Source organism: Collinsella bouchesdurhonensis (genome assembly GCF_900155365.1).
Lineage (GTDB): Bacteria > Actinomycetota > Coriobacteriia > Coriobacteriales > Coriobacteriaceae > Collinsella > Collinsella bouchesdurhonensis.
The window spans coordinates 1-115,343 of the sequence record NZ_LT699737.1 but is presented as its reverse complement, the minus strand read 5'-3'; the positions used below and the strand labels follow the sequence as shown (position 1 = coordinate 115,343).

The following is a 115,343-nucleotide window of genomic DNA, read 5'->3' as shown; positions in this document are numbered from 1 at the left end:
CAAGATTGATTACCGGGTGATACATGTGCGGCTCCTCTGCGAGATGATGGGTCCGTGCCCGTTAATTACGAGCTGCCTGTGGCCAGCTTGAAATCGCTCGGAAAGTTGTGGCAGCCCATGGGGTTCCGTCTACATCCTGTTGCGAATCTTCTTCACGTTTCGATTCATGAGATGCCTGCCAAGATATCGGTAGGCGAACGCCTTTATTGCAGGCATGGCTTGGCCATGCTCTTGTAGCAGGTCGTCAGGGCAGTCGTAGATTCCAAGGTCACGGGTGATGCCTTCGCTTTGGATATAGGTGTCGTTACAGTCGAAGTCAATCGGCGGGTGCTTGAAGTCCTTGACGGCGACGCCGTAGCCGCAAAACGCGCCAGAACATTCCGCGTGGGCTGCTTGTAGGCTTCCCAGATAGCTCTTATCGAGGATAAAGCCCTCCAGCTCGTACCAACGTCCGTCGAGAAAGACTTCGACCCAGCTGTGAAGGATTTCTTGCGGCGCGTTGCGATAGACGATGCCGGTCATGGCGCCCTTTTGCAGCTTTTTGTCGATCATAAAGCCGTGGACTCGGCAGGGGATGCCGCAGGGACGCAGCAGTGCCATGAAAAGCGTCCCCTTGGTATTGCATTGGCCAAAGCCGTCAGCGAGGACACGTGATGCGGGGATGCTGTCGTCGATGTTGTAGCCAAACAGTATCTCGTTGCGTACGTAGTTGTAGATAGCCTGTACCCGCTCTGTTTCGGGAAGTTCGTTCCAACCGTGTTTGTGAATCAGCGCCTGAATGGAGGCGCTGCCGTAATCGAGCATCGGTGTTTCCCGCAGGTATCGATCCATGGTGCGCCCTTCTTCTCCTGGCTTTTGCTCATTGTACGGGAAGGACGGCCTGGGTCTATCGTGGGCGGGCGTCGGTTTGGATGCAGGCGACGAGTGGCGGTAAATCACTCGTTTTGAAATGAATGGCGGAGAAACGTGCATTATCTAGTCGATTTCGCCTCAGGGGCGTTTCAAAAACCGCCACTCGCCGAGGAATGCACGAAAAACCGCCACTCATTCGGCGCCATTCAGGGCGAACGCGTCGGTTTCTCCCGGGCACACTGCGGCTCCTCCCGGACGAGCCGTAGCTTTTCCCGGGCGCGCTGCAACTTGTGCTTGTATTCCATCTCGCTCGCATTTCTCTTTTTTGGGTAGAACAAACAAGCCCATGTGCCGTACGCCTACGGCGCTCAGAGAGGAGAAAACAGAATGAATATCGTCGTTTTAAGCGGCAGCCCGCGTAAGGGAGCCAATACCGACATCATGGTCGAGGCGTTTGCCCAGGCCGCGCGCGAGCAGGGTCACGCTGTCGAGGTCGTTCCCGTGGCGCGTAAGAGAATCGCCGGTTGCCTGGGCTGCAAGTACTGCTTTAGCCACGAGGGGGTTTGCACGCAGAAGGACGAAATGGGCGATGTGATCGAGACCCTCAAGAGCGCTGACATGGTGGTCTTTGCTTCGCCCATCTATTGGTTCGATATCACTGCGCAGGAGAAGGCTGCCATCGATCGCTTGTATGCCTTTGGCGGAATCGGCTTTCCCTTCCGTAAGGTGGCGCTTTTGCTCGATAGCCACAGCGATGGCGTCTACGATGCGGCAATCGCGCAGTACAAGGCTACGTGCGCGTATTGCGAGTGGGAAGACCAGGGCATCGTTACCATCAGCGGCATGACCGAGCGCGACAGCATGGCAACCTCGCCCAAGCTCGACGAGGTTCGCGCCCTTGCCCGCAAGCTTGCCTAGCGATGCATGTGAATGGGGCGTGCGAGTGGGGTCGAGTCTCCTTCGTGCGCCCTTTGTTTAAGAAAGACGAGACGCTAGAGTCGTTACGTCGATTCGTGTCCAAACGAGTGGCGGAAAATCACTCATGCATGAATGAGTGGCGGATAAACATACATCATTCGATTGATTCTGCTTTCTAAAAGATTCAAAAACCGCCACTCGTTAGAAAATGCTCGAAAGACCGCCACTCATTTCGAGGCTGCGTGTGGGGCCGTGCCCGGTCCGTCGCTTGAGGGACGATGGCCGGGACTTGTTGTCCGGCGCTGCCACTTGATTCCACCGCACAAGGCCACTGCTCAAGCGCATCACCGCCCACGTCACCGCCGGGGTCTCCGGCATCTGCCGCGTGTGTTACGACCTCACGCCCAAGCCCGTCGGCACGGTCGAGTGGGAGTAAGCTTCTACTCTTTTGGGTGAATTGCATTGGCAAAGGGCCCCACGTAATGTTGTGCGGGACCCCTTGGGCAGTCGAATCACGTGGTGGCCCCCTTTGAGAGAGTTACGAGCATGGTGGTCCCGTTCTCGGAACTTGCTTCGACCTCTACAGCGCCACCGTGAAGCGCTGCAATCTCCCAGACAAGTGCTAGCCCGAGTCCTGCGCCGCCGTATGCTCTGCTGCGGGATTTGTCGAGACGAAAAAACGGCTGGAAGATGCTCTCTCGATACTTCTTGGGTATACCAGGGCCCTGGTCCTTGACCCGCAGGAACACGTGGCTATCGGTATCGCAGATAGAGACGTTGACAGTCGAGCCGGGGCGACTATAACGGATGGCGTTTTCGACCAGATTAAACACCAGCCGATAGAGGAGCGTATCACTTCCGATTGCCAAAGCGTCTCCGGCGCAATCGAGGGCTACGTCCTTATTCTCGGCAAGTGGCGCAAGGTCGGTGAGGACCTCTTCGGACAAGGGGCCGAGTTCAACATCGTCCTCGCAGGGAACGCTGCGGAGCTCACTCATCTCGAGCAATACCTTGGTCATTCGAGACATGCGCTCAGTTTGTTCTTGTAGCAGGCCGAGCAGCTCGGCTGTTTTGGGTCGCAAATTGGAGTGCTCGGAGACGAATAGTTCAATTTGCGCTTGCATAAGGGCGAGTGGGGTTCGTAGTTCGTGTGCGGCGTTGCCGGTAAACTGACGCTGTGCAGAGAACCCTTCGCCAAGACGGGCGATCATGTCGTTGAAAGAGGCGCTGCATCGTTGTAGTTCGGTGGGCACATCTTCGCTGAGTCTGATTTCGCTTAGGTTGTCAGGCTGCACACGCTCAACCTGGGCCGCAAAAGCCCGTAGCGGTTTGAGTGCACCGCCGCTCACAAAGTATGCCAGCACGCCGCCAAGGAGTGTGACTCCAGCCGTGATGCACCAGGCTGTCGTGCCAAAAGACTCTTGCGCGTCGCTTACGACGATCGTGACCTCGTCATCGAGGGTCGCTTTCGTTGGGTCGAACGCCTGGGGCGAATCTTCGCCGGTTGCGTTAAGGGCCGAGATGTCACTGCCGATGGCATCCATGTAGTGCATGCCCGTATAGCCGACCAGGCAGTTCGTTAGCACGCACGCTACACACGTGAGCAGTGCCGCCATAATCGTTATGCGCCATTGCAGCGAAAGCCTTTTCATTCGCTATCCTCCATAACGTAGCCCTCTCCAATCCGATTGCGAATCGGATCGTATCCCAAAGCGCTGCGTAGCTTTTTGCGGAGTGACGAGATATGAACGCGGGTTGCGTTGCTAAAGCTGTTGACGCTACTGTCCCATACATGCTCGATAAGCTCTTCCTGGCTCACTGGGCGTCCCTGGTTGAGCATCAGGTATTCCAGGATTCCCGTTTCCTTGCGCGTGAGCGACAGAGTCTCACTGCCGGTGGAGGCGACGCGCGCCTTGGTGTCAAAGCGGAGCTTTCCACAGGTGAGCATCACATCGCTTTGCGTAAAGCGCCTGAGCGTGAGGCTGCGGATGCGTGCTGCCAGCTCGTCCAGATGAAACGGCTTGGTGAGGTAATCGTTGGCGCCGGCATCGAGTCCCGCCACCTTGTCGGCGACCTCGCCGCGTGCCGAGAGCACGAGTACCTTGGTCTCGCAGTCGGTTTTCCTAAGTTCCCTGAGTATGGTCATGCCGTCGATGCGGGGGAGATTGAGGTCGAGTACCACGAGGTCAAAGACTTCGACGCCCAGCAGGTCGAGCGCCTCCTGTCCATCGTGGCAGCAGTCGACGCTGTATGCCAGGTTTCGTAAGCTGCGTGCGATTGCGTCGCACAGCGCCCACTCGTCCTCGACGATCAAAATACGCATAACAGTCTCCTTGCACATTCCAAATCGCGCTTAACACGGATTTTATGGTCGATATGGTCCAATGGTCGCGTAACGAAAGGAGTGGTCAGGTTGTTCAAAGCGGTAAAACCCGTGGTACAGGTCGCTTTGTTGATCGTCGGAATTGCCATGGTGTGCTTTGGCGTTATGCGTGGCGAGGCGGATGCCGTGCTGGCCAAAGCGATTAGGCTGTGCTTGGAGTGTATCGGAATTGGATAAAAGAGAAAACACTGCGTCGCATGTTTTGGCCCGATTTCGCGGATTCATTCAGGTGGCGGCGACGCTCATCACCAACATTCACCTGCCAAACTTTGCCAAAGGCGGCATCTATCAGGGCGCGGGAAAAACAGTCTGCGTACCCGGACTTAATTGCTATTCGTGCCCCGCGGCATCGGGTGCGTGCCCCATCGGGTCGTTCCAGTCGGTAGTAGGTTCATCCAAGTTCAACTTTTCTTACTACGTCACCGGTACGCTCATTTTGCTCGGCGTGCTGCTGGGTCGCTTTGTATGCGGGTTTTTGTGCCCGTTTGGCTGGCTGCAGGAGCTGCTTCACAAGATTCCCGGCAAAAAGTTCTCTACGAAAAAGCTCAAGCCGCTCACGTACATCAAGTACGTCGTGCTGCTGTTTGCTGTGGTGCTGCTGCCCGTCTTGGTGATTAACGACGTGGGCATGGGCGACCCGTTCTTTTGTAAGTACATCTGTCCGCAGGGCGTGCTCGAGGGCGCCATTCCGCTGGCGGCTGCCAATGCTGGAATTCGATCTGCGCTGGGGCAGCTCTTCACCTGGAAGCTTTTCGTCCTCATTGCCGTGGTGGTGCTGAGCGTTTTATTCTATCGCCCCTTCTGCAAATGGATTTGCCCGCTCGGCGCATTCTACGCGCTCATGAATAAGGTGTCCTTACTGGGAATCCGGGTCGATGCATGCAAATGTGTCTCGTGCGGCAAGTGCTCAAAGGTTTGTCAGATGGACGTCGATGTGGTCCGCGCGCCCAATCATGCCGAATGCATCCGGTGCGGAAAGTGCATTGGGTCCTGTCCCGTCGATGCCATCAGCTATCGCTATGGCCTGGATGTGCCGGCAGAAAAGCTCCCTCTGACCGCTGATGAAAAGTAAAACAAGCTTCGACGAAAACGGAGGAATGACCATGAAGCTTTCTAAGATTGCAGCCCTGTTTATGGTGCCGGTATTGGCCTTGTGTCTTGTGGCATGTTCGGCGCCCGGTGGCAATGCGAGCGAATCTGCGAGCTCCAATCCTAAGATCGCAGAACTCACTGCGCAGAAGCCGACCAATGCCGACGAGGCCGCCGAGTTGTATGCGAAACTCATGAAAAAGGAGAACGATATCCTTTCGAGCGATAACGCGCTGTGGGAAAAGGTATTCAATGCGGCAAATAAAGACTCGGCAATGATTGAGGACGGCAGCAATTACGGCGATTTCCTGCTCAAGACCATCGACGGCGCCAAGGACGAGTTTACGGCGGATGAGCTTAAGACGCTCAAGGCCGGCGCGCAGCAAATCAAAGAGATTGAGGACAAGCTCGAGAGCTTGGAGAAGGAGTTCCCCGGCTGTGGAAGCACGCCGAGCGCAGGCGAGTGCGTCGACGCTTCGGCCGCGGGTATGACGACTGATGCTAATGCTTCGACTAAGGCGACGAAGTTCCCCAGCTTTACGGGCAAGGACCTGGATGGCAACGACGTGAGCAGCGATGAGCTGTTCTCTAAGAACAAGGTCACCGTCATGAACTTCTGGTTCACCACTTGCAAGCCGTGCGTGGGCGAGCTGGGCGATCTTGAAAATTTGAATAAGGAGCTCGCCGAGAAGGGCGGCCAGGTCGTGAGCGTCAATTCCTTTACGCTCGATGGCAACAAGGATGAGATTGCGGATGCCAAGGACGTGCTGAAGAAGAAGGGCGTGACGTATAAGAACGTCTGGTTCAAGTCGGACAGCGAGGCTGGCAAGTTTACGTCAAATCTGTTCTCGTTCCCGACAACCTACGTTATCGACCAGAACGGCAACATCGTAGGGGATCCAATCGTGGGAGCCATCAGCTCCGCCGAGCAGCGCGCGGCACTCGACAAGCTTATTGACCAGGCGATTGCGAATAGCGAGCAGTAAAAAACGCGTAAAGCATGGCGAGGATCGTGCGCCGCTGTGCGAAGTAGTCCCTACCTTTCAAGATAAGCTCCACCATATAGTGAACTGCCTCCCATTTCTTGGACATGAGAAATGGGAGGCAGTTCATTTCTGTCGGGTTCGTCTTTGTTTTCGAGATGGGTGCTAGGCGAGTGGGCGCGACGGACTGGCGGCTTTTCTATCGTTTCCGAACAAGTGGCGGTTCTGCATACGTTTAGGGGAGGAAAATGCCCCGAAAATGCGCGAGTTTCCGCCACTCATTGAGGGTTGTAGTGGCCGTCCAGCGGGTTGCTCGATAGCCTTGCAACCGGGGAGGAAGAGTGCCCTTTCCGTAAGACACACAAGAAGGAATCTTCTCGTTAGGGCCATTTGGCGGGGTCTTCAACGCGGGCTGAGCTTTGCCGGTCTTGGCTGCCATGCGCTTTGCGCTGGCGCCTTTTGCGCCGCGTTGCACGCTTGTGCCTGTCTAGTCGTTTCGCGTGGTAGGGCGCGCCGCATCGCTTTGTCTCTCTTTTTGTATTGCTATGGGAAGCTAGTACATTTATGTGAGCGGTGCTATGGACTGATTTGCTTTTGAGCGTCAGTAGTGTCCGGGCGTTGTGATAAAGTACAGTTCATCCCGAGGGACCAGATGTTTTCTCGGGGAGGACGCTTGTTGACGAGCGTCTCTCATTCAACAATCAAAAGAGGTATTTCGGCGGATATGGCAGCCAACCATGGTTGCTATCTATCCACTGTCGCATTGCGTCAGATGACGATGCGGCGATTTGCCGAAGGGAGCTCTACATGAGCGATACAGCCTCGATTTTCCAGTATCAACCACAGATTTTGCGCGAGACCTGCGAAGGCATTCAACGTCTTGACCTTCGCGATCAAATGCTTGCTAACCGCGAGGTCGAGCTTTGCGGTCCCGTGGATGCCGGCTCGTGTGCCGTGCTTATCCGTAGCCTTTTGCACCTGCAGCAAGAAGATGCTCAGGCCCCTATCCGGATGTTCATCAATAGCCCGGGCGGCGAGGTCCAGTCGGGCTTGGCGCTCTATGACGTCATGCAGGCTTTGAACTGCCCGGTTAATACGATTTGCTTGGGCATGGCGGCAAGCATGGCCGCCTTGATCTTTGTCTCCGGTGCTCGTCGGGAGATGCTTCCGCATAGTCGCATCATGATTCACGACCCGCTTATCGGCGGCGGCATTGGCGGAAGCGCGCTTTCCGTTAAAGCTCGTGCCGACGACCTCATGCGCATTCGCGACATCACCGGCGAGGTGCTTTCGCGTCATACCGGCATGCCGCTCGACCGCGTTTTCGAACTCACGGCGCAAGACACCTATTTCGAGGCCGAAGATGCCATCGAGGCGGGTCTTGCCGACGCCGTGATCGCTTCGTTTTAGTATCTCTTCCGCACGTTTTAACACCAAGCCACTGGAAAGGGGCATTATCATGAACAACGCAACTACCTTTACCTATGATGCTTCCGCCGCTAACCGCTCTGCGTATGCAGGTCAGCTTTTGCTTACCAAAAACCATACTGCCAGCACGGATTCGTGGGAGACCGGCCTTAACAACAATGTGCTCGTGCTTGGCTGCTCGGGCGGCGGCAAGACGAGGAGCCATCTCAAGCCCAATCTCATGCAGTGCCAAGGCTCTTATGTGGTCTTGGATACCAAGGGCTCGCTTTACTATGAGATGGGGCCCTATCTGCGCTCTCGCGGATACAAGGTCGACCTGCTCGACTTTACTCGCGATGGAGAGGGGAGTGTGGGGTATGACCCGCTTTCGTACATTCGTTGGAGCTGGGGCCATCCCTGCACGCAGGACATCATCACCGTGGCAAGCGCCATCTGTTCGACAGACGAGATGGACAGCGACCCGTTTTGGGCTCGCGCTGCCGCCAACTACCTCGCAAGCTACATCGCCTATGTCTTGGAGGCGCTACCTGAAAAAGAGCGCAACATGGCCTCAGTTGTGCGCGTTTTCGAGCAGGCGGGAAGGGGACAGGAGAGCGAGCTTTTTGAGGACCTTGAGCACGACTGTCCGGAAAGCTATGCCGTCTCCCTTTTCTATCGTGCGAAGGCGACGGCGCGTGCCGAGAAGATGCATTCCAGCATCATGGGCATCATTGCGGCAAATATCCTTCCGTTTTCCCATGAAGGTGCCATGCGGAGCTATCAGCATGCCGAGCAAGTTGATTTTCGCAGCTTTGGCCGTGAGAAGCGCGCCCTCTTTGTGAAGATGGACGACCTCGACCATAGCCTTTCGGCAATGACGAGCCTGTTTATTCAGCAGGCGTTTGCGGCACTTTGCGACATGGCCGATGAGTCTTGCGAGGGTCGTCTTTCCGTGCCCGTTCGCTTTATGTTGGATGATTTTTCCAATTTGCGCCTACCGGATTTTGATGACGTGCTTTCCGTTATCCGCAGCCGCGAAATCAGCTGCACCGTGATTTGCCAGACGGTAAGCCAGCTTGAAGCGCGTTACGGCGAGGCGGCCGCCAATTCCATCATCGGCAATTGCGACCGACAGATCGTCCTTGCGTTCCAGGACGAGCGGACGGCGCGCTATTTTTCCACGCGTGCGGGCAAGACTCCCACGACTCTGCTGGAGACTCCGCGTGGCAGCTGGTGGCTGTTTTGCCGCGGCGAGCGCGGTGCACTCGATGCCGCCTATCGACTCGAGAATCATCCATGCTATCAAGATCTTCTTGACGCTATTGCGCAAAGTGAGGCCGAGAGGATCAAGATTTCCGAGGAGGAGCTGGGCGAGTTTTTCTCCCGGGAAGACGCCATCCTTTTTGGCGATGGCGATGTGCCGGACGAGTGGGCATGGGAGTTGCCGGACGAAGGCACGCTGTGAGGCAGGCACGCCGATGTCGCTTTTGCGGCTGTCATGATGCCGTAGGCGCGAACGGGGTTTGTGGCCCTGTTTCGCGCCTACGGTTTGTGCCGGCTGAGGCTCAGGCCTACTTTTGCAACCCTCGGGCGTATTCAAGAAAGCCGCGGATGCTGTAGTGATCGGTTCCGTCGGAGGCGCGGGTGGCCTCGTTGTCCGAATCAATGGTGCCCAGATATCCCTCGGGCACCTGCTGGCCGTGTTGGTCCACGATGACGGCGTACCAGTGGCCGCCCTCGAAGGCTGGTTTGCGCAGCTGGCAGGCCAGGGTTAGCTTCGATTCTCCGGAACGGTAGAATAGCGCGCTGCTGCGGATGGCGCGAAGGCGTACGGCATCGATCCAAAAACAGATAAATGGCGATGTTTAGATTGCCGAGCATGGTCTGCTGATGGGGCCGTGCGAGCAAGACACGCTTGCTGAGCTCTCCCTTGCTACGCAAAGAAATATCAGGGCGCGCAATTCGGCAACAACGTCTTAAATGATCGGCGGCTTTTCTATCGTTCTCGAATGAGTGGCGGTTCCGCATACGTTTAGGGGGGGACGCTCCAAAAATGAGCGAGTTTCCGCCACTCATCTTGAGAAATCGACTAAGTGCGATCGACTAAGTGCGTTCCTTCCTCATATCTTGAACAAGAGGCCTGCCCTTTGGAATTGTTCCAAAGGGCAGGCCATTCTCTTGTTGGTGCCGCAGACAAAATGGGGATACCATTGAAACCGCATTGAATAAAGACAGTAGGGATGAGCCGTTGGGCTTGCCCGCGCACAGGGAGGAAAGCCCACCCATGCTGGAGCTCAAGGACATCAGCAAGAAGTATGTCACCCAGTCGTTTACGCAGGTTGCCCTGGATAGCGTGAGCTTGGCGTTTCGCGATAACGAGTTCGTGGCCATTCTGGGTCCCTCGGGTTCGGGTAAGACCACAATGCTCAACGTCGTCGGCGGCCTCGACCACTTTGACTCAGGCGATCTGCTCATCGATGGCATTTCGACCAAAGACTTCCACGATCGCGATTGGGACGCCTACCGCAACAACCGCATCGGCTTCGTCTTTCAAAGCTATAACCTCATTCCGCACCAGACCATCTTGGAAAACGTCGAGCTGGCGCTCACGCTCACGGGGGTGGGGCATGCCGAGCGCCGTCAGCGTGCGCGCGAGGCGTTGGAGAAAGTCGGCCTGGGCGAGCACGTGAACAAGCGTCCAAGCCAGCTTTCGGGCGGACAGATGCAGCGCGTGGCCATTGCCCGCGCCTTGATCAATGACCCTGAGATCGTCCTTGCTGACGAGCCGACCGGCGCCCTCGACTCTACCACATCTGTGCAGGTCATGGACCTGCTCAAAGAGGTTGCCCGCGACCGTCTGGTTATCATGGTCACGCACAACCCGGAACTTGCGTACCAATATGCCACGCGCATCGTAAATCTTGCCGACGGCAAGATCACGCACGATTCCGACCCCTTTGACGTGGCTAAGGCACAGCGTCGCGAGGCCAAACCCACGCGCAAGACGTCCATGAGCTTCCTCACGGCGCTGGGCCTTTCGGCACGTAACCTCATGACCAAAAAGGGCCGTACCGCCATGACGGCCTTTGCGGGCTCGATTGGAATCATTGGCATCGCTGCGATCTTGGCGCTCTCGAACGGCGTGAACAATTACATCAAGAAGGTCGAGGAGGATACGCTTTCGAGCTACCCGCTCACGATCTCCCGTCAGGATTACGACCTTTCCGCCATGATGGACGGCCACGGCTCCGCCGCTTCAGACGGCGCCGACGCTCAAGATACCGAGAGCACGCCCAAGAAAACCGACAAGATCCCCGTGGTCACGGCTGTTAAAGATATGTTTGCAAGCGTCAAATCCAACGACATGACGAGCCTCAAAAAATGGCTGGATGGCGGTGGCGATGGCATCGATGAGGACGTCAACGCTGTCCAGTACAACTACGGTGTGACTCCTATCGTCTACCGTGCGGGCATGGGTGACGAATCGCCCGTAAAGCTCGTGCCCAATGCCATGACTGCTGCGATGAGCGGCGGCGCCAGCTCGGCGGCTACGGCTAGCATGGGCTCTATGGGCACGGATGTCTTTAACGAGATGATCGACGACCAGCGTCTTCTCGATTCGCAATATGACGTTGTGGCGGGCCACTGGCCCACCTCGGCCAACGAGGCGGTGCTTGTACTTTCGAGCCGTGGCACCGTGGGCGACTACACGCTCTACAGCATCGGTGCCCTGGACATCGACCAGCTTAACGACCTTGTTGCGAGCGCCATGTCGGCAGACGGCGAGGTAGAGACGCCGGACACCGATGTCGATTTCACCTACGAGGACGCACTTTCCACTACGTTCAAAATCCTCTCGCCCTCCGATGTCTATCGCAAGAATGCCGAGACGGGCACCTGGACCGATATGTCTGATGACGCCAGCTTCATGGCGGGCAAGGTTGACTCTGGCATTGACCTGCGCATTGTTGGCGTGGTCAAGCCTAATGAGACGGCCAATTCCTCTGCGCTTAGCCCGGGCATCGCCTACACACACGCCTTGACGCTCCAGCTTATGGACCGTGCTGCCAATTCTCAGATTGTCCAGGAGCAACTTGCGCATCCCGATACCGATGTCTTTACCGGCAAGACCTTCGACGAGCTGCAGGGCGAGGCCAAGCAGGGTGTGGACCTGGGCAGTATGTTCTCGGTCGACGAGGCCGCGCTCAAAAGCGCATTCTCTTTCGATGCGTCCGCGCTCTCCGGTGCGGCCGCCGGCGTGGATCTTTCCACTGTTGATCTCTCTGGGCTCAACATCGACCTTTCTGGCATGGGCCAAAATATCGATTTCACCGACATCATGGCCAAGGCGCCCACGCCCGACCTCTCGGGCATCTTTGATGGCCTGGAGCTCACGCCCGAGCAAATGGAGCAGGCGGGTACTATCGCCAATCAGCTCTTTACAGGCTTTATGCAATCGGAGCAATTCCGTGCCCTCTCGCCCGACGATCTTAAAGACGCATCGAAACTCGCGGGCGCATTCACGGCTTATCTTGAGCAGGACACGACGGCACAGCAATACCTCGCTCAGCTCAAGGCGCTGGGCGGAGATGCTTTGGCCGAGCGCTTACAGCAAGCAATGACCGATTACGTGCAAAACCAGCTTGCGCCCTATTTCCAGCAAGCCATGGGGCAGATTATGCAAGAGATAAGCGACGAGATTGCGGCCACGGTTTCGTCCCAGCTCAAAGTCGGGGCTGCAGGCCTTATGGACCAGATGGCGACGCAGATGTCGTCCAACATCCCCAATCTGGCAAACGCCTTCCATGTGGATGCCGCAGCTTTTGCAAACGCCATACATTTCAATATGGATGCCGAGGACTTGAGCTCCTTGATGATGAACTACGCTAAGGCCTCGAAGCTCACCTATGACAACAATCTCACCACGTTGGGGTACGCCGACGAGGATAATCCCATCTCCATCAAGATCTTTCCGCGCGACTTTGAGGCAAAGGAGCGCGTGCTTGCGCATATCGACGATTACAACGAGCGAGCGAAGGCCGCGGGCCACGAGGACCAGGTGATTTCCTACACCGACTACATGGGCATCATCATGGGCTCGGTGACCGACATCGTGAACACCATCAGCTTGGTGCTTATCGCTTTTGTGAGCATTAGCTTGGTGGTGAGTTCCATCATGATCGGCATCATCACGTATATCAGCGTGCTCGAGCGCAAAAAGGAGATTGGCATCCTGCGCGCGATCGGCGCGTCAAAGCGCAACGTGGCCAACGTATTCAATGCCGAGACCTTTATCGAAGGTCTTATCGCTGGCGTTTTTGCCATCGCGGTGGTGGTCGTCGTGAGCTTCCCGGTTAATGCCTGGGCGCTTGCGGCCAAACAGGTGCCCAACCTTATGAGTCTGCCCGTCCAAGACGCACTCGTGCTGATTGCGATTTCGGTAGTGCTCACCGTGGTTGCCGGCCTGCTACCTGCTCGAAGCGCATCGAAAAAGGATCCGGTAGAGGCCCTGCGCTCCGAATAAGCGCGCCGGCCGCGCGGCAATGTCGCGCGGCCACCGTGCCGTTAGGCGATGCTCCAAGCAGGGTGTGCGAGCGGCAGCGCGGAGAATGGGTTGAAGAATGATTTCCTGAGCATCGGGGCCCCTTTCTTGCGTTGCCACGATTCTATGCGATGAGATATCGCCCGTTCCCCCTATATCTCCTTGCTATTTCCTTGTTTTGGCGAACACAATGAACAGTGTGCTCGCAATGAGCACGGTTGAGGCAGCAAGTCGCATTTTCGCTGAGGGACCGAGATACGCGTCTGCCGGATCGCACATCCTAAAAGGAGAGGATTGACCGACATGAACGTAGTAAAGATCGTATTCAGCCCGACAGGCGGAACTCAGAAGGTCGCCGATGCTCTTGCGGAAGAGTTGACGAAGAACGGGGGCTTAATCTCTCAGATTGATCTGTCCGACCCCGCGATGGAGAAGGCCGATCTCTGCGTTGACGCCGACGCCCTTGCCGTTATCGCCGCGCCGTGCTTTGCCGGCCGTGTGCCCGCTCTCGTCTTGGAGCGTCTTGCCAAGGTGGTTAGCAATGGCGCAAAGGCGGTCGTGACGATCGTTTACGGCAATCGCGATTTTGACGATGCTCTGCTTGAGCTCAAAGACAGCGCCGTTGTTCTTGGCTATACGGTGGTTGCCGGTGTGGCTGGTATCGCCGAGCACTCTTTGGCACATCAGTTTGCCACGGGCGAGCCTGGTCCGGATCAGATTGCGATGCTTCATTCGTTCGCACAGCAGATTCTCGAGAAGGTTCAAAACAGCGCTGCCGGCGACGTTGAGGTCCCCGGCAATAAACCTTACAAAGATCCCGGTGCTGGCAAGTTGGTTCCCCAGCCAACTCCGGCGTGCTCGGCATGCCGTGCTTGTGCTCAGGTATGTCCCGTTGGGGCAATTGGCGCATTGCCGCGCGGTATGGCAGATGAAAACCTTTGCATCGGCTGCATGCGCTGTGTCGCCATGTGCCCCAAGCATGCTCGCGTCGTGAATCAAGAGATTGCCGGCGCTATCGTCGCGAGGATTGAGAACGCGTGCTCCGTAAAGAAGGATCCTCAGCTCTTCCTCTAACGGATATGGGATTCAGCTGCTCAATTGGATATCACCTGGCAATGCCGTAAGATGATTCGGTCAAAAGAGCATCTGAATCGAGAGGGATACCGTACGTGATATTGTCGCTGGCTCCCATGGAGGGGCTTACGGGTTATGTGTTTCGTCGTGTGCATGCGGAGTGCTTCGGTGCGCTCGATCGTTACTACACGCCGTTTTTACCGCCTCCTCGTGTGGGCAAGACCTTTGGAGGAAAAGCCTTCAAGGAGCTTGATCCGGCGAACAACCAGGGGCTCACTGTTATCCCCCAGCTTATGAGCAAAAATGCCGACGAGTTTGTGGGGGCAACCCGGGTTTTGGCCGATATGGGCTACCGCGAGGTCAATCTCAACTTGGGCTGTCCCTCTGGTACAGTTGTGGGCAAAGGGAAGGGCTCCGGCTTTTTGCGCGACCTGGGCGAGCTCGAGCTCTTTTTGCAGGACATTTGCAGCAGGTCTGCTCTGGGCGTTTCGGTCAAGACGCGCGTGGGCTTTGAGAGCGATGCGGAGTACCAGGATATCTTGGACCTGTATTGCCGCTGCCCGCTGGCCGAGCTCATTGTGCACCCGCGTGTGCGTGCCGACTTTTACAAGGGTGTGCCTCGGCAGGAGCTCTATGGCAAGACGCTCGAGCGCGCGCCGTTTCCCGTGGCGTATAACGGTGACATCTTTGACGTGGACGATATGGACGCACTCGTGGCGGCCTATCCGCAGACGCGCCATGTGATGATCGGTAGAGGGCTGCTTGCGAATCCTGCGCTGGCTCGTATGGCGCAGGGAGGCCCGGCGATGACGCTCACGGAGCTCAAGCATTTTCACGATGAGCTCTACCGCGCCTATGAAGCCGAGATGGGCGGCAACGCGGTCTTTCGCATGAAGGAGTGGTGGTTCTACGCCAAGTGCGCCTTCGCAGATCCGCTGGCGGTTCACCGGCTTGTTCGCAAGGCACGTAAAGCCGCGGAGTATGAAGCGGCTGCCGAGCGGGTCTTTAACGAAGAGCCTCTTGCCAGCGTCGCTCGTTTTCGTGGATAGCAATCGCAGGCGCGTTCCTTGTATGGAGCGCGCCCGCGATGTTGTTACAGCAGGTTCTTTTGGACCCAGGTGATGATGTCGCTCGATTCGTAGAGCGGTTTGCCATCGATGAAGAGGCACGGTACCTGGCGTTTTCCGCCCACGGCAATCAGGTGCTGCTCGGCGGCGCGGTCGGTCGTGATGTTGCGCTGGGGGATAGAGATGCCGTTGCTGGCAAGGAAGTTCTTGACCTTGATGCAATAGGGGCATCCGGTCATGACGTAGAGCTCAAGCTCGTGGTTTGCTGCCATGGGACTCCAATCGGTAGTGACGTTGCTTGATGCTGATAGAGAGATACCCAAAGAAGGGCAGAACGTATCCCATACAAAAAAGCAACAGTATGCACTGCTTAGCTCAGGCCAATTTATGCCATATGTCAGAAATGGCTTGCAATCGACGAGGTTCGGCGTATGCTTATTTATGACATATGTCAGGAATGGAGAAGGCTATGGCAGGACGGCGCGAAAAAACAAGGCACGTGGGCATGCGGCCCGAATACCTAGGGTTCACTCCCGACGGGACAGCTGCCGGCGTAGACGTTGTTCTTGCCATCGACGAGTTGGAAGCGCTGCGCCTGGTTGACCTGGAGCAACTGAGCCAGGCAGAAGCCGCTGAGCGCATGGGCGTTGCGCGCACCACGATCGCCATGATTTGCAGCCGCGCTCACGCCAAGGTCGCAGACGCCCTGGTCAACGGCCGCCGCCTTGTCATCACAGGTGGAAACGTTGCGTACGACCCCGCTCCGCAACCTGACGCAAACGCTTGGTCGCACAAGAAGGAGAACAGTATGAGGATTGCGGTGACCTACGAAGACGGTAAGATTTTCCAGCACTTTGGTCGAACGGAGCAGTTCAAGGTCTACGACGTCGAAGATGGCAAGGTCGTATCCTCGCAGGTAGTAGGCTCGAATGGTGCTGGGCATGGCGCTCTTGCCGGCGTGCTTGCAGCNCGACGTCGAAGATGGCAAGGTCGTATCCTCGCAGGTAGTAGGCTCGAATGGTGCTGGGCATGGCGCTCTTGCCGGCGTGCTTGCAGCGGGCGGCGTTGACGTGCTCATCTGCGGTGGCATCGGCGGCGGGGCCGTTAACGCCCTCGCTCAGACCGGCATCGATATCTATCCCGGTGCGGCGGGCGACTGCGACGACATCGTGAACGCCTTCCTTGCGGGCGAGGTCACGCAGGCCGAGGGCGCCACGTGCGGCTGCGGTGGCCACGGCCACGAGCACGGCCACGGCCATGAGGGCTGCGGATGCGGTGGCCATGAGCATGGCGAGGGACATCACTGCTGCCACTAGTAAATGCTGGATAAACCATTGTTGGATTTATCCCATTTGCATACCCCAGTGTTTGCAACCGCGTAGATAACGCGCTAGAGTTTTCGCTTGAAAGCTAACCGAGCGGGTCAGACTCCCTGGAGGGGTTTGCCCGCTTTTGCTCTATCTGAGGGGACCTTACGTGAAGCTCGACGAGCTGGAAATCGGTAAGGACGCGATTATCGCGTCTGTGGCGTCGGACGACGTGGCACTGCATCAGCATATTCTCGACATGGGCCTAACGCCCGGTACCGAAGTGACCATGATGAAGTACGCCCCCATGGGCGACCCCATGGAGATTCGCCTGCGTGGCTATGAGCTCACGCTTCGTCGCGATACCGCGGCACGTATCGAGCTTGTAGACGTTCACGATACCGATACCGTTGCGCGCCATGCCCCGCAGACGGGCAGCGTCGCGCATCCTGCTTTGGGCGAGGGGTACCATCCGCGCCGTACAAAGAAGGCGGTGCCCGAAGGCTCACCTATCACCTTTGCCCTTGCCGGCAACCAGAACTGCGGCAAGACAACGCTGTTCAACTGCCTTACGGGCTCCAACCAGCATGTGGGCAATTTCCCAGGCGTGACGGTCGATCGTAAAGATGGCCAGATCCGCAATCACCCCGAGGCGACGGTCACCGACCTGCCCGGCATCTACTCGCTCTCTCCGTATACGGGAGAGGAGATCGTAAGCCGTCAGTTTATTCTCGATTCGCGGCCCGATGCGGTGATCGACATCATCGACGCTACCAATATCGAGCGCAACCTCTACCTCACGCTCCAGCTTATGGAGCTCGATCGACCCATGGTCATCGCTCTTAACATGATGGACGAGGTCACGGCCAATGGCGGCACCATCGACGTTAACCTGCTCGAACGCGAGCTTGGCGTGCCTGTGGTTCCCATCTCGGCGGCAAAGAACGAAGGCATCGGCGAGCTTGTGGAGCATGCCATGCACATTGCCCGCTACGGCGAGCGGCCGGGGCGCATCGACTTTTGTTCGAGCGCGGCCGACAGCCCCGATGGCGGCGCGCTCCATCGTTGCATCCACGGTATTGCAAACCTGATTGAGGACCACGCCAAGGCTGCGGCTATCCCGCTGCGCTTTGCGGCGACCAAGCTCGTCGAAGGCGACGCACTGGTTATCGAGGCCCTGAATCTCGACCAAAATGAGCTCGATGCCATCGAGCACATCATTAGCCAAATGGAGGAGGAATCAGGCAGCGATCGTCTGTGCGCTCTTGCCGATATGCGCTTTACCTTTATCGAGGATGTGTGCGCCACCTGCGTGGTCAAGCCGCATGAGAGCCGCGAGCACAAGCGCTCCGTTGCCATCGACCGTGTGCTTACGGGACGCTTCACCGCCATCCCAATGTTCATCCTCATCATGGGGCTTGTCTTTTGGCTCACCTTTGGCGTTATCGGCGCGACGCTGCAAGGCCTACTCGAGCAGTTGGTTTCGATGGTGATTGGGGCGGCCGACGCGGGCCTTACGGCGTTTGGCACCAATCCCGTGGTCCGCTCGCTTGTGGTTAACGGCGTGCTCACCGGCGTGGGCAGCGTGCTTTCGTTCCTGCCCATCATCGTCGTGCTGTTCTTGCTGCTCTCGATTCTCGAGGACTCGGGCTATATGGCACGCGTCGCGTTTGTGATGGATAAGATTTTGCGCCGCTTTGGCCTTTCGGGTCGCAGCTTTGTGCCCATGCTTGTGGGCTTTGGCTGTAGCGTGCCTGCCATCATGTCCACGCGCACCTTGCCTTCCGATCACGACCGCAAAATGACGGTCATGCTCACGCCGTTCATGAGCTGCTCGGCAAAGCTTCCCGTCTACGGCCTGCTCTGTGCGGCGTTTTTCCCGCAGGCAACCGTGCCCGCTATGGTCTCGCTCTATATTCTGGGCATCCTGGTGGGTATGATTGTCGCCACGATTCTCAACCACACAGCATTTAAGGGCGAGCCTGTGCCCTTTATCATGGAGCTTCCCAACTACCGCATGCCCAGCGCAAAGACTACGCTGTTGCTTGCATGGGACAAGGCCAAGGGTTTTATCACCAAGGCGTTTACCATCATCTTTGCGGCTTCGGTCGTGATCTGGTTCCTGCAGACGTTCGACATCCGCTTCAATATGGTGACCGATCAGTCTCAAAGTATGCTCGCGGGCCTGGGCGGGCTTATAGCGCCTGTGTTCGCGCCGCTTGGCTTTGGTGACTGGCGCACCTCGACGGCGCTTGTGTGTGGCCTTGTCGCTAAAGAGAGCGTCATCTCGACGCTTACGGTGCTGCTGGGCTCCACGTCTGTGGCGGCGCTTTCGGGCATGTTCACGGCACCCATTGCATACGTGTTCCTGGTGTTTGTCCTGCTCTATCCGCCCTGTGTGGCAGCCATTAGCACCGTGCGTTCCGAGCTGGGCGGTCGTTATGCTGCGGCGGTTTTTGCCTTACAGGTAACGGTTGCCTGGATTATCGCCTTTGTCGTACACACCGTGTTTTTACTTGCAGGGTTGCTCTAGTGCAAAAGGGGAACAAAGTCCTCGAGGGCTTTGTTCCCCTTTTTTTATTGAGTGACGTTGCCGGTTGAGGATTAGAGGGTCATCGCATGGTGGGGAAGACAAAGGTGGGCGCGGCAAGCCCCATGGGATTTATCCTGGGCTTTGGCATTGTGAGCATGCTGATGGACATTGTGTACGAGGCCGCGCTTTCGGTTCAAGGTCCGTTGCTGTATTCGGTAGGCGCTACGGCGGCGGTTGTTGGCTTGGTTTCGGGTCTGGGTGAGGCAACTTCGCTGGCGGGACGTTTGGCAAGCGGGCCGGCTGCCGATCGTTCCGGCCGCTATTGGACATTTGCTCTTTTGGGCTATGCGGCAACGGGTCTCGCTGTTCCCGCCATGGGATTTGCGGGAAGCGTGTTGGGCGTATCGTTTCTTATCGTGTTCGAGCGCTTCGGTAAGTCGCTGCGCACACCTTCGCGCGATGCCATGCTTTCGCATGCGGCCTCTCGTGTAGGCCGCGGTAAAGGATTTGCGTTTCATGAGGCACTCGACCAAGTGGGCGCCGTGGCGGGTCCGCTTATCGCAGCGGCGATTTTGCAGGCGACGCATAACGCGTACGGCCCTGCGCTCGGTGTGATGTTCATACCCGGTCTTGGTGCCATCGGGGTGCTGCTGTATCTGCGCTATCGCGTTCCGCGGCCTGAGGTGTTTGAGGAAGACGACGAGGCCGATTCGGCCGAGGACGATGCTGTGAGTGCATCGAAGGTCTCGGCAGCGGAGCCTATCAAGCTCCCTCGTCTGTTTTGGATCTACACGGGTTTTTGCGGCTTGGTCTTGGCTGGCGTGGGAACGTTTGGCGTCATGTCGTTCCACATGGTTTCTGCCCAAATCGTCTCGGCACCGACGGTTGCCGTGCTCTATGCGGTGGCTATGGGTGTTGACGGCGTGTTTGCGCTGATAACGGGCTCGATTTACGACAAGGTGGGCGTGCGCGTGCTGTTCGTTCTGCCGGTGGTGAGCGCAATCGTTCCGCTCTTTGCGTTTGGAAACAGCCTTGTCTCGGTGATTGCGGGTGTGGTTTTGTGGGGCGCGAGCCTGGGCATTCAGGAATCAACTATGCGTGCGGCGGTTGCCGATATGGTGCCGGGCTGCAAGCGCGCAACGTCGTACGGAATGCTCTCGGTTTTCATGGGCGTGGGCTCGTTTGTGGGCGCAGGCGTGACGGGTGCCTTGTATGCTCATGGTCAGGCGGCGATTGTCATGTATGCGCTGGTTCTCGAGGCGGCGGCCTGCGTGTTGCTGTTCTTGGCGCTGCGCGGTGCGAGGAAATAGGCGCGACGGAGTGCTGCTCGGCTTCGATAGACAAAGAAAACACTCCCGGTAGATGCTTCTACCGGGAGTGTTACGCGTTCGCGTTGTGGTGCGTTGGCGCGGTGTTATGCGGCCAACGACTTGCGGACCATACCCTTGGGATCTTTGAGGAGTAGGTAAAGCGCCCAGGCGATAAGGCCGGTCGTCACGATAACGAGGCCCAACAGGGCGGCATCGATCATCGCGGCGTGGTCGGCGATCTCGATAAAGGCTTCGCCCTCAAGAAGGCTGGCAATGCCGTCTACCGTCCACATAAGGCCCGCACCCCAGTACATGAGGGCAAGGACGCCGATTTTCATCTGGCTGTTGGGGCCGGCAACATACCACGCGATGGTGGCGATGGCGGCGGCAAGAAGCGTGATGATGAGCGTCATATTAGGCCTCGGTTGCAACCGCGTGTGCGGAGCGCTTGACCACGGCGTCTGCCACGACGGTGACGATGGCCCAGCATACGGTGACCATGACGCACATGCCCACGCCGACGGTTGCCATCTCGTGGAGCATGGCGGAGGTATCGGCCGCGTTGTACATGGCGGTCAGGAACGGCGGGAAGGGCACGACCTCGCCATGCCAGATATGCTCGATGCACAGCAGGATAACGCCACCCCACAGCATGTTGCACAGCCAGCCGAGCTTGCGGGTCCAGCAGATGCCGGTTTCGGCAGCGTCGGTGAGCTGATTGCCGTCCTCATCGACGATACCGCGCTCCATCTCCTTTTTCTTGACGATGGAACGAACGGCAGTAACGGCAACGGCCTCGCCGCCTCCAACAACAAAACAAGCCATAAGAAGTCTCCTTTGTCTATCGATGCGATGTCGCATCGGGCTGTTTCTATTCGAAGCAGTATAGGCGAATTGCATCATGCCGCGCGTACTGCGCAAGACGTTTTACCAAACTGTCACGCTTGGCAAAAAATCGTCAACTTCGATGGTCTTGCGTGCACGGCAGGGCGGGGCGAGCCTTTGTGTGCTCTGCGTTTTCTTGGGTGATGTGCCCACATGGAACAAGGCCGAGTGCACAGCGTGTCTGCGCTGCCTGCATAGCTGCCCTAAGGGCGCAATCCAGCGCGGCCCCAAGACCCGCGCGCATGGGCAGTATCTGCACCCATAAGGATTACTGCTAAGGCTAAGGCCGATTCGCCATATAAAACTGCGAGGTCATGTGCCTCAAAAACGCCTCAAGGAGCTCGCCTCCTGAAGGCGTTTCTTTTTTTGTGGGCTTGTTCGTGTCCGGGCCGGATGCTAGAGTGTGAAACACCCGGGGTCGAGAGACCCGCCTCCTGGTACAAAGGGCGCTTGGCGCCTTTAGGAGTTGCCGGCGGCGTTTGTGCCTGCTGCCGGATTCATTTAAGTACAACCTCATAGCGAGAGTTCTGGCGTATGCGGCTGCCGTTCTTGGCTGCTGTCTTTGCACGCCAGCTGCTGCTGCGCTTTTGGTTATTGCGTCTCACCCGGGAAGGAGCTCAATATGGGCGAGCACACCATCATCTACCAACCTCAAATCATCCGCGAGACGGCCGAAGGCCTCAATCGCCTCGACATCAGAGACGAGATGCTGAGCCGGCGCGAACTCGAACTCATGACATCCGTGGACGCGGAGTCGTGCGCTGCCGTTATACGCGGCCTGCTTTACCTGCAGCATCAGGACCCAGAAGCACCCGTGACGCTCTACATCAACAGCCCGGGCGGTGAGGTGCAAAGCGGCCTTGCGCTCTATGACGTCATGCAGGCCGTGACCTGCACCATCCGCACCGTTTGCCTGGGCATGGCGGCAAGCATGGGGGCGCTGCTGTTCATTGCAGGAGACGAGCGAGAGGTCCTGCCGCACAGTCGCGTTATGATTCACGACCCGCTTATCAGCGGCGGGGCAGGAGGCAGCGCGCTTTCCGTCAAGGCCCGCGCCGACGACCTCATGCGTATCCGCGACATCACTGCCGGCGTGATTGCACGCCATAGCGGTATGTCGCTTGAGCGTGTCTTTGAGCTTACGGCCTCCGACACCTATTTCGAGGCGAAAGAAGCCGTGGAGGCGGGCCTTGCAGACCGTATCATCACAAAGCTCTAGTGTGGGCAAAAACCCTGTATTACCTACGTCTACCAGCGCGAACACATCGCGCAGAAAGCGAGTAATCATGATCGCTAAAACCATGAATCCTCGCGCCGCCTATGCGGGCGAGCTTCTCCTCACATCCGAGCGCACCGAGAGCATGGACTCATGGGCAACCGGGCTCAACAACAACGTCCTCGTGCTGGGCTGCTCCGGCGCGGGCAAGACGCGCAACTTCCTCAAACCGAACCTGCTGCAGTGCCATGGCTCCTACGTTGTGCTCGATTCCAAAGGGCGGCTCTTCCACGAGATGACGCCGTATCTGAGCGACCACGGCTATACGGTCGACTGCCTCGACTTCACTACGATGGAAGGGACGATCGGCTACGATCCGCTGCATCATGTGCGTTGGCGGCGGGGCCGTCCGCTTGCGCAGGATATCATTGGCATTGCGACTGCGCTCTTTCCCCGCGACGAGATGGGTGACGACCCGTTTTGGGCGAGTGCGGCTGCCAATTACGTTGCAAGCTACATCGCCTACGTTTTTGAGGCACTGCCCGATCGCGAATGGAACATGGCATCGGTCGTGAGTGTTTTCGAACAGGCCTGCGAGGGCAACATCGAGCAGCTGTTTTGCGACCTTCGCCGGCAGGACCCGGAGAGCTACGCTGTCTCGCTCTTTCGCCGGGCGCGGAGTACGGCTCGGGCCGAGAAGATGCATTCGAGCATCATGGGCATTATCGCCGCGAACCTGATGCCGCTCACATTTGACGGGGCGCTCGCATCGTTTCGCAAGCCCGAGCAGATTGACTTTCGCGACCTGGGGCGCGAGCGTCGCGTGCTCTTTGTGACGATGGACGACATGGATCGCAGCCTGGCCCCGCTCACGAGTCTGTTTATACGCCAGGCGTTTTCGAGCCTGTGCGACTTCGCGGACGCCTCATGCGAGGGAGGTCGCCTTCCCGTACCCGTACGCTTCATGCTCGATGATTTTGCGAACCTGACGCTGCCCGGCTTTGACGACGTACTTTCCGTCATTCGTAGCCGCGAGATTAGCTGCACTGCCATCTGCCAGACGGTGAGCCAGCTTGAGGCCCGCTATGGCGAGGCTCAGGCAAACTCGATCATCGGTAACTGCGACCGTCACCTTGTGCTGGGATTCCAAGATGAGCGAACGGCTCGCTACTTTGCCCTGCGTGCCAATAAGACGCCCTCGACGCTGCTTGAGACTCCGTCAGGAAGATGGTGGCTGTTCGAGCGCGGCCAGCGCGGTGTGTGCGAGCCCGCTTACGAACTTGAACAGCACCCGGGCTATGCCGAGCTTGCTGGTGAGGAAGAAGCGCCTGAGTTTGTACCGGACATATGCGAGGAGGACCTTTGGTCCGGGACGCTTTTTGAAGTCGAGCCGTTTGGAGACGGTTCGGGCGTGGCTGCCTAAAGGAAGGGGAGACGATGGACAAAACGATGAACAAGATGAACGAACGCCTGAGCTTGAGCGAACGCATTGCGCGTGCCAGTGCTATCCGTGACCAAGCGGCGACGGTGCGGCCGGAGCGCGAGCTTATTGACGCCGAGCGCAGAAGCGCGTTTGGCCCCTGTTATATCTACCGTGCGCATGCCGACGAGCTCTTACAGATCGTGGGGCAGATCTCCGACGCGTTGCCGAGCCGCGCCTCCTTTTTGGCGCGCACGGACCCGACGGAGGCCGCGCGTCCCGAGAATCATTCGGTCGCTGCGTATGCCGAAGTGGAAAACCCCGCCGTCGCCTTTGTGTGGGAGCTGCGCCACAACCCCGAGGGTGCCCTTGCGACCTTGCCGGACCGCAGCTACAGCAAGGTGCTCGATGCCACGGATGTACTCAAGGAGCTGTGGGAGGATAAACCCGCAGTCAACGAGCTGGAGCTCGCGAAGGCCCTGATCACACAGATTGTGCTGCTCGACGACAACCTGTGCGAGCAGGTGCTTACCCGCGCAAACATCATGGCGAGGGAGTGCTCAACCGCCGTGGCCCCGTATCTGCGGCCTCAAAGTTGATGATTTTCCGTTGGGCTATTTGCGCGTGTCAACGCTAGAATCGAATGGATTGTTTCGAGACTAGAGGAGAATCACGTGGCCCAGGACTTTTTCGACCTGCTGTACAACGGCTATACCGGCGAGTACCAGCTTATGAGCTCGCTGTATCGCAACGGCTTGGACGCACTGCGCCCGCCTGCAGACATGGGCGTCGACGTGGTGTCGCTCAACCTTAAACAAAGGCTCGAGCAGCCCGATGCGCCCGCCGAGATGTTCTATTTCCAGGTGAAGATCGCCGTTACCAACGTGAGCGAGAATACAGATCGCCCCGGTGCGTTTGCCGTGGTGGAGTTCAAGCTCAAGGCGACCGAGGTCAATCTGCTGAGCTGCTCGGGCGACCGCGCCTTGTTCTGCTATGTGTACAACAGCGAGGCCGGTGCGCTTACAGATGCGTTTGAGACACCGTTTATCTGCTTTTGGCTCGACGGCTGCCTGCTGGCAAAGCTTGAGCGCCAGGGTGCCTTTTATTGCAAGGAGGGCGAGTCCAAGCTGACGCTGACGTGCCAGCTGCGCAAACCCGCACACGAGTTTGGCCACTGGTACGCGCTTGTAGTGGACAAGGACGGCAATAAGCTCGAGGACGGTTACCTGGGCGTTGTAGGCGGCGAGGGAAACCCGGCGAATGATGGTGCCGATCACTACAGCGTAGGCGGCTATCTAAAGTACGCGCGGCGGGACTAGGTGTTTGGTGCCGCGGACGTGATGAGCTTTATGCGCTAGCACGTGGGGTTGCATATCGTTTGTGGCAAATCTTGCAAAGTAGGATTGCAAGAAATCAAGAATCTTGCAAAGTAACTTTGCAAGATTGGGAGTGCTTTAGAGTGTTTCTCACTTTCCGGGGCGTATGCCCGTTGTTGTTTTTCGACTGTGAGACCGTCGTCACCCTGGCGATGAGCGTCGGGCTTTCCGACATTCCGGCCGTGACAGCCGCTGAGGCCGCCGAGATGCTGGGCGTGAACACCGCGCGCGTGGCGCGGCTCTGCCGCGACGGGAGCCTGAACAGCTGGAGGGTTGGCAGCGCCCGCACGGTTTCGCGCGACTCTATCGGGTGCCGCCTTATTACCAAGTCCGGGGCGGGAAGGCCGCGCAGAGCCTCCGCCGAAGCGTAAAAATGAGGCTTACGAGTCGATGCAGACCTTACGAGAAGAACGGAGTGGTATATGATAGAAATCGAAAGTACCGGGGGCACTTCTAGCGGCTACGCAAGTGGAAATCCCCCGGTCGTATCTTCTCCACGCTTCAAATCGAATAAAGAGATTCTGGCGACACTTGCGAGGGAGGGGTTTCTCGATGCAGGCGCCCCCCGAGGCTCTGTACGTACTCGATCATGTGAGCTACCAGCACCTGCTTCCATACATTAAGGCCCTCGACTCCTTGCCTTCATGGGAGCAAAAGACCATGAAGGGTCGTCCCTTCGTCTGAAACGGGACACTTATAGTTAGCTGTCGATGTCTTCCTTTGCGATGGTAGATTTCTCCGGCGCTTGGGAAATCAGTTGACGTGTTCGCGACTTAATACTGCGAGGAAAGATGCTTTTAGCTATGTTGGACGCAGCCGGCATCGGCGTCGACTCCGACAACGCAAGCATCTTCGGGATGGGACGCGGATTTCGTCTAGAGCCCCAGTTCAGCAATCAGCTTCTTCATTACGATAGCCCACTTGAGCTGCTCCGATATGAATTCCGACCAGGCGCCCTCGTTGCCCTTGATTCTGCAACCGTCCTTGTAGAAGCGAAGCCCTGATGACTTCTTGGCCTCAAAAGGCGTGGCTGCAAGGCCGAGTCGTTCTTCAAACAACTTGATGTTGTAGATAGCCTTGTGGCCGATTTCCTTGTCGTCGGGTACGTAAAACTCAATGCCAATCCGACCGTGCTGCGTATCTATAAGCAGCGCGATGTGATAGGCGGGCGTACCGCAGCGCAATGTGCTCCAATGATTCTTTGAGGGTTTCTGCGGGTTGAACATCTTCAAAAATTCGGGCGTTGCCTGGGCTATCTCGCGATACTTGGTCCAGTACGACAATTTGACGCGCTGGGTCTCGGAGAGACCCTCGCTGAGCTTGATGGCTTTCGTCCACTCGTTCGGCTGCTCGACTACGCCGAAACGCGGTGCCGGCAGGGAGTCTCCGATGGACCACAGCTCTATCTCCACTAGGAAGAACCCGAAATCGCTATCGGTGTGCTGGTTAAGCCACTCGATAGCTTGGCGGTGCTCGTCGCGGGCATGGGCCACCACCCATATGACGACCTCAGCGCCCTTGCCAGCGGCGTAAGTAATAACTTTGCCTAGGTGGTCGTGGTTGGTGTCGTCGAGCTGGTTCTCGATGATTACCTTGCGCCCAGTTCCGGCCTCCTGCGCATATATGTCAACGTTGAACGAACCTACGGACGACTCGGTCTCTATAAGCTCGAGTTCAATGCCGACTGCCGAGCTCAGTATGGCAAGGTTGGGCTCCTCGGAGAGCCATCTGGTGAAGTCAAGCGCCTCGTGCGGCCATACGTCGCGCAGATCGACTTTCTTCAGCTTATCGAGATTGTATTTCATTGCATTCCTATCAAATCATTGGCTCGCAAAGAGCCTCGTCCGCATCAATCGAAAGCTGAGCTATACGTTATGGATGAGCCAGTGCTTCCGCCAGTTCTCCATCCGCGCGCTCATCCCTGATGGATCCATTCTGCCAATCGCCTTAAGGGCATCCTGCGGCTCAACATTCCCGTTTTTGTGCTTCAAGGAGTCTTTTGCTATGTCGTAGGCAAGCTGAACTGACGTCGTCGCGGCAAAGGGTTTTCCTTTCCGCGCTAGATTGAGCGCTTCGGCGGCTCCGCTTATCGCGTTGCTGAACAACTCGATGGCGTCCATCTGCTCGGACGTGTTTTCGACCAGATAGTCAACACCGTCGCTTCCGACGCCGAACTCAACCTCTCCTTGTCTATCCTGCCTACCGAAAGGCGTTTCTTTTCCAAGGCCTAAATATGGTGTCTGGATTATGCCTTGTCGAGCAGCGCTCGTTTCGAACATGCCGTTGCAGCATCTGATAATCGCGGCGTCTCTCACCTCATCGCCGTAAAGCGGGCAAAACGCAAGCACGATCCAATCAACGTGAGCCGATGCTTTCTTGAGAAGCCCATAGGCTTCGCAGCTTATTGGAAACTGACCTGAAGATACCTTGGTCTCCTTAAAGCCATCGTTGAGGAACCATTGGCGCAAATCCGCATGGAGCTCGATCAGGAATCCAAGGCGGATATCGGCATTGGCGTCAATCTGCACTATATTCTCGCGATACGCATCGAGCTTGAACGCATGCCCGCGACCGTCTTTGCCGAACAGCCCCGCGTCGAGCGAAGCCCTGATGTCGTCAACGCAGGCGTTCGATTGCTCCCGTATCGCCCGGCTGATCAAATCGCCGAACCCTCGGTAAGCCTCTTCTGCCAGAGCGCCCCTGCGAGCTGCATCCTCGTGTTGCTTTCGAAACCGCTCCGCATCCGAAGAGAACCTCGCGGACTTAGATTCAACCTTCTTGCCCCTCCCGATATGGTGGTCAACGCGGAAGTGCTCTAAACCGACTATTCTTCTCCCGCCTTCGGCCGTGATGAGAATATCGGGCCTATCGAATGGGCGGGCGTCGCCCGACAGTCGGGCGACGTTCCTTCTCGCTTCTCCGCCTTTTGCCCTCGCGACCTTCAGCGCCTGCTGATAAATCGAAAGCTCTGCCTTTTCCTGGTTCTCCTTATGGTTCATAAGCGTGGCTTAGCTCATCCTGCCCATCACCTCGAGCAGGTCCTCGTACGTCGCCACGTTGTGGTAGCGCACGTCGCCGGTGCTCATCTCGTTGAAGAGCTTCTTGGCGCAGGCGATCTTGGCGTTCTCCACACCGGAGAGCTCCAGCGTGTCCATGGTGCCCTTTGTCTCCGCGATGAAGAACACGTGGCGCACGCTGCCCTCCTTGAAGGCGATGGCCCAGTCGGGGGCATAGTTGCCTACCGGCGTGGGAATCTGGAATGAGCGCGGTAGCTTCGCGTAGACCGCCACCTCGGCGGCGGCGTCCATGTCCTCGGCGAACCTGCGCTCGCCGTCGGAGTCGGGGAACACGAAGCGCTGGATGTTCTTCTTGGCCTCGTACGCCTTGCTCGCGTTGTCGGGCATGCGCTCGGTGAAGATGGCCTCGTCGTAGACGTCGTCGATCTCGTGGTAGCTGATGTGCTCCACCACCATCGTCGCCTTCTCCGACACGATGAGCGCCGCCGCCTTCTTGATGAACTCCTCTGGGTTCACGCGGTAGAGCCCGAACACGTTGGCGTCGATGCCGGCGAGGATCGCCGCGGCGCTCCTGCGCGTGATGGCGGCGGCCTGCGCCACCTCGCCCACGAGGTCGTAGGTCACGCCCACGGACGCAGTGCCAGCGTCGACGTCGCGGGTCTCGGTCTGCGTACGGCCGAACGACGAGCCGCCCTGCACCTCGTCGCGCGTGGCCTGCGCCTTCTGCCCGCCGACCGTCAGGGTGTACTGCAGCCTGCTCACGCGCAAATCGCCGTTGATGCGCTCTATCGACTTGCGCCTCAGCTCGTCGTCCGAGAAGCTCACCGTGTAGGCGTGCTTGCGGTTGATGCGCGCCCACAGCTCCTTGAACTCGCGCTTGGCGAAGTTGTCGGTCAGCGTGTTCTCGGTGATCTTCTCCTGGGCGCGCCCGATCATGCCGTCGAGCGCGTGCGCGTCGTAGACGCTCCTCACCAGCGCCTCGACGGCCTTTGCGTGTGCGGTGTCGGCGATGCCTTCGGGCAGCTTCGCGACGAAGTACTCCACGAAGGTGCCGCCCTCGACGGCCTTGCGGAACTCGGCGGTCGGCTTGTCGTCGTCATCGATGAGGTCGCACTTGTAAAGAGCCTTGTAAATGCGCTTCGACTCCTCCTCGGTGAAGGAGACCGTCTCGCCGTCGAGCACGACGTCGCGCCCGCTGAACAGGTTCATCTCCACCTTCCTCGGGCGCTCGCGCAGGCTCTTGCTTATGTCGGTCTGCAAATCCCTCACGAACGTCTCGTAGCTCTCCGACGCGATCACGGTGAGCAAGTTCACGCGGTGCACCTCGTCGGGTCCCAGCAGCGCTGCGTCCTGGCGGTTGCCGTCCTGGTCGACGGCCAGGCGCATGCCGCGGCCGACCTCCTGGCGCTTGCTCGTCTCGGAGCCCGATTCCTTGAGCGTGCATATCTGGAAGATGTTCGGGTTGTCCCAGCCCTCGCGCAGCGCCGAGTGGCTGAAGATGAAGCGTACGGGCTCATCGAACGAGAGCAGGCGCTCCTTATCGCGCAGGATCAGGTCGTATGCGCGCTTCGCGTCGTCGTCGTTGATGCCGATGCCGTCCTCGCGCTCCGCCTTCTTCTCGGCCTTCGACTCGACGGCGTTGCCCTTCTTGTCCACAGAGAAGTAGCCGGAGTGCACCGAGCGCGCCTCGAATCGCCCGAGGTACTGCGTGTACGAGGGGTCGAGGATGTCGTCCTGCGTGGGGTGCTTCAATCTGTCGGAGACGATGGCCTCGTACTCCTCCTCGAAGATCTTGCCGTAGCCCACTGTTTCGCCGTTGCCGGAGAGGTCGCGGTACTTCGCCACCTGGTCGATGAAGAAAAGGCTCAGGCACTTGATGCCGCGGCGGAACAGGGCCTCCTCCTTCTGGAGGTGGCTCTTAATAGTCTCGCGAATCTGAATGCGCTGGATGTCATCCGCCGCGGAGTCGCAGTAGACCTCGCCCATATAGATGCGGCCATTGTCGCCAATGGAGCTGTCCAGGAAGCGGACGTAACCGGGACGCCCATCCTGCGGTGGCACCACACCATCGTTGCCGCTTGCGATGGTATAGCCTCGATACGCCTCGAGCTTGGTGGACCCGCTTGCGTCATAGATGCTATCGCCCTCGCAAAACCGCTGGGTCTTCTTGCGGACCTTGCCGCCCGCGCCCATGTACTTGAACTCGATGACGGCCTCCGGGGCGCGGCTCTTGCTCACGATGATGTCACGCAGGTACAGGTAGCCGTCGGTACCGCGCATGTTCTTGAGCGAGAAGCCCTTGACCTCGATGCGCTTCACAAGCTTCTGGTTGTAGGCATCCAGGGCGTCCAGGGCATACACCAGGTCGTGCTTCTCCTTGTGCGTTGCCGAGTAGCTCAGAACGAACAGCGGGTTGAAGCGGGCGATGCCCTTCTGGGTCGCGCCTCCCTTCTTTCCCATCTTCTGGGGCTCATCGCAGATGACGATGGGGCGGTTCGCAGCGATGACGTCGATTGGCCTGCGGCTGCTGAACTCGTCGCGCTCGTCGAAGATGATGCGCGCCGCCTTGTTCTTGGCGCCCTCCTTCATCGACGCGTTGAACGCCTGCATGTTGATGACCATGCAGTTGACGTCGCTCGATTGGGAGTACGCATCAAGCTCGGTCAGGTTGTCCGAGTCGTATATGAAGAACCTGATCTTCTTGTGGTATTGGGAGAAGAAGTGCTCCTGGGTGTTCTCCAGGCTCTTGGCCACGCCCTCGCGGATGGCGACCGATGGCACCACCACGATGAACTTGCACCAGCCGTACAGGCGGTTGAGCTCGAGCATCGTCTTGGTGTAGACGTAGGTCTTGCCGGTGCCCGTCTCCATCTCGACGTCCAGCTGGCAAGCCCCCATGCCGCAGAAGAGCTCCTCCGACTCGGGGATCTGGTTGCGTCGCTGCACCGCTCGCACGTTTGCCAGTATGTCGGCACCTGAAAGCGCAACGGGCGCGTTGGCGTACCCCTCGGTGCTCTCGTCGCCGAAGTCGATCTCGCCCTGCGCGCGCTTGGGCTTGCGGCCCAGATCGCGCAGGTAGACGGAGGCGCCCTGGTTGGGCTGCCCCTCGAAGACCGAGGTCACCGCATCTGCGGCGTCGGTTTGGTACTGCTGTACTTTGAACTTGAACTTCATGTCGACGCCTTAAATCACTTGGGGAACGGTGCCGGGGCTGTAGGTGCGGAACAGCTCCTCGTAGTTGGCGTGCGTGGCGTCGTCGGCCATGGATGAGTCGCGGATGACGGCGTACCAGGGCTTGGCCTTCGCCATCTCCTCGATGGTGTCGGAGCCGACGTTCGCATCGAAGCAGGCCGCCAATTTGTCGCCGTCAACGAAAAAGACCTTCTTGCCGGCGAGCACGCGCTCCTCGATCTTCGCGGAGTACGGGATGCCGAGCTTGGGCAGCACCTCGAAGAGCAGATCCAATTCAGAGCGCCCCTCCTTCACGTTGTCAGCGAAGTCGAAGAGGCTCTCCTGTGAGGTCTCGCCAGGCGTGAGGTAGAAGTCCTTGAAGTTCGAGGAGTCGATGCGCAGCACGCGGAAGCCCAGGTCGGGATAAGGCTTTGGCTCGGCGCCGAGCTCGAGCTGCTTATTGGATTCATCGATTTCATTGGCGATTTTCTCGCCCGCACGGCGGATGCGCTCCTCGCCAAGATCGCAAATCGACTTGAAGCCGAATTGCCGTGCTTCCGCTCCCTCATCGAGGAGTTCCGGAATTTGCACAAGAATCCACTTGGCAGCTACTTCCTCGTTGGAATAAAAATCCAAAGCAGCATGCGCAGTGGCAGCCGATCCCGAGAAGAAGTCGAGAACAATCTCGCCTTCTTTTACTCCTCCAAGCTCCATGCAGCGCTGAATCAAGGCAGGCGGCTTGGGCGTATCGAAAACGTTTGAAATGCCGAATAGGTCTTTCATGCCTGCCTTTGTTTGCCGCATAGCTGGCAAATCGTTCCAGATCGTCATCCAAGGTTTCGTTGGGTTGTCGGCAGCATATTCACGAGTATACGGAACCCATTTGCCGTCTCTCTGCTTCCAAATCAAATCTCCGCGAGCATCGATTTCTTTGAGGCTGCTGGGCCCAGCGGCCCAGCGGCCTTCGCGCCCGTCCTCCCGAATAGGCCAAACCTCCGAGCCGTCCGGTGCCGTAAGCGCGTAATACATGGTTGGCCTGTCGGCGCGAAGGCTGTTTTTTCCGTTCTTGCGGAGAAGCCTGTCGCGCCAATATCTGCCGTTTTCGTCCGGCCCATTGTAGGCATCAACGAGCTCAGGTGCCCTACGCTGACGCAAGGTAACCGTTGCCGCATTTTTGCAATAGGCAAAAATGTATTCGTGATCAGGCGTGATAACGACGTGGTTGTCGTTGGGACTATCCACTTTTCTCCAGATAAAGCGTGTAAGAAAATTTGCACGCCCAAATACCTCGTCACAGATTTTCTCAAGGTTATTAGCTTCGTTCTCGTCAATGCTGATGAAGATGGTGCCGTCGGCAGCGAGCAGATCGCGCGCGAGCGTGAGACGCGGATAAATCATCGAGCACCAGTCCGAGTGAAACCGGCCGTTGCCCTCGGTGTTGGCGACCAGGCGGCCGCCCTCCTCGTCATAGTCGCCGCTCTCGGCGTTGTACTCGCCGCGCGTCTTGGCAAAGTCATCGTCGTAGACGAAATCATGGCCCGTGTTGTAAGGCGGGTCGATGTATATGAGCTTCACCTTGCCGGCGTAGGTCTCTTTCAGGATCTTTAACGCGTCTAGGTTGTCACCCTCGATGTAGAGGTTCTCGGTGGTGTCCCAATCCTTGGACTTGCCGGGCTCGGGAATCATCGTCTTGTAGATAGGGCGGCGCGCCTCGGCCTTGGCCTCGCGCTTGCCGGGCCAAGTGAACTGGTAACGCTCGCGCTGGCCTTCGGCCACATCACCCAAAAGATCGCGCAGCGCGTCGAAGTCAACGGCGCGTGCAAGCTCGCCGTCGGTGTTCTCTACCTCGGTCACCACCTGCGGGAACAGCTCGGCAATCTTCTCGATGTTTTCAACGGCACCGTCGGGCGTGCCTAGCTCGATCTTTTCCATCTATCTGCCTTCCTCTATGGCGGCAATCTGCCGTTTGAGTTCCTGTACCTGGTCGAATAGCGCGTTTTTTCGCGCCAGCTGCCGCTCCTTGCGACCGCGGGCTTCGGTCTTGGCAAGCTCCTCGCGAAGCGCCTTGAGCCTGGCGTCCGCCGCGAAGCGCTCGTCCACGGTAGCGGTCTCGCTGCCCGTATCGCCATACGCAACCTGCGAGGCGATCGAGTCCCAGACCCCGTCCATGCTCGTCGCTTTCAGTGTGAGGGAAGCATCATCGACGCTCTGCCATTCTCCCACAGCGATTCCCTTGAGCATCACCGCGAGGCGAACCTCGTCGTCGAAGGTGCACGCGAACAGCAACTTATGGGGGTTCGCCTGAGCCACAAGCGCCAGCACCTCTTCAGGGACGCGGCGAGCCTTAAGCGCCACTTCCACCACGAGCACCTCGTGCACGCGCTCGCCGTCGGGAATACCGGTCGTGGAGGTCTTTATCGAGTTTGCGACTGTGAAGCGCTCGACGTCGTCGATGAAGGACTGGCGCAGCGCGGCGCTCACCTTCAGGCGGCCGTAGAAGGCCTCCTTGGGTATGCGGCGGCCCACCTCGGTCGTGCTCGGAAGCCCTAGCATCTGGGCCTCACCACCAGGAAGCACACGAGCTCGAAGTCGTCGAGCCCCTCGATGTCGTTCTCCAAGAAGCCCGTCGTGCCGCCGGCGAAGAAGCTGTCGACGTCGGACTCCTCCTTGGAGTCCACGATCGACGCCACTGCGTCGCGCAAGAGCCCAGCCTCACGGCGCATGTCGCGGCCGTTCTTGGTCTCGCGGTTGTAGGCGCGGCACAGGGCCATGTCGGGCTCGGACTTGCCGCGGCACAAAAGGCGCATGTCGTCGAGCACCGCCTTGGGCTCCAGGTGCCCGCGGATCACGGACCCGTCGGACCCCATGCGAACCACGTAGAACGGGTGCAGGTGGTTCGCGCCGTCGCGGTCGATCCCGCTGTTGACGTTGCGCAGCACGAAGACGACGCCGGGCTCGTCGCCCTCCACCACGGCGTTGATGCCGCTCGGGAGCCGGTCGACGTCGGGGTTGTCGCGGTAGTAGCCAACCAGGTCCATGCGGAACTCGTTGAGGCCCAGGTCGGTGATGGACACGCCGCCCGAGACGTCCTCAAGGTCCACGACCTCGTCGCGCATCTGCTCGAGCTGCTGGCGGCGGTACTCCAGGTCCCCCGTCTCGTCGGCGTTGATGTAGTCGTCGTCGCCGGTGGACGTCATCACGGTGATGCGCATGCGCTCCTCGACGCGCGCCTTGAGCTTGATGTACTCGTCGAGCTCCACGTCGGGCCAGTAGTTCACCAGCTGGATGCGGGCGTTCTTCGAGCCGATGCGGTCCACGCGGCCGAAGCGCTGCACGATGCGCACGGGGTTCCAGTGGATGTCGTAGTTCACCAGGTAGTCGCAGTCCTGGAGGTTCTGGCCCTCCGATATGCAGTCGGTGGCGATGACGATGTCCACGTCGCAGCCGGAAAGCTGCGGCGCCACCACGTCGCGCTCCTTCGACGCGGGCGAGAAGCAGGCGAGCACCTCCTGCATATGCGGGGGCACGGCCTTTATCGTGCAGGCGCAGCCGTCACCGGTCACCTTCGCGCACTCGAGGCCGAGCTCGCGCTTCGCGAAGGCGGACACGTTCTCGTAGAGGTAGTCCGCCGTGTCGGAGAACGCGGTGAACACGAGCACCTTGCGGTTGCCCGGGTTGATGGGGCCTTGCGACTTCCCTCGGATCTGCTCGCACAGCTCGATGAGCTTGGCGTCGTGGGCGGGGTCGATGTCGCGCACCATCGAGATCAGGACCTCGATGACGGCGACGTCCGCCTCGATGTCGCGCTCCCAGCTCATCCAGTCCATGTCCTCGACGAGGATCTTCGTGGCGCCGCCCACCTCGAAGCCGCTCTCGTCGTCGGGGTCGAAGTCGAACCCGCCCGGCAGGTCGCCGTCGGCCACGCTGGCACCCGAGGCGAGGCCCCTGCGGTAGTCGTCTATGGTCTCGAGGGCGGCGTTCATGGCGGCGAGCACGCGCTCGAGCGTCAGGCGGAACGAGCACACCGAGCTCTCCAGGCGCTTGAGCAGGTTCGTCGTCATGAGTCGGCGCACGCCCGTCTCGCGCCCTCCGAGCGTGAGGTTGCCGCCGCCGCCCATCTTCGCGTACTTCTCCATCTTGCTGGGGTGCACGTACGAGCTCGGCATGTACACGGCGAGCACGAGGGAGTCAAGCTCCTCGTATATCTCGCGGTAGTTGATCGCGTTCGCCAGCGTCGAGAGCTTGGGGCGCTTCGATATCGGCGGCAGGCGCTTCGGGAAGGGCCCGATGGCGCTCATGTCGTAGTAGCGCTGGATGTGCTTGCGGCTGCGTGCCACGGTCACCTGGTCGAGCACCTCGAAGAAGTCGTAGTCGAGCATGTCGGTGAGGGTGTGGGTCGTCCGCTGCTCGGCGGGCAGCTTCGACCAGCGTGCGTAGACGGTCTGCGCGTTGCGGAAAACCGTCTCGATGTCGTTCTCCAGGCGCAGCTTCTCAGACCAGCCGGTGGGGTCGCCCCAGTACGCCAGGGCGAGCTGGTTGCGCAGGTCGCGGAAGCGGTTGTTCACGGGCGTGGCGGAGAGCATGAGCACCTTGGTCTTCACGCCCTGCTTGATGACCTTCTCCATGAGCAGCTGGTAGCGGTTCATCCTGTCTTCCGACGCCGAGTCGCCGCCGTTGCGGAAGTTGTGGCTCTCGTCGATGACGACGAGCCCGTACGCGCCCCAGTTCAGGCGGTCGAGCGGCAGGCCCGTCTCCGACGTGCCGCGCGTGCGCGAAAGGTCGGTGTGGTAGAGCACGTCGTATTGCAGGCGGTCGCCCGCGATGGGGTTGTTCACGACGTTCGAGTTGTAGGTGATCCAGTTGTCGCGCAGCTTCTTGGGGCACAGCACGAGCACGTCCTTGTTTCGGCTCTCGTAGTACTTGATCACGGCGAGCGCGGTGAACGTCTTGCCCAAGCCCACGGAATCGGCCAAGATGCAGCCGTTGTAGGTCTCGAGCTTGTTGATGATGGCGAGCGCCGCGTCCTTCTGGAAGTCGTAGAGCTTGTTCCAGATGAGGCTGTCGCGGAAGCCCAGCCCCTCGTTGGGCAGCACATCCTCGGAGACGTCGTCCAAGAACTCGCTGAATATGCGGTAGAGCGCCATGTAGTAGATGAGCTCGGGCGCGTTCTCCTGGTACATGGCCGTGATGCCGTCGATGACGGCGTCGGTGACGTCGTGGAGTTCGCCCGAGCCCCAGGCGTCGTCGAACTGCTTGAGCAGGGCGCGCGACTGGGAGGCGTCCAAGCGCATGGTCACGTCGGGGACGTCCGTGGTATTGTCGCAGCCTAGCTTGCGCGTGGTGAAGCCGTCGAAGGGCATGTAGGCCACGTTGTCGTCCGTCTTGTCGATGTCCATGAAACCGCTCATGCGCCCCTCGCCCTCGAAGGAGCGGAAGCGCGCCTTGCGGCGGATCCAGTCGGCGCACTCGGTCGCGACGGCCTTCTGCGTGAGCTCGTTGCGCAGCTTGATCTCGAAGTCGGTGCCGCAAAGGCCCTGCTCGCGGGAAAGGCGCGGGATGTAGAACTCGCGCTTCTCGCGCGCTGGGCGCTGCTTGGTGAACGTCTGCGACGTGAAGACGAAGCGCAGCTCTTCGATGCCTTCAAGCTGCTCGGCGAGTTCCTGATAGGCGTACATGGAGAACACCGACGCGGCTATCGCCACGCGATTACCGTCGGCTATGTTGGCGACAAGGTCGTCCTTGACGATGCGCGCCCTGTTGTCGAAGAAGTCGGGTTGCATGGGTTCTACGCCCCCTTCTTCGCGAGCTCTTCGATCATGCAGGTGCGCACGAAGGCGGAGAAGCTCATGCCCCGCAGGGCCGCCTCCTCCTTCGCGGCATCGCGCAAGGTGTCGGGGATGCGCAGGGTCACGGACACCTGATCGCCGTCTACCAGGAAGCTCCTGATCTCGGTCTCGTCGGGATTGCTCTTGATGAGCTCCTTATAGCTGTCAGGCATCTGCGCTCCCATCGCTCGAAATGCAATACAAATGCGTTTGCAGCATTATAGCGTGGCAGCGTGGAGTGGTGCTGTGAATACAAGGAGGGCCGACGTTGCAGCTTTATGCAGGGTGAGCAGGGAGTTAGGAACTGGGATCTGGGGTGCAAATTCTGGGAAGTTTGGATCTGAAATAACAAACGGGAGCAATTAGCCGGGGGCTATTGTTTCGTCTTGTTGCTCCGCTGTCAAGCAGGTGCGTATTGTAGAGCCGGACGCTAAGGGCAGGGTCGGGATGGAGGCCTATTTCAGCAGACTTCCTGCCCTCGCCCTACATCTCACCCTCTACAGCCTCAACAAGAAACGCGGTGGCGCCGGTTCCGCAGGGGTCATCGTAATAAGACACAAACCGCGGGTCGGGAAGGTATCCCTTAACAAGCCCCAGGTAAGCATCGTCTTCGGGCTCACTTCCCCAGTGGAGGCCCACCCAGTGGCGATGCATCCCTACCAGCTTTTCCGCCTCGGGGCCGCGTGGGTCGCCCTCTGCCATAGCAATCGAGAGCTGGCCCAGAATTGCTCGCTCAAGCTCCTTCATGTCATTCCACACTGCCGGGTCCATATCCAAGATCCGCTCGTTGGCAGCATCGATCACGTCATCCCCGTAAAGCCCGCGGGCTTCCTCGCCATAGCGCTCTTCGTTCTCGTGCACCGCGCGCCACCGCTCCAGCTGCGGCAACACCGCACCCATAAGCGACACCGCCTCGTCAAGCGTCATGCCCGTATTCTCTGCCAAGCGCGGGGCGCAATCCTCAATCATGGCCTCCATTGTGGTCTCGTACGTGTATTCTCCCTGCTCATAGCACCACTTGCAGTAATGGTCGGTCTTCTTGCCGCTTGCATCGGTGCCGCAATCGTCAGGGGTAAGGTACATACCGCAGCTCTCGCAATAATGCTCAGGCATCTCCAACAGGTGCGAGAGCGGCTCGCCGGTAACGGCAGCGATGAGCTTCATCATGTCGATTCCGGGCGTAACCTCGCCGCGCTCCCAGCGGCTTACGGCCTGGCGCGTTACAAAGAGCTTTGCCGCAAGCTGCTGCTGCGTAAGGTTATGCGCTCGACGTACGGCAATAAGGTTCTCGGCAAAGGCCATAGCGGCTCCCCTTCCAGCGAGTTTCTTGATAGTGCAAGCTTAAGCGGCGCAGGCAGCCAATCCAAGCAACCGTTTGTTGCGCGGGGTAAGTTGGCCTATAACTGGGCCAAACCTCTCGGCCCCATCGCGCCGCTTTGATACGATGGGACAAGCTCGAAAGGATCCATCATGCGCGTTATCGACCTTACCCATACCATCACCCAGGGCATGCCGGTCTATCCGGGCTCGGACACGCCTCGGCTTGCACTTGCCGGCACGTACGAGAAGGACGGCTTCAAAGAGACGCTACTGCGGATGTCCTCCCATACCGGCACGCACATGGATTCGCCCTCGCATCTGTTCCCCAACAGGACAACGCTCGACGAATTTCCCGCAAGCCAGTTTATCGGCAAAGCCCTTGTTATCGATTGCTGTGACCTGCCGGAAGGTGGCGCCATCACCATGGAGCAGCTGCGCCCTTACGGTGACAAAGTCGCCCAGGCAGACTTTCTCCTCTTTAATCTGGGCTGGGACGAATACTGGGGCACGGACGCCTACTTTGGCGACTACCCCTGCATAGACGACGAGGTGCTCGATCTGATCATCGCTGGCGGCTACAAGGGCATCGGCTTTGACGTCATCGGCTTGGATCCCATTGCCGATACGAACCTAACGCGCCACAAGAAGCTCTTCTCTTCCTGCGACATCGTGAATATCGAGAATCTCAAGAATCTGGATTGTTGCGGCGACGATCTTTTTTGGTTTAGTTGCTGCCCCCTGAGGATCGAGGACTCCGACGGCTCTCCTATCCGTGCCATCGCCTGGTTCGAGTAGGCGGCTCGTCATACATCGCAGACATTGACGCGCCACCACGGCACACGCCGTTTGTTCTACCATCTTTTATACGAACAAGCTAGAACGTGCAGCGCAACAGGGGAGACCAGATGGCTTCGAGCGTTATTTCTCGTGATGAACTCTTAGAAGAGGCATATCGCATCGCCGATGCGCAGGGCCTCTCGGCGCTTTCCATCCGCTCGCTGGCGCAGGTGTGCCATGTGAGCGTGGGCACCATCTACAACCACTTTGCCTCAAAGGACAAACTCACCACAGCAACTATCGAGCTGTTCTTCCGCCGTTTCGTCTTTGACGGCTTTTGCCGCCTCGACGTGCACAAGGGTTTTGTCGACTATTGCGAGGACCTTTACGCATCGCTCGTCATGGTGCTCGACCGCTTTAGGCGTTGCTGGCTTAAGGGCGCCGAGGTGCTTCCCGCCGCCGAGAAAAATGCCGCCCACCTGCGTGAACAGCAGATCTTGAACCATGCGTTGCGCGGTCTGGTAGAGGTTTACAAAAACGACGCCGCTATTCGCACAGACCTACCTGTGGGCTTTGACGCCAAGCGAGTATGCCGCTTTACCTTTGATAACATGCTCAACGCGCTGCATGCGGGCGAGGGCAACTGTCCTATTCTTTTCGGTCTTCTTCGAAGGACGCTCTACAACGCGTAAGACATGAACAAGGTACCTTTGATGTTCAGGTGCGGTGATTCCACAATATGATTCGCAGCTGGGGCAACAAGTGCTCCCGGCGCGATATCGACTTTGGAGGAATCACATACCTATGAATTCGTTGATTATGCCTGCGTCGACGGCGATCACGCTCGCTCTTATCTTTTATACCATTGGCGTTTTTGGCGAGCGCCGCGCCGGTACGCTTAAGAAGAGCCACCTCGCGCTGTTCTGGTTGGGCCTGATCTGCGACACAACGGGCACCACCATCATGACCACCATCGCCCGCACCTCGACTGCGGCTGTCTCCCCGCTGCATGCCATCACCGGCCTGCTGGCCATCATCTTCATGCTCTTCCATGCCCTGTGGGCAACGTTTGTCACCGTGCGCGGCAGCGAGCAGAGTCGTCGGGGCTTCCACAAGCTGAGCATCTGCGTGTGGCTTATCTGGCTTATCCCGTACTGCGCGGGCTTGTTCATCGGCATCCCCGTGTTCCATTTTGGCGACGCCGCGGTGCTGGCATTTTCCGTGTGCATTCCGGCGCTCATCGGCATCGTGCTGTTCACCCAGAAGCGCAAACACGCCTGCTGCTAATTCGATACTCCTCTTTCCATTGCGCCAAGGTCGGGACGGGTTCCTTTGGGTGCCCACCCCGACCTATTTTGTTGCGCGTGCGACCGAGAGGATGGCACCCACGGCGGCTCCGCAAAGGGCAGGGAGCAGCCAGCCAAAGCCCAGGCTCGCAAGTGGCAGGGTGTCGAAGGGCAGCCACGTACCGGCAAAGAACGCATCGCGCAGAGCCGTGGCAACGCTTGCGATCGTTGTGGCACCAATGGCCCAGGGCCAGGTGAGGGGCAGACGGTCGCAGGCGCGGTGTGCCATTCCCATGATCACGAAGACGATGGAGACGGGGTAGAGCGCGCTCAACAGCGGGACCGAGAACATCAGGATGGCGTCGAGGCCAACGTTTGAGACCACGCAGGAAAAAACGGCAAAGGCCGCCGCCCAGCCTGCATAGGGGATGCGGCCCAGCATGTGCGCCTGCGCACCGGGGGCTGCTGCGCCAAAGGTTTCGGCAAAGTAGGTGCCGCAGCAGCTAATGAGGCCAATGCAGACGTTCAGGCAGGCGAGTAAGTAGATGGCGGCGATGATTAGCGTTCCCGCAATGCCAAAGTGCAGCGTTGCCGAGGCAGTAAGCAGCGCCGCACCGTTGGTGGCGTTCGGCATGACCGAGCCAAAGCTGGCACCCACCTGCGCCAGACCGCAGTAGACAAGTGCCATAAGGATGCCAGCGACGATTCCCGCACGCGAGATCTCGCGCATGAGACCGTGCGAATCGCTCACACCGAGCCCCTTGATATTCTCGGCGATAACAAGGCCAAAGGTGAGAGAAGCGAGCAAGTCCATGGTTTGGTATCCCGTAAGGAATCCCTGGATGGGGGCGGCGCTATTGTAGGGCGCCTGGGGCGCTTGCGCCACGCCGGCGGGCGAGACGAGCGATGAGCCTACGACCATAACCAGCAAGATGATGAGCGCAGGCCCCGTGATACGTCCGAGAAGCTTGGTGAGGGCTCCGGGGTGCATGGCAAGGGCGTATGCCACGGCAAAGAACACGATGGAGAAGACCAGGCGGATGGTGCCGATGGGTGCGCCCTGCGGGAAGAGCGGGATGAGCATCTCAAAGGCGGTTGAACTGGTGCGTGGAATGGCGAGACAGGGGCCGATGGCCAGGTAGATGGCTGCGACGAAGATGCTCGAGAACAGCGGATGGACGCGGTCGGCTAGCTCGCGTGCCGTGCCTACGAGCGCTACGGCCACAATGCCGAGTACCGGCAGGCCGATGCCGGCGACAAGGAAGCCGATCATTGCCGGGACGGTGGAGGTGCCCGCCTGGAGTGCGAGCATGGGCGGCAAGATGAGGTTGCCGGCTCCAAAGAACATCGAGAACAGCGTGATGCCCACCGCAATGGACTGCCGGGGTGAAAGGGATTGACTCGTTGCCGCTTTGTTCATGCTGCGGGCCTTTCAAAAGAGTGCGTTCGTGGATTGTATTGTCTCATATACGGCGCCGCCGGGGTGAGCTGCGTGCGCAGGCGGCTTATGACATGGAGATTGCTCGCAGGAAGCTTGAGCCCGAGCTTAAGAAGATTCGCCCTTGGAGCGCGGCCGCGGCTCTGTAGCTCCCGTCCACCGCGCCGGCGCAAATAACGGGCTAGTCGCTTACAATAAAACAAAGACTGCAAGAAATATCGCCGAGAATTGAGTGCATGCGATGGCCAGCGCATTTACCAAAGATGTGATTCGCTCCGTTACCCATTCGTGGGGGCGTTTTATCGCTATCGCTATCATCGCGGCACTGGGAACAGGCTTTTTTGCCGGCTTGCGCATGACCGGCCCCGACATGCGCCTGGCGGGGGACGAGTATTACGACGGCACCTACCTTTCCGACGCCCGCGTGGTGTCGACGGTGGGCCTTGACGATAACCAGATCGACCAGATTCGTGCGGTCAAGGGCGTGGCTGCCGTTATGCCCGCCTACGAGGCCGATGCTATCTCCGACGTTGACGGCATTCAGTGCACCTTGCGCTACCACTCGCTCGATGTGGATGCAGCTCGCGCCTGCGAGTACGACGGCGTGAGCACCACGTCGAAAGATGACGACTACCTTAACCGCCCAATTCTCACAAGCGGCACCTGGCCTAAAGCTGCAGATGAGTGCCTGCTCTCGGCCGACACGGTGTGGCAAAGCGACGTGAAGATCGGTGACAAGGTGCGCGTGATCGAGGGCACACAGGACCTGGGCGATACGTTTAGCGTGCGCGAGTTTACCATCGTGGGCTTTTGCGAATCGGGCTACTACACCTGCTCAACCAGCATGGGATCAACCTCGCTGGGCAGCGGCAAGCTGACGAGCTTTGCCTATGTTCCCGACAGTGCTTTTGCAGAAGACTACCCTTACACCGAGGCGTTTATCTCTGTGGAGGGGGCGCGCGATGAGCGCTGGTCGAGTGACGCGTATCAGCAAAAGGTCGATGCGGTAACCGCTCGTATCGATGCGATTTCCAACGACATCAAAACTTCGCGTTTGGATGATTTGCGCGCGGAGGCGCAGGCCGAGCTTGACGAGAAACGCGCAGAATACGAACGCAAGAAGGCAGATGCCGAGGCTCAGCTTACCAGCGGCCAGTCGGAACTCGATAGCGCGAAAGCTCAGCTCGATAGCGCTGCGGCAGACCTGGAATCGGCGCGCGCCCGCATAGCGCAAAGCGAGGCGCAGTTGCGCGACGGTAAGGCCCGGTACGAGGCAGGAACTGCGGAGCTCGAGGCCCAAAAGCGACAGGCGTATGCGGCCCTCGCACAAGCTCAAGCCCAGATAGACAACGCGCAGGCACAGTACGATGCAGCGATGGCCTCGCGCGCGCAGCTTGCCGAGCAGCTCGATACCGCGCAGACGTCCCTCGGCCAGGTGCAGGACGGCCTTACCCAGGTTGATGACGGCATAGCGCAGGCAACGGCAGGCGTCGATACGCTGACGGCGAGCATTAATCAGCTTCAGCAGCAGATTGATGCTCTGCCCGCGGACGATCCGGCGCGCGCTACGCTCGAGCAGCAAAAGGCCAGCTGTGAACAGCAGCTCGCTCAGGCTCAAGAGGAGCTTGCGGGTCTGCAACAGCAAAAACAAACCCTCGAGGGGCAAAAGACCCAGCTTGAGGGTGCAATTTTCCAGCTCAAAGGCGGCATCGCGCAGATTGATTCCCAAACCGCCGGCGTGGCCGAAGGCCTGAACGCCGCGCGATCAGAGCTTGCGGCTCAAAAGGCAGCTGCCGAGAACGGCTTTGCCACAGCCCAGCAGAGCCTCGACGCGGCGCTGTCACAATTGCAGTCGGGCGCGGGACAACTTGAGAGCGGAAAGGCTCAGCTCGCAGAAGGTCAGGCCCAGTACGACGAGGGCTTTGCCCAGTGGCAGGCGGGCAGCTCCGAGCTTGCGCAAAAGCGTGTCGATGCCCAAAGCCAGTTTGCCGACGCCGGGGCCCAGCTCGAAGAGGCCCAGGCCAAGGTGGACGAAATCGCCACCATGGACGCCGATGTCTACACCCTCGATTTAAAGAAGAACATGGGCGTTGAGAGCTACCGCTCCGATGCTGGGCGTATCGACCAGATCGCGCAGGTCTTCCCTCTACTGTTCTTCCTGGTTGCAGCACTTGTTTCGCTCACCACCATGACGCGCATGGTGGACGAGGACCGTATGCTCATTGGTACCTATAAAGCGCTGGGCTATTCCAACGCGCGCATTACGGGCAAGTATCTGGGCTATGCGGCCATCGCGAGCGGTGTGGGCTCGATTGTGGGTATCCTGGCGCTCTCTACGTTCCTGCCGTGGTTCATCATGGAAGCCTACGCCATCATTTACGCCGTTCCCTGTAGGCCCGTGCCTATCGATATGCCCATTGCCCTGTCCTCGGCAGGCCTCGGCATTGGCATCACCGTGCTGGCCACTTGGTTTGCCGTGGCGGCCACCCTGCGCGAGAAGCCCTCGACGCTCATGCTCCCGCGTGCGCCCAAGGCGGGCAAACGCATTTTGCTGGAGCGCATTCGCCCCGTTTGGAGTCGTCTGACCTTCTCGTGGAAGGTCACCGCGCGCAACCTCTTCCGCTATAAGCGACGCTTCTGTATGGCCATTATCGGCATCGCCGGCTGCACGGCTCTGTTGCTCACGGGCCTTGGCCTGGAGAATTCCATCAACGACATCATCGACAAACAGTTTGGCGAGCTGTACCACTACAACACGATCGTGCGCATGGATGAAGACGTCACCGCGGCGCAGAAAAAGACTGCGACCGAGCGCATCGATGAGGATTCCGCCGGCTCTTCCACCTGGCTTGCGGCCGAGAACATGGTGGTGCGCCAGGCGGGCGCTCGCGACAACGATTCCGACCAGATGGTCGAGCTTGACGTGCCGCAAAAGGTCAAGTCGTATTCCGAGTTCCATACGCTGCGCGACCGCGTCTCGGGCAAGACGATGGTGCTTGACAACACGGGTGCGCTCATCAGCGAGAAGCTTGCCACCGAGCTGGGCGTGCAAGCAGGTGACTCGGTTGATATCTACGCGCAGGATGCCATTGGCAACCCCACGGGCAAGGCATATCGAGTGCGCGTGGCAGGTGTGGTTGAGAACTACGTGGCGCACTACGTGATCATGACTCCGACGCTTTATGAAAAGACGTTTGGCGAGAAGGCCTCGTTTACCACGCTGTATGCGAGTGTGAAAGAAGATGAGGCCACGCGCGACAAGGTGAGCGACGATTTGCTGGCCACCGACGGCGTGAAGACCGTGAGCTATAACGACGAGACCATCAACAGCTACCGCAGCATGCTCAAGAGCGTGGACTCGGTTGTGGTGGTGCTGGTGGTTGCTGCGGCGACCCTTGCATTCGTGGTGCTCTACAACCTTACCAACATCAACATTGCCGAGCGCGTACGCGAAATCGCGACGCTTAAGGTCTTGGGCTTTACACAGCATGAAGTCAATGCCTATATCTATCGCGAGACGTTACTGCTGGCGCTTATCGGCTCGCTTGTGGGTCTTGTGCTGGGCATCTTTATGGAGGGCTACGTGATCGTGACCGCCGAGGTGGACCAGGTGATGTTCGGTCGCGACATTCATCTTCCGAGCTTTATTGTCGCGTTTGCCCTCACCATGGTGTTCTCGGTGATCGTGACGCTGTTCATGCGTTCCAAGCTCCGCCGCATCGACATGGTAGAGAGCCTCAAGAGCGTGGAGTAGCGGCCGAAATTGGCCGATCGTATGCGATAACGGCGTGGTCCTCGTTGTCCGTGCTCTATGGCACGCGCTACAATGCTAAGGTTGCATATTCGCACGTTACGCATACCAATACCAGTTAGGACACACATGGCATCCCTGTCTGACCAGATTTCCTCGCGTCGCACGTTTGCGATCATTTCGCACCCCGACGCCGGCAAGACGACCCTTACCGAAAAACTGCTGCTCTATACCGGCAGCATCCAGACGGCGGGTTCCGTTAAGGGCAAGTCGAGCTCTAAGCATGCCGTATCCGACTGGATGGACATCGAAAAAGAGCGCGGCATCTCCGTTACCTCCTCCGTGCTGCAGTTTTCCTACAACGGTTGCTGCGTGAACATCCTTGACACCCCTGGCCACCAGGACTTCTCCGAGGATACCTACCGTACGCTCATGGCCGCCGACGCTGCCGTCATGGTGATCGACGCCGCCAAGGGTGTTGAGGCTCAGACCATCAAGCTGTTCCGCGTTTGCACCCTGCGCCATATTCCCATCTTCACCTTTGTGAACAAGCTCGACCGCGAGGCTCGCGATCCCTTTGAGCTCATGGAGGAGATCGAGAATGTCTTGGGCATCAACACGTATCCCATGAACTGGCCGATTGGCTCTGGCCGCAACTTCCGTGGCGTCTTTGATCGACAGACGCGCCACGTGATCGCCTTTGAGGGCGATGGCCACGCCAACGCCACCAAGAAGGTCGCCGAAGTTGAGGCCGAGCTGGGCGATGCCAAGCTCGATGAGCTCATTGGCGAAGAGAACCATCGCAACCTGATGGACGATATCGAGCTGCTCGACGGTGCGGGCGATGAGCTGGATCTTGACGCCGTGTCCTGCGGCAAGCTTAGCCCTGCTTTCTTTGGCTCGGCGCTCACCAACTTTGGTGTGGAGCCCTTCCTACAAGAGTTCTTGCGCCTGGCGCCCACGCCGTTGCCCTACAAGGACACCCTTACGGGCGAGCCCGTGGACCCTGCGACCAACGACTTCTCTGGCTTCGTCTTTAAGATCCAGGCCAATATGGACAAGAACCACCGCGACCGCATTGCCTTTGTGCGCATCTGCTCGGGCAAGTTCGAGCGCGGCATGGACGCCTTCCACATGCAAGGCGGGCGCAAGCTCAAACTGGCTACGGGCACCGCGATGATGGCCGACGACCGCGCGATTGTCGACGAGGCCTATGCCGGCGACATCGTGGGATTGTTCGATCCGGGCATTTTCTCCATTGGCGATACGGTGTGCGCGGGCAAGCAGCGTGTGCAGTTTCCGCAGATCCCCACGTTCGCACCGGAGCATTTTGCGCGCATCACGCAGGTCGATACGCTCAAACGCAAGCAGTTCGTCAAGGGTATGGAGGAGCTTGCCCAGGAGGGCGCCATCCAGATCTTCCGCGAGCTGGGCGCCGGTATGGAGAGCGTGATTGTGGGCGTTGTGGGCGTGCTGCAGTTCGAGGTGCTCGAGCAGCGCCTGAAGTCCGAGTACCATGTCGAGGTACGCCGTCAGCCGCTTTTCTACACCGATATCCGCTGGATTATGAACGACCCCGACACCATCGATATTCCGGCACTTTCGCTCACGCGCGACACGCTGCGTGTCGAGGACATGCGCGGCGGCAAACTGCTGTTGTTTACGAGCCCGTGGAATGTGGATTGGGCAACCGACCACAACGAGGGCCTCGAGCTCTCCGAGTTCGGCAACATCTCGTTCTAACGAGCCTTTGACGCGGGAGTTTGAGGGGACACATCGAGCATGAACATCACCGTGTATTTGGGTGCCTGCGAGGGGTGCGATCCGCAGCTTAAAGATGCCGTGCGCGAGCTGGGCACCTGGATTGGCACCTCGGGAAATTCCCTGGTGTATGGCGGGTCCAAGACGGGCCTCATGGGCGAGCTTGCCTTGGCGGCGCTTGGAGCGGGTGCCGAGGTTACGGGCGTAGAACCGCAATTCTTTGTCGATTCTGTCTTGCAGCTGGAGGGCCTCACCCGCCTGATCGTCACGCCCGATATTGCCGAGCGCAAGGCAAAGATGATCGAGCTGGGCGATGCCTTTGTGGCGTTTCCCGGCGGTACGGGCACGCTTGAGGAAATCTCTCAGATCATGGGCATGATCGGTCTGGGGCAGCTCGACGCTCCGTGCGTTTTCTACAACCTTAACGGCTATTACAACCCCATAGCAGAGCAGCTCGACCGTATGCTGGCGTGCGATTTGACCTCACCCGAGCGTCTGCGGGGCATCTCGTTTGCTCGCAATCTGGACGAGCTTGTCGCTTGCCTGCAGGCGTAACGCGCGAGCAGGGTTGACTGTTGATTTAGACGCGATGGGCACATGCCCGTCGCGTTTTTTATGCTGTGGTGTTGCGACGCGTTGGCTGGGCGCACCAATCGATGGGGGCGGCGCCGTGCTGGGCGAGCAGCTCATTGGTGCGCGAGAAGGGGCGCGAGCCCATGAAGGCGGGAAGGTCGCCCGCGGCGCGCGTGGCAGAGAGCGGCGAAGGGTGCGTAGAGGCGAGGAAGAACTTGTTTGCGGTCGCATCTGTTGCCTCGCGGGCTGCCTCAACCATATCGATGGCGTGGCGGCCCCAGGTGAGGAATACGACCGGCTGCTCAAGTTGCAGACAGAGGCGTACAATCGCGTCGGTAAGCGTTTTCCATCCCAGCTTGGCATGGGAGTTTGCCGCGTGCTCGCGCACCGTGAGCGTGGTGTTGAGCAAAAGGACGCCTTGCTGTGCCCAAGAGGTCAGGTCGCCGCTGGCGGGCGCTGTGCACCCAAGGTCCGTGGCCATCTCCTTATAGATGTTGCGCAGGCTCGGGGGCAGCTTTTGTCCTTTGGGGACCGAGAACGAGAGGCCCATGGCCTGGCCGGGCCCGTGGTAGGGGTCTTGGCCCAAAATCACAGCGCGTACATTTGCGGGCGCGGTGAGTGCAAGCGCGTTGAGGATGTTGTCCTGTGCGGGGTAGATGACCTCGGTTTGGCGCATGGCGTCGACGTGTTCCAGGAGACGTTGCGTTTGGGATACTACGTCTTTGGGCAGCTGCTCGAACCATTCGTCAATATGCGTGCGCTCGGTCATGAGGCCCCCTTAGGCAGATGGAGGGTAAAAGCTACGACGATTTTGTCCCAGTTTGGATGGCGAGGTCAAGGAGCTTGGCGGTGCAAGAGCGTGATGTGCCACAATGGGGTTCAGGTTTTGTTGACGATAGAATGGAATGAGCATGCTACGTTGCCCCGTATGCGGACAAGAGCTTCAGGCGGACAATCGCGGTGCGGCGTGTCCTTTGGGGCACCGCTTTGACCGTGCGCGCGAGGGTTACCTCAATTTATTGCGCTCCAATAAAAGCGGCGACTCCATGGGCGACCCCAAGAGTCAGGCGCATAGCAGGCGCGATTTTCTAAACCAGGATTATTATGCCCCCTTGCGCGACGCGTTGGTGGACATCGTGCGCGAGCAAGTCTCTGCCCGCTCGGGTCGGGAGCCTTTGGCGCTGCTCGATATTTGCTGCGGCGAGGGCTACTATACTTCCGCCATGGGCTCGGTCGAAGGCGTTGACGCCTACGGTTTTGATCTGGGCAAAGAGATGGTGCGTTTGGCAGCCAAGCGCGGCGGCGCCACGTATTTTGTCGCCAACATGCGTGCCATTCCTGTTGCCGATGCATCGATTGACATGGCGACGCACTTGTTTGCCCCCTTTAACGAGCATGAATTTGCACGCGTGCTCAAGCCGGGTGCCTCGCTCTACACGGTCATTCCCGGCGCTCGCCACCTGTGGGGTCTCAAAGAGGTGCTCTACGACACTCCGTATTTGAATGACGAGAAGCTGCCGCAGACAACGGAACTCGAGCTGGCCTCGACCCACAAGGTCGCGGCGCAGATCACGCTTGCCACCCCGGCCGATATTGAGGCGGTATTTCAAATGACGCCGTATTACTACCGCACCCGCCGCGAAGACCGCGAGCGCCTGGCGAACCTCGAGCAGCTCCAAACGCCCATCGAGTTCCTCATCGCCCAATACCACCGTCCCATGTGACAAAAAGTCGACTGACAAAAAGTCGACAGGTTTATTTTGTCACATTCGACCGTTGGGAGGCGTAAATGAACCGTTCACAGGAAGAAGCACGCGCGGCGGGGCTGCAGCTTGTCCAAACGCCGGAAGGCTTGGCCCTCACCGACGGGGCCATGCAGCTTATTGCCGATTTTGCGCACATGATTCCCCGTCTTAAGCAAGGGGCCTTGCAGCGTGAGCTGCTGGTCCGTGCTGCGCGTGCCCGCGGCGTGGAACATCCGGTTGCCTTTGACGCGACGGCAGGATTTGGCGAGGATTCGCTGCTCTTGGCTGCGGCGGGCTATACCGTCGAGATGTTCGAGTGCAATCCGGCTATCAGTGCGCTGCTGGCCGATGCTCTGGAGCGCGCGGCGAGCGATCTGCGTTTGAGCGAGGCAGCCGCCCGCATGCACCTTCATGTGGGGGATAGCATTGCGGGTATGGCGGAGCTTGTGGCGGCGGGCACCGTTCCGTACGCGGTCTATTTGGACCCGATGTTTCCCGGGCGCACCAAGAGCGCTTCGGTTAAGAAAAAATTCCAGTTGCTGCATCACTTGGAGCAGCCCTGTGCGGATGAGGCCGCGCTTCTTGCCGCGGCGCGAGCAACGGGCGCGCGCAAAATCGTGATCAAGCGCCCCGTAAAGGGACCGCTTCTTGCAGATGCCAAACCGAGCGCTCAGTTCAAAGGCAAGGCCGTTCGCTACGACGTCCTCGCCTTTTAGAGGCGCCGGCGCTCGGCCGTGCCCGCGTTATCGCTGCGGATGAGACGTGAGATGCCAACCTCCGCACCAGGAGCATTTGTAGCAAGTAAGGCCGCCGCGTCCATGGGCGGCGCAGGCAGCAATGGCGTCTTGGGCTTCGAGCCGGCTGCTGTAGCGCGTCTTGCGCTCGCAGGACTTGTAGCGCAGGGCTTCTTCATGCTTGGCATGCATGCGGTCGCGGCGTTTGTCCTCGGCGGCAAAGAGACTGTCGGATATGCCCATGTTCTCGTTGCCAAGGTCTGCCAAAAAGGCCATCTTTTGCTTTTCACGCGCCGAACGCTTCTTGCTGCCCATCGTAAAATCCTTGCGTTGCCGGGGTTACTTGGGGTCATTATCGCGCATCTTTGAGTACGATAGGGAGCGTTTGCAGTTGTTTGGGAGCGTGGGCGCAACGCCGCATATCCCGTGGGGCACATTGGGAGAGCTATGGAGATCCGCAAAACCACCGAGGCCGATTTGCCGCAGGTCATGGCAACGTTCGATGCCGCACGGGCCTTTATGCGCGCTCACGGCAATAAAACGCAGTGGCCAAAGGGCAACCCCTCGGAAGACAAGGTGCGCGCTGATATCGCACGCGGCAACAGCTACGTATGCGTGGAAGATAATGCCGTGGTGGGAACGTTTGCCTTTATAGCCGGACCCGATGCCACCTATGCTCATATCGAAGACGGCGCATGGAACTTCGACGCACCGTATCATGTGATCCATCGCGTGGCCTCAAACGGCAAGACGCATGGTGTTGCCAAGGCCTGCTTTGAGTTTTGCCAGCAGCACGCCGATGCCCTGCGTATCGATACGCATGAAGATAATATCCCCATGCAAAATGCGATTCGCAAGTATGGCTTTGCGAGAGCGGGGGTTATTTACGTCTCCGACGGAACGCCGCGTATCGCATTTGATTGGCAAAAAGAGCACTAAGCCGCAGCGCTACATTCCGGGGAAGTCTGTCTGGCGTAGTGCCTCATAGAGGACGATGGCAGCGGAATTGGAGAGATTGAGCGCGCTGATGCGATAGCTTGTGGGATCGATAAAATTGCCGCAGATGTCCTGCTGCAAAATCGCCTCATGATCGGGTTCGCTGTGTCCAAGCGCTTGCTCGTGTGCCTCCCAGGCTTCGGCATTGGCAAGCGACGCTTCGTCGGGGAGCATGGGGATGCGCTCGCAGCGTTCGGGCGAACAAGCCAGCAGTTCCTCGGGAATGCCGTTGCTTTCGCTACCAAATACCAAGTAATCGCCGTCGCGGTAGCTGCTTTGGGCATACGTGCGGCGCGCCTTTTTGGTCAAGAGGTGCAGGCGCTCATCATCGCGAGCGAGCTCGTTTTGACGCAAGAAGTCCTCCCAGCTCTCATAGGTGCGCACGTCGAGGTTTTCCCAATAGCCAAGGCCCGCGCGGTGCACAGTCTTATGGTCGAGCGAGAATCCTAAGGGGCCAATTAAATGGAGGCGTGCTCCGGTGACAACGCAGGTTCGTCCGATGTTGCCGGTATTCGCCGGAATTTCCGGTTGGTACAAAACCACGTTGAACATGAGTCTCCTTTGCATGCGGGCCATATGAGCGAAAACCATCATACGGCTTTGGACGCAGCTTGCAAAAGGCGCTGCGCGCAAAGGGATCATCTCCCATGCGGTATGATTCTGCAGATAACTACCGGGCGGGTGCCAATGCCGTTATCTTCAATCTCAGCGCCTCGCATAAAGTGCGGGCAGAGGATGGAGACGACGTCGATGTCCTCAAAATGGCGGGCGAGCTTGCGGTCGTCTCGCAATGGGGATACAACCGCAGCCACTTTATCGCCGATGAAGATTATTGCAATCGCCAATAGGGTTGACGGCGTGCCTTGGCAGACTGTCGTTACGGGGGAGAACCGATGAAATACACCGTTATCGCTGTAGGTAAACTTAAAGAGCGTTTTTGGAAGGATGCTTGTGCCGAGTATCTCAAGCGTTTGGGCGGCTATGCCAAGGTCGAGGTGCGCGAGGTTGCCGATATCGACCCTGCGCGTGCCGGCGGCGTCGATGCTTCGTGCAATCGCGAGGGGGTGTCGATTCTCTCTTCGATTCCCGATCGCGCGCATGTGATCCTTCTCGCCATCGAGGGTAAGGAGCGCTCGAGCGAGGAGTTCTCCCAACGCCTCGATCAGCTTGCGTTGGGCGGCAACAGCGACATCGTCTTTATCATCGGTGGCTCCGACGGTGTGTCGGATGCCGTGCGAGCCCGCGCGAACGAGACGCTCTCCTTTGGCCGCATCACCATGCCGCATAACTTGGCGCGCGTGGTGCTGCTAGAGCAAGTCTACCGCGCCATCAAGATCAGTCGTGGCGAGCCGTACCACAAGTAGCTGGGCCGCCGGGAGGCTGACTGTGTCATCGCAGCCCAGTGCGTCAACGAGCTGAGCCCCCCTCTCTCTGCGCGCCGCGCCGGTTGCGGCCAGACTTTGACCCAAGAGCCACCTTGTGCTGCGATGCCGCTACAGCTCGAGTATCTGCGCCCCAAGCGCTTGGGCGTCGTCTGCATCATGCGTGGCGAAAACGACGATACGCCCGGCACCATGCCGTTTCACAAACGCGAGCGCACAAGAATGCACCTGCGCGTCGAGTCCGGCAAACGGCTCGTCTAACAGCACGAGCTCGCCTGGGGCGGCAAAGGCGCGTGCCAGCTCAACGCGACGTCGCTGCCCGCCCGAAAGTTCGCGCACGGGGCGGGAGAGCGCATCTTTTGGCAGTAGCTCGCATGCGAGGTCGCGCGCGTCTTTGCGGGTAAAGCCCGGGCGCGCAAAGAGCAGAATATTGTCGATGGCATCAAGGTCTTCGACAAGGCGCGTATCTTGGAACATCATCGAACGTCCCTGGGCGGCGTTCTCAAGAGCACCGTCGAGCGGCTTTTGCAGGCGCGCCATAGTGCGCAAGAGGGTTGTCTTGCCTGTGCCCGAGGGGGCTTGAAGGCAAAGACGGGAAGACATGCCGAGTGCGAAGTCGAGGGGCTTGCTCAAAGGCACGTTGGCATATCCAATCAAGAGTCCTTGAGCGCGCAGGGAGGCGTCGGAGCTTCCGTGTCCACTTGCCCTAAGGTCGCGCGGAGCCCTTAGGGCAAGCTTCGCCGCACGGGGCCAAGTACCGCGAAGAAGCGCCATCGCGCCATGCTCAAATAACCAAGACAGGCAGATCACGCAAAACGTCCAGGCAAAAAGGTCGGGCGTTTCGAGCAGTAGTTTTGCCTGGTAGATTCTCTCGCCAAGGGAACCCGCGGGAACACCGATAAGCTCGGCGGCGATTCCCGCTTTCCAGCTCATGCCCAAGACGGTGCTGCTGGCAGCCTCCAGGTAGGGGAGGATTGCAGGCCATATGAGCGCGAAGAAGCGCCTTCGCCCGCGCGCGCCAAAGATTTCAAAGAGGTCGCGTTGACCTGCATCCATGTTGTCGAACCCTGCGCACAAAGCAAAGTAGATGGCGGGCACAACCAGGAGCAGCACCGTGATGACGCTGACGTTTGCCGCGCCGGTCCAGATAAGCAAGATGACGACGACGCAAGCGACCGGCGTGCTCTTGATGGCCAAAAGTGCCGGCTGCAGCAGGATGCGCACCGTACTCGTATGCCAAGATGCGGCGGCAAGGGCGCCGGCAATGATGTATCCAAGCAAAACGCCCGCCACGATGCGCAGTGTGGAAAACCAGATGCTGCTCCAAAACGTTTGCGTGCTTGACAGGCGATAAAGGGCAAACAGGGCGTCGAGCGGTCCGCAGAGCAAAATGCTGCTGCTGTCCAGCATGCTTGCCACCTGCCACACGACAAGCCAAAAGGCGACAGGCGCGCAACGGGTGAGGGCGCGCACGCTCAACGTCTTTTTATCGATCGGTGGGTTTGTATCCATGGGACAGCTCGCTGCGTCTAAGGGGGGCGGGGTGCGTCTTATGCCTGATAGTAGAAATCGTCAGCAGGAAGAGAGCCACCTACGGACGAGGCATCGGCTTGATAGAGTACCTCGAGGTAGCCGGCGAGCGCCTGCTTGAGCTTCTTGTCGGTAAGGCACACCAGGTGGCAAGCGGGAATGGCTTTCTGTGCCACTGCCTCGGACTCAAGGATGCCCTGCTCTACAACGAGTTTTGCAGCCTTCTCGGGATGCTTGTTGACGTACTCCACGCTTGCCGATTGGCCCTTGAGAAATTCCTCGACCGCACGGGGGTGCTCTTCTAGAAACTCATTGCGCACGACGGTGACGCCGGTGACCAGCTGGCTATCATCGCCGGCGGCATCGGCAGCCTCATTCCAGGCATCCGTGAGGTCGATGGGGGCGGCGAGGGCCTGATTTTTGGCGAGAGCTGCGGTGGCAAAGGGCTGCGGCAGCACGCCGATAGCCGTAGGGTCCGAGGCAAGAACGCTTACGACCTCGGCGGCCTCGCTTTTGAACTCGAGTGTGACACTGCCGGCGATGCCCGCGGCGTCAAGCAGGTAATTCATCACGTATTCCGGCGTGGTTCCCTTGCCGGTGAGGTAGACGGTCTTGCCTGCAAGGTCTTTGAGCGAGGCGATGGACGTGTCTGCCGTGACCACGCTAAGAACGCCGAGCGTATTGACGTTCAGGCAGGTGATACCGCCTTTGGTCTTGTTGTACACAACCGATGCCGCGTTTGCGGGAATGAGCGCGATGTCGGTATCGCCCTTGATAAGGGAGGGGAGCACTTCGTCTGCAGCTGTGGAGAGGGTGAACGAATAGCTGTTGGCAAGACCGCTGTCCTTGGATGCGGCCTGGTCCATAAAGTGTACGAGACCGATGGTGGTGGGACCCTTGAGCGAGGCGACGCGTACGCTGGTGGACGAGTTGCTCGCAGCCGATCCTGCTGTGGAGCCTTTGGTACCGGCGGCAGTGCCCTTGGCTCCGCAACCGGTGAGCGCGATGCTCATGATGCCGAGCCCCGCTGTGGACAAAAAGCCGCGCCTGCTAATCATCATGTTGCTGTCAAATGCGTTAGATTTCATTTCGAGCCCTTTCAAGATTTGATGCAAGGTGGGCATTTTTGCTTGCAGTGCCCCATGTTCAAGATATGACTCTACAATGATATACAATTGCTTATCGTTCAAGAGGGGGACGATTATGAGCAACACGATGCGCGGGGTATACACAGGCCTCGCAAAGATTCGCCGTACTGTTTTTTCCGAGGTCGCACGCCTGGCGTACCAGGGAGGAGCGGATGCCGAGGGCAGCGGCGAGGGCGATGCCAGCGACTACAGTTGGGTCGATGAGCTGCCGTACAAAATCATTCCGGGTGACGTGGCGGCCTACCGCGAGAGCGTCTTTTTGGAGCGCGCCGTCGTGGGCGAGCGCATCCGCTTGGCTATGGGTTTACCGCTGCAGGGTGTAGACAAGCCCGCCAAGCTCTCCGATGGCGTGGCCGAGGCGGCAAAACCAGAGACGTACTATCAGCCACCGCTCATCAACGTTATCAAGTTTGCCTGCAATGCCTGCGAGGATAACGTCTATCGCGTGATGCCGAGCGCTTGCCAGGGATGCTTAGCCCATCCGTGCCGCGAGATTTGCCCCAAGGGCGCCATTACCTTTAAGGACAAGAAAGCCTTTATCGATCACAGCAAGTGCATCAAATGCGGACGCTGTGCGCAGGTGTGCCCGTATCAGGCCATCCATCACCATGTGCGCCCTTGTGCGGAGGCTTGTGGCATGAACGCGATCGGTTCCGATGAACACGGCCGCGCCCAGATCGATTACGACAAGTGCGTGAGCTGCGGGCAGTGCCTGGTCAACTGCCCCTTTGGAGCCATTGCCGATAAGAGCCAGATTTTCCAGGTGATTCAGGCCGTACGCGCCGGCGAAGAGGTTATCGCCGAGGTCGCGCCTGCCTTTGTGGGTCAGTTTGGCGGCAAAGGCAATGTCGATAAGCTGCGAGAGGCCTTCCGCGACTTGGGATTCTCGGGTATGGAAGAGGTCGCCTTGGGTGCGGACCTGTGCGCCGTGCAGGAGGCACGTGACTTTTTGGACGAGGTTCCCGAGAAGATTCCGTTTATGGGCACGAGTTGCTGCCCCGCATGGTCGGTCATGGCAAAAAAGGAGTTCCCGGAGCACGCCGACTGCGTCTCGATGGCACTGACCCCCATGACGTTGACAGCACGTCTGATTCGCAAGCAGCATCCCAACGCCAAGATTGTATTTGTGGGGCCGTGTGCCGCCAAGAAGCTCGAGGCCATGCGCCGCAGCGTAAAGAGCGAGGTCGACTTCGTGCTCACATTCGAGGAGATGGCGGGCATGATGGATGCGAAGGGCATCGATTACACCAAGCTCGCAGGCGAGGGGTCGAGCGACTTTGACGTGGCGAGCGCCGATGGTCGCGGCTTTGCCGTCTCGGGCGGTGTGGCTACGGCGGTTGCCAACGCAATTCATCGCGTGCATCCCGACCGCGAGGTGAAGGTTGCGAATGCCGAGGGCCTTTCCGAGTGCCGCAAGATGATGAAGATGGCGGTAAAGGGCAAGTACGACGGCTATCTGCTTGAGGGTATGGCATGCCCGGGCGGATGCGTCGCAGGTGCAGGCACGCTCCAGGCCATCAACAAGACGACCGGCGCCGTGAAGATGTACGCAAAAAAGAGCCCCAATAAAAATGCTACGGATAACGAGTACATCGGCTATATTCCCGAGCTCGAGCGCCCAGGCGACGGTATTCACATCCATGCTGATGAAGCTGAGGCAATCGCCGTTCAGGAGACCTTTGAGGCGCAAAAGCCCCAGGAGTAGCGCCCTGGTGCGCGCTTCTGTGCCGCGTTTTGCCTTATAGATGATGTTGCGTCCCCGATGTCCTCGTGGTGTCGGGGACGCCTTTCTATATCTGATATCGAACCGAAAAAAGGCTCCCGCGCTTATGCACAGGAGCCTTTTGCATGAAGACGTGCTGGTATAGGCAGCGAATCTTACATGTGGTCGTGGCAGGTACGAGCGATAACGTCGAGCTGCTGCTCACGGGTAAGGTCGATGAACTTAACAGCGTAGCCGGAGACGCGGATGGTGAAGTTGGCGTACTCGGGCTTCTCGGGATGCTCCATAGCGTCCTTGAGCTTCTCGACGCCAAAGACGTTGACGTTGAGGTGGTGAGCACCGTTGGCGAAGTAACCGTCCATGACGTTCACAAGGTTGGTCACGCGCTGCTCGTCATCGTTGCCAAGAGCAGACGGGTTGATGGTCTGCGTGTTGGAGATGCCGTCCAGAGCGTACTCGTAGGGGAGCTTGGCCACGGAGTTGAGGGAGGCAAGCAGGCCGTTCTGCTCAGCACCGTAAGCGGGGTTAGCGCCCGGGGCAAACGGGGTGAATGCCTTGCGGCCGTCGGGGGTGCCACCGGTAGCCTTGCCGTACACCACGTTGGAGGTGATGGTAAGGATGGAGGTGGTGGGCTCGGAGTTGCGATAGGTGTGATGCTTGGCGATCTTCTTCATGAAGGTCTTCAGCAGCCACACGGCGATGTCGTCGGCGCGCTCGTCGTCGTTGCCGTACTTGGGGAAGTCGCCCTCGACCTCGTAGTCAACAACAATGCCCTGCTCGTCACGGACGGTCTTGACCTTGGCGTACTTGATAGCGCTGATGGAGTCGACCACGTGAGAGAAGCCGGCGATGCCAGTGGCGAAGGTACGACGCACGTTGGTGTCGATGAGAGCCATCTCGGCGGCCTCATAGTAGTACTTGTCGTGCATGTACTGGATGAGGTTCAGGATGTTGACGTACAGGTCGGCCAGCCAGTCCATCATCAGATCGAACTTGTGCATGACCTCGTCGTACTCGAGGTACTCGCTCGTGATAGGAGCGTACTCGGGGCCAACCTGCATGTGGTTGCCCTTCTTGTCCATGAACTTCTCGTCCTTACCACCGTTGATGGCGTAGTTGAGAGCCTTGGCGAGGTTGGCACGAGCGCCAAAGAACTGCATCTCCTTGCCGGTCTCGGTAGCAGACACGCAGCAGCAGATGCTGTAGTCGTCGCCCCAGACCGGACGCATGACGTCGTCGTTCTCGTACTGGATGGAAGAGGTGGTGACGGAGATCTTGGCAGCGTACTTGCGGAAGTTCTCGGGCAGACGCTTGCTGTAGAGAACCGTCAGGTTGGGCTCGGGAGCCGGACCCATGTTCTCCAGGGTGTGCAGGAAGCGGTAGTCGTTCTTGGTCACCATGTGACGACCGTCCTGGCCAAGGCCAGCGACCTCAAGCGTGGCCCAGACGGGGTCGCCGGAGAAGAGAGCCTGATAGGACGGAATACGAGCGAACTTGACAATGCGCAGCTTGAGCACCAGGTGGTCGATGAGCTCCTGAGCCTCGGCCTCGGTGATCTTACCGGCGGCAAGGTCGCGCTGGATGTAGATGTCCAGGAAGGTGGAAACGCGGCCCACGGACATGGCAGCGCCATTCTGGGTCTTGATGGCGGCCAGGTAGCCAAAGTACAACCACTGGACGGCTTCCTTGGCGTTGGTAGCCGGCTGAGAGATGTCGTAACCGTAAGCAGCGGCCATCTCCTTCATGCCCTTGAGGGCACGGATCTGCTCGGCGATCTCCTCGCGGGCACGCACGACGTCGTCGGTCATGGTGCGGCCGCCGCAGTTGAGCAGGTCCTCCTGCTTGCCGGCGATCAGGCGATCGATACCGTAGAGAGCGACACGACGGTAGTCGCCGACGATGCGGCCACGGCCATAGGTGTCAGGCAGACCGGTGATGACGTGGGAGTGACGAGCGGCGCGCATCTCGGGGGTGTACGCATCGAAGACGCCCTGGTTGTGGGTCTTGCGATACTCGTTGAAGATCTGATTGTACTTGTCGTTGACATGGAAGCCGTAGTTCTCGGCAGCCTGCTGGGCCATCTTGATGCCGCCATAGGGCATGAAGGCGCGCTTGAGCGGCTTGTCGGTCTGCAGACCCACAACCTGCTCCAGATCCTTCATCTCGGGATCGATGTAGCCAGCGCCATAGGCGGTCAGGCCAGAGACGATCTCGGTCTCACACTCGAGGACGCCGTTGTTGGCGCGCTCGGCTGCCTGAAGCTCCTGGACCTTGCCCCAGAGCTTGTCGGTCGCGTCGGTCGGACCGGCCAGGAAGGAGTCATCGCCATCATAGGCGGTGTAGTTGCGCTGGATGAAGTCGCGGACGTTGATGTCGTCCACCCAGTGACCTCCGGTAAAGCCATTCCACTCGTCGCGTAGTGCCATGTATGCCTCCTTGCATTCTCGTGCCGATCCCTGTTCGGCACGTTGATTACCTACATCTCGCCCCGTAGAATCCTTTGCGCACGCTCGGTGCGCTCGGGCGTCGGGGGGTCGACGTCACGAAGTTTGTAAGGGATGTTTAGCTCATCCCACTTGAAGATGCCCAGCGTGTGGTAGGGCAGAATCTCGACGCGTTTGACGCAATCGCCCAGCTCGGCGATAAAGTCGCGTGTGCGATACAGGTACTCGTCGACATCGGTGATGCCGGGAACGAGCACGTGGCGAATCCAGAGCGGCTGACCGATCTGGCTCAAGTAGCGCAGGCAGTCGAGGATGTTGGCGTTGTCGCGCCCGGTGAGCTTTTTGTGCTCCTCGGGGTCGATATGCTTGATGTCTGCCATCACCAGGTCGCACACGTCCATCAGCTTGGTAAACGTGCCAAAGTACGGCTCGTTGCGCGCGAATGGTGCAAGCGAGGTGTCGAGGCAGGTATTGATGCCGCGGGCTTTTGCTTTGGTGAAAAGATCGAGCACGAACTCGGTTTGAAGCAGAGCTTCGCCGCCCGAGACGGTAATGCCGCCCTCAGGACCCCAGTAGCTACGGTAGCGCTCGGCTCGATCGAGAAGCTCGTCGGCTTCGATCATCTCAGCGCCTTCTGCCGCCCAAGTGTCGGGGTTGTGGCAATAGCTGCAACGCATAGGGCAGCCCTTGAGGAAAATGATAAAGCGCACGCCGGGGCCGTCGGCCGAGCCAAATGATTCCGTGGAATGAACACGTCCCTGCATCGTCGCTCCTCTCGTCACGTCGGTGCCGCAGCGGGTTTCGTTTTTGAACCCGTGCAAAGCATGCGTCAGTACAAGTGCAATGTACTGTGTCCCGTAGGGGCGTTCCTTGATTAGAGTCAAGTAACGAGAAAAAATCAGGAAATTTTAAAGCGTTGGAAAGGCGGCGTGGAGATTCGTTAGAGAAATGACCATATGAACAATGTTCACAGGTAGATAGCGGATTTTGGCGGGTGCTTTTGGGCGACGCCACCGGGATGGTGCAGTGATGAAACGGGCGAAAGCGCGCTTCCAGATGAATACGTGGCGGGGAGGTGGCTTTCGCATTTGCCCACGGGCAGTGCGCGTCCGGGAACTCGCTAGTCCTCGTGGTGCGCGACATCTGCGAGTCCGTCGCGATCGAGCACGAGCAGCTTGCCTCGTCCCACGCGCTTGACAAGGCCTTCGCGGACAAACTGCGCCACGTGGCGCGAGACGGTCTCGGGGCGCAGGCCTACGGAGTTGGCAATATCTTCGAGGCGCATGTTGATTTCGGGGCCTACGCAGCTGTGGTCGCGCAGCAGCAGGTACTCGGCAAGACGGCGACGCGGGTTGCGGATACCCAGCATCATGGTCTTCTCTTCCGCGCGATCGAGCTCGGTGCATACCATGCGGATCAAGCCGAGTGCCACGCTGGGATGATTGGCGAGCATAGTTTCGAAGTCGGCGCGATGAATGCGGCACAGCTGCACGCGCGTGAGGCATTCAACGGAATAGTGGTAGATATGGTCTTTGAGGAACATGCCATACCAGAGAGCCTGGCCGTCATGCAGCACGTCGAGAACATATTCCTTGCCGCCGGGGGTGGTGCGGTAGGTCTTGATGCGCCCCGAGCGCACGACGATGATCGACTCGATGGGGTCGCCTTCATGCACGATGATGGACCCGCTTTCATGTGTCGAGTGGCGCGAACAGGCAAGCAGCTCGCGCTTGGCATCGGCGGGAAGGTCGGCAAACAGGCGGATGTTTTCCATGCACGATGACCCTGCGCGCGAGAAGGCGCAGTTATGGCCCGCGCCGGCGCAAACTCGCCCGGTTTGGTTCATGCTCAGCTTGTCATCCATATGCGCATCTCCGATTACGCGCAGTAATACGTTGGAGTTTATTGTCACATAAAAGGCGTGTCGGCGGTATGGTGCGCGCGGCGGGGCTGATGCACACGCGGCGGGGCTGGTGCGTGCCGCTGCGGCTCTATCGACGTTTTCACGCTGCCAAATGGAGCAAAAAATCCCATTTAGGGCGTCGATGGTACCGACTAAACGGGACTTTCTGCTTCATTTGGAAACCGCACGCTGACGATACGTTCTGCCATGCGTCAACGCCCGTGTTTACACTGCGGTGTGCGACAATGGGCGGCATGTGAAACGGCGGCGACGGCCGCGGGCGACTACCGTGGGCGATGGACGTGGCGATGGCCGCGGGCACTCGGCATCGGCCTCGACGCGCGGCCTTCGCGGCAACATGGCCGCAACGGAATCTGGATTGCGAGGGGAAATGTATGAAGCAGGCAGTTATCGGCATCTTGGCGCATGTGGATGCAGGTAAGACCACGCTTGCCGAGGCAATGCTCTTCGACGCGGGGCAAATCCGCATCCGCGGACGCGTCGATAACGGCGACTCGCACCTGGATACCGATGCAATCGAGCGCGAGCGCGGCATCACCATCTTCTCTTCGCAGGCAGTGATCGAGCGCGGGGATACGCGCTTCATGCTCGTCGACGCCCCGGGGCATGTCGATTTTTCTGCCGAGGCGGAACGAACACTCCAGGCGCTCGATTATGCGATTCTGGTCGTTGGCGCCAACGACGGTGTCCAAGGACACACCGAGACGCTGTGGCGCCTGCTCGACCGTTACAACATCCCTTCGTTCATCTTCGTCAACAAGATGGATTTGGAGAACCCCGGGCGTGAGGCGATCGCTGCCGAGCTGCAACGTCGTTTGGGTGAGGGCTGTTTGGATGCCGAGGAGCTTTTGTCCGAAGGTCCCGCGCAAGAGGACGCCGCCGCGCTTGATGAGCGGGCGCTCGAAGAATATCTGGGCGAGGGATCGCTCTCGCTGCCGACGCTTTGCCGACTGGTGCGCGGGCGCGCCTTCTTTCCGTGCTTTTACGGATCGGCCCTCAAGGACCAGGGCGTGGCCGAGCTGTTGGATGGTATGGGCAGGCTTATCGAGGAACGCGTCTGGCCTGGCGATTTTGCCGCGCGCGTGTATCGAGTGAGCCATGGCGACCATGGGGAGCGCCTTGCCTGGCTCAAGGTAACCGGCGGCGTTCTCCGTGCAAAACAGCTGGTGGAGGGGATTGCCGCGAGCGAGGCATGGCGCGACAAGATAGATCAGGTGCGCATCTACAACGGTTCGAGGTTCGAGCTTGCGCAGGAAGTTCCCGCGGGCGCCATCTGCGCCGTCACCGGTCTTTCCCATGTGCGGCCAGGCGATGCTTTGGGCGCGGAGCCTACGGGAATCTCGCCGATGATCGCGCCGGTTCTCACCTATACCGTGCTTCCCGGCGAGCAAGACGTCCATGCCGTCTATACCGCGCTTTCCGAGTTAGCGGACGAGGACCCCATGCTCGGCGTGAACTGGAATACCCATCTGGAGCAAATCCATCTGCAGCTTATGGGAGCGGTGCAGCTGGAGGTGGTCGAGCGTTTGCTTGCCGACCGCTTTGGCCTTGCGGTCAGCTTTGCACCGGGCGGCATTCTCTATAAAGAGACGATTAACCATCCGGTTGAGGGCGTGGGACACTTTGAGCCACTGCGTCATTATGCCGAGGTGCACCTGCGTCTGGAACCGTTGCCGGCAGGCTCGGGTGTGGAGTTTGGCACCGTGACTTCGACCGACGAGCTCGACCTTAACTGGCAGCGCTTGGCACTCACCAATGCCATGGAGCGCGAGCATTTGGGCGTGCTCACGGGCTCGCCCATAACCGATATGCGCATCACGCTCACGGGTGGCCGCGCGCATGCCAAGCATACCGAGGGCGGGGACTTTCGCCAGGCTACATACCGTGCCATTCGCCAGGGACTTATGGAAGCACAGACGATGGGCGCCGCCGTGCTGCTGGAGCCGTGGTATCGCTTTGAGCTCGACGTGCCAGGCGAGTGCGTGGGCCGTGCGCTTGCCGATCTTACGCGCATGGGCGCCGAATACGAACCTCCTGTGATGGCAGGGGAGCGCGCGACCCTCAGTGGGCGCGTTCCGGCGTCTGAGGTGCAGGATTACGCGCTTGACGTTGCTGCCTATACAAGCGGCCTCGGTCGCTTTTATCTGGAGCTTTCCGGCTACGCGCCATGCCATGACGCCGAGCGTGTGATTGAGCAGGCCGCCTACGAGCCTGAGGCCGACCTGCCCAACACGCCCGACTCGGTCTTTTGCTCCCATGGTGCTGGCTACACTGTCAAATGGAACGATGTTCCAGCCACGGCTCACGTGCGTATCGACCCTGGTACCTTCCGCCCCTGGCGCCCGGCAGACGCCGAGTTCTTTGGCCGCTAAAACTGGCTATGTGGAGTGGCCGGCCCGACGTTAAGCGTGTCGTGCGGGAATGATTGAGAATGAGAATGATGAGGGAGCGTCCGATGTCCGAACAACCGACTCCAGATGCAATCGAGGTGCGCGGTGCACACGTCCATAACCTGAAAGATATCGATATCGACATTCCGCTGGGCAAGCTTGTGGGCATTGCCGGTGTCTCGGGTTCGGGCAAGAGCTCGTTGGCGCTGGGCGTGCTCTATGCCGAAGGATCGCGCCGCTATCTGGAAGCGCTCAGCACCTACACACGCCGTCGCCTTACGCAGGCCGAACATGCGCAGGTGGACGAGGTGCTGCACGTGCCGGCAGCCTTGGCGCTGCACCAGCGCCCCAGCGTGCCGGGCGTGCGTTCGACCTTTGGTACCATGACCGAGCTCAACAACAGTCTGCGCCTGCTCTTTAGCCGCTGCACACATCACGTGTGTCCTCACTGTGGCACGCGTGTGGAGCCGAGCCTCAACGTGGCGGCGGGTTTACCTCTTGTCTGTCCGTCGTGCAGTTGCGAGTTCTACGCACCGGGTGCCGAGGACCTGGCGTTCAACAGCGGCGGCGCGTGCCCGACTTGTGGCGGCACCGGTATCACGCGCGAGGTGGACGAGGCGAGTTTGGTTCCCGATGAGACCAAGACCATCGATGAGGGCGCGGTGCTTCCCTGGGGCTCGCTCATGTGGGATCTCATGAAGCAGGTTGCTGGTGAGATGGGCGTGCGTACCGATGTGCCATTCAACCAGCTGACTCCTGCCGAGCGCGACATCGTCTTTCACGGGCCGGCCGAGAAGAAGCACATTCTCTACGTTCCCAAGAACGGCGAGGGTGCCACGCCGCTTGACTTCACCTATTACAACGCGGTCTATACCGTCGAAAACGCGCTCGCCAAAGTTAAGGACGACAAAGGGCTCAAGCGCGTGGCGCGTTTCCTGCGCGAGGGGCTGTGCCGTGATTGCGGCGGCACGAGGCTTTCGGCCGCGGCGCGACGTCCCCAGGTGCGGGGCATCGACCTGGCACAGGCTGCCGCCATGACGCTGGGCGAGGCAATCGAGTGGGTGCGCGGCGTGCCCGCGTCCCTGCCCGCCGAGATGCAGCCCATGGCAACGGATATCTGCGATTCGTTTTTGTCGACGGCGCGTCGCCTGGTCGATCTGGGCCTGGACTACCTCGCGCTCGACCGTGCCGGCTCCACGCTTTCCACGGGTGAGCGACAGCGCGTACAGCTTGCCCGCGTGGTGCGCAATCGCTCCACGGGTGTGCTCTATGTGCTGGACGAGCCTTCGATTGGCCTGCACCCGGCCAATGTCGACGGCCTGGTGGGCGTCATGCGCGATTTGGTTGCAGACGGCAACACGGTGGTGGTTGTCGATCACGACACGCGTGTGCTTACGCAGGCCGATTATCTCGTCGAGATGGGCCCTGCTGCTGGAGTCGCCGGTGGCAATGTGCTCGCGGCGGGCACGGTCGACGAGGTGGCCGCTTCCCCCAAGAGCCGCATCGCTCCGTTTTTGCACATGTTGCCTCGGCGTTTGCGCCCATCAATCGCCGAAGACGAGCTGTTTGACCATGGGCACATTCGCATGGCGACGGGTGCGGTCCATACGGTGAAGCCCCTGGAAGTTGATATCCCCCGCGGCCGTTTGACGGCGGTCACGGGTGTTTCTGGCTCGGGTAAGACCACACTTGTGCTCGAGACGCTCATTCCTGCCCTCAAAGCTCAAGCAGCAGGCGAGCGCATGCCGAGCCATGTACGCTGGATCGATGCCGAGGGGATTGCTCGCGCGAACCTTATCGATGCGACGCCCATTGGCGCTAACGTGCGCTCGACGGTCGCGACCTATGCCGATATCCACGACGAGCTTCGCCGTGCCTACGCGCGCACGCCCGAGGCAAAAGAAGCGGGTTACAAGGCGGGCGCCTTTAGCTACAATACCGGGTCCCTGCGTTGCCCTACGTGCGATGGCACAGGCTCGATATCGCTTGACGTGCAGTTCTTGCCCGATGTCGAGATCGTTTGTCCCGCGTGCCGCGGTTCGCGCTATGCCGAGGCGGCCTCGCATATTCATCGCGAGAGCGCAGATGGCAGCCTCCTTACGCTGCCGCAGCTCATGGACATGAGCGTGGACGAGGCGCTCGATGCGACGCTGGGTCTCAAGAAGGTTCAGGCGCGTTTGCAAACCTTGCACGACTTGGGGCTCGGGTACTTGACGCTCGGCGAGCCCACGCCGGCGCTTTCGGGAGGCGAAGCTCAGCGCCTTAAGCTTGCAAGCGAGATGGGCCGCGTGCAAGACGATGCCGTCTTTGTGTTCGACGAGCCTACGATTGGCTTGCATCCGCTTGATGTCGAGGTTCTGCTGGGCGTTTTTGACGGTCTGGTTTCCAAGGGCGCAACCGTTGTGGTGATCGAGCATGACCTCGACCTTATCCGCAATGCCGACTACGTGATCGATATGGGGCCCGGCGGCGGTGATGCCGGGGGCAGAATCGTTTGTGCGGGGACGCCCACTGCGGTTGCAGCGTTTCCCAAGAGCGTTACCGGTCGCTACCTGTAGTTCCTCCAACACATTCTTGCATGCAAAAAAGCCGCTGCGAGGGCGATTCCTCGCAGCGGCTCGCTGTGCGCAAAGGATGGGTGGTGCTTGGTCTTTTATGCGCGGTGCCAATCGGTCAGGCAGGCATCGAGGCCGGCGATGACGGCATCTTTATCCATATGGCGGCCGATGATGCACAGGCGCGTCTCGCGGTCGCCCACCTCGTCGTCCCAATAGTCACGAAGCTCGGGATTGTCGGCAATGATCTGCTGCTTTTCGTCCTCGGGCGCGGAATCCACAAACAGGCCGTTCTCCATCAGGCGCATCTGGTGGCCTGCCTGCTCAAAGATGTAGCACATGTCGGGATTGGCGTTTTGCCACAGCGGACCCTTGGCGCGAATGACTTCGTCGGGCCAGTCCTGCTCCACAAAGTCGGTGAATTTCTCCAGGTCAAAGGGCTTACGACGAGCGTAGACAAAGGTCTCGATGTCGTATTCCAAAACCTCGGGGTCGTCGTGCTCCTCGGGATGCTCCATGGCCTCGACCCAAGCGGCGGACTTATAAGCGCGGCTAAAGTCAAAGCGGTCGGTATCCAGCAGCTCGTCCATGGGGACATTGCCCTGCTCAGCCTCGACGATCACGGCGTCCTTTTGCAGGCCACGCACGATGGCCTTGAGCTCGGCGATTTGCTCGGGCGTCACGGTGTCGGTCTTGTTGAGCACGAGCGTGGTGCAAAACTCGATCTGCTGGATCAGCAGGCTCTCGATGTCGTCCTCGTCGATATTCTCGGCCAGCAGGTCGCGGCCGCCGTTGAACTCGTCGTACATGCGCGCGCAGTCCACCACGGCAACGATGTTGTCGAGCGCGAGCAGGGGCTCGCCGTCCGTCTTGGCGTCGTCGCAGAAGGAAGAGATGGTGTAGGCGATGGGGATGGGCTCGCAGATGCCGGAGGCCTCGATGATGATGTAGTCGAAGTCGCCGGATTCGGCGATGCCCTGCAGCTGGTTGGCGAGGTCTTCGGACAGCGTGCAGCAGATGCAGCCGTTGGTGAGGGGGATGAGGTCGTCTGCCTCGGAAAGGCCGCCGTCGGCGATAAGATCGGCATCGACGTTGATCTCGCCGATGTCGTTGACGATCACGGCGGCACGGATACCGCCATCGTTTTCGAGGATATGGTTGAGTAAGGTGGTCTTGCCGGCACCGAGGTAGCCGGTGAGCATCACGATCTTGACAGGCTTGTTGGGCATGGGCCCTCCTTTGTTAGTCGCAGCTGACAGGTGAATCTTAGAACAGACCGCGCCTTATGTACCCGCCCGCGGGATAAAAATCACAGAGAGGGTTTGTGCGTGCCGAAAAAACAGCCGCGGGCTGCCTGTGGGTTGGGCTTGCCTGCGGCTGCGATAACGAGCGTTTGCGCGTGGACGGTGTGTCTACTCCCAGGTCTTCCAAACGTCGGGGGCGTAGCCGACGGTGGCGGCACGTCCGTTGCGCACGATGGGCTCCGCGAGCACCTGCTGGTTTTCGAGCAGCTTGTCGAAGCGCTGGCTCTCGGCTAGATGCTGCACGAGTGCCAGTGCGTCCTGGTCTTTGGCCTTGGGGTCCAGCAGCGCATCGATGCCGCCCACGGCGCGCATCACGCTTTGTAGCTCGCCCTTGCTCATCTCCTTTTCGCGCAGGTCGATGAATTGGACCTTGATACGGCGCTCCTTGAAATAACGCTGCGCCTTCTTGGTGTCGAAGCTCTTCTTGGTGCCAAAGATCTGAATGTTCACGATGTCTGCCTCTTCGTTGGAGTGCGTCTGCCTTGCGACATGGTATCGCACGGCGAGCGTGAAAGGACGCTAACGAATGAAGTTCGTCCTGGCGCGCTCCGGCTCGGGCACGGTGATGCCCGCGGCGCGCCCTGCTTCGATGCATTTGAGCATCCATGCCATGTTGCGGCCCAGGTTGCGCATGGTTGCCATGCCCTCGGCATCTTGAAGGGCTTCTTCGGGCGCGCCTCCAAAGGCGACGTTCCAGTAGGTGGAGGAGACGACGGGCATTTGGTTGATGGTGAAGTACTTGTTGAGCACGTCGACGCTGGCGCACGTTCCTGCGCGGCGAGCGACGGCGATGGATGCTCCGGGCTTGTGGGCAAAGGCGGCGCCGCCGGCGTAGAAAGCACGATCAAGGAAGGAGAGGATGCGTCCCGAAGGATGCGCGTAATAGACCGGTGTGCCAAAGACAAAGCCGTCGGCCTGGGCGGCGAGGTTTAGAAACTTGTTAACGGGATCGTCGTCAAAGACGCAGTGACCATCGAGGTCGGAGCATCGATTACAGGCAATGCAATCACGATACGCGCCGGCACCGAGTTGGAAGATTTGGGTATCGATGCCTTCGGTCTCGAGTGTCTGCGCTATCTGCTGTAGCGCTGTCGCTGTGTTTCCATGCACCCTGGCGCTGCCGTTAACCAATAGAACCTTCATGGGCCCTCCCCGGTATTTCGTGTACATGTCCTGGATTATCGCACGTTGCTAGGCGTATGCGCTCGCGACTCAGGCGTATACTGTCGCGCATCGAGAAAGAGGACGAATGCAACAGACGATTTCTACTGCGGATCTGCCGCGCCGTACCGGTGTGGTGCTCGAGGGCGGCGGCTTTCGAGGCCTCTACACCGCCGGCGTGCTTGATGTGTGGATGGAGCACGGTGTTACTGCCGATGGAACGGTGGGAGTCTCGGCAGGTGCTGCCTTTGGATACAATTTCAAGTCCCGCCAGGTCGGACGTGTGTTGCGCTACAACACGGCCTATGCTGCCGATCCGCGCTATGCGAGTTTGCGCAACTGGCTACGCACAGGCGACCTGTACAGTCGCGATTTTGCCTATGGCGAAGTACCGCTCGTGCTCGACCCGGTGGATACCGAGACATTTTGCTCCTGGCCCATGCGCTTTACGGCGGTGGCGACCGATATCAACACGGGCGAGGCGGTCTATCACGACCTCGAACACGGTGATGCGAGCGACATCGAGTGGATTCGCGCATCGGCATCGATTCCCGTGCTGTCGCGTCCCGTGAAGCTCGACGGCCGCGCGCTTTTAGATGGCGGTGCTGCCGATTCCATTCCTGTGGCATGGATGCGCGGGCAGGGCTATCAAAAGATCGCCGTCGTACTTACTCAGCCGCGAGGGTATCGCAAAAAGCCCAACCGCATGATGCCCCTCCTGCGACTTTGGCTACACCGATATCCGCACTTGGTTGAGTTGCTTGCGCACCGTCACGCGCAGTACAACGCATGCCTGGATATGATCGAGCGTCTTGAGCGCGAGGGGACATTATTTGTGATCCGCCCCAGTCGGGACGTAAGCGTACCCGCCATATGTAAAGACCCGCAAAAGCTCGAGGAGATATACGAAGTGGGGCGTGCCGACGCGCTGCGCACGCTCGATGGTTTGCAGACATTCTTTGCGTAATATTCGATGCCTGCGGCATAGAATAAACTTTGATTTCGAGCCGGACGTCCAGCCGGCGTGATTCTTCGCGGTTTATCATTTGGGTACGCGATGAACGCGAGGGGAGGTTGCCGTGAGCCAGATACAAGACGACTCTTGGCGATTCCCCATGCCGCTTATGTGCTCGGCGTTTGAATCGGGGATGCTCGATTACACGCTTGCCCAGATGCCCAAGGACGGTTTTGGGGCCATTGCACATGCCGAGGCGTTCTATTATCGGGGTCTTCCCGATGATGCTTGTCGCCTGGCAGAACCCTATCTGACCTCGGAGGATCTGTCGCTTCGGCTTTCGGCGTGCCTGATTTGCTCCTATGCGAACCTGTCGCTTAATCGCTCCATGGCGGCGCGCCGTTGTTTGAAATACCTTGAGGAGACGGGGAAAGACCCGCGCGTTACCGAGAATCCGCGTGCTCGTGCCTCGTATATGCTCTTTGCGGCGAGTGCCTGCGTGCTACTGCATTTTCCCTCTCCGGTATCGCGGGAGGAATTCAACTCATATGCCGCGCTGCTTCCCGAGGGCTTGCGCCTGTTTGCGACGTATGCGCTGGCGCATCGCTCCTACCTTGAGGGCGATTACGGGCGCTGCGTGGGCATGGCCGAAAACGCCTTGTCGATGAAGCAGGGGAGCTATCCTGTGGCGGAGATCTTTTTGCACGTGATGACTGCTGTGGGGTGGATCAACCAGCATGATACCGATCGTGCCAAGGCGCATTTCATACGTGCCTGGCATATAGCGCAGCCCGACGATTTGATTGAGATGCTCGGTGAACACCATGGGCTTTTGCAAGGCGTGCTCGAATCGTGTCTCAAAAAAGACTTCCCGCAGGACCTTGCGCGCATCATCAAGATTACCGACCGCTTTAGCCGCGGTTGGCGCAGCGTCCATAACCCCACAGCGGGGGCAAGCGTTGCGGACAATCTGACGACGACGGAATTCGCTATCTCCATGTTGGCCTGTCGCGGGTGGACAAACGACGAAATCGCTGCCCATCTGCAGATATCGCGTGGGACGGTAAAGAACCGCCTGTCGAGCGCCTATGCCAAATTGGGCATTTCGAGCCGTGCTGCATTAAGGCAGTTTATGCTGCTGTAAGAGGCACGCTCGGTATCGCCGGCGAGAGCGTCCCGGCAGGCTTACATGAACAAAAAGGGGCCATCGAGCTGTGCCGATGACCCCAATGATGTGTATGGGCTGCCTGTCCTGCGTTTTCTATGCTTGACGCCAAGTCTCAACGAGCCCTGCCGCTGCGGCGTGCGGATCGGGCGCGCTACAGACTGCGGAGACGACGAAGAACCCCTCGACGCCCGTGGCCTTGAGGGCGGGCAGATCTGCTGCCTTCACGCCGCCGCCAACCACGATGGGCCGCGGGCTGACCTCGTGCAGGGCACGCAGGTCGTCGAAATCCTGCGTGACGATGCTGCCATCGGAGGTGAGTCCGGCGTCTTTTTTGGTCGCCGTCTCATGCAGGGGACCGACGCCCAGGTAGTCGACAAGGCTCATGTCCGCTGTCTTCACGTACTCGAGCATCTCCTCGCAGCGGGCGGAGAGGCCCACGATGGCGTCGGGTCCCAGAAGCTTGCGGCACACGTCCACGGGGATGTCGGATTGGCCCACATGCACGCCATCGCACTTGATGCCGCGCTCGCGGGCGGCAAGCACTGCATCGAGGCGATCGTCGATGAGCAGCGCCACCTGGTCGCTCTTGCCTGCGCGGGCGATGACATCTGCCGCTTGTGCCGTGTATTCGATGAGGTCGCGCACGGAGCAGACCTTGGAACGAATCTGCATGCAGGTAAAACCGGCATCGAGGGCCTGCTCCACCACGTCTGCAACGGGACGTCCCAGGGTGTTTTCGGGTCCCAGTACCAGGTATGCCGAGATATCCAGATTGTCGCGCATGGTCATGGTCTATGCCTCCTGTGCTTTGAGCTGGGCGTCCAGACGCTCCAGTTTGCCGTCCATCATGTGATCGAAGCCCGGTCGCACATCTGCCTTGAGCACGACCTCGGTGCGAACGCCCTTTTCTGCCAAGACAAAGGTGGCATCCTTGACCACCTGCATGACTTCGTCCCATTCGCCTTCAATCTCGGTGAACATCGAGGTCGTGCGGCTGGGAAGGCCGGACTCACGGATGACGCGTACGACTTCTGCCACCTCGGCAGATAGCTCGTCGCCCGTGCCGCAGGGTGCGATGGCGACAGCGATAAGCGTGTTCATCTAGGCCTCCTCGACGCACATCGGGTTTGCGGCGATCTCTTCGCCCGTGGCGCGGTAGAGCTCATCGATAAAAGCGACCTTGAAGCTTGCGGGCGCGGTGGCCACGGCTGCGGCGCGCGTGCCGGCGAGGTTGTAGTGGGCCGTGCCGGCGACCGCCGCGGTAAAGGCGTCGGCGCAGGTGGCGTAGACGGCAAGCACGCCGCCCTGGGAGCAGCCGCAGCCCGTGATCTTGGACATGAGCTCGCTGCCTCCGTGCGAGCGCACGACGGTGGTGCCATCGGTCACAAGGTCGACCTCGCCGGAGACTACCACGGCACCACCCGTGTAGCGGGCGAGCGCGACTGCGGCCTCGCGTGCGGCGTCAACGCCGTCGGTGGTGTCCACGCCGCGAGGACGGTCGAGGGCGTCTTCGGCGCCAAGGAGCTCCCACAGACTTGCGAGAGCGATGATCTCGGAGGCGTTGCCGCGAACGATGGTGGGCTTGTAGGGTTTGAGCTCTTCGAGCAGCTTGGTGCGCAGGCCGCCAATGCCCAGGCCTACCGGGTCGAGCACCCATGCCTTGCCGGCGTCGTGTGCGGCCTTGGCCGTTGCGGGGATAGTTTGTTCATAAATGGGGAAGAGCGTTCCCATGTTGAGATACACGGCGTTGCCGGCTGCCACGAGGGCCTCGCCCTCGTCGGGCAGATAGACCATGGCTGCCGAGCCGCCAACGGCGAGCTGGGCGTTTGCCACAAAGTCGATGGTTACGGTGTTGGTGATGGAACCCGCCATGGGGTTGGTCTCGCGCACCTTGCGTGCGGCGGCCGCAACGGCGGCTTCGATCTGGTTCTTTTCGATCATGCATGCCTCCCTAGGCTTTTGGGGATGCTGCACGTAAAGCTACAGTGTCCCAAAACCATGAGGACATGCTCCCTACGCCAGCGCTAACTGACAGGTTCAAAGGGTTGGGCACATGCCCTCTCAGCCTGCTCGCGCGCACGCGGCGGCACCCCTGCATCGAATCTGTGGCATACATGGTACTCCATGAGGCGGGTTTGCGCCGTTGCGTTGTACGATAAGGAAACCAATATGCATAAGAAACCTCACGAAGGGCGCGCCCATGAAACTGCAGCAGCTCATCTATGCCGTCAAGGTTGCCGAGTGCGGCAACATCACCGAGGCCTCGCGCCGCCTGTTTGTCTCGCAGCCGTCCATCACCGCCTCAATCCGTGAGCTCGAGGCCGAGATGGGGGTTACCATCTTTGAGCGCTCTAACAAGGGCGTGGTGGTGACCGAGGAGGGCGAGACCTTTTTAGGGTATGCGCGCCAGGTGCTCGAGCAGGTCGATCTGCTCGAGGAACGCTACTGCGGCGAGGCGCGCCAAGTGCCGCATTTCTCTGTCTCGTGTCAGCACTACTCGTTTGCGGTCAATGCGTTTGTCGACGTGATTCGTCAGTTTGATGCTGCGCGCTACGACTTTACCCTGCGCGAGGAACAGACGCACGAGATTATCGAGGACGTCTCGCATATGAAAAGCGAGTTGGGCATCTTGTATTTGAGCTCGCGCAATCGCGAGGTGATCGAGAAGATGCTGCGTCAAAACGAGCTGGAGTTCGCGCCGCTTTTCCGTGCCGAGCCGCACGTGTTCCTTTCGTCATCGCATCCGCTGGCGGGACGCAGCAGCGTCACCCTCGACGACTTGCAGGACTACCCCTATCTCTCCTACGAGCAGGGGGATTACAACTCGTTTTACTTCTCCGAGGAGATTCTCTCCACCTTGGATCGCGCCAAGAACATTCGCGTGCGCGACCGTGCCACACTGTTCAACCTGGTAATCGGTTTGGACGGCTATACCGTTTGCTCGGGCGTCATCTCGGCCGAGCTCAACGGCGAGGGTATTGTCGCTGTGCCGCTCGATGTGGACGAGTATATGGAGATAGGCGTTATCACGCGAAAGAACTCACAGCTCACGCGCTATGGCGAGGCGTATGTCGAGGCGCTGCGGCGTCACATCTAGATGGCGTTGGCCGGGATAGAAAGCGCGGCCGCCGGAGGGGGAGCTCCGGCGGCCGCTTCCACATGGAGAGGGAGCGATGCTTGGCACCTTTCGGGCGTACGCCCCGTTGTGCGCTACGAGCGCTTACGGCTCGCCACGGCACCCGCGGCGATAGCGGCTGCTCCCGCAAGGGCGGTCGCTACGATGGTTGCGCCCGAGGTGTCGCCGGTTGCTGCGAGCTTGCCGACGGTCTTGGCTCCCACGGTTGCGGTCGCAACGGTCTTGGTCGTCTTTGTGCCCTCAGGCTTGGAATCAGGCTTGGAATCCTCGGGCTTGGCCTGCCTCGTAGACGGTGCGATGACGGCTCTCTTGGCGATGGCATCGTCGTAGGGGGAATCAACCACGGCGTCGCCTGTGCCAATGGCTTGGCCTGCCTCGTAGACGGTGCCGTCACTGAGCTCTTCTTTGTGGCGATAGTCAATGACTTTGCCGCCTTCAGGCGTCAGGATGCCGGCGCCTTCGATCTCGATGGTGCCGATCGCCTTGCCGTCCGCGCTCATGGCAAGGGCGAAGATTGCCGCCGTGTCTCCCTCGGCCGTGACCTTGCTGCGGACGATCGAGATGGTCGCGGGCGTGATGCCCTCGCTGGTCTGAGCAAAGATGCCGATGTTCACGCCCCTGCGCTCAGGGGTGATCTCGCCATCCTGGTTTCCACTGTAGCAGTCGGGGCCATCGCCGCCGGTCTCGATATAGCGGGCTATAGCCTTGACAACGGAGTCGCTAATGTAGATGTGACCACCCGCTTCGTTGGGGTTGTAGTTTCTGGTGGAAATCGCAGTCGAGAATTCGCCCTCTGCGAACGCATCCACGATCGAGCCGTTCTTGATGACGATGTCGTCCTCATCGGTGAAGAGGGCGCTGACACCGTCGCGTTCTGCGGCCGCGCGGACCGTCACGGTCGCGTGGTCGAGCGTGATGCCCTTATAGGCATAGATGCCATATCCAACACCATGCGCGTTAAGGGAGGCATTTGTGACCGTGAGGCCGCCTATGGCCTTAACGGCATAGTCTTCCTCGGAGCTTGCCTTGACCTGGCTGCCGCCCGAAATCTCGATGTTGCCGCCAGCCCAAATCGCTACGTCCTCGACAGAGCTTGCCTCTACCGTGCCGCCGCCCTTGATGGTGAGGTTTTCCTTGGCATCGATTCCTTGATCCTCGGTAGCCTTGGCGGTGACGGTTCCGCTATTGTCGATCGTGATGTCGCCGTCGGCCCTGATGCCATCCGAATCACCCGTGGCGTTGACGTTGCCCGAACCCTTGATGGTGAGATCACCCTTGGCATCGATAGCGTCGTGCTCGGTACTCGTGGCGTTGACGGTGCCAGCACCGTCGATGTTGATGTCGCCATCGGACATGATGGCGTCGCCAGAAGATGTCACGTTGAGCGTGCTAGATGCATCACCTTGAATGTTGAGCTCGGCGTTCTCGGCATTACCATCCATAACCAAGATGCCGCGGCCGTTCTCGTTGGTGACGGTGTTATTGCCCGAGTAGCTTACGTTGAGCTTGCCCTCGGCCTGGATCGCAACGCCGTCATAGCCGTTGAGCTTCATATCGTCGGCGCCATCCCATGACCAGGTGCCGGCGTCGTCGCCTGCCGCGGTGCCGGCGTTGTACTGGGTGCCGCCGACGTCGATCCATTCGGCGGCAAGCGAGATGCTCGGCATGAGCAACGAGCTCACCGTGAGCGCACAGGCCAAGCTGCAGACGATACGGCGGGTCACGCGGCGCCAGCTCCCGCGTGCGAGCACGGCACGGTGGCGCGGGCGGAGATCGGCAAAGTGCGCTCCTGCAGGACGGTCATGCTTGGTGGGGGTCGTGAACGTGGTCATGGCTGTTCCCATCTCTCATATGGTGTGCACCGCTGCTTTGAGCGTACGCGCCAACGGGTGCGGCCGATAGTGCCATTTGGGAACGAATATGGCCAATTTTATGCAAGCTCAGGCGCTTGAAGTCCAAAGAAAACCGCACGACCCTTATTGTGCGAGCATCCAAGCGATGCCCCTCGCACTTCGTAGGGCCGGCTCGCTAAAGTGGTTGCCGGGATTGCACTCAAAGAGCGTTTTGGCGCCGCGGTCTTGCAGGGTCTGCTCGCAGCGTTTGGTGTCGGCGAGCACCTTGCGCATCATTCGGTTGGGGGTCTTGTGCTCCTTTTTGCCCAAGGAGAGGTAGGCGACGTCGAGGGCACCTTGAGGAAGATTCTCGTCGAGGTACTCGGCAAAACCGGGAAACCACAGCGAGCCCGAGATGCTTGCCGCTCGGCTAAACAGATCGGTTTTGCAGCATGCCCACAGGGCAAAGAGCCCGGCGAGCGAGTAACCGGCGATAGCGCGGAGGCGTGGGGGAACGGCGAGGGGTGCTTCGATCGAGGGAATGATCTTGCGCGTAAGTTCATGTAGGAAGGCCGCGGCTTCTCCAGCAAATGGCTCGCTGGCCGCCGTGATGGCGTCGCAGGGCCAAGGGGAGAGCTCGCGGTTCCAATCGAGCCCGCCGATAGCCACAAGTGTGAACGGAAGACAGCCCAGGTCACAACAGCACTGGAGAACGTCGTCTCCCATTCCCGCGACAACGGGCAGGTACACGATGGGCGCCCCCGCGTTGGGTGCGGGGTATATGGCGACCTGTTTTTCGCATGCTGCCATGTGTGGCTCCTTTGCGACAAAGGGTGATGCTGGGCATATCGATTGTGCCATGTCCAGGGGATGGGCCCTTTGTCGCGGGGATGAATGGCGGCAAATCGTACATTTTGAGATAAGTGGCGGATAATCATGCGAATGAGCGCTGTTTCTTGACGAAAAAAGAGCGAGAAACCGCCACTCAATTGGAAATGAATGAAAACCCGCCACTCAATAACTGAGAGCGAGAGAAAACCCGCCATCCGATAACCGAGAACAAGAGAAAACCTGCCGCTCAACAGCGGCCATGGTTAAGGAACGAACAGAGCTGCCGCTCAACAATCAAAAAAGCGCGGAGCCGTTTATGCGGCCCCGCGCTCTGCTGGTTTGATATGGCTTGTGCGCTTACGCTACGAAGAAGTAGACGAGGAACGCAAGGGCAGCGATCCACATGAGCGGCTTGATCTCGCGGGCCTTGCCGGTGAAGACGGCGACGATGACATAGGCGATGAAGCCCAGGCCGATGCCAGCGGAGATGGAGTAGGTGAAGGACACGCCGGCAGCGATCATGAACGCCGGGAAGCCCTGGGACACGTCGGTCCAATCGATCTCGGTGACCTCGGTCATCATGAGGTAGCCAACGTAGACCAGAGCGCCGCAGGTGGCAGCGCTGGAGACAACGGTGACGATCGGCGAGAAGAACGCGGCGAGGATGAACAGCACACCGGTGGTGACGGAGGTGAGGCCGGAGCGGCCGCCGTCCGCGGCACCCGAAGTGGACTCGACAAAGGTGGTGATGGACGAAACGCCCATAAAGCCGCCAGCTGCAGCCGCCACGGAGTCGACAATCAGAATGGGGCGGATGTCCTCGACATTGCCGTCCTCGGTGAGGAACTCGCCCTGCTTGGCTACGGCCATAGCGGTGCCCATGGTGTCAAAGAAGTCGCTCATGAGCAGGGAGAATGCGACAATGAGCAGCATCGGGTCGGTGAGGACCTTCACGATGGCGAGGGTGCCGTCGGCGGTGGCGGCAAACGGGGCGCCAAAAGTCGAGAGATTGAGCGGTGCCACGATGCCCGTCGGTGCCTGCGTGACGCCCAGCGGAATGCCGGCGAGCACGGCGACGATGATGCCGATGAGCAGCGAGCCGGGGACGTTGCGGGAGGCAAGCGCCACGGTCACGACAATCGAGACGATACCGACGATGAAGGCGGGGGAGGTGACGTCGCCCAGGCCCACGAGGGTGCCGTTGCCGGCGACGATGATGCCGGCGTCGGCCAGGCCGATGAGGGCGATGAAGAGACCCAGGCCAACGGAGATGGCATGGCGCAGGGTTACCGGGATAGCATCCATGATGGCCTCGCGCAGGCCGCACAAAACGAGCAGCAAGATGACGATGCCCTCAAGGAAGATGACGCCCATGGCGACGTGCCAGTCGCCGCCGCACATGGTGGCGGTAATGCCGGCGACCATGGCGTTGATGCCCAGGCCCGAGGCGCAGGCGAGCGGGCGGTTGGCAAAGATGCCCATGCAGATGGTCATGATGCCGGCGCCCAGACAGGTGGCGCAGGCGAGCGCGCCGCCGTCGATGCCGGCGCCGGAGAGTATCGCCGGGTTGACGGCGATGATGTAGGCCATCGCAAGGAACGTGGTCAGGCCCGCGCGGACCTCGGTGCCGAAGGACGAGCCTCGCTCACCGTACTTAAAGAACGATTCCATGAATCCCCTTTTCGCTGTTGCGGATCGCTTCCGCAGATTTACAACGTCCTACACTCTACCGTATGGTGCTTGGATAAATCCACAGCATGTGGGCAATATTTCCAACCGGTTGCTCTTTTGAGTCAAGATAAGGCAAGATGACGGTTTCGCAACGGCTTATATCCGCTGCGGGCGAGTGCCGTTCGCTCTGTTACTCTAGATGCAGTTTTGTCGATAGATGAGGAGTTGACCCATGATCAAGGAATTGGTGACCGACGAGGCGCTGCTGAGCACCCCCTGCGAGCCTGCGACCGTTGAGGACATTGCTGTCGCCACCGACCTTACGGACACGCTTGCAAGCCTGGAGAACGCTGGCTGCCTGGCCGCGAACCAGATTGGCGTCACCCGCGCGCTGTTCGCCTTCGAGGACGAGTCGGGCACGGTGCGCGTGATGGCCAACCCCAAGGTGCTCTTTGGTCTGGGCGCCGATAAGGTGGAGGAGTCCTGCCTTACGCACGAGGGTATCTCCCGAGTGACGCGCTACATCAAGATCAAACTGTCCTACGACGAGTTTGTCGATGGCGAGCTCCGTCATCGCAAGGGCGAGTTCGTGGGCTGGGAGGCTCAGATGATTCAGCACATGGCCGATCACTGCGCCGGCAAGCTCGTCTAGTTGTCGCTTTCGCAATGCGGGACGCCGCGTGCGCTCTGGCTGGTGCCGGACGCACGCGGCGTCTTTTTAAATGAAGCAGAAAATCCCTTTTAGCTCAGGTGTCTCACGGTCTAAAAGGGATTTTCTGCTTCATTTGCGTGGCGGCAGGCTGCAATGACGACGGCGGGGCAGCGACGGCGGGGACGCGGCCAGCGACGGCGCCCCCGCGACGCGGATGGTCTATCGGGCTTCGAGCTGGGCGATAAGGCGCTGGGCCACCTCCACGCAGTCGCCGACGACGGCATATTGCGCGGCGTTGAAGATGGGGGCATCGGCGTCTTCGTTGACGGCGACGACGGTTTGGGCACCGCTGATACCTGCCAGGTGCTGAATGGCGCCGGAGACGCCCAGGCTGATGAGCAGCTCGGGCGCAACGGAGACGCCTGTTTGGCCAACCTGATGGCGGTACTCGAGCCAACCGGCTTCGACCAAGGGGCGCGTGCAGCCGATTTCTGCCCCCAACAGCTCTGCCAGACGGCGCATCACCGGTAGGTTCTTCTTCGAGCCGATGCCGCGGCCCAACACAAGCAGGCGTTTGGCTTCGGCAATCGACGCCTGGCTATCGGCGGGGATATGCTCAACCACGCGCACGCGTGAGGCAACAGCTGCGTCAAGCTCGACATCGGTCACTTTGCCCGTACGATTGGCGTCGGCTTCCGGCGCGCAGAAAATGCCGGGGCGAACCGTTGCCATTTGGGGACGATGCGCGGGACACATGATGGTTGCCATGAGGTTGCCGCCAAAGGCGGGGCGCGTTTGATGCAGCAGGCCTGTTTTCTCGTCGATTTCGAGCACGGTGCAGTCGGCGGTGAGGCCTGTTTGCAGACGCACGGCGATGCCCGGTGCGAGCTCGCGGCCAAAATCGGTGGCGCCGTAAAGAATTACCTCGGGGCGATACTCGCGCGCGAGGGCGCAGATCCAGTGAGCGAAGACGCCCGAGTCGTTTGTGGCCAGGCGGTCGTCCTGGCAGCGCAGCACCTCGTCGGCGCCGTGGGCGACCAAAGCATTCGCTGCAGCATCGTCGGCATTCGAGGCTTCCCCTAAAACGGCGATTACGCGGCATTCGCGCTGGGCGGCAAGTTCGCGTGCGCGTCCCAGCAACTCGAACGCCACTGGCAGTACGGCTCCTGCCGCATCCGTTTGAGCAAAGACCCAGATGTCGTGATAGGCGGAGGGGTCAATGTCAGTCCGGGCCTCGTCGCGCTCAATCGAAAGGGCGCCTACCGGGCAGGCGTCGACGCACGATCCGCACAGGATACACGAGTCGGTGACGTGCGCGCAGCGGTTGGGGCGCTCTCCTTCCACGACGATGCCGCCCGAGGCGCAGGCACGCACGCAGCGGCCGCAGCCGACGCAAGCCTCGGCGTCAATAAGAAGTCCGCTCATCTAGTTCATCTCCTTAAGCAGATTGGCGAGGGCATGCACCTGGGTGTCGATATCGCCACCGATATATGTGCAGTCATGGGTGCGCTCGGGAACAAATGAACGCACGACCTGTGTGGGCGATCCCGCAAGGCCGCAGCGGGCGGGGTCCGCTCCTGCATCTGCCGCGGTGAGGACCTCGATCGAGGCATCCTCTGCGGCGAGCACGCCGGCGATGCTGGGCATGCGTAGCTGTGCCACGTCTTTTCCCACGGTGATGACGGCTGGCAGGGGGATCTCTACGACGTCATGGCCCTCATCGGTAACATGCGTCACGACGATGTGGTCGCTTGCGACCTCGCGAATTTCGGAAACATCGGTGACGCAGGGGATATTAAACGCGCCCGCAAGCTCGGGGCCGATCTGCGCGGTATCGCCGTCGACGGCCATCTTTCCGCAAACGATGAGGTCGGGGTTTCCAATATGTTCGATGCCAAGCGTAAGCGCGTAGCAGGTGGCAAGAGTGTCGGCGCCGGCAAAAGCGCGGTCCGAGAGCAGCACGCCGGAATCTGCCCCGCGTGCCACGCAGTCGCGCAGGAGGTCTGCCGTGGCGGGGATTCCCATAGAGAGTGCCGTTACGGTGACGTCTGCGCCTTGGTTTGCCAGGGCTTCACATGCCTGCAGGGCACATTCCAGGGCGGTGGCATCGAAGGGGTTGATAACCGCTTGTTTGCCATCGCGCACGATGGTGTTGGTCTTGGGGTCCATTTTTACCTCGGTGCTGCTGGGCACCGCCTTGACGCAGGCTATGATGCGCATGCTACTCAGCCTCCTTACGGGCAGCGTCTGCTGTTTCGGGTGCAAACAGGTTGCCACGGCCCAACTGCGCCCTGGGGTCGAGCTGGGCTTTAAGGGAGGCCATTTGGGCAATGTGCTCCTTGCCGTACATGACTGTGAGGAAATCGCGCTTGATCTTGCCCACACCGTGCTCCGCCGAGACGGCTCCTCCCATTTCGGTGACTTTTGCGGCCCATTTCAAGAACAGCTTTTTGCCGGCGGCGTAATCCGCGTCGTTGCGCGGCAGGATGTTGACGTGCAGGTGGTTGTTGCCTATGTGTCCCCATGCGGCAGATTCGAGGCCGGCCTCGGCGAGAGAGCTGCGATAGAGGGCAATGACGTCTGCCAGGCGGTCGTCGGGCACGGACATGTCGCTTCCCAGCTTGGTGATGGTGGGGAAGGTGCGGCGGCGCTCGTCGATGAGCATGTTGACGCTTTCGGGAATCGCATGACGGAAGAAGCGCTGGCTCTCGCGGTCGACATCCGTGCGGGCGACCCATGTGTCGTACCGGCTGCCGTCATGTGCTTCGAGAAGCTCTCCCAGGCGGGCGAGCTCGGATGTGGCTTCTTTTTGCGAGTCTGCCTCAAGCTCCACGTAGACGCAGTAGGCATAGTGTGCATCGAGTTTGGGCAGGGCGGAGAAAGCGGTGCTCGCTTCGCGCTGCTGGCGCAGGATGTCGAGGGCCTCGGCGTCAAAATATTCCATTGCCGCGGCGCGCTCAAGGACAGGACGCGCAGCATCGACAAAGGCTATTGCGGCATCTTCGGTCCCAAAGAAACAGTTGACTCCCCAAGTCACGGCGGGTACCGGCATGAGGGCGAGTTCCAGTTCGCAGATGACGCCCAAAGTGCCGTCGCTGCCAATGAACAGATCGATAGCGTCCATATCGTTTTCGACATAGTAGCCGGAGGCATTTTTTGTATGGGGCATCTGGTAGGTGGGGAGGTCGAGTTCGAGCAACGCGCCCGACTCGGTTTTAAGTGAGAGGCGGCGGCCGTGGCTGCGTACCTCGCCGCGGCGCAGCGACAGGACGTCACCGTTGGCAAGTGCTACGCGCAAAGCCGAGACATGGCCGCGCATGGGGCCGTAAGCGTAGCTGCGTGCGCCCGATGCATTGCATGCCGCCATGCCGCCCAAGCAGGCTGAAGCCTCGGTTGGATCGGTGGGGAAGAACTGCTCGGGGCCGGCATAGAGCTCGTCGAGTGCCAAAAGGCTTGCGGTGTCCCATCCGTGCGTGGGGATGGATTTGTTTGTAAGATGTTTGCGCAGTTCGGAGAGGACCACGCCGGGCTGCACGCGCAGATAGAACACGCCTGCATCGTCACGACGAAGGCCCAGGTAGGAGCATGCGCGCGAGAGGTTCATAACGTGTCCGCCGGCAGGTACGGCGCCACCGGCAAGACCGGTGCGGCTGCCTTGCACGGTGATGGGCGTGCCGGCGGGGTACAGCTTGCGTAACACGGAGCGAATCTCGTCCTCGCACGTGGGGAACGAGATGGTCTGTGCTGATCCGACGCTGCGCGATTCGTCGCGCAGGTATTCTTCGAATTCCGCGCCAAGCGGTTTGATTTGGGTCATATGGATTTGCCCCTTTACCTCGATAAGCGGCTTGGCCGATGGGGCGCCGGTTCAAACGGTGACTTGCGATGCGGCGTGCGCCACGCATATGCAGCCGTTACGGCGGCGCCTCCCTGCCACCTGTTGACTTAGCATCCTAGTTGCCTTGTGTTACGTGAGCATTTCGGGCTGCGATGGTTTTGACTTGGGGATGCCTTGCTCGGCTTGTCATGCGCGTTCCCGCAGCCTGTTGACCCTGCTTTTTGGCTTCAATTCTTTTTTGCTTTCGCGCAGTACAAATCAAGACCCCCGAGCCGATGAGGGAAAGACTCGGGGCCTTGCTGCATGCATATGGCAAGCACGAGGGGTGGGAGCGCTTACACCTATTGGCTATTCGGGCTGTTGACGATAACGATGCCCGCGCTTACGAGCGCGAGCGCGATCAGGGCAAACCAGGGGTTCACGGCGTCGGTCTCTCCCAGGAGCACCGCAGACATCGCCGCGCCAAAGACAGGCGTCATGAACCCAAAGATGCTCACGCGGCTCACAGGATTTGCGGCGAGAAGCCTTGACCAGAGGGTATATGCCATGGCCGATATAAAGCCCATATAGAGGATGAGGGTGAATGCGGGCCCGGGGGATACGGGGCAAAGGCTTCCTCCCATGGCAAGGCCGCAGCCAAGCAGTACGACGCCTCCGGTGACAAATTGCCAGCCCGAGAGCAAAACGGAGTCATGCGTGCGGCCGAGGACGGCGATGAAGCAGGTGGAGATTGCGCCTGCAACGCTGCTGAGCAGGATGAAGCCCTCTCCGTCGAGCGCGAATGAGAACGCGGCGTCGCCACTGCCGCCAAGGTTCACGAGGACGACGCCGGCAAAGCCGATGGTGCAGCCAATGACCGCCTTGCGGGTGAGGTTCTCGGTCTTGAAGATAAGGGCTGCAAAGAGGATGGCAAAGAAGTAGGCGGCCGCTCCGATGATCGAGCTGGTAACGCCAGCGGCATGGCTAAGTCCTCCGTAGAAGAAGAAGTACTGCAGCACGGTCTGGAATAGCGCAAGGATGCCGATGGCGCCCAGGTCGCGCTTGGCGGGTAAAAGCGCCCGACGCTGTGCGATGCTAACGCCGACGACAACCATAATGCCGGCAATGGTGAAGCGCGTGCCGGCAAAGACGAGCCGCGAAGCGACGTCTGAGCCGGTGATGCCAAACAGCTCATAGCCGATTTTGACGCAAGGATATGCTGAGCCCCAAAGGCCGCAGCTAATAAGACAGCCCAGTATCAAGCCGGGCAAGGTCCCCAAAAACGATTTGTCGGTACGCTCGCGTGTCATAGGTCCCCATGATACACGACCAGGCCGATGTACCTGATTTTATTCACAGCGCACCGCGGCATGTTACCGTGCTTTTACGCGCTTTCGGAAGGCAAGTGTTGCTTCGCGAGCGATATCTGGAATCGTTTTGAACAAGAATTGCCGTTCGAAAAATGCTACTTATACAAAACAATTCGATATGCGTATCCTGTTTTGAGATTAGACGAGTAGCCGCTTTAGCCAATGGACAAAACCCCAGGATTTTGAGGGGGTAATAAAACGCCTACTTGGCATGTTTGGCTTTAGGGTACACATTTCGATGAGTTTTGAAAAATGAGGGTGAGAGCCGCCTAAAATGCGAACGCTGCTCGAAAGATCTCCTGTTTAGCTGATACCCGCTGATGAGTGGCGGTTTTTGAAATGTAACGGCTTGAGAGGGACGAGCCTTGCGTCGATAGTCACCGCTCGAGAGCGGATTGGCTTCAAATGAGTGGCGGCTTTTCGAACATTTCCGAATGAGTGGCGGTTTTTGAAACGTCCTGGAAGCGAAATCTGCTGTAGGGTGCACGATTATCCGCCACTCGTTTCAAAATGAGTGATTTACCGCCACTCGTTGAGGGATATGGCGAGGACGGAACGCGGCGAGCGAGGACGGAACGCACTGCTCGGCGCATCGCGAGCGTGGTGGGCGAGTGTCGCCGATCTCACGAGGAGTACGGCTGCGGGGTGCAGCGCATCCAGCTCGAGGGCGGGCGCATCTGCAGAGCGGGGGCTGCTAGAAACAAGTTTGCCAGCGCGACGAAAAAAGCGTCGACCCAAAGGGCCGACGCCTAACACTGCAATCGATGTGCCGCGAAGCGCTTACGCGAAGTATGCCACGCCGCTCTCGAAGACGGGCATCCATGCGTTGCCCGGAACGTTGCTGTAGAGGTTGTCACCGCGGCGCTCCACGTGACCCATCTTGCCAAACACGCGGCCGTCGGGGCTGGTGATGCCCTCGATAGCGGCAACGGAGCCATTGGGGTTCACGTCGAGGCTCATGCTGGGCACGCCCGCCTCATCTACATACTGCGTAGCGACCTGGCCGTTGGCCACGAGCGTGCGGAGCACCTCGTCGTTGGCGACGAAGCGACCCTCGCCGTGGCTGATAGCCACGGTATAGGGATCGTCCATCTGGCACTGGGAGAGCCAGGGCGAGAGGTTGGACGCGATGCGCGTGCGAACCAGGCGGCTCTGATGGCGGCCGATGGTGTTGAACGTCAGCGTGGGCGCGTCGGGCGTGGCGTCGACGATATCGCCATAGGGCACAAGACCCAGTTTGATGAGCGCCTGGAAACCGTTGCAGATGCCGAGCATCAGGCCATCGCGAGCCTGCAGCAGGTCGCGAACGGCCTCGGTGACCTCGGGGGCGCGGAAGAACGCGGTGATGAACTTGGCGGAGCCGTCGGGCTCGTCGCCACCGGAGAAGCCACCGGGGATCATAACGATCTGGCTCTCGCGGATGCGACGTGCGAGCTCGTGGGTGCTCTCGGCAACAGCCTCGGGCGAGAGGTTGTTGATCACAAAGGTATCGGCCTCGGCGCCGGCGGTGCGGAAGGCGCGGGCGGTGTCATATTCGCAGTTGTTGCCGGGGAACACAGGGATGATAACACGCGGACGGGCGATCTTGGCGCCGCTGAACACGTGGATGTCCTTGGCGGTAAAGTCGATCTTTTCGACCGGCTGGGCCTCAAGGTCGGCTGCGGCGTGACGATAGCTAAATACGCTCTCGATGCCGCCCTCCCAAGCTTCCTGCAGCTGCGCGAGGTCGATTTGCTCATTGGCGGTCTCGAGCACATAGCCCTCAACGGTAGTGCCAAGCGGCTCCACGACAACGCCCTCGGCGACATCGCCAAGCTCGGCGTCCTCGGAAAGCTCAACGATAAAGCTGCCGTACATCGGGGTGAAGAGGCTCTCGACATCCACGTCGTCGGCAAGCTCGAGGCCAAGCTGGTTGCCCACGCACATCTTGAAGAGGCTCTCTGCGCCGCAGCCATAGCCGGGCGTGGAGATGGCGAGCGCGGTGCCCGCGGCGGTCAGGCTCTCGACAAGCTTAAACACGTCGATGAGCTGGGCTGCGTCGGGACGATAATCCTCGCCGTAGACAGCCGGCGCGATGCGCACCACGCGGTTGCCGGCGGTCTTGAACTCGGGGGAGACGGCGCGCGCAGCGCGGCCCACGGCCACGGCGAAGCTGATGAGCGTCGGCGGAACGTTGAGCTCCTGGCCGTCCTGCTCAAAGCTGCCGCTCATGGAGTCCTTGCCACCGATGGCGCCGGCACCGAGGTCGATCTGGGCCATCAGGGCGCCAAGGACTGCGGCGACAGGCTTGCCCCAGCGCTCGGGCTGGGTGCGCAGACGCTCGAAGTACTCCTGGAAAGAGAGATACGCCTTCTCATGCTCGAAACCTGCGGCAACGAGCTTGGCCACGCTCTCTACGACGGAGAGATAAGCGCCGGCAAACTGGTCTGCCTCCATGAGGAAGGGGTTGAAGCCCCAGGACATGGCGGATGCCGTGGTGGTTTCGCCGTCCACGGGGAACTTGGCGACCATAGCCTCGGAAGGCGTGAGCTGCGTCTTGCCGCCGAAGGGCATGAGCACGGTGGCGGCACCGATGGTGGAGTCAAAGCGCTCGGCGAGGCCCTTGTTGGAGGCGACGTTGAGGTCGGTGACGAGCGAGGTCATGCGCTCGGCGAGCGTCGTGCCGGCCCAGCTGGGCTGCCATACGCTCCGGGCGACCACATGGGCCTCCTGATGCTTGGGCGCGCCGTTGGAGTTGAGGAACTCGCGGGAGAGGTCGACGATGGCCACGCCGTTCCAAGCCATGCGCATGCGCGGCTCTTGGGTGACTTCGGCGATGACAGTGGCCTCGAGGTTTTCCTCGGCGGCATAGCCCATGAACTCCTCGACGTCCTCGTCGGCTACAGCACATGCCATGCGCTCCTGGGACTCGGAGATGGCGAGCTCGGTGCCATCGAGGCCCTCGTACTTCTTGGTCACCATGTCGAGGTCGACGTGCAGGCCGTCGGCAAGCTCGCCTACGGCGACGGAGACGCCGCCTGCGCCAAAGTCATTGCAGCGCTTGATCAAGCGGCATGCGTCACCACGGCGGAACAGGCGCTGGAGTTTGCGCTCGACAGGGGCGTTGCCCTTCTGCACCTCGGCGCCGGAAGTCTCGATGGAGTCGGTGTTTTGCGTCTTGGAAGAACCGGTGGCGCCGCCGATGCCGTCACGGCCGGTGCGACCGCCGAGCAGGATGATCTTGTCGGTGGGTGCGGGGCACTCGCGGCGCACATGGGAAGCCGGAGTGGCGCCCACGACAGCGCCGACCTCCATGCGCTTGGCGGTGTAACCGGGGTGATACAGCTCATTGACCTGACCGGTGGCAAGACCGATCTGGTTGCCGTAGCTGGAGTAGCCGGCGGCAGCGGTGGTCACGAGCTTGCGCTGCGGAAGCTTGCCGGCAAGCGTCTCGGACACGGGGACCGTGGGGTCGGATGCGCCGGTGACGCGCATGGCCTGGTACACGTAGCTGCGGCCGGAGAGCGGGTCGCGGATGGCGCCGCCCACGCAGGTGGCGGCACCGCCGAAGGGCTCGATCTCGGTGGGATGGTTGTGCGTCTCGTTCTTGAAGAGGAAGAGCCAGTCCTGGTCCTCGCCGTCGACATCGACCGTCACCTTGACGGTGCAAGCGTTGATCTCTTCGGACTCGTCAAGGTTCGTGAGCTGGCCGGTCTTCTTGAGGTACTTGGCACCGATAGTGCCCATGTCCATGAGGCAGACGGGTTTGGCGTCGCGGCCCAGCTCGTGGCGGATCTCCATGTAGCGGTCGAAGGCGGCCTGCACGACGACGTCGTCGATGGCGACGGTATCGAGCACGGTGCCGAAAGTAGTGTGGCGGCAGTGGTCGGACCAGTAGGTGTCGATCACGCGAATCTCGGTGATGGTGGGGTCGCGGTCCTCCTCGCGGAAGTACTGCTGGCAAAAGGCGATGTCCGCCTCGTCCATGGCAAGGCCGCGCTCGGCGATGACCGAGGCGAGACCCGCTTCGTCAAGCTCGCGGAAGCCGTCGAGCACCTCGACGGGAGCGGGCTCGGGCACGTCGACCTTGAGGGTCGCGGGAAGCTCGAGGCTCGCGAGGCGCGCCTCGACAGGGTTCACCACGTAGTGCTGGATGGCTTCGACGTCTGCCTGCGCAAGGCTGCCTTCAAGCACATAGACCTTGGCGGAGCGCACATCGGGGCGCTCGCCCTGGGAGATGAGCTGCACGCACTCGCTTGCAGAGTCTGCGCGCTGGTCGAACTGGCCGGGCAGGAACTCCACGGCGAACACGGGCGCGTCGCCGCAGTCGGGCAGCTCGGTGTAGGTCACGTCCACCTGGGGCTCGGAGAACACGGTGGGAACGCAGGAATCGAAAAGCTCCTGGCTGATGCCCTCAACGTCGTAGCGGTTGATAACGCGAACGCCCGTCAGGCCGCTCACGCCGAGAATCTCGGTGAGCTCTGCCTTGAGCTGCTGCGCCTCCACGTCAAACCCTGGCTTTTTCTCCACGTAGATGCGAGAGACCATTGCTGCTGCCTTCCTGTTGGTAGTGGCTACTCGTGCCGGTGCATGGCGGCGGTCGCGGGCATGCAGCCTGTGCCTTGAACCATGCATAACATAAACCTCATTATCATACGACATGGGTCGCGCTGCATGGGTGCTGGTGCGGCTTTTCTCCGGCTTGACAGATTTTCAAATCGCAAAGGAGCGCGGGCCCTCTGTTTTGTTGCGGCAAGATCCGGATGGGCCGGCTGGTGGCGCATACCGGGTAGCGTACCTGGGCGGCCGCACCGCGCCTGCATGACCGTATGTCACACGGGTGCATACGTGTGCTGTGCGGGGCGGCGACGGCCGGGCGCGCTGTCTTTGTCGCTACAACTCTGCTGCTAGGCGCTCGCCCATGAGGTATCCCATGACCGAGGCCATCATGAGGCCGCGCGTCCAGCCGCTGGAATCTCCCAGGCAATGGAGGTTGGCGACGCTTGTGGTGAACTCCTTGTCCATGGTCACGCGGTTGCTGTAGAACTTGAGCTCGGGCGCATAGAGGAGCGTCTCTGCAGAGGCAAAGCCGGGGATGGCCTTGTCCACGGCGAGCATGAACGCGACGATCGAGGTCATCGTGCGATAGGGGAGCGCGCTCGTGATGTCGCCCGCGACGGCATCCGGCAGCGTGGGGCGCACGTTTGATTGGTCGAGTTCCTTTTGCCAGGTGCGTTTGCCGTTGAGGATATCGCCAAAGCGCTGCACGAGGATATGGCCGTTACCCAGCATGTTACAGAGCCTGCCGATGTTTTGCGCATAGGCGATCGGCTGGTTGAACGGTTCGCGGAAGTTATGCGAACACAGGATGGCGAGGTTGGTGTTCTCGGATTTCCGCTCCTTGAAGGAGTGGCCGTTTACCACCGCAAGGCCGCCGTCGTAGTTCTCCTGCGCCACAAAGCCGCCGGGGTTTTGACAAAACGTGCGCACCTTGTTGCGGAAGGGATTGGGATAGCCAATGAGTTTTCCCTCGTAGAGAACCTCGTTCACGTCTTCGATAACTTCGTTTCGCATCTCAACGCGCACGCCCACATCGACAGGCCCCGGCGTATGAAGGATCCCATGTTCGGAGCACAGGTGCTCAAGCCAATCGGCGCCGCGACGTCCGGTGGCCACGATGACGCGCTTGGCGTCGATACGCTCCTCACCATCGGGTCCTGCGGCAATGACGCCGCGGCAAATATCGTTCTCGATAATCACGTCGCGGCACTCGGTGCGAAAACGCATCTCGACGCCGGAATCGCGAAGATGGTTCTCGATTGCGAGATAGAGCTCCTGGGCTTTCTCGGTGCCCAGGTGGCGGATCGGGCAATCGACCATTTTGAGGCCTGCCTGGATGGCGCGACGGCGAATGTCGCGGATCTGCGCGTTGTGTCCCGCGCCCTCGACGTGCTCGTCTGCGCCAAAGGCGAGGTAAATCTTGTCCACCTTGTCGATGGTCTCCTGGGCCTTCCCGGCTCCGATCAGCTCGGGGAGGTCGCCGCCAACCTCGTAGGATAAGGAGAGCTTCCCGTCCGAGAACGCGCCTGCGCCCGAAAAGCCCGTGGTGATATTGCAAGGCCGGCAGTTTGCGCAGCGCCCGGTTTTATCTTTGGGACAATGCCTCTTTTCTACTGGGAGGCCCTTTTCCAGCAAGACGATATGGGTCTCGGGCCGTTCTTCGATGAGCTTGAGAGCCGTGAAGATGCCCGCGGGGCCGGCACCGACGATAACGATATCTGCGTTCATAGGATTTCACCTCATGAGATGGGAGCGCCCGGGCGAACCTTGCTGCCCGGGGAGATGCTCTAAATATGCTAATAATCAGGCTGCATAAAGACAAGAAACGGCAGCTCGAGCGGTCGGTATTCCCGGTGAATAACGGCGGGAGAGGTCACTGTCTTGCAAACGGATTTCGGAGCGCGGAGCCGTGCGCGCGATCTTGGGAAGCGTCGGCGAGGCAGGGGAGACCGCTCGGTCCCAAGGTCGCCCATCGCCGCTGGCGGGCCGTTATGTTGCGAGTGCGCGAACGTTTGTGGCGACCGCCCTGGCATGCGCCATAATGGGACCCGTTTGATATCCCCGGTCCTTTGGAGCGTGATTATCATGTCCAAACCCTATCGCATCGCCGTTGGAGGCTTCCATATCGAGTGCTCCGAGTTCACGCCGTACCGCTCAGGCGAGGCCGCATTTCGCGTGCGCCGCGGCCAGGAGCTGCTCGACAGCCATCCGTGGATCACGGGCGACACCTCTGCGATCGATGCCGCGCGCCTCGAGCGCTTTGGCGCCATCGAGCGCATCGAAGGCGTCGAGTGGGTGCCCCTTACCTATGCGGGCGCCCTCCCCGGTGGTCCGGTGACTAACGAGTTTTTCAACGCGTGGCTCGATGAGTTCTGCACGCTGCTTGAGCAAGCCCATAACGAGGAGCCTCTCGATGCCGTACTACTCACCATTCATGGCGCCGCGAGCGTGGTGGACCTGGAGGACGGCGAGGGCGTGATCGCCTCCCGCGTGCGCCAGATCGTGGGCAAAGACGTTCCCATCGCTGCCTCCATGGACCTGCACGGCTGCATATCGGATCTGCTGTTTGAGTCCTGCGACCTGCTTACCTGCTACCGCACCGCTCCGCACATCGATGTTCCCTGGACGCACGAACGCGCCGCCCGCGCCCTTATCAAGGTGCTCGACAATCCCGGGCGCACGCTCTACCGCGCCCGCGTGAACGTGCCCGTGCTGCTTCCAGGCGAGAAGACTTCGACCGAGGTGGAGCCCGGCGCGAGCATGTATGCCAAGCTGGGTGTCTATCAGCTGCAAGACGATGTGTTCGATACATCCATCTGGATGGGCTTCCCCTGGGCCGACATGGAGCGCTGCCACGGCGCCGTCGTGTCCTACGGCTACGACGAGCAGGCCGTGTGCGACGCTGCCATGGCTGCTGCCCAGGACTTTTGGGACAACGCGGGCGTCTTTGAGTTCGTGGGCCCCACCGATACCGCCGAGGGTTCCGTTGCCCAGGCACTCTCTGCCGAGGTAAGCCCGTTCTTTGTTTCCGACACGGGAGACAATCCCGGTGCCGGTGGCACGGACGACAGCACCGTCTTTTTGCGCGAGATTCTCGATGCCTACCGTGCTCAGGGCAGTACGAAGCGCGTCGTTTTTGCGTCCCTCAACGACCCCGCCGCCGTCGAGGCGTGCGAGCAAGCGGGTGTGGGTGCTCCCGTTCGACTGGCTGTGGGTGCCATGAACGGCGGCGTGTCCGGTGAGCCCGTGATGATGGATGGCGTGGTAGATCGTCTGTTTGACGAGTATCGCAGCGGCGGCAAGAGCGCCGTTATCGCCGAGCGCAACTTCAAGGTCATCGTCACCACGGCGCGTACGCAGTTTGGCTGCTCCGAGCAGTACGAGGCCGCCGGCACGCCGTTTGATGCCGAGGATATCGTCGTGGTCAAGATGGGCTATCTTGAGCCCGATCTTTCCGCTGCCGCCAAGGGCTGGGTCATGGCGCTCACGCCGGGCGCTGTAGACCAGGACCTCCCGCGCCTGGGGCATCACAAGATCATGCGCCCGCTCTATCCCTTCGATGAGCTGCCGTTCGATCCGCATCTGACGGTCGACCTTCTCGAGCGCGCCTAACCCCCATGTGACAAAAGTCCACGGGTTTGTTTTTGTCATATTTTTCAGGGCTCCTTCCGGCTTTTCCTCTCGCAGATTTCCGCCCATCAAAATGGGTACAGTGGAAAAGTTAGAAAAGGAGCCCTTTTCATGGCTTTTGTCTCTTTGGCTGTTATTGCGGGCGCGGCCTTCGTCTGCCCGGTCCTCGCCGCCCTCGTTCCGGGTCGCGCGATTCCCGAGACCGTGTTTTTGCTGCTGGCGGGCGCCGTACTTGGGCCCCATATGCTCGGCTTCATCCATATCGATGAGGCGGTATCCATCGTGTCTGAGCTTGGCCTCGCGTTTTTGTTTTTGCTTGCGGGCTACGAGATCAATCCCAAACATGTTGTTGGGGGCGAGGGACGCTGGGGCCTGGGGGCTTGGGTCGTGTCGTTCCTGCTTGCCTGGCTTGCCGTCCGCATGGCGCCGACGTTTTCGACGGGCAGCATCGACGGCCTCGCGGTCACGCTAGCGCTCACCTCGACGGCACTGGGCACGCTTATGCCCATCTTGCATGAGCGCTCGCTTATGGGCACGCGCCTGGGCGATTCGATCTTGGCATACGGCACCTGGGGAGAGCTTGGCCCGGTCCTTGCTATGTCGGTGCTGCTTTCCGCGCGCAGCAGCGTTCAGACGCTCATGATCCTCGCTGCGTTTCTTGTCGTTTGCGTGGTGCTTGCCGCCGTGCCTGCCCGCTCGCGCAGGTTGGGCAACCGCTTCTTCCGTTTTATCCAGAACCGTGCCGATACCACGTCGCAGACGTTTGTACGTCTCACGGTCTTCATCCTTATCGTGCTTGTTGCCTTTACAGCGATCTTCGACCTCGACATCGTACTTGGCGCCTTTGCCGCGGGCTTTGTCCTGCGCTTTATTATCCCCGAGGGCGACCATACGCTCGAAAGCAAGCTCGAGGGCTTGGCGTACGGCTTTTTGATTCCGGTCTTCTTTTGCGTGTCGGGTGCCAAGATCGACCTCTCCGCCGTTGCCGCCAATCCGCTGATGCTCGCAGGCTTTATCGTGGCGCTGCTCGTGATCCGTGCCGTGCCCATCGCCATCGCCATGAGGCTCTGTCCGCTTACGCGCGATGTTACCCCGCATGGCCGTACCACGGTGGCGCTCTACTGCACCACGGCGCTGCCTATCATCGTCGCCGTTACAAGCGTTGCAGTTTCTGCGGGCGCCATGGGCCAAGATATGGCATCGGTGCTTGTTGCCGCGGGCGCGTGCACGGTGTTTCTCATGCCCTTGCTGGCCCAGGCCACGTATCGCATGGTCGATGCCCGTCCGCTTGAGGCTGCCAGCCAGGTTGTCGAGCATCCTCGCGATGCGGCGCAGATCATTCGCGAGCATCATGACTTGGCAAAACTGCTTGCGCGCGAGCACAAGGTCCTTACCTCGCACGGGCATGGTGATGCGACAGACGAGGCTCCCACCTGGGGAAACATCGCGGAGCACATCGCTGCAGACCCGTTGCATCATCGTTCGATCGACGATCGCATTGCCATGGCGGCGCACCTGCTTGCCGAGGACGTCTATGAAAACGAGGTCGATCCTTCGTCTCTCTCGCCGCGTGAGCGTCGCCGCCTTGAGCGTGCGAAACTTGCGGTGCAGGAATACCGACGTCGCATGCTTGAGCTTCGTCACGAGGACGATGCCGAGTGAGATGCAGAAGCGAGGGCTGCGCGTTGCCGCAAAAAAGACTACCCTCGAAGCGTTTGAAATCGAACGCAAGCCTAAGGAGGACCTATGGATAGCCGTGAGAATAAAACAGAGTGCGTGCCGAGCGATGCCTTGTTTGGTACCTCGGCTGCGGCACTCGACCCTAATGCCAATGCCGAACTCGTAAAGCAGTTCGCAAAGAGCCGTGGCAATCGCATTGCGCGCAACGCCGTCACCTCGATGGACGTGATGGCAGCCGCCCGCAACCCGGTTACCATGCGCACATATTCCGATACCTACCGCGTTGCCGTTAAAGCGCCCAAGACCGTGACCAATCAGCGCCAGTCCGGCCGTTGCTGGATGTTCTCGACGCTCAATACGCAGCGCGTGGAGATTTGCCGCCTGCTCGATGTGGACGACTTCGAGTTCTCTCAGGCATATGGCATGTTCTACGACAAGCTCGAGAAGGCCAACGCTTTTTTGGGAAACATCATCGCCACGGCCCATCTTCCCTTTGACGACCGCGCCGTGACCTTGCTGTTGGAAAACCCCGCGCCCGATGGAGGAGAGTGGCGCTTTGCCGCCAACCTCATTGGGAAGTGGGGTGTGGTGCCCAAGGAGGTCATGCCCGAGACCGCGTGCACCAAAGATTCCTCTCAGATGAATCGCTATCTCAATCGCCTGTTGCGCCGCGATGCCGCGATTTTGCGCGCTGCGGTTGAGCAGGGCAAGTCTGATGAGGAACTGCAGGAGCGTCGTCGCCAGATGATGGAGGACGTACACCGCGTGCTTTGCATCTGCCTGGGCGAGCCCCCGCTGACCTTCGATTTTGAGCTTGCGGTGGGCGAGCATGCAGAAGTCGACCCGTCCAAAGTCAGCGTGCAGGAGGGCGCGGCGATGACGGGCAAGGCGATGGGCACCGAGGATGCAAAGCTCGTCCGCATCCTGCGCGAGGAGGGCATCACTCCCCAGGAGTTCCAGCGCCGTTATGTGCGCTTTGATGCCAATGACTACGTCGATCTTGTTTCCTGCCCGGGCGCAACGCGCCCCTTCGAGCGCGTGGTGGGCGTGCGCTGGATGGATACCGTGGTGGGCGCTCCCGTTATGCGCATGCTGAATATGCCGCCCGAGGTCCTCGAGCGCGCCGCGGTGGCTTCGCTTAAAGCGGGCCATGCTTGCTATATGGCATGCGACGTATCCCAGCAGTTCGCGCGACACATCGAGGACTTCCCTGGCGTGCTTGCCCTCGACACCATTGACGCCGAGGGCCTGTTCGATATCGATCTGGATATGGACAAAGCCACGATGCATGACATGCGCGAGAGCTGCATGACGCATGCCATGACGTTCCAAGGCGTCGAGCTGGCAGACGATGGCACGCCGCGCGCTTGGCGCGTCGAGAACAGCTGGGGCAAGGACGCCTGCAAGGATGGCTACCTGATTATGAGCGGCGAGTGGTTCCGTCTCTATGGCGGCGAGGTCGTGGTGCGCCGCGAGTTTCTGGACGAGCAAACGCTCAAGCTGTGGGATACCCTGCCCGTCGAGATGTGCAATCCGTGGGATGCCGTTGCATCTGCGGTGCAAGTGAAGTAGACGCTGCTTGGGCAGGCCTCTCAATTCGTTTCCAAACAGCAAAAAGGGCTGCTCGAATTAACTCGGGCAGCCCTTTGTCTTAGCGATTGTTTGGACGCAAGTCGCCGGCTCTAGTTGGCCATCACGCCGTCGGTCCAGGCGTCGACGTCCTCGATGCGCAGGACGTTCGCGACCTCGCTTACGCAATCAGACGCGGCGAGGGCCGCGGCTGCATCTTGGACGTTCTTCTCCAATGCCTTGTGCGTAAGGAAGATGACGGAGCATGCGTCGCTGTCGCTGTTGCCGTCTTCGAGCTGGTTGATGAGCGAGATGGAAATGTCGTGCTTGGCAAACACGTTCACGGCTTCGGCGAGCGCGCCCACGCGGTCGGCGACGCGCAGGCGGATGTAGTACTTGGTCTCAAGCTCGTCCATGGAACGGATGGGCTTATTGCGGCTGAACGGCTCGCTTTCGGGCAGCGGCGCCACACCGCGGCTGATCTGTTCGGAGAGCGTCAAGATGTCGCCCACCACGGCGCTCGCGGTGGGGAAGGAGCCCGCGCCCGCGCCGTAGAACATGGTCTCGCCCACGGCGTCGCCCACCACGTAGACGGCGTTCATGGCGCCCGAGACCTTTGCCAGCTGGTGGTCGAGCGGAATCATCGTGGGGTGCACGCGCACGTCCACACCCTCGGCGGTGTTGCGGGCGATGCCCAAAAGCTTGATGGTGTAGCCCAGGTCGTGCGCCACGGAGATGTCCTCGGCGCTGATGGTGCGAATGCCCTGCTGGTACACATCGTCGGTAGTCACACGCGAGCTAAAGCCAATAGAGGCGAGAATGGCCGTTTTGCTGGCGGCGTCAAAGCCGTCGACATCGGCGGAGGGGTCGGCCTCGGCGTAGCCCTTGGCTTGTGCGTCGGCGAGCACGTCGGCGTAATCGGCACCCTCTGCCTCCATGCGGGAGAGAATGTAGTTGGTGGTGCCGTTTAGGATGCCTGCGATGGTGAGGATCCCGTTGCCCACGAGGTCGCGCTCGAGGGTGCTCACGATGGGGATGCCGCCGCCGCAGCTCGCCTCGCACTTAAGCTGCACGCCGTGCTCGCGCGCGGCGCGGGCGAAGGCCTCGACATGACGTCCCAGCAGCGCCTTGTTGGCAGTGACCACGTGCTTGCCGGCAGCGAAGGCGGCCTCGTAGATTTCGGTCGCAGGATGCTCGCCGCCGATGAGTTCGACCACGATGTCGACGTTCTCGTCGGACACGACGTCATGCCAGTCGCTCGTGAATTGCTCGGGTGTGATGCCGGCAGCTTCGGCCTGCTCCCAGACCAGGCCGCAGGCGCGCGCGATCTTGAGGTCGATGTTGTAGGCGTCCAGATAGCGATCGTGATGGGAAAGGATGGTGCGGGCGACGCCGCCGCCCACCGTGCCCAAGCCGATGAGGCCCACGTTGACGGTGCGGAGATTGTCCTGCATAGATGGCTCCTTACGCGGTATCTGAGGGTGGATGCGAATTTGCGTAATGGCATTCTAGCGGCTCGACCGATGCCTGTCACGGTATCGCGCCGGCGGCCCTCGCCTGGCGTCGACGGAAACCGTTTGGACATATTGGAAACAGGCGAGACACACAAAACAAGCCTGTAAAAAACGGCGCCGAAAAAGCGAGTGGTCTCTCCTCAACGTTCGGGCGACACGGATCCAGCGCTTGGAACGGGATGGCAAAAGTGCAAGATCGTCGTCGAGGGCTTGACCGGAACTCTGACATGGAACGATGAGGGTCAGGTCGAAAAGCCCGCAACCGCCTACGTCATCAAGGATGGCAAGTACGTCCAGGCGTAACCGTTGCCGCTGTCCTCGCGCGTCGAAATCGTTTTGAAACATTAAATCTGAGCTGCGAAAACGACGTTTCCCGCAGCTCAGAGGGTCGTGCGCGCGCGGGCTTCTCGCTGGAGGAAGAAATCCCATAAATACCGCTTACTTTTGGATGATAAAGCGATTATTCTTCTGAACACCCACAAATGTGGGCGTGTTCGCAGTTGTCGGTATCTGTTGGAATCCGACTGTCATCGAAAGGAGAGCCGCATGTCGAGCCTCAACGGTAAGTCATTCAACCCTGTTATGAATCGCAGGAGCGTTATCGCGAGCGCAGCTGGTCTGGGGGTCGCGGGTATTCTAGCCGGTTGCTCCTCTGAGGGTGGCGACAGCGGCTCCGCATCGGCCAACTCCAACGGCGGCGAGTTCAAGATCGGTGCCATCGGTCCCAAGACCGGTGCCGCCGCTTCTTACGGCCTCTCCGTGTGCAACGGCGTCGAGCTCGGCTGCAAGGATTTCTCCAACGACACCTATAACTTCGTGAGCAAGAGCGAAGATGACGTCGCCGACGGCGAGAAGTCCGTCACCGCGTTCAATACCCTTGCCGACTGGGGCATGCAGGCGCTCGTCGGCCCCACCACCACCGGCGCTTCCGTTGCCGTGGCCGAGGTCGCAGCGCAAGATCCCCAGATCTTCATGATCACCCCGTCCGCTTCTTCCACGGACGTCACCAAGGGCAAGACCAATGTCTTCCAGGTGTGCTTCACCGACCCCAACCAGGGCGTTAACGCTGCTAAGTTCCTCGCTGCCAACTACGGCGACGAGAAGTTCGTTCTGTTCTACAACTCCGGCGATTCCTATTCTTCCGGCATCGCCGATGCGTTCAAGGAGCAAGCTGCCGAGTCCAAGCTCGAGATCGTCGACGAGGAGACCTTCAAGGACGATTCTCAGACCTCCTTCACCAACCAGCTCACCAAGGCCAAGGAAAAGGGCGCGACGATGATTTTCGCCCCGATCTACTACACTCCGGCCTCTGTGCTCCTCAAGAACGCCTCCGATATGGGCTACGAGGTCAAGATGATGGGTTGCGACGGCATGGACGGCATCCTGGGCGTCGAGGGCTTCGACACCTCCCTTGCCGAGGGTCTGCTGCTCATGACCCCGTTCTCCGCCGACGACGAGAGCAACGCCGACTTCGTGAAGGCCTATAAGGACGCTTACGGCAAGACTCCCGATCAGTTTGCCGCAGACGCCTACGACGGTGTCCATGCAGTTGCCGAGGCTTTGAAGGAGGCTGGCCTTCCGGCCGACGTCGATCCTACAGAGGCTTCTTCCAAGCTTGCTGAGGCCATGACCAAGATTACGGTCAAGGGTCTGACCGGCACTCTGACGTGGAACGACAAGGGCGAGGTCCAAAAGGATCCGACCGCGTACGTCATTAAGGACGGTAAGTACGTCCAGGCCTAAGCGCCGCGGAGTGCCTGCACATACGTGCACGTAACATAAGCAGGGGCGGAACTATTCCACCCCTGCTTTTTCCCTATTGGGACAAGGTGTATTTCTTGACCGTTACCCCTGTTTTACGGGAGGGTTTCGCCCCTTGTATGTCGCGTTGGGGGCGGCCTATCCTAATCGAGTCACATAACGAAAGGAGGGTGTGAAACATGACGGTATTCATCCAGTATCTGGTGAACGGCCTGTCCATGGGCAGCGTCTACGCGATCATCGCGCTGGGCTACACCATGGTCTACGGTATCGCCAAGATGCTCAACTTCGCCCATGGTGACGTGATCATGGTCGGTGCATACGTTTCGTTTTGCGCCACATCGTATCTGGGACTGCCCGGCTGGCTTTCGGTGGTCCTCTCCGTCGTCGTATGCACCGTGCTGGGCGTGCTCGTCGAGGGCCTGGCGTATCGACCGCTGCGAGCCGCAGGTCCGCTTGCGGTCCTTATCACGGCTATCGGCGTTTCGTATTTCCTGCAAAATGCCGCCCAGCTGCTGTGGGGTGCCACGCCCAAGAACTTCACCTCTCTGGTCAGGTTCCCGGTTCCGCCATTTTTGGCGCAGTTCAACGTTTCTGCCGTGTCGCTCGTCACCATCCTCGCCTGTATCTTGATCATGGTGGTGCTCATGTGGTTCACCTCCAAGTCCAAGATGGGTAAGGCCATGCGCGCCTGCTCCGAAGATAAGGCGGCCGCTCAGCTCATGGGCATCAACGTCAACCGCACCATTTCGATGACGTTTGCCATCGGTTCTGCCCTGGCGGCCATCGCCGGCGTGCTGCTGTGCTCGTATTCTCCGGTGCTGCAGCCTACGACCGGAGCCATGCCCGGCATCAAGGCCTTTACCGCTGCCGTTTTCGGCGGCATCGGCTCCATTCCCGGTGCTTTTGTGGGAGGCGTCCTGCTTGGCATCATTGAGGCCATGGCGCAGGCGTACATTTCCACGTCGCTTGCCAACTCTATTGTGTTTGCCGTTCTTATCGTGGTGCTTCTGGTCAAGCCTGCAGGCCTTCTGGGCAAGTACGTTCCGGAGAAAGTGTAGGTGGGCATCATGAACTTCCTCAAGAATAAGCAGACGCGCTCCGATTTCATTACCTATGGCCTTGTTATCGTTGCGTTCTTGGTGGTCTTCTTCATGCAGGCCAATCACATGATTCCGCGCATGTTCGCCGGCCAGCTGGTGCCCATCACCGCTTATATCGTGATGGCCATTTCCCTGAACCTCGTGGTCGGTGTCGCGGGCGACCTTTCGCTTGGCCATGCCGGCTTCATGAGCATCGGCGCCTACACGGGCATCGTTACCGCCGTATCCATGCAGGCAGCGGGCGCCCCTCAGACGCTCGCGCTCGTTGTGAGCATCGTCGTTGGCGCCGTCTTTGCAGCCATCGCCGGATTTATCATCGGCATTCCTGTGCTTCGCCTGCGCGGCGACTACCTGGCTATCGTCACCCTTGCTTTTGGCGAGATCATCAAGGAGGTTGTGACCTGCCTGATCGTGGGTGTCGACGCTCATGGCCTGCATGTCGTGTTCAACCTTAGGGGTAATGCCACGGTCAACGACTTGCACCTTATGGACAACGGCATTGCCATCATCAAAGGCGCTCAGGGCGCCTCGGGTGTTTCTACCTATTCCACGTTCGTGGCCGGTTTTGTGCTCATCATGATCGCACTCGTCGTCGTGCTCAACTTGGTACGCAGCCGCACCGGTCGTGCAATCGAGGCGGTGCGTGACAATCGTATCGCTGCCGAGAGCGTAGGTATCTCGGTCACCAAGTACCGCATGATCGCCTTTGTTGTCTCCGCTGCCCTTGCCGGTGCTGCCGGAGCGCTCTTTGGCGGTAATTTCTCGCAGCTTTCCGCCACTAAGTTTGACTTCAATACCTCGATTCTCATTCTGGTCTTTGTGGTCCTGGGCGGTCTGGGCAACATGCGCGGTTCCGTTATCGCCGCCGCGGTGCTGACGATTCTTCCCGAGGCGCTGCGCGAGTTCTCCGATTACCGTATGCTCGTTTACGCCATCGTCCTCATCCTTGTGATGATCTGCACCAATAGCCCTCAGATCCAAGGCTTTATCGCCCGCTTTAAGCCAAAGAAGAAGGGGGAGGCCGAAGCCAATGTCTAAGTTTGAGTTCGAAAAGGGCAAGATGGTGCCCTATCCCAGCCGTGCCATCGTTCCCGATCGCGACGTCAACGAGACGCCGGCGCTCGAGTGCATCCACCTGGGTATCGAGTTTGGCGGCCTGAAGGCGGTCGATGACTTTAACCTCACCATCGGCAAGACCGAGATCGCCGGTCTCATTGGTCCCAACGGTGCTGGCAAGACCACGGTATTCAACCTGCTTACCAAGGTCTATCAGCCCACAAACGGAACTATTCTGCTCAACGGCCAAGATACGAGCGGCAAGACCGTAAGCCAGGTCAATCGTATGGGTATTGCCCGTACGTTCCAAAACATCCGCCTGTTCTCGTCCATGACGGTCGAGGACAACGTCAAGGTTGGTCTGCACAACCAGGAAAAGTACACGGGCCTCGAGGGCGTTTTGCGCCTGCCCAGCTACTGGAAGCACGAGAAGCAGGCGCACGAGCGCGCTATGGAGCTGCTCTCCATCTTTGACATGGAAAAGCATGCGAACGATCAGGCCGGAAGCCTTCCTTACGGTGCCCAGCGCCGTTTGGAGATCGTGCGCGCGCTTGCGACCAATCCCTCGCTGCTATTGCTGGACGAGCCCGCGGCAGGCATGAATCCGTCCGAGACGGCGGAGCTCATGGAGAATATCGTTAAGATCCGCGACACCTTTGGCATTGCCATTATGCTGATCGAGCACGATATGAGCCTGGTCATGAATATCTGCGAAGGCATCTGCGTGCTTTCCTTTGGCAAGGTTATCGCTAAGGGCACGGCCGAGGAGATTCAGAATAACGAAACCGTCATCGAGGCCTATTTGGGCAAGAAGAAGGAGGCGTAGCGCCATGGCAGAACCGATGCTTTCCGTATACAACGCCAACGTCTGGTACGGCGCAATCCACGCCATCAAGAACGTTTCCTTTGAGGTCAACGAAGACGAGATTGTGGCTCTGATTGGCGCTAACGGTGCAGGTAAGTCCACGACTCTTAAGACCATTTCGGGCTTGCTGCGTTCCAAGACGGGGTCCATCAAATTCCAGGGCGAGGACATCGCCCATACGCCCGCCGACAAGCTCGTTGCCAAGGGCCTGGCTCAGGTACCCGAGGGACGTCGCGTCTTTCTTGAGATGTCGGTGGAGGAAAACCTCGAGATGGGCGCCTATACGCAGCCCAAGAGCACCATCGCCCCCGGTCTTGAGCGCGTCTACGAGCAATTCCCGCGCCTGAAAGAGCGCCGTCGCCAGGTTGCGGGCACGCTTTCGGGCGGTGAGCAGCAGATGCTCGCCATGGGTCGCGCTCTTATGAGCAACCCCAAGCTTCTCATGCTCGACGAGCCCTCTATGGGCCTTGCTCCTATTTTGATCGAGCAAATCTTCCAGATTATCGAGGACCTGCACAAGGCAGGCACCACGATCTTGCTGGTCGAGCAAAACGCGCAGATGGCGCTTTCCATCGCCACGCGCGGCTACGTGATGGAGACGGGCAACATCACCTTGAGCGGCACGGGCCAAGAACTCCTGCATAACGATGACGTTCGCCGTGCCTACCTGGGCGGCTGACGCTTCGTACCATATTGTTCCATCCAAGGGCGGCATCGCATCAACAGGCGGTGTCGCCTTTGCTTTAAGGGACATCGACCTGTTCGGAGCCGGGGCCTCCCTGTCTCCTCATGCTCAGACATACTCGCGCTCTTGCGAGCGCTGCGTAACTGCGCGTGAGGAGACAGGGAGGCCCCGGCTCCTGGGGTAACTGCTTGATTTACGCCACCGGTACGGTACCTTGCCGGAAGGGGGCTGCCCGTTGCCTCCACGCGCAGTTACGCAGCGCTCGCAGAGCGCGAGTATGTCTGAGCATGGAGGCAACGGCAGCCCCCTTCCGGCGTAGGTGGGGACGCTCGCCTGTGTGATGCTTTAGGCAGGGTTTATCCCAGGCTTGCCTGCTTCCGCAAGGGTGCGCGATACTTCTATCTACATGAGACCAAGGGGGCAGACATGGCGCTGGTGTTTGACGTAGTAAAGGCAAAGGGTAAGCCGGACGATAACCGTCGACCGGGCACGTCGTGCCCGTTTTGCGACATCGACGGGCTCGAGAACATCATCCGCCGTGACGGGGACCGCATTTGGTTGCAGAACAAGTTTCGCACGCTGCGCCATACCATGCAGACCGTGCTCATCGAGTCGGCCGATCATGATGCGGATATCACTACATATGAACCCGAGGAGCTCCATGGCGTGATTCGCTTTGCGCTGTCCTGCTGGGAGCAGATGATTGATTCGGGCGATTATCGCAGCGTCCTTATGTACAAGAACATGGGTCCGCTTTCGGGCGGAAGCCTCACGCATCCTCATATGCAAATCGTCGGGCTCGAGAAGGAAGACGGGTATGCAGAGATCTCTATGAAGCACTTCGAGGGAATCGATGTGTGGCAGCGCGGGCGCGTGCGCGCGACCATTTCCACCGATCCCGTTATGGGCTTTTTTGAGGTAAACGTCATCTGCCCACAGGGGCTTGCCCACGGCAATGCTCCAGAAGACATTGAGGACACGAATCGATTTGCCGATGCGCTTCAGACGGTGGTTCGCTATGTTCTTAACGAGCATCACGGCGGGCGCGCCTCGTCATATAACCTTTTCTTTTACCACATGGAGGGGATGACGATCGTCAAAGCGCTTCCGCGCTGGGTGGTCTCGCCCTATTTTGTAGGCTATCGCTTGGCGCAATGCAATGCCGAGACAACGCTTGCACACGATGCCGAGTGTCTGCGGGAGTTACTTGACGAGCGAGCTTGATGCAGCGGTATCGTTTTTGTTTGCTATGCCGGCATCTGTCGTCGAGGTGTCCTCATCGTATAGACGATGAATGAGCGCGCCAAAAAATGCAGCGAGCATCTGCTGGAACAGGGTGCCGCACATGACAGGGAACACCACTTCGCCTGGAAAATACTGGCTGGCGATGACTGCGCCCGACGAGATATTGCGCAGGCCACAGGCGAAGCTCATGGTGACAAGCGTCGGTTGCGGCTGATGCAGAAGGCGTGCGACCAACAGGCCCCAGATGTACCCGCTGCAGGCGTAGAAAAAAATGAAGAGCGCCACGGCGATGCGCTCCCAGGTCATATGGAGCACGTAGGAGGACATCGCGGTCGAATTCGCTGTAATGATGATCACCAGCAACGCGCGGCAAGCGGGGGAAATAGCGGGGGAGAGACGTTCATGTCCCCACTCGTGGGTCAGCTCGTTAACCATCATGCCTGCAAGCGCGGGAAGCGCGATCATCAGCACCATGTCAAAGATCATCTTGGCGGCGTCGATCTGAATCGAATGCCCCATCAGAATCTGAAGCGTAGACGGGATGCTAAAGGGTGCGAGCACGGTGGAAACCAGGATGACGGCGAGTCCGAGGGGGCCGTCGCCGTGGAACATGCCCACCCACATGAAGCTGACCACTGCTACGGGCACGCTATATTCAAGAAGAATGCCGGTGACGAGGTTGACGTTGCCGGCAAATAGCAGGTTTCCCAGGAAATAGGCGAGCGTTGGCATAAAGACCTGGCTTATGAGCAAGATGACGATGAGGTCTTTGGGGTGCTTAAATACGCCAAGAAGCTGATGGACGGTGTTGTTGAGAGAGCCTTGAAACGTCATGAAGGCGAACATGACGGGTACGACAGCGCGAATGGGCGAGAAGACTTGGGGAAAGAGCACGCCTGCCGCCACACAGCAGGGAACGATAAAGGGCATCTTGGAGCCGATCAGGTTTCCAAATGCATGCCAGCGATCCACGAACATCGGTAAGGTCCTCTTTCGCATTGTTTATCACGCTTGCGATCAGATATCGCAAAATCGTGCGGTCAAACGTTGAATCAAGGGCGAGTATAACGCCGTCGCATGCTATGAACATGGCCGCAATTTGTGCATGGCCGTTCTACCAGCGGCTGAAATACGATGGATACGTTCGGTGGCTTAGCTGCACATTGTGTCCACTTGATGCGTATAATAAAGGCGTTCAACAGCTCGGCCCGCCGAAGCGGGCCCACACATCAAGGAAGTGCCCTCATGCGCCCATTTGGTTTCGCGCATGATTGCTGCCATCGCCGCCATCATGCTTCTTACGATCGCGTTCCTCGCAATTGCCTTGCGGGGAGGTGCGTTGCCTATGCCTTCGCTTAAGACATCTCACCGCTGGGTCGTTGCCCATAACGATATCAATCTTGAACGAGAACTCTCTCACGCCCTTGGCGTGGCCCCGCTGGTGGCTCGCATCATGGTTGCCCATGGTATCGAATCGGTCGAAGAAGGCCATCTTTTCCTCACTCCGTCTCTCGAGCGCGACTGGGCGAACCCCTCGATTATTCCTGGCTTGAGCGATGTGGCCGATCGCGTGCAGGCGGCACTTGCTGCAGGCGAGGTCATCGCCGTCTTTGGCGACTTTGATGTTGACGGCATCACGTCAACCTGTCTGCTCACCGAGGCATTGCGCCACCTTGGCGGCACCGTCCACCCGTTTATTCCGCACCGATTTGACGAGGGCTACGGTCTTACCGCCAGCGCGCTCGACCGAGTGGTCGAAGCGTGCTCGCCAACGCTCATCATCACGGTCGATAACGGCATCGCGGCAAAAAACGAGGTACAGCAGATCGTTGAGCGCGGCATCGACATCGTGGTGACCGACCATCATGAGCCTTCCGACCTTGTTCCCCAGGGCGTTCCCGTCGCCGATCCCAAGATTGCCGACAAGAGTCCCTCACGCGAGCTCGCCGGTGCCGGCGTGGCGCTCAAGCTCGTGCAGCTGCTGGGCGAGCGTCTGGGCGAACCCGACCTGTGGCGCTCCTATACCGAGGTCGCAGCGCTTGGAACCGTGTCGGACATGATGCTTCTCACTCCCGAGAACCGTGCGCTTGTGGCAGATGGTATTGCCCATATGCGCGCCTCGACGCGTCCTGGCTACGTGGCGCTCGCCTCTGTTGCCCGTGCCGACTTGCGCACCATCACAGCCGATGCCCTTTCCTTCTCGCTCATCCCGCGCCTCAACGCTGCGGGCCGTATGGCAGATCCTGCCTTGGCGCTCGACTTGCTAATGGCGACCGATCCCATGGAGGCGGCGCAACTCGCTGCCCAGCTCGAAGAGATCAACCAGGATCGTCGAGATATCGAGGGCAAGCTTGCCGATGAAGCCATGGCTCTTGCCGAGGCAAGCTATGACGGCGGTCGCGTGATCGTCGTGGCCGGCGAGGGCTGGCACGAGGGCGTGAAAGGTATCGTGGCGAGTCGTCTTACCAATCGCTTCCATGTTCCCGCGCTTCTGTTTTCCGTGCAGGATGGCATCGCGCGAGGGTCGGGCCGCTCGGTTGGCTCCGTCAACCTGTTTGATGCGGTTGAGCGATGCTCCGATCTCGTGATTCGTTTTGGAGGTCATGCCGGTGCCGTTGGCGTGACCATCGAGGCCGATAAGCTCGATGAGTTTCGCCGCCGGATGGGCGAGACTCTAGCCCAGCTTCCCGCCGAGGACTTCGAGGACACCGACGAGGTCGCTGCCGTTGTTAAGCTCAACGAGCTCGATATCAATACTATCGAGCAGATTTCGGTGCTCGAACCGTTTGGGCAGGGCAACAGGGTTCCGCTGCTTGCAGCTACCGGCGTGACCATGACCGATCGTGCTGCGGTGGGAAAAACGGGCGATCACATGCGTTTTGTCGCCACCGACGGCATCTCGAGCGTTCCCGCCATTATGTTTCGCGTGCCCGATATCGATCGATGCGTGGCATGCGATGCAGTTGTCGACCTCGTGTTCGAAGCCGTGGCGGAGCGCTGGCAGGGCCGCGTGAAGCCCAAACTCATGGTTAAAGACATTCTTCGCCATGACGCCGCGGGCTCTAAAGACGATATGAACGACAACGCCCCCATCATGGCCTCCGCGGCCGTCGCCGATGAAGCCTTTGGCGAAGCTCCCGATGCTTCGCGTCGCGCCATGCTCGCCCGTCTTCCCTATGATGAGCTGACGCGTACGCTCATCCATTCGTTTATTGGATGCGCAGATCCGCATCCCGCGCAGCGCGATGCGCTTGACGCTCTGGGCCAGGGCAAAAGTGTCCTTGCGGTGATGGGCACCGGACGTGGAAAATCCCTGATCTTCCAAGTTCATGCAGCGCGCGAGGCACTCTCCCATGAACGCGCAAGCATCTTTGTCTATCCTCTGCGCGCCCTCGTGGCCGATCAGTCGTTTCATCTCGTCGAGCGCTTTTCTCAGCTGGGACTGCGCGCAGCGGTCCTTACGGGCGAGACGCTTCCTGCCGCCCGTGACGCGATTTTCTCGCGCCTGCGCTCCGGCGCGCTCGATGTGATTCTCACCACGCCCGAGTTCCTCGATATTCATCGCTCGCGTTTCGCGCCGGCGCGTATCGGCTTTATCGTTTTCGATGAGGCGCATCACATGGCCGCGGCAAAGGGCGGAAATCGTAGTGCCTATCTCGACATGCCGGAGGTTTTGCAGCTGTTGGGCTCGCCCCAGGTTCTTGCTGCGACAGCTACCGCTTCTCGTCCTGTTGCCAAGGAGATACGCCACCTTCTTCCCATCAACGAGGTGGTGGTCGACGACACGGTGCGTGCCAATCTGAACCTGGAGGACGAGCGCAACTTGCAAGCGCGCGAGAACTGCCTTGTCTCCATCGTCGCCACGGGGGATAAGTGTGTGGTGTACGTCAATGCGCGCGACGCTGCCGTTGCGCTTGCCCGCACGCTTCGTCGTCGCATCCCCGAGCTCGCTCCCGCCATTGCGTTCTATCACGCGGGCCTTTCACGAAGCGACCGCATGCGTGTCGAGAATGCCTTTAGAAGCGGTGAGCTTTCCTGCATCGTCTCCACTTCCGCCTTTGGCGAAGGCGTCAACTTGCCTGATATTCGCCATGTTGTCTTGTATCACATGCCGTTTGGCGCTATCGAGTTCAACCAAATGAGCGGCCGTGCGGGTCGCGATGGCGCCGCCGCTCGCATCCATCTACTCTATTCTGCTCGCGATGCCCGCATTAACGAGCATTTGCTCGATGCTTTGGCGCCCACGCGCGACGAGCTTGTTGTTCTCTACCGTGCGCTGCAGACCATGTGGCGTGCGGCGCGAACCAAGACGGGGGAGGACTCGTTTGCGGCGAGCGATCTTGACATCGCGCAGATGTGCCTTGCTATCGATGCGCGCACACATGTGGATGAGCGCTCGGTTTCGTGTGGCCTCGGCGTGTTCGAGGAGCTCGGGTTTGCGTGCGTGAAGGGTTCGGATGCAAATCGCCGTATCGCCATGACCGAGAACCCGGGCAAGGTTGAGCTTTCGCGTTCTATTCGCTACCTCGAGGGCATGCGCACGCGCATGGAGTTCTCGGCATTCAAGAGCTGGGCTTTAGATACATCTGCTCATGATATGCTTGCACGAGTGAACAGGCCCATCACGCCACGGGCTGAATAAAGGGGAGGGGTCACCATGGGCAGCGCTGCTTCTCATGCAAATGCTGCGCCGCATTCCGGTGCAGTTGTTCATACAAACCAGGAGGGCAGCCTGCGCCCTACCTCGGAGCTGCTACACATTACATGTGCCGATGATCTGCCGTATCAGATTACTGCAGACAGCTACGACAAGCTCGCGAGCCTGTGCCGCAAGAACATGAACGAGGAAGATCGCGCCAAAGTCGAGCGTGCCTACTGTTTTGCCGCCGAGAAGCATGCGAAGCAAAAGCGCCGCTCGGGCGAGATGTATATCAACCATCCTGTTGAGGTGGCCATTATCTTGGCCGAGCTCAATATGGACTGCGATGTGGTGTGCGCCGCGCTCCTTCACGATACGGTGGAAGATACCGAGACATCCCTCGATGATGTGGCAAGCATCTTTGGCTCGACTGTTTCCGAGCTCGTCGACGGCGTGACCAAACTCACGAACATCGAGGTCGACAGCATGGATGAGAAACAGGCGCTCAACCTGCGCAAGATGTTTCTCGCCATGTCGCGCGACATTCGCGTGATTATCGTCAAGCTTGCCGACCGCCTGCATAACATGCGAACGCTCGCTGCTCTTCGTGAGGATCGGCGTCTGTTCAAGGCGCGCGAGACAATGGACGTGTACGCGCCTTTGGCCGACCGCTTGGGCATGAGCTCTATCAAGTGGGAGCTGGAGGACCTTTCCTTCTTCTATCTTGAGCCGGAAGCCTATCAGCGCATTGCGCGCATGGTTGCCGAGAGTCGTGAGGTGCGCGAGCGCTTCTTGGCAGAGACTATCAAGACGCTGACCGACGAGCTCAAGCACGCGGGCCTTGAGGGATTCCAGATCAAAGGACGCTCCAAGCATTACTGGTCTATCTACCAGAAGATGCGCCGCAAGGGAAAAGAGTTTTCCGAGATCTACGACCTTGTGGCCCTGCGCGTCATCACCAATACTGTGGGCGATTGCTACTCTGCACTCGGCGCGGTCCACTCTCTGTGGCATCCCATGCCCGGGCGATTCAAAGACTATATCGCCATGCCCAAATTCAACAACTACCAGTCGCTGCACACAACGGTTATCGGTCCCACGGCTCGTCCGCTCGAGATTCAGATTCGTACGTACGAGATGCACGAGCAGGCGGAATACGGCATTGCCGCCCACTGGCTCTACAAGCGTTCGGGCGGGTCTACCGCTTCCAAATCCAACGACGCTCAGCGCCTGGACGACCAGATCAACTGGTTGCGTCGCTCGCTCGACTGGACCGTTTCCGACGAGATCGACGATCCAAAAGAGTTCCTTCACTCATTGAAGGTCGATCTTTTTGACCAGGAAATTTTCGTGTTTACACCCAAGGGCGAGGTCATGAGCTTGCGCGCGGGGTCGACGCCGCTTGACTTCGCGTATGCCGTCCACACCGAGGTCGGCAACCACTGCGTCGGCGCTATGGTTAATGGCGTGGTTGCCCCACTCTCGCACGAGCTCGCTATGGGCGACCGTGTCGAAATCTTGACCAATAAGGCCGCAAAGCCCTCGCGCGATTGGTTCAACATCGTGCGTACGCCCTCCGCCCGCTCTAAGATTCGTCGCTATTTTGCGGCGGCAACCAAAGACGACGATGCCGTTTCTGGTCGCGACACACTTGCAAAGGACCTGCGCAAACGAGGTTTTGGCATATCCACGCCCCGCTCTACGCGCGCCCTTACCGAAGTCGCGCACGACTTGAACTTCAAGCAACTTGAGGATTTGTTCGCCGCCGTGGGCGCCGGCAAGGTCGCGCCGCGCATGGTGTGCAACAAGGTGGAAGCGCTGCTCGACCCCAAGCCGACCGAAGCCGCCGCCAAGGAGCCCGAAGAGATCGTTGCCGAGACGATCAAGCAGACGCGCGGTAGCCGCCGTCCGCCCAAGCGCAAGCGCAAGCCCGCAAGTTCGGGTGTTGTGGTCAAGGGCGGCGATGGCCTGCTGGTTCGCCTGGCCCACTGCTGCAACCCCGTGGTTGGCGACGATATCGTTGGTTTCATCACGCGCGGACGCGGCGTGTCGGTCCATCGTGCCGACTGCCCTAATGTCAAGGGCCTTATGGAGCACCCCGAGCGCATGATCGAGGTGTCATGGGACGATGGCGCCGATGCTCTTTTCCAGGTTGAGATTGTGGTCGAATGTCTCGATCGCATGGGATTGCTCAAAGACGTCACTATCGCCATCGGCGATGCGGGGGCCAACATTCTCTCGGCTGCAACATCGACCGACCGCGAGGGAGTCGCTACCCTGCGCTTTTTGGTCGAGATCTCCGATGCCAGCGGCTTGGACGCGCTGCTTGCCGCCATTAGTCGCGTGGAAAGCGTCTTCGATGCTCGCCGTCTCATGCCCGGCGAGGGCGGCGGTGCGCAGATGGCGCATCGTCACTAATAACGTGAGAGGTGTTTTATGGATGGCAAATTGCCGTTGAAGGCGAATTTGGAGCTCGAGGGCCGTGGTTCGCTTCGCGTCGCAACTATTGTTAACGGCCCGATTCAGACCAATACCTACATTGTGGTCTCCCAAGATTACGCTGTGATGATCGATCCCGCATGGGAAGGGGAGAAGCTGGCCGAGCGCGCCTTGGCCCTGTTTCCCACTGCGCATCTCGATGCCGTTGTCTGCACGCACGGGCATGCCGATCACGTTGGCGGCGTAGCGGGCGTTCGCCGCGTCTTGGGCGAGGACATCCCCTTTATGATTTCCGCGCTTGATGCACCGTATCTAGCCGAGGCAGTGCGCAGCATGAAGACGACATGGGGTATCGATACCGAGATGCCGCCTGCACCCGACCGTTTGCTTGAGGAGGGCGATACGGTCGAGGTGGGAGACGTGTGTCTCCAGGTGCTGTCGACTCCCGGCCATACGCCGGGAGGTATCGTGCTGTTTGCTGCCACTTCGGATGCAAACATCGCATTTGTAGGCGATACCCTTTTCCCGGGAGGGCATGGACGCGTCGATCTTCCCGGCGGTGACGAGGGGCTGATCATGCGTTCGCTTGCGCGCATCGGCACCTCTTTGCCCTCAGATACCTTGTGCTATGTGGGCCATAACGGCACCACGACTGTCTCTCGCGAACTTGATTCGAACCCCTTCATGGCCTACGCGCTTCGTCACGAGCATTAACCCTTTCGTTTCGAAGAATATCGAAGCTTTCGTTTTGCTTATGTGAAAGTATGACAGATGGCGTATCGAGGCTATGGCGCATGGTATGCTTTGCTATGTCATTTCGGCACTTCGAACTAGGGGGTTCGTATGCTCGTTAACGCAAGCGACATGCTTAAGAATGCTGAGGCCGGCCATTACGCTTTGGGCGCCTTCAACACCAACAACCTGGAATGGACGCTCGCTATTCTCCAGGCTGCCGAGGAGGCCAAGTCTCCGCTTATCATGCAGTGCACGGGCGGCGCTGCCAAGTGGATGGGCAGCTACAAGGTTTGTGCCGACATGGTCAAGGCTTGCGTTGAGGCTCTCGACATTACGGTTCCTGTTGCTTTGCACCTCGATCATGGTTCCTATGAGGATTGCTTCAAGGCCATGGATGCAGGCTTTACGTCCATTATGTACGACGGTTCTCACGAGGCCGACTTCCAGACCAATCTCGACCGCACCAAGGAGCTTGTGGACCTCGCTCACTCTCGCGGTCTGTCCATTGAGGCAGAGGTCGGCGGTATCGGCGGTACCGAGGATGGCGTGACTTCCTCCGGTGAGCTCGCCGATCCCGAGCAGTGCAAGCAGATTGCCGACCTGGGCGTCGATTTCCTCGCTTGCGGTATTGGTAACATCCACGGTCTGTATCCGAAAGACTGGAAGGGCCTTTCCTTCGAGCGCCTGGGCGAGATCAAGGCTCTCACCGGTAACCTCCCGCTGGTTCTGCACGGTGGTACTGGCATTCCCGAGGACCAGATTAAAAAGGCCATCTCTCTTGGCGTTTCTAAGGTCAACGTCAACACCGACCTTCAGGTTGTCTATGCCAAGGCCATTCGCGAGTATGTCGAGGCTGGCAAGGATCAGCAGGGCAAGGGTTACGATCCGCGCAAGCTCATCAAGCCGGCTCGCGAGGCTATCGTTGTTCGCACCAAGGAGCTCATGGAGCAGTTTGGCAGCGTGAACAAGGCCTAAAGCCGCTTTTCACATGGCCCCGGTTTCGTTTTTCCACATGTGGAGAAGCGAAACCGGGGCTTTTTGCGTTTCAGTGTTCTGCGCAAGGAAAAAAGTTTGCACGAACCCTTTGGGCTACTTTTAATATGGTATAGTTGCTAACGCACCATAGCGTGCGCCCGAGTGGCGGAATTGGCAGACGCAGTGGACTCAAAATCCACCGGTGGCGACATCGTGCGAGTTCGAGTCTCGCCTCGGGCACCATCCGAACAGCAAGGACCCCAGCGATGGGGTCCTTTCTTGTAAACACCGAACTCGCGTGAGCGCGCTGATGAAATTTCTCATGTGCGCTCTTCGTGGAGTAATCCACACTGTGCTACTATACACATCGCACTGTTTGTGCAGTAACGAAGCGGAACCTGTGGGTTCCCACCTTTCGGCGCCAATGAGCAGCTGTCTGGTTCTAAAAAAGAAGATTCGTGCGGTCACGCCGCATAACCTTGTTTTGAAGACCCGGATATCGCTTTGCGGTTCCGGGTTTTGTTTTAGTGTAAGAAGGAGGTTGGGACAATAGCTAAGTCTGATGACACCCGCATCAACGGGGAGATCACCGCGAGCACTTGCCGACTGATCGGTGTGGACGGCTCGCAGCTGGGTCTGTTCGGCATCCGCGATGCTCAGCGCGTCGCCGATGAACAGGGCCTTGACCTGGTGGAGATCGCACCTAATGCGGAACCGCCTGTGTGCAGGGTCATGGATTACGGCAAGTTCAAGTACCAGCAGGCAATGAAGGCCAAGCAGGCTCGTAAGAACCAGTCCAAGGTCGAGGTCAAGGAAATGAAATTCCGTCCAAAAATCGACGTGGGCGATTACGAGACCAAGAAGGGCCACGTGCTGCGTTTCCTCAAGAAGGGCGCACGCGTCAAGATCACCATTATGTTCCGTGGCCGTGAGATGGCCCATCCGGAGCAGGGTCTTAACGTGCTCGAGCGTCTTGCTGAGGATCTTAAACCGTTTGCTACGGTCGAGTCGGCTCCTAAGCTCGAAGGCCGTAACATGCTCATGCTCCTCGCTCCCATCAAGGGCGCCTTCGATACGGAGGCCACCGAGGAAGCATCCGAGAAATAGTCTTTGTAACCGATTAAGGAGAAGTTCATGCCTAAGATGAAGTCCCACAGCGGCACCAAGAAGCGTTTCCGCCGCAGCGGTACCGGTAAGCTCATGCGCGCCAAGGCTTTCAAGAGCCACATCCTGAGCAAGAAGACCACCAAGCGTAAGCGTGGTTTCCGTCAGGAGACCGAGATCGCCGCAGCTGACGCTAAGGTCGTCAACGCGCGTCTCGCTGGCCGCTAAGATCCGTCTGTCCGTTTTATTTCGTCTTTATCTCGTTTGGAGTTGATTTGATATGGCACGCATCAAGCGCGCAGTGAGCGCCAAGAAGAAGCGCCGTACCGTTATGTCTCGTGCGAAGGGTTACTACGGTGCCTCTTCGCGTACGTACAAGGCTGCTAAAGAGCAGGTCCAGCACTCTCTGCAGTACCAGTATCGCGATCGCCGCGCTAAGAAGCGCGAGATCCGCAGCCTCTGGATCACCCGCATCAACGCAGCCGCTCGTGTGAACGGTCTCTCCTATTCCCAGTTCATGCACGGCCTGAAGCTTGCCGGCATTGAGCTCGACCGCAAGGTCCTCTCGCAGATGGCTTACGAGGACATCGAGTCCTTCAACGAGCTTGCCGCTGTTGCGAAGAAGGCCCTCGAGGCCTAAAGCCTGCTCTATATAGGGTATTTAGAAACGGGACGTCGCCAGACGTCCCGTTTTTCTTTAAACGGCATGTAAGGGGATATAGGCGGTAGTTAAATGTGTAGGAGATGTGTATGTTAAAACTGAGTATTGCGGAGGGTAGGGGCATCCGGTAAATTATTTCCTCGCCGAAGGGAGTAACGCAGTTGACGCGACACTCTCGGCGGGTACCTTGAGAACCGGATACCGCGGGTGGAGCGATAGCATATCGGCTCCATCCGGGACAGATGCACTAAATCATACCAATTCGAAGTATGAGCGAATGTGTACGGAAGAATAACTTGATAAGGTCTGCCCGTCGGGCAGGCCCCATCATTTCCTAACCAACAAGCTTTTTTCAATCGAATGGATCCGATCAGCGAGAAGCTGGCCGGACGGA

The 115,343-nt window shown here is 59.6% G+C and carries 99 protein-coding genes, 1 tRNA gene and 1 riboswitch (1 of these 101 running past the window's edge); of the genes, 58 read left to right on the top strand and 42 right to left on the bottom strand.

Annotation, left to right across the window (positions count from 1 at the left end; all coding sequences use genetic code 11):
- Together BQ9843_RS00555 and BQ9843_RS00550 are read right to left on the bottom strand one after the other, a co-directional pair.
- A protein-coding gene (locus BQ9843_RS00555) for an SWIM zinc finger family protein (RefSeq protein WP_040219962.1) crosses the window boundary here: on the bottom strand, positions 1-25 show its 5' portion. Its footprint begins 431 nt before the window's first position; only the first 25 of its 456 coding nucleotides appear in the window; the start codon lies at positions 23-25; the stop codon falls past the left edge of the window.
- Positions 26-129: 104 nt separating this feature from the next.
- Positions 130-831 carry a transglutaminase-like domain-containing protein gene (locus tag BQ9843_RS00550; RefSeq protein ID WP_075843465.1) on the bottom strand — a complete coding sequence of 234 codons (702 nt, stop codon included), beginning with the start codon at positions 829-831 and terminating at the stop codon, positions 130-132.
- A gap of 408 nt (positions 832-1,239) precedes the next feature.
- Here BQ9843_RS00550 and BQ9843_RS00545 point away from each other — a divergent pair, with 408 nt between their 5' ends.
- Positions 1,240-1,770 carry a flavodoxin family protein gene (locus tag BQ9843_RS00545; protein ID WP_075843464.1) on the top strand — a complete coding sequence of 177 codons (531 nt, stop codon included), beginning with the start codon at positions 1,240-1,242 and terminating at the stop codon, positions 1,768-1,770.
- Positions 1,771-2,101: 331 nt separating this feature from the next.
- Positions 2,102-2,206: a GMP synthase (glutamine-hydrolyzing) gene (locus tag BQ9843_RS08920; protein WP_083647851.1), complete on the top strand. Its 105-nt coding sequence runs from the start codon at positions 2,102-2,104 to the stop codon at positions 2,204-2,206.
- Positions 2,207-2,282: 76 nt separating this feature from the next.
- Here the strand turns inward: BQ9843_RS08920 and BQ9843_RS00535 are convergent, their stop codons facing one another.
- Positions 2,283-3,386: a HAMP domain-containing sensor histidine kinase gene (locus tag BQ9843_RS00535; protein ID WP_230205507.1), complete on the bottom strand. Its 1,104-nt coding sequence runs from the start codon at positions 3,384-3,386 to the stop codon at positions 2,283-2,285.
- A gap of 32 nt (positions 3,387-3,418) precedes the next feature.
- Positions 3,419-4,111, bottom strand: a complete 693-nt coding sequence (locus tag BQ9843_RS00530) for a response regulator transcription factor (RefSeq protein WP_082421910.1) — start codon at positions 4,109-4,111, stop codon at positions 3,419-3,421.
- Positions 4,112-4,240: 129 nt separating this feature from the next.
- On the opposite strand from BQ9843_RS00530, the gene BQ9843_RS08995 reads away from it, so the two are divergent.
- The 5 genes from BQ9843_RS08995 to BQ9843_RS00505 all read left to right on the top strand — a co-directional run bounded on the left by BQ9843_RS08995 (position 4,241) and on the right by BQ9843_RS00505 (position 9,097).
- A complete protein-coding gene (locus tag BQ9843_RS08995) occupies positions 4,241-4,330 on the top strand; it encodes a CD1871A family CXXC motif-containing protein (RefSeq protein WP_022094046.1) in 90 nt (29 codons plus the stop codon).
- Between the two features lie 25 nt (positions 4,331-4,355).
- Positions 4,356-5,225 carry a 4Fe-4S binding protein gene (locus tag BQ9843_RS00520; protein ID WP_230205506.1) on the top strand — a complete coding sequence of 290 codons (870 nt, stop codon included), beginning with the start codon at positions 4,356-4,358 and terminating at the stop codon, positions 5,223-5,225.
- A 31-nt stretch (positions 5,226-5,256) separates the two neighbouring features.
- Positions 5,257-6,228, top strand: coding sequence for a TlpA family protein disulfide reductase (locus BQ9843_RS00515; protein ID WP_075843461.1), 972 nt, complete (start codon positions 5,257-5,259; stop codon positions 6,226-6,228).
- A gap of 804 nt (positions 6,229-7,032) precedes the next feature.
- Positions 7,033-7,635, top strand: coding sequence for a ClpP family protease (locus BQ9843_RS00510; RefSeq protein WP_022386504.1), 603 nt, complete (start codon positions 7,033-7,035; stop codon positions 7,633-7,635).
- Positions 7,636-7,684: 49 nt separating this feature from the next.
- A complete protein-coding gene (locus tag BQ9843_RS00505) occupies positions 7,685-9,097 on the top strand; it encodes a VirD4-like conjugal transfer protein, CD1115 family (RefSeq protein WP_075843460.1) in 1,413 nt (470 codons plus the stop codon).
- A gap of 106 nt (positions 9,098-9,203) precedes the next feature.
- Here the strand turns inward: BQ9843_RS00505 and BQ9843_RS08690 are convergent, their stop codons facing one another.
- Positions 9,204-9,344 (bottom strand): hypothetical protein, encoded by a 141-nt coding sequence (locus BQ9843_RS08690; RefSeq protein WP_154665535.1) that lies wholly within the window; start codon positions 9,342-9,344, stop codon positions 9,204-9,206.
- A gap of 572 nt (positions 9,345-9,916) precedes the next feature.
- Between BQ9843_RS08690 and BQ9843_RS00495 the strand changes: the two genes are divergently transcribed.
- From BQ9843_RS00495 to BQ9843_RS00485, 3 genes are all read left to right on the top strand, one after another.
- Positions 9,917-13,156, top strand: coding sequence for an ABC transporter ATP-binding protein/permease (locus tag BQ9843_RS00495; RefSeq protein WP_075843458.1), 3,240 nt, complete (start codon positions 9,917-9,919; stop codon positions 13,154-13,156).
- A 321-nt stretch (positions 13,157-13,477) separates the two neighbouring features.
- Positions 13,478-14,248 carry a 4Fe-4S binding protein gene (locus tag BQ9843_RS00490; RefSeq protein ID WP_075843483.1) on the top strand — a complete coding sequence of 257 codons (771 nt, stop codon included), beginning with the start codon at positions 13,478-13,480 and terminating at the stop codon, positions 14,246-14,248.
- Between the two features lie 116 nt (positions 14,249-14,364).
- Positions 14,365-15,297 (top strand): tRNA dihydrouridine synthase, encoded by a 933-nt coding sequence (locus tag BQ9843_RS00485; protein ID WP_230205505.1) that lies wholly within the window; start codon positions 14,365-14,367, stop codon positions 15,295-15,297.
- Positions 15,298-15,341: 44 nt separating this feature from the next.
- On the opposite strand, the gene BQ9843_RS00480 is transcribed toward BQ9843_RS00485, so the two are convergent.
- Positions 15,342-15,587: a glutaredoxin family protein gene (locus BQ9843_RS00480; protein ID WP_040219983.1), complete on the bottom strand. Its 246-nt coding sequence runs from the start codon at positions 15,585-15,587 to the stop codon at positions 15,342-15,344.
- 176 nt (positions 15,588-15,763) lie between these two features.
- Between BQ9843_RS00480 and BQ9843_RS08615 the strand changes: the two genes are divergently transcribed.
- The 4 genes from BQ9843_RS08615 (at position 15,764) to BQ9843_RS00465 (ending at position 20,465) form a co-directional block, all read left to right on the top strand.
- Positions 15,764-16,384 (top strand): DUF134 domain-containing protein, encoded by a 621-nt coding sequence (locus BQ9843_RS08615; protein ID WP_326844814.1) that lies wholly within the window; start codon positions 15,764-15,766, stop codon positions 16,382-16,384.
- A complete protein-coding gene (locus tag BQ9843_RS08610) occupies positions 16,266-16,631 on the top strand; it encodes a NifB/NifX family molybdenum-iron cluster-binding protein (RefSeq protein WP_230205508.1) in 366 nt (121 codons plus the stop codon). The genes BQ9843_RS08615 and BQ9843_RS08610 overlap by 119 nt, the downstream gene beginning before the upstream one ends.
- A 160-nt stretch (positions 16,632-16,791) precedes the next feature.
- A complete protein-coding gene (feoB, locus tag BQ9843_RS00470) occupies positions 16,792-19,155 on the top strand; it encodes a ferrous iron transport protein B (protein ID WP_075843456.1) in 2,364 nt (787 codons plus the stop codon).
- 86 nt (positions 19,156-19,241) lie between these two features.
- Positions 19,242-20,465, top strand: coding sequence for an MFS transporter (locus BQ9843_RS00465; protein ID WP_022386490.1), 1,224 nt, complete (start codon positions 19,242-19,244; stop codon positions 20,463-20,465).
- Positions 20,466-20,569: 104 nt separating this feature from the next.
- Here BQ9843_RS00465 and BQ9843_RS00460 read toward each other — a convergent pair whose 3' ends face one another.
- Positions 20,570-20,878 (bottom strand): hypothetical protein, encoded by a 309-nt coding sequence (locus BQ9843_RS00460; RefSeq protein ID WP_075843455.1) that lies wholly within the window; start codon positions 20,876-20,878, stop codon positions 20,570-20,572.
- A gap of 1 nt (position 20,879) precedes the next feature.
- On the bottom strand, positions 20,880-21,290 hold the full coding sequence (locus tag BQ9843_RS00455; protein ID WP_075843454.1) for a hypothetical protein: 411 nt from the start codon (positions 21,288-21,290) through the stop codon (positions 20,880-20,882).
- A 76-nt stretch (positions 21,291-21,366) separates the two neighbouring features.
- Between BQ9843_RS00455 and BQ9843_RS08950 the strand changes: the two genes are divergently transcribed.
- The 7 genes from BQ9843_RS08950 (at position 21,367) to BQ9843_RS08915 (ending at position 26,046) form a co-directional block, all read left to right on the top strand.
- The gene (locus BQ9843_RS08950; RefSeq protein ID WP_143327593.1) at positions 21,367-21,615 is read left to right on the top strand and encodes a 4Fe-4S binding protein; all 249 of its coding nucleotides are present in this window, start codon (positions 21,367-21,369) and stop codon (positions 21,613-21,615) included.
- Positions 21,616-21,972: 357 nt separating this feature from the next.
- Complete coding sequence (locus BQ9843_RS00450) at positions 21,973-22,569, top strand: ClpP family protease (protein ID WP_075843453.1); 597 nt, start codon at positions 21,973-21,975, stop codon at positions 22,567-22,569.
- The gene (locus tag BQ9843_RS00445) at positions 22,478-23,989 is read left to right on the top strand and encodes a VirD4-like conjugal transfer protein, CD1115 family (RefSeq protein ID WP_326844813.1); all 1,512 of its coding nucleotides are present in this window, start codon (positions 22,478-22,480) and stop codon (positions 23,987-23,989) included. Before BQ9843_RS00450 ends, BQ9843_RS00445 begins: the two co-directional genes overlap by 92 nt.
- Before the next feature lie 14 nt (positions 23,990-24,003).
- A complete protein-coding gene (locus tag BQ9843_RS00440; RefSeq protein WP_075843451.1) occupies positions 24,004-24,585 on the top strand; it encodes a hypothetical protein in 582 nt (193 codons plus the stop codon).
- Positions 24,586-24,660: 75 nt separating this feature from the next.
- A complete protein-coding gene (locus BQ9843_RS00435) occupies positions 24,661-25,305 on the top strand; it encodes a hypothetical protein (protein WP_075843450.1) in 645 nt (214 codons plus the stop codon).
- A 140-nt stretch (positions 25,306-25,445) separates the two neighbouring features.
- A complete protein-coding gene (locus BQ9843_RS00430; RefSeq protein ID WP_075843449.1) occupies positions 25,446-25,733 on the top strand; it encodes a helix-turn-helix domain-containing protein in 288 nt (95 codons plus the stop codon).
- Positions 25,734-25,914: 181 nt separating this feature from the next.
- Positions 25,915-26,046, top strand: a complete 132-nt coding sequence (locus BQ9843_RS08915; protein WP_268258792.1) for a hypothetical protein — start codon at positions 25,915-25,917, stop codon at positions 26,044-26,046.
- A 191-nt stretch (positions 26,047-26,237) separates the two neighbouring features.
- On the opposite strand, the gene BQ9843_RS00425 is transcribed toward BQ9843_RS08915, so the two are convergent.
- The 8 genes from BQ9843_RS00425 to BQ9843_RS08750 all read right to left on the bottom strand — a co-directional run bounded on the left by BQ9843_RS00425 (position 26,238) and on the right by BQ9843_RS08750 (position 38,677).
- Entirely contained in the window at positions 26,238-27,167 is a 930-nt protein-coding gene (locus BQ9843_RS00425) for a DUF4268 domain-containing protein (RefSeq protein ID WP_075843448.1), read from the bottom strand.
- A 60-nt stretch (positions 27,168-27,227) separates the two neighbouring features.
- Positions 27,228-28,361, bottom strand: a complete 1,134-nt coding sequence (locus tag BQ9843_RS00420) for a hypothetical protein (RefSeq protein ID WP_075843447.1) — start codon at positions 28,359-28,361, stop codon at positions 27,228-27,230.
- Between the two features lie 9 nt (positions 28,362-28,370).
- The gene (locus tag BQ9843_RS00415) at positions 28,371-31,553 is read right to left on the bottom strand and encodes a type III restriction-modification system endonuclease (RefSeq protein ID WP_075843446.1); all 3,183 of its coding nucleotides are present in this window, start codon (positions 31,551-31,553) and stop codon (positions 28,371-28,373) included.
- A gap of 9 nt (positions 31,554-31,562) precedes the next feature.
- Positions 31,563-33,482: a site-specific DNA-methyltransferase gene (locus tag BQ9843_RS00410; protein WP_075843445.1), complete on the bottom strand. Its 1,920-nt coding sequence runs from the start codon at positions 33,480-33,482 to the stop codon at positions 31,563-31,565.
- Positions 33,483-34,103 carry a DUF4391 domain-containing protein gene (locus BQ9843_RS00405; protein WP_075843444.1) on the bottom strand — a complete coding sequence of 207 codons (621 nt, stop codon included), beginning with the start codon at positions 34,101-34,103 and terminating at the stop codon, positions 33,483-33,485.
- The gene (locus BQ9843_RS00400; RefSeq protein ID WP_075843443.1) at positions 34,097-37,330 is read right to left on the bottom strand and encodes a helicase-related protein; all 3,234 of its coding nucleotides are present in this window, start codon (positions 37,328-37,330) and stop codon (positions 34,097-34,099) included. Before BQ9843_RS00400 ends, BQ9843_RS00405 begins: the two co-directional genes overlap by 7 nt.
- Before the next feature lie 5 nt (positions 37,331-37,335).
- Positions 37,336-37,548, bottom strand: a complete 213-nt coding sequence (locus BQ9843_RS00395) for a YlcI/YnfO family protein (protein WP_227561562.1) — start codon at positions 37,546-37,548, stop codon at positions 37,336-37,338.
- A gap of 310 nt (positions 37,549-37,858) precedes the next feature.
- Entirely contained in the window at positions 37,859-38,677 is an 819-nt protein-coding gene (locus BQ9843_RS08750; protein ID WP_075843442.1) for a zinc ribbon domain-containing protein, read from the bottom strand.
- A 168-nt stretch (positions 38,678-38,845) separates the two neighbouring features.
- Between BQ9843_RS08750 and BQ9843_RS00385 the strand changes: the two genes are divergently transcribed.
- From BQ9843_RS00385 to BQ9843_RS00375, 3 genes are all read left to right on the top strand, one after another.
- Complete coding sequence (locus BQ9843_RS00385; RefSeq protein ID WP_075843441.1) at positions 38,846-39,490, top strand: cyclase family protein; 645 nt, start codon at positions 38,846-38,848, stop codon at positions 39,488-39,490.
- An 86-nt stretch (positions 39,491-39,576) separates the two neighbouring features.
- On the top strand, positions 39,577-40,164 hold the full coding sequence (locus BQ9843_RS00380; protein ID WP_143327592.1) for a TetR/AcrR family transcriptional regulator: 588 nt from the start codon (positions 39,577-39,579) through the stop codon (positions 40,162-40,164).
- A gap of 112 nt (positions 40,165-40,276) precedes the next feature.
- Positions 40,277-40,759 carry an HsmA family protein gene (locus tag BQ9843_RS00375; RefSeq protein ID WP_075843439.1) on the top strand — a complete coding sequence of 161 codons (483 nt, stop codon included), beginning with the start codon at positions 40,277-40,279 and terminating at the stop codon, positions 40,757-40,759.
- A 63-nt stretch (positions 40,760-40,822) separates the two neighbouring features.
- Here BQ9843_RS00375 and brnQ read toward each other — a convergent pair whose 3' ends face one another.
- Positions 40,823-42,178: a branched-chain amino acid transport system II carrier protein gene (brnQ, locus tag BQ9843_RS00370; protein ID WP_075843438.1), complete on the bottom strand. Its 1,356-nt coding sequence runs from the start codon at positions 42,176-42,178 to the stop codon at positions 40,823-40,825.
- 38 nt (positions 42,179-42,216) lie between these two features.
- Between brnQ and BQ9843_RS08910 the strand changes: the two genes are divergently transcribed.
- The 4 genes from BQ9843_RS08910 to BQ9843_RS00350 all read left to right on the top strand — a co-directional run bounded on the left by BQ9843_RS08910 (position 42,217) and on the right by BQ9843_RS00350 (position 48,263).
- Complete coding sequence (locus BQ9843_RS08910) at positions 42,217-42,345, top strand: hypothetical protein (protein ID WP_268258791.1); 129 nt, start codon at positions 42,217-42,219, stop codon at positions 42,343-42,345.
- Between the two features lie 92 nt (positions 42,346-42,437).
- Positions 42,438-45,950: an FtsX-like permease family protein gene (locus BQ9843_RS00360; RefSeq protein WP_075843437.1), complete on the top strand. Its 3,513-nt coding sequence runs from the start codon at positions 42,438-42,440 to the stop codon at positions 45,948-45,950.
- A 126-nt stretch (positions 45,951-46,076) separates the two neighbouring features.
- Entirely contained in the window at positions 46,077-47,690 is a 1,614-nt protein-coding gene (locus BQ9843_RS00355; RefSeq protein ID WP_075843436.1) for a peptide chain release factor 3, read from the top strand.
- Between the two features lie 39 nt (positions 47,691-47,729).
- Positions 47,730-48,263, top strand: a complete 534-nt coding sequence (locus BQ9843_RS00350) for an LOG family protein (protein WP_075843435.1) — start codon at positions 47,730-47,732, stop codon at positions 48,261-48,263.
- 58 nt (positions 48,264-48,321) lie between these two features.
- Here the strand turns inward: BQ9843_RS00350 and BQ9843_RS00345 are convergent, their stop codons facing one another.
- Positions 48,322-49,050: a uracil-DNA glycosylase gene (locus tag BQ9843_RS00345; RefSeq protein ID WP_075843434.1), complete on the bottom strand. Its 729-nt coding sequence runs from the start codon at positions 49,048-49,050 to the stop codon at positions 48,322-48,324.
- A 136-nt stretch (positions 49,051-49,186) separates the two neighbouring features.
- Between BQ9843_RS00345 and BQ9843_RS00340 the strand changes: the two genes are divergently transcribed.
- Entirely contained in the window at positions 49,187-50,005 is an 819-nt protein-coding gene (locus BQ9843_RS00340) for a putative RNA methyltransferase (protein ID WP_083647848.1), read from the top strand.
- Positions 50,006-50,070: 65 nt separating this feature from the next.
- Positions 50,071-50,742 carry a class I SAM-dependent methyltransferase gene (locus tag BQ9843_RS00335; RefSeq protein ID WP_075843432.1) on the top strand — a complete coding sequence of 224 codons (672 nt, stop codon included), beginning with the start codon at positions 50,071-50,073 and terminating at the stop codon, positions 50,740-50,742.
- Positions 50,743-50,769: 27 nt separating this feature from the next.
- On the opposite strand, the gene BQ9843_RS00330 is transcribed toward BQ9843_RS00335, so the two are convergent.
- Positions 50,770-51,075, bottom strand: a complete 306-nt coding sequence (locus tag BQ9843_RS00330) for a hypothetical protein (protein WP_075843431.1) — start codon at positions 51,073-51,075, stop codon at positions 50,770-50,772.
- A 132-nt stretch (positions 51,076-51,207) separates the two neighbouring features.
- On the opposite strand from BQ9843_RS00330, the gene BQ9843_RS00325 reads away from it, so the two are divergent.
- Positions 51,208-51,699 carry a GNAT family N-acetyltransferase gene (locus BQ9843_RS00325; protein ID WP_075843430.1) on the top strand — a complete coding sequence of 164 codons (492 nt, stop codon included), beginning with the start codon at positions 51,208-51,210 and terminating at the stop codon, positions 51,697-51,699.
- 9 nt (positions 51,700-51,708) lie between these two features.
- On the opposite strand, the gene BQ9843_RS00320 is transcribed toward BQ9843_RS00325, so the two are convergent.
- The gene (locus BQ9843_RS00320; protein ID WP_075843429.1) at positions 51,709-52,308 is read right to left on the bottom strand and encodes a tRNA (cytidine(34)-2'-O)-methyltransferase; all 600 of its coding nucleotides are present in this window, start codon (positions 52,306-52,308) and stop codon (positions 51,709-51,711) included.
- A 95-nt stretch (positions 52,309-52,403) separates the two neighbouring features.
- Between BQ9843_RS00320 and BQ9843_RS00315 the strand changes: the two genes are divergently transcribed.
- Together BQ9843_RS00315 and rlmH are read left to right on the top strand one after the other, a co-directional pair.
- A complete protein-coding gene (locus BQ9843_RS00315; RefSeq protein ID WP_075843428.1) occupies positions 52,404-52,604 on the top strand; it encodes a hypothetical protein in 201 nt (66 codons plus the stop codon).
- A 45-nt stretch (positions 52,605-52,649) separates the two neighbouring features.
- Positions 52,650-53,120, top strand: a complete 471-nt coding sequence (gene rlmH / locus BQ9843_RS00310; protein ID WP_075843427.1) for a 23S rRNA (pseudouridine(1915)-N(3))-methyltransferase RlmH — start codon at positions 52,650-52,652, stop codon at positions 53,118-53,120.
- A gap of 129 nt (positions 53,121-53,249) precedes the next feature.
- Here rlmH and BQ9843_RS00305 read toward each other — a convergent pair whose 3' ends face one another.
- A complete protein-coding gene (locus tag BQ9843_RS00305; RefSeq protein WP_075843426.1) occupies positions 53,250-54,650 on the bottom strand; it encodes an ATP-binding cassette domain-containing protein in 1,401 nt (466 codons plus the stop codon).
- A 38-nt stretch (positions 54,651-54,688) separates the two neighbouring features.
- Positions 54,689-55,756 carry an ABC transporter substrate-binding protein gene (locus BQ9843_RS00300; protein ID WP_075843425.1) on the bottom strand — a complete coding sequence of 356 codons (1,068 nt, stop codon included), beginning with the start codon at positions 55,754-55,756 and terminating at the stop codon, positions 54,689-54,691.
- Positions 55,757-55,871: 115 nt separating this feature from the next.
- Between BQ9843_RS00300 and BQ9843_RS00295 the strand changes: the two genes are divergently transcribed.
- Complete coding sequence (locus BQ9843_RS00295; RefSeq protein ID WP_075843424.1) at positions 55,872-57,521, top strand: 4Fe-4S dicluster domain-containing protein; 1,650 nt, start codon at positions 55,872-55,874, stop codon at positions 57,519-57,521.
- A gap of 173 nt (positions 57,522-57,694) precedes the next feature.
- Here BQ9843_RS00295 and pflB read toward each other — a convergent pair whose 3' ends face one another.
- The 3 genes from pflB to BQ9843_RS00280 form a co-directional block, all read right to left on the bottom strand.
- Positions 57,695-59,965, bottom strand: coding sequence for a formate C-acetyltransferase (pflB, locus tag BQ9843_RS00290; RefSeq protein ID WP_022386279.1), 2,271 nt, complete (start codon positions 59,963-59,965; stop codon positions 57,695-57,697).
- Between the two features lie 50 nt (positions 59,966-60,015).
- Positions 60,016-60,747, bottom strand: coding sequence for a pyruvate formate-lyase-activating protein (gene pflA, locus BQ9843_RS00285; protein ID WP_083647847.1), 732 nt, complete (start codon positions 60,745-60,747; stop codon positions 60,016-60,018).
- 356 nt (positions 60,748-61,103) lie between these two features.
- The gene (locus BQ9843_RS00280; RefSeq protein WP_230205504.1) at positions 61,104-61,757 is read right to left on the bottom strand and encodes a Crp/Fnr family transcriptional regulator; all 654 of its coding nucleotides are present in this window, start codon (positions 61,755-61,757) and stop codon (positions 61,104-61,106) included.
- A gap of 524 nt (positions 61,758-62,281) precedes the next feature.
- On the opposite strand from BQ9843_RS00280, the gene BQ9843_RS00275 reads away from it, so the two are divergent.
- On the top strand, positions 62,282-64,279 hold the full coding sequence (locus BQ9843_RS00275; protein WP_075843423.1) for a GTP-binding protein: 1,998 nt from the start codon (positions 62,282-62,284) through the stop codon (positions 64,277-64,279).
- An 83-nt stretch (positions 64,280-64,362) separates the two neighbouring features.
- A complete protein-coding gene (locus BQ9843_RS00270) occupies positions 64,363-66,855 on the top strand; it encodes an excinuclease ABC subunit UvrA (protein WP_143327591.1) in 2,493 nt (830 codons plus the stop codon).
- A gap of 95 nt (positions 66,856-66,950) precedes the next feature.
- On the opposite strand, the gene BQ9843_RS00265 is transcribed toward BQ9843_RS00270, so the two are convergent.
- The 3 genes from BQ9843_RS00265 to BQ9843_RS00255 all read right to left on the bottom strand — a co-directional run bounded on the left by BQ9843_RS00265 (position 66,951) and on the right by BQ9843_RS00255 (position 69,299).
- Positions 66,951-68,081, bottom strand: coding sequence for a GTP-binding protein (locus BQ9843_RS00265; RefSeq protein ID WP_075843421.1), 1,131 nt, complete (start codon positions 68,079-68,081; stop codon positions 66,951-66,953).
- Positions 68,082-68,264: 183 nt separating this feature from the next.
- Positions 68,265-68,606: an arsenate reductase family protein gene (locus BQ9843_RS00260; RefSeq protein WP_075843480.1), complete on the bottom strand. Its 342-nt coding sequence runs from the start codon at positions 68,604-68,606 to the stop codon at positions 68,265-68,267.
- A 69-nt stretch (positions 68,607-68,675) separates the two neighbouring features.
- Positions 68,676-69,299, bottom strand: a complete 624-nt coding sequence (locus BQ9843_RS00255) for a flavodoxin family protein (protein ID WP_075843420.1) — start codon at positions 69,297-69,299, stop codon at positions 68,676-68,678.
- Positions 69,300-69,405: 106 nt separating this feature from the next.
- On the opposite strand from BQ9843_RS00255, the gene BQ9843_RS00250 reads away from it, so the two are divergent.
- Together BQ9843_RS00250 and BQ9843_RS00245 are read left to right on the top strand one after the other, a co-directional pair.
- Complete coding sequence (locus tag BQ9843_RS00250) at positions 69,406-70,284, top strand: patatin-like phospholipase family protein (RefSeq protein WP_195906583.1); 879 nt, start codon at positions 69,406-69,408, stop codon at positions 70,282-70,284.
- Positions 70,285-70,396: 112 nt separating this feature from the next.
- Positions 70,397-71,416 carry a helix-turn-helix transcriptional regulator gene (locus tag BQ9843_RS00245; protein ID WP_143327590.1) on the top strand — a complete coding sequence of 340 codons (1,020 nt, stop codon included), beginning with the start codon at positions 70,397-70,399 and terminating at the stop codon, positions 71,414-71,416.
- A gap of 117 nt (positions 71,417-71,533) precedes the next feature.
- Here BQ9843_RS00245 and BQ9843_RS00240 read toward each other — a convergent pair whose 3' ends face one another.
- Genes BQ9843_RS00240 through BQ9843_RS00230 form a run of 3 tightly spaced genes read right to left on the bottom strand, consistent with a single transcriptional unit; the run spans position 71,534 to position 73,381 of the window.
- On the bottom strand, positions 71,534-72,229 hold the full coding sequence (locus tag BQ9843_RS00240; protein WP_075843418.1) for a thiamine phosphate synthase: 696 nt from the start codon (positions 72,227-72,229) through the stop codon (positions 71,534-71,536).
- Between the two features lie 3 nt (positions 72,230-72,232).
- Positions 72,233-72,541 (bottom strand): thiamine-binding protein, encoded by a 309-nt coding sequence (locus BQ9843_RS00235; protein WP_075843417.1) that lies wholly within the window; start codon positions 72,539-72,541, stop codon positions 72,233-72,235.
- Complete coding sequence (locus BQ9843_RS00230; protein ID WP_075843416.1) at positions 72,542-73,381, bottom strand: hydroxyethylthiazole kinase; 840 nt, start codon at positions 73,379-73,381, stop codon at positions 72,542-72,544. It abuts the gene before it with no gap.
- Between the two features lie 52 nt (positions 73,382-73,433).
- A riboswitch (TPP riboswitch) is annotated at positions 73,434-73,544 on the bottom strand.
- 96 nt (positions 73,545-73,640) lie between these two features.
- Here BQ9843_RS00230 and BQ9843_RS00225 point away from each other — a divergent pair.
- Complete coding sequence (locus BQ9843_RS00225) at positions 73,641-74,537, top strand: LysR family transcriptional regulator (RefSeq protein ID WP_040220049.1); 897 nt, start codon at positions 73,641-73,643, stop codon at positions 74,535-74,537.
- Between the two features lie 113 nt (positions 74,538-74,650).
- Here the strand turns inward: BQ9843_RS00225 and BQ9843_RS00220 are convergent, their stop codons facing one another.
- The 3 genes from BQ9843_RS00220 to BQ9843_RS00210 form a co-directional block, all read right to left on the bottom strand.
- On the bottom strand, positions 74,651-76,408 hold the full coding sequence (locus BQ9843_RS00220) for a carbohydrate-binding domain-containing protein (RefSeq protein ID WP_075843415.1): 1,758 nt from the start codon (positions 76,406-76,408) through the stop codon (positions 74,651-74,653).
- Positions 76,409-76,552: 144 nt separating this feature from the next.
- Positions 76,553-77,218 (bottom strand): alpha/beta hydrolase, encoded by a 666-nt coding sequence (locus tag BQ9843_RS00215; RefSeq protein ID WP_075843414.1) that lies wholly within the window; start codon positions 77,216-77,218, stop codon positions 76,553-76,555.
- A 378-nt stretch (positions 77,219-77,596) separates the two neighbouring features.
- Positions 77,597-78,910, bottom strand: a complete 1,314-nt coding sequence (locus tag BQ9843_RS00210) for an NCS2 family permease (RefSeq protein ID WP_022387162.1) — start codon at positions 78,908-78,910, stop codon at positions 77,597-77,599.
- Between the two features lie 232 nt (positions 78,911-79,142).
- Between BQ9843_RS00210 and BQ9843_RS00205 the strand changes: the two genes are divergently transcribed.
- A complete protein-coding gene (locus tag BQ9843_RS00205) occupies positions 79,143-79,562 on the top strand; it encodes a peptide deformylase (protein WP_040220057.1) in 420 nt (139 codons plus the stop codon).
- A gap of 219 nt (positions 79,563-79,781) precedes the next feature.
- Here BQ9843_RS00205 and BQ9843_RS00200 read toward each other — a convergent pair whose 3' ends face one another.
- From BQ9843_RS00200 to BQ9843_RS00175, 6 genes are all read right to left on the bottom strand, one after another.
- Positions 79,782-80,987, bottom strand: coding sequence for an electron transfer flavoprotein subunit alpha (locus BQ9843_RS00200; RefSeq protein ID WP_075843413.1), 1,206 nt, complete (start codon positions 80,985-80,987; stop codon positions 79,782-79,784).
- A complete protein-coding gene (locus tag BQ9843_RS00195; RefSeq protein WP_075843412.1) occupies positions 80,988-81,782 on the bottom strand; it encodes an electron transfer flavoprotein subunit beta/FixA family protein in 795 nt (264 codons plus the stop codon). It lies immediately after the preceding gene.
- A gap of 1 nt (position 81,783) precedes the next feature.
- The gene (locus tag BQ9843_RS00190; RefSeq protein WP_075843411.1) at positions 81,784-83,379 is read right to left on the bottom strand and encodes an FAD-binding oxidoreductase; all 1,596 of its coding nucleotides are present in this window, start codon (positions 83,377-83,379) and stop codon (positions 81,784-81,786) included.
- A 362-nt stretch (positions 83,380-83,741) separates the two neighbouring features.
- A complete protein-coding gene (locus tag BQ9843_RS00185) occupies positions 83,742-84,689 on the bottom strand; it encodes a DMT family transporter (RefSeq protein ID WP_075843410.1) in 948 nt (315 codons plus the stop codon).
- An 840-nt stretch (positions 84,690-85,529) separates the two neighbouring features.
- Complete coding sequence (locus BQ9843_RS00180; RefSeq protein WP_075843409.1) at positions 85,530-89,276, bottom strand: phosphoribosylformylglycinamidine synthase; 3,747 nt, start codon at positions 89,274-89,276, stop codon at positions 85,530-85,532.
- 345 nt (positions 89,277-89,621) lie between these two features.
- Positions 89,622-91,016 carry an NAD(P)/FAD-dependent oxidoreductase gene (locus tag BQ9843_RS00175; RefSeq protein ID WP_075843408.1) on the bottom strand — a complete coding sequence of 465 codons (1,395 nt, stop codon included), beginning with the start codon at positions 91,014-91,016 and terminating at the stop codon, positions 89,622-89,624.
- 357 nt (positions 91,017-91,373) lie between these two features.
- On the opposite strand from BQ9843_RS00175, the gene BQ9843_RS00170 reads away from it, so the two are divergent.
- The 3 genes from BQ9843_RS00170 (at position 91,374) to BQ9843_RS00160 (ending at position 96,170) form a co-directional block, all read left to right on the top strand.
- Positions 91,374-92,900: a M81 family metallopeptidase gene (locus tag BQ9843_RS00170; RefSeq protein WP_075843407.1), complete on the top strand. Its 1,527-nt coding sequence runs from the start codon at positions 91,374-91,376 to the stop codon at positions 92,898-92,900.
- 129 nt (positions 92,901-93,029) lie between these two features.
- Entirely contained in the window at positions 93,030-94,580 is a 1,551-nt protein-coding gene (locus tag BQ9843_RS00165) for a cation:proton antiporter (RefSeq protein WP_075843406.1), read from the top strand.
- An 84-nt stretch (positions 94,581-94,664) separates the two neighbouring features.
- A complete protein-coding gene (locus BQ9843_RS00160; protein WP_083647843.1) occupies positions 94,665-96,170 on the top strand; it encodes a C1 family peptidase in 1,506 nt (501 codons plus the stop codon).
- A 110-nt stretch (positions 96,171-96,280) separates the two neighbouring features.
- Here the strand turns inward: BQ9843_RS00160 and BQ9843_RS00155 are convergent, their stop codons facing one another.
- On the bottom strand, positions 96,281-97,621 hold the full coding sequence (locus BQ9843_RS00155) for a homoserine dehydrogenase (protein WP_075843405.1): 1,341 nt from the start codon (positions 97,619-97,621) through the stop codon (positions 96,281-96,283).
- Between the two features lie 189 nt (positions 97,622-97,810).
- On the opposite strand from BQ9843_RS00155, the gene BQ9843_RS08685 reads away from it, so the two are divergent.
- The 7 genes from BQ9843_RS08685 (at position 97,811) to BQ9843_RS00125 (ending at position 104,375) form a co-directional block, all read left to right on the top strand.
- Positions 97,811-97,984, top strand: coding sequence for a hypothetical protein (locus BQ9843_RS08685; RefSeq protein ID WP_154665534.1), 174 nt, complete (start codon positions 97,811-97,813; stop codon positions 97,982-97,984).
- Positions 97,985-98,227: 243 nt separating this feature from the next.
- Positions 98,228-99,424, top strand: a complete 1,197-nt coding sequence (locus BQ9843_RS00150) for an ABC transporter substrate-binding protein (RefSeq protein ID WP_083647842.1) — start codon at positions 98,228-98,230, stop codon at positions 99,422-99,424.
- Between the two features lie 197 nt (positions 99,425-99,621).
- On the top strand, positions 99,622-100,503 hold the full coding sequence (locus BQ9843_RS00145) for a branched-chain amino acid ABC transporter permease (protein WP_075843404.1): 882 nt from the start codon (positions 99,622-99,624) through the stop codon (positions 100,501-100,503).
- A gap of 9 nt (positions 100,504-100,512) precedes the next feature.
- Complete coding sequence (locus BQ9843_RS00140; protein WP_075843476.1) at positions 100,513-101,583, top strand: branched-chain amino acid ABC transporter permease; 1,071 nt, start codon at positions 100,513-100,515, stop codon at positions 101,581-101,583.
- Positions 101,576-102,427, top strand: a complete 852-nt coding sequence (locus BQ9843_RS00135; protein ID WP_022387146.1) for an ABC transporter ATP-binding protein — start codon at positions 101,576-101,578, stop codon at positions 102,425-102,427. The genes BQ9843_RS00140 and BQ9843_RS00135 overlap by 8 nt, the downstream gene beginning before the upstream one ends.
- Positions 102,428-102,431: 4 nt before the next feature.
- On the top strand, positions 102,432-103,145 hold the full coding sequence (locus tag BQ9843_RS00130; RefSeq protein ID WP_230205503.1) for an ABC transporter ATP-binding protein: 714 nt from the start codon (positions 102,432-102,434) through the stop codon (positions 103,143-103,145).
- Positions 103,146-103,577: 432 nt separating this feature from the next.
- On the top strand, positions 103,578-104,375 hold the full coding sequence (locus tag BQ9843_RS00125; RefSeq protein ID WP_075843403.1) for a DUF4931 domain-containing protein: 798 nt from the start codon (positions 103,578-103,580) through the stop codon (positions 104,373-104,375).
- Here the strand turns inward: BQ9843_RS00125 and BQ9843_RS00120 are convergent.
- Positions 104,355-105,374: a bile acid:sodium symporter family protein gene (locus tag BQ9843_RS00120; RefSeq protein ID WP_083647841.1), complete on the bottom strand. Its 1,020-nt coding sequence runs from the start codon at positions 105,372-105,374 to the stop codon at positions 104,355-104,357. The genes BQ9843_RS00125 and BQ9843_RS00120 overlap by 21 nt on opposite strands.
- A 367-nt stretch (positions 105,375-105,741) precedes the next feature.
- On the opposite strand from BQ9843_RS00120, the gene recJ reads away from it, so the two are divergent.
- The 8 genes from recJ to rplT all read left to right on the top strand — a co-directional run bounded on the left by recJ (position 105,742) and on the right by rplT (position 114,928).
- The gene (recJ, locus tag BQ9843_RS00115; RefSeq protein WP_075843473.1) at positions 105,742-109,038 is read left to right on the top strand and encodes a single-stranded-DNA-specific exonuclease RecJ; all 3,297 of its coding nucleotides are present in this window, start codon (positions 105,742-105,744) and stop codon (positions 109,036-109,038) included.
- 15 nt (positions 109,039-109,053) lie between these two features.
- Positions 109,054-111,453, top strand: coding sequence for a RelA/SpoT family protein (locus BQ9843_RS00110; protein WP_083647840.1), 2,400 nt, complete (start codon positions 109,054-109,056; stop codon positions 111,451-111,453).
- Between the two features lie 18 nt (positions 111,454-111,471).
- Positions 111,472-112,188: an MBL fold metallo-hydrolase gene (locus BQ9843_RS00105; RefSeq protein WP_075843402.1), complete on the top strand. Its 717-nt coding sequence runs from the start codon at positions 111,472-111,474 to the stop codon at positions 112,186-112,188.
- A 129-nt stretch (positions 112,189-112,317) separates the two neighbouring features.
- Positions 112,318-113,184, top strand: coding sequence for a class II fructose-1,6-bisphosphate aldolase (fba, locus tag BQ9843_RS00100; RefSeq protein ID WP_075843401.1), 867 nt, complete (start codon positions 112,318-112,320; stop codon positions 113,182-113,184).
- 156 nt (positions 113,185-113,340) lie between these two features.
- Positions 113,341-113,427 (top strand) — tRNA-Leu (locus BQ9843_RS00095).
- Between the two features lie 306 nt (positions 113,428-113,733).
- On the top strand, positions 113,734-114,291 hold the full coding sequence (gene infC, locus BQ9843_RS00090) for a translation initiation factor IF-3 (protein WP_040220089.1): 558 nt from the start codon (positions 113,734-113,736) through the stop codon (positions 114,289-114,291).
- A gap of 27 nt (positions 114,292-114,318) precedes the next feature.
- Positions 114,319-114,516, top strand: coding sequence for a 50S ribosomal protein L35 (gene rpmI / locus BQ9843_RS00085; RefSeq protein WP_022387137.1), 198 nt, complete (start codon positions 114,319-114,321; stop codon positions 114,514-114,516).
- Positions 114,517-114,568: 52 nt separating this feature from the next.
- The gene (gene rplT / locus BQ9843_RS00080) at positions 114,569-114,928 is read left to right on the top strand and encodes a 50S ribosomal protein L20 (RefSeq protein WP_022387136.1); all 360 of its coding nucleotides are present in this window, start codon (positions 114,569-114,571) and stop codon (positions 114,926-114,928) included.
- Positions 114,929-115,343: the final 415 nt, after the last annotated feature.

Excerpts from the sequence above, each read along its gene's own strand:
- BQ9843_RS00185 (WP_075843410.1), bottom strand. The coding sequence starts at position 84,689 with ATGACACGCGAGCGTACCGACAAATCGTTTTTGGGGACCTTGCCCGGC.
- BQ9843_RS00275 (WP_075843423.1), top strand. The coding sequence starts at position 62,282 with ATGAAGCAGGCAGTTATCGGCATCTTGGCGCATGTGGATGCAGGTAAG.
- BQ9843_RS00120 (WP_083647841.1), bottom strand. The coding sequence starts at position 105,374 with ATGTTCGTGGATCGCTGGCATGCATTTGGAAACCTGATCGGCTCCAAG.
- BQ9843_RS00305 (WP_075843426.1), bottom strand. The coding sequence starts at position 54,650 with ATGGATACAAACCCACCGATCGATAAAAAGACGTTGAGCGTGCGCGCC.
- BQ9843_RS00130 (WP_230205503.1), top strand. The coding sequence starts at position 102,432 with ATGGCAGAACCGATGCTTTCCGTATACAACGCCAACGTCTGGTACGGC.
- BQ9843_RS00545 (WP_075843464.1), top strand. The coding sequence starts at position 1,240 with ATGAATATCGTCGTTTTAAGCGGCAGCCCGCGTAAGGGAGCCAATACC.
- BQ9843_RS00340 (WP_083647848.1), top strand. The coding sequence starts at position 49,187 with ATGAGCATGCTACGTTGCCCCGTATGCGGACAAGAGCTTCAGGCGGAC.
- BQ9843_RS00465 (WP_022386490.1), top strand. The coding sequence starts at position 19,242 with ATGGTGGGGAAGACAAAGGTGGGCGCGGCAAGCCCCATGGGATTTATC.
- BQ9843_RS00295 (WP_075843424.1), top strand. The coding sequence starts at position 55,872 with ATGAGCAACACGATGCGCGGGGTATACACAGGCCTCGCAAAGATTCGC.
- BQ9843_RS00515 (WP_075843461.1), top strand. The coding sequence starts at position 5,257 with ATGAAGCTTTCTAAGATTGCAGCCCTGTTTATGGTGCCGGTATTGGCC.
- BQ9843_RS00350 (WP_075843435.1), top strand. The coding sequence starts at position 47,730 with ATGAACATCACCGTGTATTTGGGTGCCTGCGAGGGGTGCGATCCGCAG.
- BQ9843_RS00220 (WP_075843415.1), bottom strand. The coding sequence starts at position 76,408 with ATGACCACGTTCACGACCCCCACCAAGCATGACCGTCCTGCAGGAGCG.
- BQ9843_RS08995 (WP_022094046.1), top strand. The coding sequence starts at position 4,241 with ATGGTGTGCTTTGGCGTTATGCGTGGCGAGGCGGATGCCGTGCTGGCC.
- BQ9843_RS00405 (WP_075843444.1), bottom strand. The coding sequence starts at position 34,103 with ATGCTAGGGCTTCCGAGCACGACCGAGGTGGGCCGCCGCATACCCAAG.
- BQ9843_RS00265 (WP_075843421.1), bottom strand. The coding sequence starts at position 68,081 with ATGCCCAACAAGCCTGTCAAGATCGTGATGCTCACCGGCTACCTCGGT.
- BQ9843_RS00195 (WP_075843412.1), bottom strand. The coding sequence starts at position 81,782 with ATGCGCATCATAGCCTGCGTCAAGGCGGTGCCCAGCAGCACCGAGGTA.
- BQ9843_RS00150 (WP_083647842.1), top strand. The coding sequence starts at position 98,228 with ATGTCGAGCCTCAACGGTAAGTCATTCAACCCTGTTATGAATCGCAGG.
- BQ9843_RS00450 (WP_075843453.1), top strand. The coding sequence starts at position 21,973 with ATGGGCGAGCACACCATCATCTACCAACCTCAAATCATCCGCGAGACG.
- BQ9843_RS00170 (WP_075843407.1), top strand. The coding sequence starts at position 91,374 with ATGTCCAAACCCTATCGCATCGCCGTTGGAGGCTTCCATATCGAGTGC.
- BQ9843_RS08950 (WP_143327593.1), top strand. The coding sequence starts at position 21,367 with ATGCCGCGCGTACTGCGCAAGACGTTTTACCAAACTGTCACGCTTGGC.
- BQ9843_RS00325 (WP_075843430.1), top strand. The coding sequence starts at position 51,208 with ATGGAGATCCGCAAAACCACCGAGGCCGATTTGCCGCAGGTCATGGCA.
- BQ9843_RS00410 (WP_075843445.1), bottom strand. The coding sequence starts at position 33,482 with ATGGAAAAGATCGAGCTAGGCACGCCCGACGGTGCCGTTGAAAACATC.
- BQ9843_RS00180 (WP_075843409.1), bottom strand. The coding sequence starts at position 89,276 with ATGGTCTCTCGCATCTACGTGGAGAAAAAGCCAGGGTTTGACGTGGAG.
- BQ9843_RS00135 (WP_022387146.1), top strand. The coding sequence starts at position 101,576 with ATGTCTAAGTTTGAGTTCGAAAAGGGCAAGATGGTGCCCTATCCCAGC.
- BQ9843_RS00105 (WP_075843402.1), top strand. The coding sequence starts at position 111,472 with ATGGATGGCAAATTGCCGTTGAAGGCGAATTTGGAGCTCGAGGGCCGT.
- pflB (WP_022386279.1), bottom strand. The coding sequence starts at position 59,965 with ATGGCACTACGCGACGAGTGGAATGGCTTTACCGGAGGTCACTGGGTG.
- BQ9843_RS00395 (WP_227561562.1), bottom strand. The coding sequence starts at position 37,548 with ATGCCTGACAGCTATAAGGAGCTCATCAAGAGCAATCCCGACGAGACC.
- BQ9843_RS00125 (WP_075843403.1), top strand. The coding sequence starts at position 103,578 with ATGGCGCTGGTGTTTGACGTAGTAAAGGCAAAGGGTAAGCCGGACGAT.
- pflA (WP_083647847.1), bottom strand. The coding sequence starts at position 60,747 with ATGCAGGGACGTGTTCATTCCACGGAATCATTTGGCTCGGCCGACGGC.
- BQ9843_RS00535 (WP_230205507.1), bottom strand. The coding sequence starts at position 3,386 with ATGGCGGCACTGCTCACGTGTGTAGCGTGCGTGCTAACGAACTGCCTG.
- BQ9843_RS00495 (WP_075843458.1), top strand. The coding sequence starts at position 9,917 with ATGCTGGAGCTCAAGGACATCAGCAAGAAGTATGTCACCCAGTCGTTT.
- BQ9843_RS00480 (WP_040219983.1), bottom strand. The coding sequence starts at position 15,587 with ATGGCAGCAAACCACGAGCTTGAGCTCTACGTCATGACCGGATGCCCC.
- BQ9843_RS00270 (WP_143327591.1), top strand. The coding sequence starts at position 64,363 with ATGTCCGAACAACCGACTCCAGATGCAATCGAGGTGCGCGGTGCACAC.
- BQ9843_RS00250 (WP_195906583.1), top strand. The coding sequence starts at position 69,406 with ATGCAACAGACGATTTCTACTGCGGATCTGCCGCGCCGTACCGGTGTG.
- BQ9843_RS00505 (WP_075843460.1), top strand. The coding sequence starts at position 7,685 with ATGAACAACGCAACTACCTTTACCTATGATGCTTCCGCCGCTAACCGC.
- BQ9843_RS00420 (WP_075843447.1), bottom strand. The coding sequence starts at position 28,361 with ATGAACCATAAGGAGAACCAGGAAAAGGCAGAGCTTTCGATTTATCAG.
- BQ9843_RS00255 (WP_075843420.1), bottom strand. The coding sequence starts at position 69,299 with ATGAAGGTTCTATTGGTTAACGGCAGCGCCAGGGTGCATGGAAACACA.
- BQ9843_RS00200 (WP_075843413.1), bottom strand. The coding sequence starts at position 80,987 with ATGAGCGGACTTCTTATTGACGCCGAGGCTTGCGTCGGCTGCGGCCGC.
- BQ9843_RS00230 (WP_075843416.1), bottom strand. The coding sequence starts at position 73,381 with ATGATCGAAAAGAACCAGATCGAAGCCGCCGTTGCGGCCGCCGCACGC.
- BQ9843_RS00240 (WP_075843418.1), bottom strand. The coding sequence starts at position 72,229 with ATGACCATGCGCGACAATCTGGATATCTCGGCATACCTGGTACTGGGA.
- BQ9843_RS00355 (WP_075843436.1), top strand. The coding sequence starts at position 46,077 with ATGGCATCCCTGTCTGACCAGATTTCCTCGCGTCGCACGTTTGCGATC.
- BQ9843_RS00360 (WP_075843437.1), top strand. The coding sequence starts at position 42,438 with ATGGCCAGCGCATTTACCAAAGATGTGATTCGCTCCGTTACCCATTCG.
- BQ9843_RS00175 (WP_075843408.1), bottom strand. The coding sequence starts at position 91,016 with ATGAACGCAGATATCGTTATCGTCGGTGCCGGCCCCGCGGGCATCTTC.
- BQ9843_RS00400 (WP_075843443.1), bottom strand. The coding sequence starts at position 37,330 with ATGCAACCCGACTTCTTCGACAACAGGGCGCGCATCGTCAAGGACGAC.
- BQ9843_RS00460 (WP_075843455.1), bottom strand. The coding sequence starts at position 20,878 with ATGACGCTCATCATCACGCTTCTTGCCGCCGCCATCGCCACCATCGCG.
- BQ9843_RS00205 (WP_040220057.1), top strand. The coding sequence starts at position 79,143 with ATGATCAAGGAATTGGTGACCGACGAGGCGCTGCTGAGCACCCCCTGC.
- fba (WP_075843401.1), top strand. The coding sequence starts at position 112,318 with ATGCTCGTTAACGCAAGCGACATGCTTAAGAATGCTGAGGCCGGCCAT.
- BQ9843_RS08915 (WP_268258792.1), top strand. The coding sequence starts at position 25,915 with ATGCAGGCGCCCCCCGAGGCTCTGTACGTACTCGATCATGTGAGCTAC.
- BQ9843_RS00415 (WP_075843446.1), bottom strand. The coding sequence starts at position 31,553 with ATGAAGTTCAAGTTCAAAGTACAGCAGTACCAAACCGACGCCGCAGAT.
- rlmH (WP_075843427.1), top strand. The coding sequence starts at position 52,650 with ATGAAATACACCGTTATCGCTGTAGGTAAACTTAAAGAGCGTTTTTGG.
- recJ (WP_075843473.1), top strand. The coding sequence starts at position 105,742 with ATGCCTTCGCTTAAGACATCTCACCGCTGGGTCGTTGCCCATAACGAT.
- BQ9843_RS00300 (WP_075843425.1), bottom strand. The coding sequence starts at position 55,756 with ATGAAATCTAACGCATTTGACAGCAACATGATGATTAGCAGGCGCGGC.
- BQ9843_RS00155 (WP_075843405.1), bottom strand. The coding sequence starts at position 97,621 with ATGCAGGACAATCTCCGCACCGTCAACGTGGGCCTCATCGGCTTGGGC.
- BQ9843_RS00455 (WP_075843454.1), bottom strand. The coding sequence starts at position 21,290 with ATGGCTTGTTTTGTTGTTGGAGGCGGCGAGGCCGTTGCCGTTACTGCC.
- BQ9843_RS00335 (WP_075843432.1), top strand. The coding sequence starts at position 50,071 with ATGAACCGTTCACAGGAAGAAGCACGCGCGGCGGGGCTGCAGCTTGTC.
- BQ9843_RS00165 (WP_075843406.1), top strand. The coding sequence starts at position 93,030 with ATGGCTTTTGTCTCTTTGGCTGTTATTGCGGGCGCGGCCTTCGTCTGC.
- BQ9843_RS00440 (WP_075843451.1), top strand. The coding sequence starts at position 24,004 with ATGGACAAAACGATGAACAAGATGAACGAACGCCTGAGCTTGAGCGAA.
- BQ9843_RS00330 (WP_075843431.1), bottom strand. The coding sequence starts at position 51,075 with ATGGGCAGCAAGAAGCGTTCGGCGCGTGAAAAGCAAAAGATGGCCTTT.
- rpmI (WP_022387137.1), top strand. The coding sequence starts at position 114,319 with ATGCCTAAGATGAAGTCCCACAGCGGCACCAAGAAGCGTTTCCGCCGC.
- BQ9843_RS00225 (WP_040220049.1), top strand. The coding sequence starts at position 73,641 with ATGAAACTGCAGCAGCTCATCTATGCCGTCAAGGTTGCCGAGTGCGGC.
- BQ9843_RS00215 (WP_075843414.1), bottom strand. The coding sequence starts at position 77,218 with ATGGCAGCATGCGAAAAACAGGTCGCCATATACCCCGCACCCAACGCG.
- BQ9843_RS00160 (WP_083647843.1), top strand. The coding sequence starts at position 94,665 with ATGGATAGCCGTGAGAATAAAACAGAGTGCGTGCCGAGCGATGCCTTG.
- BQ9843_RS00315 (WP_075843428.1), top strand. The coding sequence starts at position 52,404 with ATGCGGTATGATTCTGCAGATAACTACCGGGCGGGTGCCAATGCCGTT.
- BQ9843_RS00490 (WP_075843483.1), top strand. The coding sequence starts at position 13,478 with ATGAACGTAGTAAAGATCGTATTCAGCCCGACAGGCGGAACTCAGAAG.
- BQ9843_RS00235 (WP_075843417.1), bottom strand. The coding sequence starts at position 72,541 with ATGAACACGCTTATCGCTGTCGCCATCGCACCCTGCGGCACGGGCGAC.
- BQ9843_RS00320 (WP_075843429.1), bottom strand. The coding sequence starts at position 52,308 with ATGTTCAACGTGGTTTTGTACCAACCGGAAATTCCGGCGAATACCGGC.
- BQ9843_RS00425 (WP_075843448.1), bottom strand. The coding sequence starts at position 27,167 with ATGAAATACAATCTCGATAAGCTGAAGAAAGTCGATCTGCGCGACGTA.
- BQ9843_RS00110 (WP_083647840.1), top strand. The coding sequence starts at position 109,054 with ATGGGCAGCGCTGCTTCTCATGCAAATGCTGCGCCGCATTCCGGTGCA.
- brnQ (WP_075843438.1), bottom strand. The coding sequence starts at position 42,178 with ATGAACAAAGCGGCAACGAGTCAATCCCTTTCACCCCGGCAGTCCATT.
- BQ9843_RS00190 (WP_075843411.1), bottom strand. The coding sequence starts at position 83,379 with ATGACCCAAATCAAACCGCTTGGCGCGGAATTCGAAGAATACCTGCGC.
- BQ9843_RS00210 (WP_022387162.1), bottom strand. The coding sequence starts at position 78,910 with ATGGAATCGTTCTTTAAGTACGGTGAGCGAGGCTCGTCCTTCGGCACC.
- BQ9843_RS00550 (WP_075843465.1), bottom strand. The coding sequence starts at position 831 with ATGGATCGATACCTGCGGGAAACACCGATGCTCGATTACGGCAGCGCC.
- BQ9843_RS00140 (WP_075843476.1), top strand. The coding sequence starts at position 100,513 with ATGAACTTCCTCAAGAATAAGCAGACGCGCTCCGATTTCATTACCTAT.
- BQ9843_RS00530 (WP_082421910.1), bottom strand. The coding sequence starts at position 4,111 with ATGTGCAAGGAGACTGTTATGCGTATTTTGATCGTCGAGGACGAGTGG.
- BQ9843_RS08750 (WP_075843442.1), bottom strand. The coding sequence starts at position 38,677 with ATGGCCTTTGCCGAGAACCTTATTGCCGTACGTCGAGCGCATAACCTT.
- BQ9843_RS00485 (WP_230205505.1), top strand. The coding sequence starts at position 14,365 with ATGGAGGGGCTTACGGGTTATGTGTTTCGTCGTGTGCATGCGGAGTGC.
- BQ9843_RS00345 (WP_075843434.1), bottom strand. The coding sequence starts at position 49,050 with ATGACCGAGCGCACGCATATTGACGAATGGTTCGAGCAGCTGCCCAAA.
- BQ9843_RS00385 (WP_075843441.1), top strand. The coding sequence starts at position 38,846 with ATGCGCGTTATCGACCTTACCCATACCATCACCCAGGGCATGCCGGTC.
- BQ9843_RS00510 (WP_022386504.1), top strand. The coding sequence starts at position 7,033 with ATGAGCGATACAGCCTCGATTTTCCAGTATCAACCACAGATTTTGCGC.
- BQ9843_RS00375 (WP_075843439.1), top strand. The coding sequence starts at position 40,277 with ATGAATTCGTTGATTATGCCTGCGTCGACGGCGATCACGCTCGCTCTT.
- BQ9843_RS00145 (WP_075843404.1), top strand. The coding sequence starts at position 99,622 with ATGACGGTATTCATCCAGTATCTGGTGAACGGCCTGTCCATGGGCAGC.
- rplT (WP_022387136.1), top strand. The coding sequence starts at position 114,569 with ATGGCACGCATCAAGCGCGCAGTGAGCGCCAAGAAGAAGCGCCGTACC.
- BQ9843_RS00280 (WP_230205504.1), bottom strand. The coding sequence starts at position 61,757 with ATGGAAAACATCCGCCTGTTTGCCGACCTTCCCGCCGATGCCAAGCGC.